Below are 103,382 nucleotides of genomic sequence, written 5' to 3' on the forward strand. Positions count from 1 at the left end.
CAATATGCGCTCCAAAAGCCACTGAAAGTCCGGCATGTTTTATATGAAGCCGGAATGCGTTCCCAGAGCATCCTGCATGACACTTCGCTCCGGTCACCAAGAAAAAAAGCCGCAACTTGACGTGTCCTGCGGCAGATGGCAGTCCATAGCAGCGGCATCGGTGGGTGATGATTTCTTGTATCATCTTTCTATACTAACTCATCACTTGCTATTTAGCCACTATCCGATTTTCAAGCCTGAGCTTTGCGCATCTCCCGCCTTGCTTTGACCGCCTCAATCACCACTGGAATGAACGAGATGACGATGATGACCAGAATCACCAGCTCGAAGTGTTTCTGGACAAAGGGGATGTTGCCGAAAAACCAGCCCAGTGCGGTAAACACTGCCACCCAGGCTATGCCGCCGATGATGTTCCAACGGATGAAGAAACCGTAGGGCATCCGGCTGACCCCAGCGACAAACGGGGCAAAGGTGCGGATGATCGGCACGAAACGGGCGAGGAAAATCGTCCTGCCGCCGTGCTTCTCAAAAAAGACATGGGTTCGCTCCATGTATTCCTTTTTGATCCACTTCACCTCGCCGGTATAGGCTTTGGCTCCAATGCGGTGGCCGATCCAGTAGTTGACTGTGTCGCCGAGCACAGCGGCGACAGACAGCAGGCCGAAGAGCAGCCACGGATCAAGCGCACTGCCGGGCCGTGCGGCAAGAGCACCAGCGGCGAACAGCAGCGAGTCGCCCGGCAGAAAGGGCATCACCACCAAACCTGTCTCAATAAACACGATCAGGAAGAGCAAAGCCAGCGTCCATGCGCCGTACTGGGCGATGATGCCTTCGAGATAGCTGTCAATGTGCAGGATGAAATCAATGAGTTTGAACAGAATGTCCATCAGGGTGCTGCTCCTTGCTTGAAGATTTTTTTATGCCTGCCGCATCATAAGACCTCTTGCGTAACGGCCCTGCGTTGAGGGGCCGCATCAAGCGGGTGCCTGATGCAGGGGCGAAAAATTTTTTGCCCCTGCTGCTTATGCAAGAGGTCTCGTGTTCAGCGCATCTGAAACAGAAAGCCCATTTCGCGCAGGCGGGACAAATCCTCGGCAACCGGGCTGCCTGCGGTGGTCAAATAGTTGCCGACTATCGCCCCGTTGGCTCCGGCAGCAAAGCAGCGGTACTGATCTTGCCCGAGCTGCTGACGGCCCCCGGCCATGCGGAGCACCGCTTCCGGGTTGATGAAGCGGAACAAGGCGATGGTGCTCAAAATTTCCGGCAGGGGCAGCGGGGTCAGGTTGTCTAACGGTGTCCCGGCGATGGGCGTGAGTATGTTGATCGGAATGGAACGGATGCCCAGTCCGCGCAGCTCAAGGGCCAAATCAATCCGGTCTTCCATGCTCTCGCCCATGCCGATGATGCCACCTGAACAGAGCGACATCCCTGCCGCCGCCGCTGTTTTCAGGGTGTCCACCTTTTCCTGCCAGGTATGTGTGGTGCAGAATTCAGTGAAACGCGCCGCGCAGCTCTCCAGATTGCAGTGATAGCGGCTGACTCCCATCGCGGTCAGCAATGCAGCATTTTCCTGATCCAGCAGGCCCATGGAGGCGCAGAGGTCGAGCTTAGTTTCGTGCCGAATCTGCTCATAAATCGTGGCAAATTGATGCAGCTCGGCTTTGCGCACCGACCTGCCGCTGGTGACTAACGAAAGCCGGTCCGCGCCGCTGGCGGCAATGCTGCGGGCAATGCGCATCGCTTCTTCCGCGTCAATCATCGCATACACTGGCGCGTCGGTGCGGTGGCGGGCGGACTGGGCGCAGAAGCGGCAGTCTTCCGTGCAGCCGCCGCTGCGGGCGTTGATGATCGCGCAGAGATGAAAATGATCGCCCATGAAGCGGCGGCGGAGCCGGTCCGCCGCAGACCAGAATTTTTGCTGATCAGGATAGCGGGCCAGCCGGAGCGCGGTTTCCCGGTTCACGGCGGTGCCTTCCGTGATCTGACTGAATGTTTCTCGGAGCAGGTCGGCCATGACAGCAAGTTGGTGATTAAATGACGGATGCGGCAGGCGGCCCCTGCACGATCATCTCGGCAATGGTCTTTTTCACTTTGGGATAACGTTGACGATTGCCGCCGAGCAGGCGGTTTTCCAAATCAGCCAGCCGGGTGAAGAGCTGGGTTCTGTCCATCGCCGGACCTGCCTCGGCACAAGCATGAACGATGTCTTGGCAGCGGAAGCAGCCGGGAAAGCGCAGCGTTTTGCCATCCGGTCTGGTCAGCATTGCCGGGATGCCGTGCATCCGGCAGATCAGCAGCCGGTGCTCATAGAGGATGCACAAACCAGCCTCGTTCAGCGGACAAAGCACTTGAGGGCGTTTGCCAGCGGCGAACTGCGCTTGGCTTTGCCGGATGTAGTCCTCGGCCCGCTTGACTAAGCGCGTCAGTTCTTCGCCTGAGAGCCGCCGCAGCCCCTGCCAGAGATAGGCCCATTCGCAGTACGTATGGTGGAAGAACCACGAATCGCAGCAGTTGTCCGGGCAGCCTGCGCAGCTTAGAGGAATTTCAGCAGCAACGCGCTCGTATTCTGCCTGCAATTCAACATAAATTTCAGCTAATTCAGCAGCCAGCGCGGGCGGCAGGGTCAGTTCCTTCATGCCGACGGCTCCTGCTCCTCAAAGCGCACCACTTGATAGGTCTGCACGATCAGTTCGCCGCTGCGCCATGCGCTGCCGGACAAGCCCGCCTTGCGGCAGAGCTGCTCCAGAAAAATTTCCGGTTCCGGCAGCTTGTGCCAGACCTGCGGCAGAAAAGTCGCGCCCAAGCCGTGCGGCAGCTTGAGCACCACCCCGTCCATCATGGGCCGCAGCGTGCGGACAAGGTCATCGCTGTCAGCATAGCGCAAGGTTTTCGGCGTGGTCAGGATTGAAAGTTCAATCCGCACCTCCGGCAGCTCTTCCGCTGTCAGCGGCGGGAAGCGGTGGTCGTGCAAGGCAGCATTGACCGTATTCTGCCGCACTTCGTCAACAATCGGCTGGGTTGCCTTCAGACTGCCGCTGCAGCCGCGCAGCTTGCCCTGCTTCATCAGAGTGACGAAACCCCCTTTGCGCTGGCGCAGGGCTGAGTCATCAAGACCTTCCGGCTCTGTCTCACGCTTGCCGAACTGGGTTTCCAGCACGTGGCGGGCCAGCCGGAGCAGCACGTCGCCCTGCTCTGCGGTGAGCATGATTTATTTCTCCGGCGGCAGGCTGCCTTGCAGGGAAAAGGGGATGCGCTCCCCGCCTTGCTCTCCGACCCGGACTGTGCCAGTCAGTTCGTATTGCAGTGATTTGACCGGCTGGGCATGGTTCTGAATCAGCTCAATCACCGGCCCGACCAGCTCAAACATGCCCGCATAAACCAGCACCGGCACAGTTGCAGTGCCGGAGGCGGGCACCGCAACATGCTCGTCGCTGATGCCGGTGGCGAAAGATTTGCCGTTGACCTTCAGGGTGCAGGTCAGGCCGCGCAGCTGCAACGGAGCCTCGTCAGGATTGATCACCCGGATGTGCAGGCGGAAAATAGTTTCCAAGCCTTTGATGCCTTGCACTTCCATGTCGGCAAGAGAAAAGGTCGGCGCAGCGGACTTTTTCTGCTGCAGCGCGGCGCAGCCGTTCAACAGCGGCAGCAGGCAGACGGCAAGCAGCAGGACAACAGCAGGACGGAGCAGTGTTTTCATAGAAAAAGCTGACAGATGTTCCGGCAAAAAACAGCGGCGGCCAGACACGCTGACCGCACTCCATGCACAGTAAATGTATTTTAGCTGCTTGTCAACCGCTTGTCCGGCTTGACGCGCAGGCTCTTTGCTGGTAAAACAGCAGCGGACGGAGGGATGCCGGAGCGGCTGAACGGGACGGTCTCGAAAACCGTTGCGGGGGCAACCCCGCCCAGGGTTCGAATCCCTGTCCCTCCGCCAGTTTTGCCGCAGTTTTTCTCTTTCTGCCTTCTTATCGGCAGACCTCATCTGCCTTCAGTGTAAATTCACAGGGCGCAGCCTCGCGCACCCGCCGGTCCAAACTGGCCGTGCAGCCTGCATCTTCCAGCAGAGCCTGTTTGCCATCCTTAGTGCAGAGCAGCAGCAGCGCATGTTTTTGCGCATAGGCGATCCGCAGCCGGTAGCCGTTCAGCTTGTCCAACAGGCTTGAATCATGTTCCGTTGCTTTCCGCAGTATCTCCGCCTCGCTGCTGTCAGGCGCGGCAGGCAGCGTGGAAAAATATCCTTCAGCCGCTGCGCTCAAATTCACCAGTCTGGCACCTAACTGGGCCTGCTCCTGCTCGTTCGGCAGCCCAGGCTGGCGGTAATAGCGAGTCCAAAGAAAAAAGCCGACAGCAGTCAGCAGCAGATCAAACACAGCCACCAGCACCAAAATCCGCACTATTTTTTTGCGCTCAGGGGTCATTTGTCAGCTCCAGAAAACAAAACGTTGATTGCGGTCAAGGCCTTCGTCCAGACTCCAGCCGTCCATATTGTCCAGCGGCGAAGGCTGTCCTTGCAGGGCAAGAGAAAGATGTCCCCAAAAATTAGCAATATGCAGCAGCACCTTGTTGAATATTTCCTCAAAATCCATTTTGGATCCTTGGATCGGCAGCTCCAGCTTGAGCACATACTTCGGGTCAGGTTCCGCCGGATAAGTCAGCCCAGCATTGGCCGCGACATGACGGGCAAAGGGCATCAGGCGGCCTCCATTCTCGGCCAGTTTGATGTTCCGCCGCATGGCCCGGTGCCATTCGTTCGGGTCGGGCGGCAGGAGCTGGTTGCCAGACATGCTTCCGGCGACACGGCGGATGAAGCGGTCTAATAAAGAAAAAGACGCTGGCTGGCCGCTGCGATATACCGCATTCAAGGCCGCTGTCCACATCGCGGCAATGTCGCGGTCGAGCAGAAGACTGCTGCCGTCCGAGGTTTCAACAACATTGAGGGAAAGCTGACCGTTCAGATCAATCGCGCCCAGATTCAGCTTGCGATGCACCAGCACATCCTGCGACATCTCGCAGCAGCGGTGCTCGGTCTTATGTTGCTCGTATGCCCCGACCTTCTTATTCACAATCGGATGCACGGTGCCGTCGGTCACACAGTGCGAGGCGAAGCCGAACAGCCACGCCGCGCATTTCTGCCGCAGCAGCGGAGCGGACATAGGACGAATCAACCGCACGCATTCCCGGATCACCGCGACACAGCTCGACGTGTGCATGGCCGCCGCCCATGCCTCCGATGAGCTGTCGGCGATATCCAAGTAGGGATAATCCGGCCCCATTGCGCCGATGATCAAAAATTTCTGCCAGCGGCTCAGGGCCAGCCGATGCTCCTCGTGCAGCAGCTCCGGCCTGCGGCGGATTTCCTCTGCCGCGAGCTGCGCCAAGGTGATGTGTGTGTATCCTCCAGCCATTGCTCCTCCTTTTTTGGCATGTAGTTGAACAGCTTCTCTCCCTCACGCTCCCAGATACGCCCGCTTCACCGCCGGGTCGTTGAGCAGATCAGCGGCCTGGCCTTCCAAAACGAGCCTGCCGTTCTCCAGCACATAGCCGCGCTTGGCAAACTTGAGGGCGAGGCGGGCGTTTTGCTCAACCAAGAGAATAGTGGTGCCGCTGCGGTTGATCGCCTTGAGGGCATTGAACATGTCGAGCATCAGCAGCGGGGCCAGGCCCATGGACGGCTCATCAAGGAGCATAATTTTCCGACCGCTGATGTAGGCTCGCCCCACAGCCAGCATTTGCTGCTCGCCGCCGCTCATGGTGCCGGCAAGCTGGTGCTTGCGCTCCTCCAAACGGGGAAAGAGGCCAAAGACCCACCGCTTGTCGTGCTCCACCGCCGCCGTGTCCTTGCGGGCAAAGGCCGCAAGCGCGAGATTCTCCGCCACGGTGAGATTGCCAAAGATCATGCGGCCTTCCGGCACATGCGAGATGCCCAGCCGCGACACCACCTTGTCCGCCTTGTAGGTGAGCAGGTTCTCGCCCATGAATTCCAGCCGCGAACCCGCTTCCGCTGGAATCATGCGGGAAATGGCCCGCAATGCCGTGCTCTTGCCCGCGCCGTTCGCGCCGATAATGGTGACAATCTCGCCCTGATCCACCCGAAAGCTGATGCCGTGCAAGGCGCGAATAGCGCCATAGGAAACCGAAAGATTCTCCGCCACAAGCTGCATCAGTGGATATCCTCCTTGCCGAGATAGGCTTCAATCACCTTGGGATTGTTCTGGATTGCGGTTGGCGGGCCTTGCGCGATCACTTCGCCGAAGACCAGCACCTGCACGCTGTCGCACAGCTCCATCACGAATTTCATGCGGTGCTCAATCAGGAGGATGGCCACGCCGAATTCCCAATGCACTTGGCGGATGATCCCGATCATCTGCACTAATTCGTCCGGGGTCATGCCCGCAGTGGGTTCGTCGAGGAAGAGGACTTTCGGGCGGGCAGCCATGGCCCGCGCCATCTCCACCCGACGTTGTGCGCCATAGGGCAGGCTGCCGACGAGCTGCTCGGCAAAGCGGCTTATATCAAAGGTCTCCAAGAGGCGGTGGCAATGCGCGGTGATTTCCTTTTCCTGACGGCGGCAGGCCGGTGTGCCGAAGAGCGCACCGAAGATGCCGTAGCGGAGCTGGCTGTAGTGGGCCATGCGGATGTGATCAAGCACACTCAAGTGCCGCCAGAGACGGAGGTTTTGGAAGGTGCGGCTGATGCCCAACGCGGCAATGCGGTGCGTCTCCAAGCCGCGAAGGTTGCGGCCTTCGAGCAGCACCGCGCCTTCATCCGGCACATGCACCCCGGTGATCAGGTTGAAGACCGTGGTCTTGCCTGCGCCGTTCGGGCCGATCAGTCCGTGAATCTGGCCCGCGTCCAGCGCAAGGCTGAAGCCGTTCACTGCCCGCAGCCCGCCGAAACAGTGGCTCATATTGTGGACTTCAAGGAGCATCAAAACCTCTCAGCCGAGCTGATGTTGAACATGAAAACAACTAAAGCTGCCTGCAATATTCATTATCTAATCCCATCAGGAAAATTGCCTTGCGCACATCCTCTTCTCTAACTTTTTCTGATTGCAGGAAGTCAGCGACGGTTCTGGAAATAAGCTGAAGCCGCATTTTTTGCCGAGGTGTGATATCCAGTTTCCTGCTGATAGTGTTCAGGTAGCTTTTTACGCCTGCATCCAAAATGTCATATTGCTGGTATTGATGCTCGTCCTTTACGTCTGCATTGCAATAGATATTTTTTGCATCTTGGTATCTCTTGGCCTGAATCGCTCTGGCCGCCGCAATCCGTTTTTGTATTGTACTTGTTGAAAAATCAAATTTATTCTGAGGACGGCTGTCGTGCGAGGATAAAAGAACTTTCAGGTCTATCCGATCCTTCATGGGATTACTTAATTTGTCTTTGTACGATTTTAATTCAATTTTATTGCATTTACACTTGTGAGTTAGATTAGCTCCGCATTTTTCACACACTTTTTTGTTTATAAGTATCACTCCACATTTCTGGCATTGATAGTGGTTAAGCCAGCCACATTTACACGGATTCATTGTTGCAATCATAATAAAGCTGCAAGGATATTCAACTCTGCCCGCAACCCGCTGAATAATTGATTTTCGCTGCTCCAGAGGGGTTCTCAAATTTTCGATGATGTCTTTCTTAAAGAGATTGATTTCATCAAGCAACAATACTCCTCTGTGTGCCAAGGATATCTCGCCAGGCATAGGAGGAACGCCGCCGCCGAACAAAGCCGCTTCCGTTGTGGCGTGACTGACTTCGATATAGGGCCGAGATGTAATCACCTCGTTTTCCGACAACAATCCTTTTGCGCTATAGATTTTATTAATCTCAAAGACTTCACCGCTGGTGAGATCAGGCAGCATCTTAGTGGCTGCCGAAGAAAGCATACTTTTCCCTTGACCAGGAGGCCCGACCAGCAGAATATTATGCCCTCCGGCTACAGCAATGCTCATCGCTTCTTTTGCCCGTGCCGCACCGTTAATTGCCTGAAGATCAGGAACATAACTGACTACTTCTTTTCGTACGATTTTCGTTTTCGCGGCATTATAATTCACTGCTCTGGGCCGCGCTTCGCCGAGAAGCACTTTCCATACCTCATTAATATTGCTTGCCTTATAGGCGGTGAATCCTCGCGCATTCGCAACCAGAGCAGCATGAATTTCCGACTGCTCTGGAACTATTACTTTATAATCCTTGCCGATTGAAGACAGCATTCCAAAAATGCCATAACGCGGTGGCTCGATAGCACCGCTCGCGATATCAAGGGTGCCGATCAGGCAATATTTATTCGTATCTTCTGCTATCTTTTTGCGATATTTTTCAATTTTGCTTTTGTGGTCAGAAATATGATCAATTTGCCGCAGCAGGACATTCGGATTATTCTTTGCATTCTTCTTGATAGCTTTTTGATTAAGCTCTTCTATACACTCATCAATCTTTTCCTCGTCCATGAGCAGGCTTCCGGTCAAGAGCGTAATTGCAATCGGCAGATCAAGACCGGCGGAATGCTTCGGCGTTTCTGATGGACTGAGCTGCATGGTGATTCTAAAATTGGACATATCCCAATCACCATCAACTGTTTTAATCGCGTTGACAGCTCGCTCGCAGCCCTCCATGACAACTCTTTGCGCCAAGCCAAGAATGCCCATGCCGCTTGCAGTTGCTTCTAACGCCGCACTGAAACGGATCAGCACACCTTCAATGCCCTCTGTGTCCACGCCGTAAATTTCTATCATTGCTTAAACCGACTGGTTTTATTATATAACGCCACCTACCGCCGCAGCCCAAGCTCCCGCAGTATTTGCTCATTTTCCGTCCAGTTTTTCCGCACTTTGACAAACAGCCGCAGCTGCACCTTACAGGCCAGCAGCTTTTCAATTTCCTTGACGGCGGCCTTGCGGATTTCCCCCAGCATAGTGCCGTTGCTGCCGATGATGATGCCTTTCTGCGAGTCGCGCTCAACAAGAATGGCGGCATGAATCTCCACCCGGCCCGTCAGCTCATCCTCCTTGAAGGATTCTATCAGGACAGCGGTCGAATACGGAACTTCCTGCTTGGTGCGGAGAAAAATTTTTTCCCGAATCAGCTCGGCGGCAATGAAGCGTTCCGTCGCATCAGTAGGAATATCATCAGGATAATACTGCGGCCCTTCCGGCAGACGGCTGACTAATTCGTGCAGAAGCGCGTCCGTGCCTTGGCCGTTAAGGGCGGAAACCGGCACTGCCGCCGCAAAGGGATGCAGCGAGCAATGCCAATCCAGCAGGGACAGCACCTCGTCCTTGCTGATCAGATCAATTTTATTCAGGGCAAGGACAGCAGGGCAGCGAATCTGCTCCAGCCAGCCAAGCCAGTCCTCCTTCTGCCGTTCCCGCTTGCGGGCATCATCAGCGGCATCAGCCAAGAACAAGGCCAAATCCGCCTCGGCCAGAGCCTCCAGCGCAATCCGCACCATCTCCTTGTTGATCCGCTCCCTCGCCTGATGCAGGCCCGGTGTATCTAACAGGATCATCTGATAATCCGGGCCAGTGACTATGCCCTGAATCCGGTTGCGGGTGGTCTGCGGCAATGGCGTGACAATGGCGATTTTCTGCTGCAGATAGCGGTTGAGCAGGGTGGATTTGCCTGCGTTCGGCGGGCCGATGACAGCGACCACGCCGGAACGGTGGACTTGCGGTTGGCTTGTAATCATAAAGGGCTTGCATCCAAATTTTGGGGTGGGAACGACGAAGTGGGGCAATCGCCCAAGGACAATTTGTCCTTGGGCGGTTCTCAGGCAGGATTACTCCTTCACATCCACCTTCACCAGCTTATCCCCCGGCTGCAAGCTCTGCCCGACCTTGACGCTGATGGCCGCCACCACGCCTGCCGCTTCCGCAACGATAGGTGTCTGCATCTTCATCGCCTCAAGGACAACAAGCTGATCGCCTGCGGCCACTTCCTGTCCCTGCTTGACGCTGATTGCGCTGACATTGGCGGCAAAGGGAGCGCGATAGTCGCCCGCCTTGGCCAGCTCGGCAATCTCCTCTTTCGAGAGCTTGGCTGCTGCTGGAGCCGCACCCGCAGGCTTTTCCGGCTCGAAAACATAAACCCGCTCGTGGTGATCCACGTTCAGATAAACGTTGGTCTGACCGTCGGCTGACTTCTGCACCGGCCCAACCTCCAGCAGATGCTCCTTGCCGAAATGGTCGCGGAAGCTCAGGGTCTGGCCAAGCGGGAAGCCGCCCTGGCGCAGGAAGATGGACGGCGGCAGCACATAAGCCTTGCCGAATTGGGCCTCGAACTTGTAGAAGTTGACCGCGTCGTTCGGGTGCTGGAGGTAGATGACCAACTGCTGCTCGGTCGGCTCATAGCCCAGCCGCTCGGCCAGCGTCTTCCGCTCCTGCTCGATGTCCATGTCGGAAATAGCCTCTGCTCCGCCCTGCTCGGCCAGCACCTTGCGCCAGTCCTCGCCAAAGACCTTCTCATAAATCCAGTCCGCAGGCTGATAGAAGGGGAAGGGGCCGTATTTGCCCAGCAGCAGGTTCTTCAGGTCGCCGGACGGCGACTCGTAGCGGCCATGCTGGACGTTGGACACCGCCGTCGTCCACAGTATCTGCGAGCCGGGCGTGACGCTCCAGAAGTTGCCCAGCTCCTCCTGCACCTTGGGCAGCTCCTTATGCAGGATGTCCGGCATCTTGTCTAAGAAGCCGCCTTTCGCGGCCTGCTCCAAGCTGGAACCCATCGCTCCGCCGGGCAGCTTGTGAATCTGCACGGTCGGCTGGAAGCCCTTGATCTGCGATTCAAACTGGGCATAGTGCGGACGCTGGTCGCGGATGGCATCTGAAGTGGCAATCACCGCCGCCTCATCAATGCCGACTGCTTTCTTGCCGTGATCTTTCAGAGTCTGAATGACGGTCAGTACGGCAGGCGGGCCATAATAGCCGGTAAAGGCGTGGTCGGATGCGTCCACGATCTTCGCCCCGTTGAGCACGGCCTCAGTGATGCGGCCCACGTCGTTGCCGTCGGTGTTGTGGCCGTGATAATGAATGATCAAGTCAGGGTACGCCTGCTTGATCGCGTTGACCAGCTCGCCGATGCGGCGCGGCGTGCCCAAGCCGCCGTGGTTCTTGATGCAGAGGGTGATGTCCTCGCCCGTGACAGCAAGAATCTCCTTCACCTTGGCCACATAGTAGGCATCGGTGTGCTCCGGCCCAGTGGAAAAGCAGATGCACGGCTCGTTGATCTTGCCCGCCTTGCCAACTTCCTCCAGCACGGCCTGCATGTTCGGCACATGGTTGAGGAAGTCGAAAGTGCGCCAGACATCCACGTACTTGGCGAACTCCCGCACGGTGAAGCGGATCACGTTCTGCGGATAAGGCCGGTAGCCGAAGAGGTTCACGCCCCGGCAGAGGGTTTGGAACATGGTCTTGGGCATGGCCTCGCGCAGCAGGGCCAGCTTGAGGAAGGGATCCACCTGCTTGCGCAGGATGTCCACATGCACCGAGGCCCCGCCGGTGATCTCCAGCGAGAAATAGCCAGCGGCCTCCCGCGCCGGAGCCGCCATCAGGTCGGTGTGGAGCAGGATGCGGTTCTTGTAGTCCGACTGGGACATGTCCCGCGCCGTGTTCGTGATGTAGTAGCCGTCGGCGGCGCGCAGGGCGGCCAGCACCGAGGCGGTGTCCATGTCTTGGGTGATTCGTGTCATGACCTGTGTCCGTAATGGTGGGTGATTCATGCGCCCCAGTGCCGCTGTTCGGGTGGCCGCTGGCGAGTTTGTCTTTCTTTATTAGGGTTCAGCAATGCAGAGGCGCAGCGCATCGCGCCTCTGAAACTATTCAATATGCAGTGTCTTGACGGTTGCATGAGGCAATTTCCAGCAGCACGTCAAACAAGGTTGGTTCAAGGCTTGGCGCGATTTCTTCGCCCTTGTGCTTATGGTGCGGGAAAGTGGCAAGTCCTAGATGATGCGGCGCATTATCATAACGAAAGAGGCAGGCGTTTTGCTCATCCATGTACTGATAGCGGTATTTCACTTTTGCCGCCCGGTTGCAGTCTTTGAGTTCCATGAATTCAAGACGGCAGTCGTTGTCAAAGGAGATAGAGCCGCTGATGCAGCCTTGCCGCGCATTGTATTGCTTTTTTGTCAGGACTGAGCGCAGAATATTCTGGAAAGACTGAATCGTCTGCTCAATCTCAGCAAAATAAGCGGCGATCATGCCAGCTCCCGCAACCTGCTTTCGTTGTCGCGCATCATTTCATACAGCCCGGCCCACAGCATCGCGTCTTCGCTGTCATCGCTTTTGCCCTGTGTGTACTGCTGATAAAACTCCTCGCTGGATGTATTGTATTTCGACTCAAGCTCCTTCAAATCAAGACGGATGTTCATCAGACCTTTTTGCAATTCGGCAATTTGATAGGCGATGATGTTCTGGGCAAAGGCTTCTTCGTCCTGTGCGCTGGCCAAGATAGCCCGCAGCCGCTGCTCAGTTTGCGGACTGATATGCAATTGCAGATTAAACATGGTTTTCCTCGTGAGCGGCGGCGGCTTGCTGCTGTTCCGCCATCTCCTGTTTCAGCTCGCCGCCGCTGTTCGTTCAATTTGCTGGCAGAAATTCTTGATTCTGCCACTTCAGCGGATATTTTTCTGGATGCTCAAGGTTGTCAATTTCCAAATCCACATCCAATTCCGGCCAGTGCAAATGATAGCCGTGCAGCAGCTCAACTGTCTGGATTGCCTGCTCTGGCTGATTTTTGAAGCAGGGATAGTCATTGCAGCTCAGAAAATATTCCTTTCCTTTGACGAGAAGGGAAAATCCTGATGAGCTGATGCTTTTAACGGCCGCTGAAATGTTTCCGCCAGTGGCTGATGATTTCATCTTTGTGCTCCTCAACGATTTTTCTGATTTCACGCAGCTTCTTTTGGTTGAGATTATGGCTGTCAGCCAATGCGACAGCAGGTTCAAGCCAGAATTTCGCCTCTCCGTCTTCACAGGTAACGTGAACATGGATGCGCTCCTCCTCGTTTGACAAGAAATAAAAGCGGTATCCTTTCTCTTTGAAGACGGATGGACTCATCTTGTCATCGTTGCCAAGAAGGGAAAAGGAAGAAAGTCATTTTGATTGCTCCGCCATCTTCTGTTTCAGCTCGTCGTAATTTTCTTTGATAATATCAATATTCGGATGTCCAGCAGGAAATTTTTTCTTCAGGATAAATGTGGCACGTCTATACATAGACTCGACTTGCGAATACTTGCCCTGCCTTTGACAAAAAAAAGCGATATTGTTTAAATTTATAGCGATGGCAGGGTGATCGTCATTCAGTATCTTTTTTCTGATTTCAAAAGCTCGCTTAGAGAGCAACTCTGCCTTCTTGTAACGGTGCTATTTTCCGTACAGTCCTGCAAGATTATCCAATGTCATCGCAACCGAGGGATGCTCATTGCCGAATATTCTTTCTCTCATCGATAAAGAATATTTATAAAATAGCTCTGACTTGTGGTATTCACCCTGTTCTTTACAGAGAGTAGCTAAGTTGCTCAGGCTTTCAGCAACATCAGAATGTTCATTGCCGAAAACTTTTCTCCTGATTGCCAAAGAACGCTTGTAGAGCTGTTCAGCTTCTGTATATCTCATCTGATAAGAATAAATCACAGCTATATTATTTATCATTATGGCAGTTTCTGAATTTTCTCCTTCGTTTATTTTTTGATATATAGCCAAAGCGTTTTTATGCAGTTTTTCTGCCTCCACATATTCCCCTCGCTCTTTATATAGCAAGGCTATATTATTCATAATAGTAACAACACAAGGATGTTCTTTGCCAAAAATTTTCGCTCTAATCGTTAGAGAATGTTTATACAAAGGTTCAGCTTCATCATAACGGCCCTGCTCACGATAAAATTCAGCCAAGCTGTTTATACTGGCAGTAAAATTAGGATGGTCTTTACCCTTTGTTCTTTCATCGATACCAATAGCACGTTTGTATAGCGGTTCAGCCTCCATGTATTTACCCTGCTTCCTATATAACTCGGCAAGATTGCTCAAAGATGCTGCAAGAGATGGATGGTCTGCACCTAACTTTTTTTCATCAATATCAATTGCACGTTTGTACAGAATTTCCGCTTCGGTATATTTTCCCTGTTCTGTATACAACAAAGCTATATTGTTCATAGCTGTAGCAATATTAGGATGCTCTTCTCCTAATATTTTTTTACCGATTTCTAAAGATTGCAAATAAAATTTTTCGGCTTTCCGATAATCATCCCTGTGGATATAAATTGCCGCTAATAGATTTAAAATCTTACCAAGATCAACATCTTCATTCCTTGTTTCTCTAATATCCAACAGATGCTCCAGCCATTCCTGAGCCTGCTTGTACTCAGCCATATCGATGGCCATTTTCCCGGCGGCAAGCAAATACTCAGGGTTGTCCTCCTCCAGCACAACTGCCTTTTTATATTGCCGCAGTGCCTCGGCATATTCCAAATCGCCCTCGGCCATCTGCCCAAGCTGATACGCCGCCAGCGCGACCGCCGCGCCAGCTTTCTCAGCCACCGCATGGAAAACCTGCCGGGCCGCCGCTGTGTCGCCCTGCCGCAGACTGGCCTGCGCCTTTTCAATCTGGGTTTCGGGAAGCTGGCCTTGCAGTTGTTCGAGCACCGCGTCCGCCGCCTTGCGCCGCGCCAGCTCCTCCTCGTAGCTCCCCTCAATGTCAGCAAGTTTCGCCGAGACCGCCTGCAACTGCTGCTCCAGCAGGCGGCGTTCCCGCTCATCCGCCGCAAAGCTGGAATCGCGCAGCTTTCTGAAAAGCTGCTCCATCAGGATGGCCTTGACGCGCTCCTCGTCCAAGCCGTAAGTCACGGAAACATTGCCGCCAGCCTCAATCACCGGCGACTGATCGCCCCAAGAAGTCTGCATGATGTCCGCTCCTGCTGCAAGGTTCTGTAGGGGCGAAAAATTTTTCGCCCCTACAGCCGCCAAACCTCTTCTGTCTGCCAGAAAGTGTATTTTTATACCTTCTCATCCAAAAAACAGATGAGCAAACAGGCCGCGTCTATTTCCTCATCCATTTTTCCTATTAAAAAATAGGCGCGGACTATGAGCAGATATAAAAAATACACTTTCTCATAGGCCGAGACTGCCTTGTCATGCTTCCCGCCTCAGTGCTCCCAGCTGCTCAGGATATGTTGCAAAATTTCGGCAAGAACTTCCTCAAGACTGACTGCGTGCGAATCAACTATCCTGCTGTCTTCAGTATGCTTATGATGCGGAAATGAATTCAAATGCCTCGTTCAATTTTGGACAAATAATCATTCATATTCAAAATTCACATCTTCAAGGCGGGTGAGTTTCTTTTGCAGCCGCTCCAGCGTCGCCATCTCACCTTCCCATTCAACAAGCTCCATGTCATCCACTTGCCCGTGCAGTCCTTGCTCGCTGAATTTGCCATGCCGCTCTTCAAAGAAGCATACTCTTGCTTGCACAGTCTCAATCTGCTTCTTGAGCAAGACCGTCTCCATGCCAACAAGGGATTGTATTTTCCGCAATGTCCAAAGATCGCTGTGCTGCGAAATCACTTTTGTCATATCATGTTCCTCTTGCGCTTGTTCCAAAGAACTGTCTGCCGGAAAAAATCCTGCGCTTATCTTCTCACACTCGCCGCCTTATTTCTCATACGTGATTTCCACATCTTTCTTCGCCTCAACAGCTGGGCTTTGTCCGCCCTGCGTGACTGCCTGCCCCGCACCTGCTTTTTTCCTGCCGGACACTGCGCCGCCATAACTAATTGTCACCTTGCCGCCGCTGCGGACTGAGGGGCTTTGGTCGCCAATTGTGCGCAGTTCAGCTGTGTCTTCCTTTGCAGGCTTCAAAATTGATGCGCCAGTGGCGACGCTTCCCAGCAGACTGCCGAGCAGCGACATTGAAATAGCGCGGTCGTTCCACGTCAGCACGGCAAGGGCAAGCATGGCCAGCAGGCTGAGAAGGTAAATCACCTGCGTTGCGTCCAAACGCCCTGATGCTGCCTTGCTGCTTTTCCGGCTTTTGCTCAGGAGAAACCAGAACACCGCCGCAAGCAGGAAGGCGATTCCGGCCAAGGCAAAAGGATTGTGCAGATTCATTGCGGGCAGCAATATGGGCACGGCAGGCCGCACCCATACAATCCAATCAGACAGCTATCACGCCGCATAGGCGTTGCCGCCCTTGCAGTGAATCTCGGCGATCAGGCGGGCCAGCTTGTTGACCTCGCTGGTTTCTTCCTCGTACTTGAAGAGGTAGTCGTGCGTCTCCAAGAAGGAGGTATCAAACCAGCCTTCCTTGAAGTCCGGGTCTTTGATCAGGTTGAGATAGAAGGGAATGGTGGTCTTCGGCCCGATGACGACGAAGTTGTTCAGGCTGCGGCGCAGGCGGTCAACGGTCTCGTTCCACGACCAGCCGAACACGGTCAGCTTGACCAGCAGCGAGTCATAGACCTGCGGAATGGTGAAGCCCTGATAGCAGAAGCCGTCCAGGCGCACGCCGTAGCCGCCTGGCGAGCGATAGACGCGCACGGTCTTGCCGCCTTCGGGCATGAAATTGTTTTTCGGATCTTCGGCGTTGATGCGCATTTCCACCGCATGGCCGCGCAGATGCACGTCCTCCTGCTTGATGAGCAGGTCTTTGCCCATCGCCAGCTTGATCTGGGTGCGGACGATATCTATGCCGGTGATCATCTCCGAAACCGTGTGCTCGACTTGCAGGCGAGTGTTGATCTCCATGAAGTAGAACTTGCCGTTATCGAAGAGGAATTCGACCGTGCCCGCGTTGAAATAGCCTGCGGCCTTGGCGGCCTTCACCGCAGTCATGCTGATCTCGTTCTGCTGCTCCTTGGTGAGCTGGAAGGCCGGGGCGATTTCGATCAGCTTCTGATTGCGCCGCTGGATGGAGCAGTCGCGGGTGCCAAGGTGGATGGTGTTGCCGCTCTTGTCGGCGATGATCTGCACCTCGATGTGCTTGGGCTTGACCACGGCCTTCTCTAAATAGACCGAGTCGTCGCCGAACGCCGCCTTGGCTTCGGCGCGGGCCATCGCATACTGATCCTTCAGGTCTTTCTCCTGCTCAATCTTGCGGATGCCGCGCCCGCCGCCGCCTGCGGTGGCCTTGAGCATGATCGGATAGCCGTATTTCCTGCCGAAATCCATTGCCTCCTGCAAGCCTTCCTCTCCGGCCTTCAGATTCTGCGTGCCCGGCACCATCGGAATGCCTGCCTCAGCCATGATCCTGCGGGCCGTGACCTTGTTGCCGAGGTTGTCAATCACGTCCGAGGGTGGGCCGATGAAGATGATGCCAGCCTCTTCGCAGGCCTTGGCGAAGGCGGCGTTCTCCGCCAGAAAGCCGTAGCCGGGATGGATGGCCACAGCCCCGCTCTTCAGCGCGGCGTTGATCACCTTGTCAATATTGAGATAGTCGCAGCGCGGGCCGTCGCCAATCCACACCGCCTCGTCGGCGCTGCGGATGTGCATGGAATCCCGGTCCGGCGTTTCGTAGATGGCGACCGCTTCGTAGTTCAGCTCTTGAATGGCCCGGATGATGCGGATGGCGATCTCACCCCGGTTGGCAACGAGTATTTTAGTCTTCAATGGTTCCGCCTTTCTGATAGTTGGAGTTATTTCTTGCAGCCGGTCAACATGCGGCGGACCGGGTTCCAGCCCTCTGCCCCTGCGGGATTAGGGCGAAATCCCGCTAAGATACCAGAAAGCGCGGCGGTGCGCAAGGGAAAGGTCTGGGGGGCGGTGTGCTGAGAGAATTGAGAAAATGCGGAGCGGCAGGCTGGTCAGGCTATTGGCCGCCGCTGCTTTTGGGCAAGGATGCAAAAACCGTTTGACAGCGGCGGCAATGACCTTTACGATAGGCAGGAGAAAAGTTCAGACAGTCATGTCAACCAGTTGAACTGAGCCGCAGGAGGACTCCGCAGTCCTCAACTTCAAACCGCACAGGATTCGCTTATGAACCGCCCGATCCGCCTCGCAATTCCCCTCGTCCTGCTGGCGCTGCTCTGCTGCTGCCTTGCCGCTGGAACCGCCTTGGCTGCCAAGCAGAACACCGTGTTCCTGCCCCTGAAGATCAATGCGGCAGACAGCAGCGAGCTGACGCAGCAGGCGGACACCGCCTTGCAGGCGGCTCTGTCCGAGAAAGGCCTGACCATGCTGGCCCGCAGCGAGGCAGCGCAGCTGGTGAACTATCAAGGCGCATGGCCGCCGCCTGCAGCCGCCCTGACCAAAGCGCTGGAGAAGAACGGCATGGACTACGCCGCTGTTGGCAGCCTGACCGTGCTTGGCCGACGCATCTCTGTCGATATGCAGCTGATTGATTTGCTGCAACCAAGCCACTCGCAGCCTGCGTATAAAGAGGGCGCATCGGTCGAAGAGCTGCCTTTGGTGCTGGAAGGGCTGCTCGCGGATGTGCTGGGCCGCACCAGCAAAGAGCTGACCATCGCCTCGGTCGTTCCGGCTGGCAATGTGCGGATTGATTCTGGCGCGATTCTTGGCAAGATTTCCACCAAGCCCGGTGACATCTACAGCCCAGACAGTTTGCGCAACGACTTGAAGGCCATCTTCAAGATGGGCTACTTCGACGATGTGAAAATTGAAGTCACGAATTCGCCCAAAGGGAAAAACGTGCTCTTCCGGGTGCAAGAAAAATCGTTGATCAACAAAGTGACCTACACCGGCATCAAGGCACTGGACGAGAAGGATGTGCAGGATGCGGCAGGCATCAAGGCCAACACAATCGTCAATCCGGCAGCTCTCAACGAGGCAGTGAAAAAGATCGTCGAGCTGTACCGGAGCAAAAGCTATTCTGCTGCCAAAGCGGTTTTCAAGGTGAATCAGCCTGATCCGAACACCACGGAGGTGGTCTTTGAGATCAGCGAGGGCGAGAAAATGTCCATCACCGATATCCGCTTTGTCGGCAACAAGTCCTTTGAAGACAGCGAGCTGAAGAAGCAACTGCAAACCGGAACATGGAAATGGTACGCCTCGTGGATCACCGGTTCCGGCACCTTGAAAACGGATGTGCTGAAACAGGACGCAGACCGCATTGCCGCTTTTTATGCCGATCACGGCTACATTGATGCCAAGGTTGGCGAGCCGGAGGTGCAGACTGAAGGCGAAGACATCGTCGTCAGCTTCAACATTGAGGAAGGCCCGCGTTACAAGCTCGGCGAGGTGGACATTCAGGGCGACCTGCTCAAAAGCCGGGAAGAGCTGCTTGATCTCCTCACCATCCGCAAGGAGGAGTTTTTCAGCCGCAAGGTCATGCAGGAGGACATCCTCAAGCTGACCGATCTGTATGCCGAGCAGGGCTACGCCTTTGCCGAGGTGGATCCGAAGATGAAGAAAGCGGACGGCACGAAGACGGTTGACATCAGCCTGACGGTGAGCAAAGGCGAGCTGGTCACATTCAACCGGGTTGAGGTGCAGGGCAACACCCGCACCAGAGACAACGTCATCCGCCGCGATCTGGAGGTGCGCGAAGGTGGCACCTACAATTCCAAGGCGGTGCGCGACTCGGTGAAAAAACTCCAGCGGCTGGGCTATTTTGAGGATGTCAACGTCATGCCGCAGCCAACGCTGGAGGACAATATGATGGATATCCTTGTGGCGGTGAAGGAGCGGGCCACCGGCCAGTTCAGCATTGGCGCGGGTTATTCTTCCTCGGACAAGCTGATGTTCATGGGCGAAATTTCTGAGGACAACTTCCTTGGCCTTGGCACCAGATTGGCCTTCTCCGCCAACATGAGCGGGGTGAGCAGCAAATTCAACCTGTCCTACACCGATCCGCGCATTTTTGATTCCAGAGTTTCGGCAGGCGTGGACGCATTCAACTGGGAGCGCGAATACACCGACTACACCAAGTCATCAAAAGGCGCAGGACTACGCTTCGGCCATCAGCTGATTGAAGAATGGCGGATTTATTACGGCTACAGTTGGACAGACACCACGCTGAAAGATATCGCCGCCGATGCGTCCGACTACATCTTGGAATCGGCAAAGATCAATATCACCAGCGCGGTCAAACTGTCCTTGGTGCGCGACACCCGCGACAAGTTCTTCAATGCCAGCTCCGGCTCCCGCAACAGCGTCAGCGTTGAGTACGCGGGCGGCCTCTTTGGCGGCGAGGCGGAATACACCAAGCTGGAAGGTTCGACCGACTGGTATTATCCGCTGCCGCTTTCAACCGTGGCTCGCGGCAGGCTCTCCGCAGGCAAGGTTTTTGAGAACGAAGACGGCAAGCTGCCGGTCTATGACAACTTCTATCTCGGCGGCATGAACTCCATCCGGGGCTTCAAGTCCTCGTCGGTCAGCCCGATTAACCCGGTCAATGACGAAAAATACGGCGGCGACAAGATGTGGTTCGCCAACATGGAGCTGCATTTCCCGCTGGTGACTGATGCCGGCTTGCGCGGCGTGGTCTTCACCGACTTCGGCAATGTTTATGCCCAAGACGACAGCTGGGATTTTGGCTCCATCAAAAAATCCGCCGGGCTGGGAGTCAACTGGCTTTCGCCGGTCGGGCCGCTGCGTTTAGTCTGGGGCTACAACTTGGACAAGCAGAAAGGCGACGAAGATGCCCAGTGGGATTTTGCGATGGGCGGCAACTTCTGATCTGAAACACACCATGCAGGGAGGCGGCTCGCTGCTTCCCTGCCAATTCGAGGTATTGCAAGAATGACCACGTGGAGCTACGAGGCGTTTGAATCAGACCGACCGGGACGGGCAGGCATCACCGAGCTGGAGCAGCGCGTGACTGCCAAGCTGGAAGAGCTGGGCCTGCGGGCGCAGCACGCGAAGGTGGCCATGAGCAACATTGTTGACGGCGCGGCCAGAGCGGTGGTGTATTACCCGGAATCGTTTATCAACCTGCCGCCGCTGCGACGGATTTCCGGCTGGATCAAGGGCGATGTCAACCTCAAGGCGGATTACTGCGCCGATACAGAGCGGTACAAAGAAGAGATGTATGAAGGCATTGCGGCTCTGCTCAGTTCGCTCTCCGATGCGCAGGCGGCGAAAAGCGAGATTGCGGCCACCGCCAAGAAAGATGGCTATGCCACCGTGACGCTCTGGTATCCAGCTAATGTGGAATTGTGACAGAAGATGGTGAATTTAACAGGAGTTGCCTATGGCCTGTTAACACTATTTGATTGAAATCACGATCAGGGCAGAAATGATAAACCCGAGGAACATGACATCCAGTTGTCAAACCGGGTGAAAATGCGGCGGAATCCCTTCAGTTTCCTGAACAGCCTCTTTACTTCATTCCGTTTTTCATGCTAACTGGGCAAGTAATGTTGACAGGCCCGAATATAACATGCCCGAATTCAAAACCCTGCTCTCGGTTGCCCGCAGCTATCTTCAGGATGTTGATCTGAGTCCGCTGGAGCGGGCCTACACCTTTGCCTGCGAGCGGCACAAAGAGCAGCTCCATCTCTCTGGCGAGCCGTACAAAGCGCATATTCTTGACGTGGCCACCACCATCGCTTCAATGAAGCTGGACATGGTGACCATCGCCGCCGGGTTGCTGCATGGAACAATCCGGCACAGCCGCACCACGCCGGAGGAATTGGCGGCGCAGTTCGGCCCTGAGGTCGCCAACGTCGTCAGCGGCGCGACCAAGATCACCAATGTCCGCTACGACTCCAGCCTGGCGCATCAGGCCGAGAACATGCGCAGGCTCTTCCTGGCGATGAGCGCGGACATCCGCGTCCTCCTCGTCCGGCTGGCCGACCGCCTGCATGACATGCTCGGGCTGCACAACGCGGAGGAGGAGCGGCGGCGGCAGGTGGCGCGGGAGACCATGGATCTCTACGCCCCCTTAGCCAGCCGTCTCGGCATAGACTGGCTCAAGCGGCAGCTTGAAGACCTTTCCTTCCAGCACCTTTTTCCGGCGGAATACGCCGCGCTGACCAAGCATATCGAAAGCACCCTCGGCGAGCGCGAGAAGTACGTGGAGGAAGTCATCGCCATCCTGCGCGGCAAGCTCAAGGCGGCGGGCATCACGCCGCTGCGGGTGCTGGGCAGGCCCAAGCATCTCTACTCCATCTACAAGAAGCTGGTGGTGCAGAACATCCCGGTCGAGCAGGTCTATGACAAGGTGGCCTTCCGCATCATCGTCAGCACCGTGCATGAGTGCTATGCGGCTCTTGGCACCATCCACGGCAGCTGGACACCAGTGCCTGGCCGGATCAAGGACTTCATTTCCGCGCCCAAGTCAAATAACTATCAGTCGCTGCACACCTCGGTGGTCGGGCCGGGCGGCCATTTCATGGAGATACAGATCCGCACCAAGGAGATGGACGAGGTGGCGCAGGAGGGCGTGGCCGCGCATTGGGCCTACAAAGAAGGGCAGAAGATCAGCCGGGACGACGCGCGTCTCATGCAGGAGCTGAAACGGCTGGTGCAGGGCTTGCAGGAGGTCGAAGATCCGGTCGAGTTCTTAGACACCGTGCGCGGCGAGCTGTACGACCCGGATATTTATGTCCTCACCCCGACCGGCGAGGTGCGCGAGCTGCCGCGCAGTGCCACGCCGATAGATTTCGCCTATGCCATCCACACTTCGATCGGCGATCGCTGCGCCGGAGCGCGGGTGAATGGCCGCATCGTCCCGCTCAAGCACGAGCTGCAAAACGGCGACATTGTCGAGATCGTCACTGCCAAAGAGCCGCATCCCAAGCAGGCGTGGCTGCACATGGCCAAGACCAGCCGGGCCAAAGCGAGAATCCGGCAGTGGCTGCGCAAGGAGGAGAAGGCCCGCGCCTTGGAGCTGGGCCGGGAAATCTGCGAGCGCGAGCTGAAAATCCGCGAGACCAGTCTGAAGAAGCTGATCAAGAGCGGCCAGCTCCGCCTGCTGCTGACCAAGCTGCGGGCGGTCTCGCTCGACGACATGCTGACCAAGGTCGGCGCGGGCGAAGTGACCGTGCCGCAGCTCGAACGCGCCCTGCTGCCCGACGAGCAGATCAAGGCCGAAGAGACCAAGCGGCAGGAGGCCGAGCTGCTGGAGAAAGTCGAGAAGGCGGAGAGCAAAGCCAGCAAACCGGTGCCTGCTGGGCGCGGGGCCGTGCAGATTGACGGCATCGGCGATCTGCTGATTAAAATCAGCCAGTGCTGCCGCCCGGTGCCGGGCGACGAGATCATCGGCTACATCACCACTGGCAGCGGCGTGGCTGTACACAAGGCCAAATGCCCCAGCCTGCTCACGGCGGAGCCGGAACGTCTGCTCGACGTGCAGTGGTCAGGCAGCACCACCGTACCGCACCGTGCCGAGCTGCTCCTCAAGGCGCATGACCGCAAGAACCTGCTTGCCGACATCAGCTCGGCCATATCCAGCGATGACGCGAACATCATTGAGATGAACTCGCGCACCAGAGCCGACAACATCGCCGAGTTTCGGGTGCTGGTCGAGGTCAGCGGCCTTGACCAACTCCACCGTCTGCAAGTCCATCTCAGCCAGCTGCCGAGCGTGACCGAAGTGCGCCGGGGCGGGCGGGCATGAGGGAAATCTGCTGCGGAGTCTGCGGCAATGAGGTGGAACTGGGACTGCGCCGCTGTCCTTTTTGCGAGTCCGCGTTGGAGATATTTCTGCCCGGCCAGCTTGATCTGCATAAAATTGTCAATCTCAAGCAGGGAATGCCCACGGTCGAGCAGGCCCTGTTCCGCCTTGACCGCGAGCTGATGCAGGCCAGGCTTGAGCATCGCCGGGTGCTGACTTTGATCCACGGTTACGGCTCCAGCGGCGCGGGCGGCTTCATCCGCCAGGAAGTGCGCGACCGCCTGCTCTATCTCCAGCACCGGGGAGGCATCAGCGCAGTTGTCTTTGGCGAGGACTTCAGCACCCGCAGCGGGCCAGGCCGCGACCTCCTCCTCCGTTTTCCCGCGCTCCGCCAGCACCACGACCTGAACCGGGGCAATCCGGGCATTACTTTGGCGATGGTTGCTGATATCAAAGCAGGATAACTAAACAGCACTAAATTCAGTTTCGCTGCACATCAAGCGAGAAACAGAGATGCCCGAACCGTTGCTCGATATAATCAAGCAGAGTGTAGATGAGCAGGACAACCCCGATCATCTCTAAGAATTCCTCTATCGTGAACAGCACAATATAGGTGAGGGTGTAATAGCTATGCAACTCAGCCTCTCTTCCGCCGAGCATATCAAACCCTACTGCTCCGATCAAAAAAATACTCGCGGAAAGTATCAGAAGAACGGTTGTTTTGCGGGGCAGGCTAAGAATAAAACGAAAATAGAGCAGTCCCAAGATGATCATCAAGATGCTGTAGGGAATGATCCAAGGGAAATAGAGCAATCCGCTTGCCTTAACAAACCCTGTTGATTTAATGCATTCCTCTGTGTAATTACTAAGTCTTTCATGCAGGACAAAGGATTCATCTAAGGAGAGAAAAAGAAAAACAGCGGCAAGACCGAGCCAGTAATGACGCTTCTTTCCCTGCTTTTCCTCTAACGAGGAGATACATAAAAAGAGAAGGGAAGAGACGAAGAGGGCGAAGCCTGAATATAAGGAAGGGATATTTTTTTCTATATCTAAATCAACATATCCTGTAATCCATCTCAATTCCTGATTTCCAGTATAGAAAAGAACTGTCTGGGCTATACAGTGCAGCACGGTCAACATGATGACAAATTCCAGAAACAAGAGAGCTGTTTCACGGGATTTAATTTTTAGCTGAAACATAGATAGAACCATAATCTGAAAGTAACTGAAAAGGAAAAGTAACTACCTTCCCATTATGGATGCAACTTGACTGCTGAAAAAAGGCCGCAATTTATAGAATAGCAACATTTTTTACAGTAAAAAAACGGCATGATAATGCAGATACAAACAGATGATACTGAAAGCAGTTTTTTGCTTCACTTCAATAGGCAGTAGAGAGTTACAAGGAAAGAAGAACCGTTTGTGCCGAGTCTACTGTCTCCTTTTTGATAGTTCCTGAACTCTCAAAAAAGGAGACAGTTAATAGCCCCTGTCTGGCGCAGAGCCTACGCCTATAATAACCTCCCCCGGTATTTAAACTACTCAATAAGTCACTATCCTTACATGGGGTACAACCTCAGACTTTCCAGATAGCTCCTTATTGTCATACGCCGGTAGGCTTAATCGTGGTTAGTAGCCATAGGGATTATTATTGTAGTAAGGTGCCCCATAAGTTGTTCCGGGTACTGTTGCGGGTGCTGTTGCAGGTGCTCCATAAGTTCTGGGTACTCCATAAACTCCGGGTACTGCATAAGCTCCGCGATATTCGTAGCGGCTATCGCGATAACCATAACGACCATCATCACTATAGTAAGCTCCTGGATAAATGCCGCTATATCCATAGCGGCTGCCGTATCCATAGCCACCCCCGTATCCATAGCCACCTTCGTATCTGCTGCCATATCCACTGCCGTAAGCAGTCGCGAAGAGTGCCAGTACGAGGAACGATCCAACCAAGGTGATAGCTGCTGTTGTCTTTTTCATGAGTAAGCCTCCTTTTGTGGGTTGTTAAAACAAAACGAATTGCGTTGATGATTACAAGATAGCAACGAAAAGATTAACGGAAGATTAATTTAACAATGGTTTGGTGATTTTTTTCTTGCATCGGACAGTTTTGACGAGCTAACTTTCCGAAATAATTATATTAATAAATTATTTAACTGCTGCTGGCAACTTGAAGTTGTAAAAAAATACGTTACTGACAGTTTTTCGTGTTGGATATAAAGGAAAAGGTGCTGTTGAATTTTATTCAACAGCAGGCAGCAGCTTTGGTTGTTGCATAACGGACAGGAGAACATTCATGAGCGCAGTCATTGCAGCAATCTGCATCAGCACAAAGAAAGACGGAGCGAAAAAGCCGGTGGCGCAGGCGGAATTTCAGGTCGGCTTCGGCATAGCCGGGGACGCGCACGGCGGCGACTGGCACCGGCAGGTTTCCTTGCTGGCCGGGGGAGCATTGATGCCGTGATAGAGAAGCTGCCACAGCTTAAAGACGGCGCGTTTGCTGAGAACATCATCACGCGCGGCTTGAATCTGGCGGCGATCAAGGTCGGAGAACGCCTGTGCCTTGGCAGCGAGATTGGTCAACCAACCCAGTTTTCTTCTGAGGCACATCAGGTGTAACTTTCTCCCTCCGCTCGAAATGACGGAAAGAAGGATCAGCTTTATTTGCTGAAAAAATTGATCCACGCTGAGGTTTTTTCCAAGGCCCAATCTTTGGGCGGCAGGTGCGGCTGGTTGGCAAGGCTGCGCAGTGTGGTTTGCGGCGCAAGGCATTCGTACACCCGCACCCAGAAGCAGCGGCGGCTGGGATGCACCTCGCAGAAGCCGAAGCGGCTGCCGCCGCAAGGGCCATTCGTCAGCCGTTTGGGACAGCCTGACTGCGGGCAGAGAAAGGCGGAGTGCGACAGCGTGCAGTCGCCGCACATCCTGCACTGAAAAAGCAGCCGCTTGACTGTTCGTTCCAGCAGGGTCAGGGCGGTGGCGCGGCGTTCTCCTTTGGCGCAGAAGCGGCAGAAACGACCGAACAATTTGCTGATCCAAGTCTGGCGGCTGAACAGCAGATGCTGGCTGAAGGCGGGCAATTGCGCCCGGCCTGATTTGCAGCCGGGCTGAAGCGGGGTTTCTGTCAGCTCGCCATTTTCCCGGCGGCAGAAAAAACTCCACGTGTTCTGCACAGAAAAATCGCAAACAACATCGGGAAGTTCGCTCGCTTGCTCCCACTGCGCGAAACGGTCCAGCACATAGCTGACTTCCTCGAAACGCAGTGCGCTGCCGCCAAGATGCACCCCTTGACAGCCCATGCGCTTCAAGCGGACCAGCATGGCTGCGGCCCGGTCGAGGCGGGCGCGGCTGTGGCCTGCGGCAGCTTCCTGCTCCATTTGGGCTGTAAGCTCCTGCGCCAGCAGCACACCCGGCACCTTGCCTGCGGCCATAGCCCGCGCTGTGGCCAAGGAAGGAATGAAGACATTGGCCAGCACCGGCAGGCGGATTTGTTCCCGCTGGAGGAAGAGCATCAGCTCCTCGAAGCGGCGCAGGTCAAAACCAAGCTGGCTGACGATGAAGTCCGCCCCGGCCCGCACTTTGCGCAGAAGATTGACATACTGCCAGACCTGCTCGGCCTCAGTTGCCTTGAAGGGCGAAACCACGCAGCCTTTGAAGAGGCGGAGCTGGGGCTGTTCCCGGCTGAGAACGCAGCCGCCCGGCTGCTGCCCGCTCTCCATCTCACGCATGAGCTGAAGGGTCTGAATGCTGTCCACATCAAAAACCGGACGGGCTTGGCCGCAATAACCCGAATTGGGAAAATCGCCGCCCATCACTAACAGCGAACGCAGGCCCAGCCGCTGATACAAATAAATATGGCTGACGATCTGGCTGCGGTTTTTGTCCTTGAGCGAGAAATGAATCAGCGGCTCAATGCCGAGCTTCAGCAGCTCTTCTCCAATGGCCACCGGCGCAAGCGAGGCACTGCCGCCCGGATTGTCGGTGACAGACAATGCCTTGATTCTGCCGTCCGCCTTGGCGGCGCAGGCGAATTCAAGCAGTTGTTCAATCTGCCTGCCGCAGCAGCCTCGACCGGCAACCAGCTCGTAGGTGAAGGTGAATTCGTCGGGATTATTGAGCGAAGTGCGGAGCATGATGCAGGCTCAGAAAAACGCAACAGGAAGGGGAACAGCGAATAACTACGGAAGATGCGGCGGAACACGACGGCGGGATGCGGCAATTTTTTGGTGGAGCTAAGCGGGATCGAACCGCTGACCTCTTGAATGCCATTCAAGCGCTCTCCCAGCTGAGCTATAGCCCCTCCAAACGCGGGCTATATTAGCCTGCACCCAGCCTCTCTGTCAAGCGGCAAAATGCGGCAACGTGAAAAAAAAAGACGGCCTGCTCCGGTCTCGCCCGGAAAGGACTTGCATTTTTCCTGCCGGAGAGGTAAACATAGTGGCTTCATATTTTCATGCGCAAAACCATGCAAGGAGAAAAGGTCATGTCATATCAATGTGAAATTTGCGGTAAAGGGCCAAAAACCGGCAACATCGTCAGCCACGCCCACAACAAGAGCCGTCGGCGCTGGATGCCCAACCTTCAGACCGTCCGCTCAGTGAGCGGCAGCGGTCGCACCGCCCGCATCCGGGTCTGCACCCGCTGCATCCGTTCCGGCGCGGTGGTCAAACCGGCCTGAGCCGTTCAGTGCCGTGGCGAAGGGGGGCGCGGAGAGCAATCTTCCGTCCCTTTTTTTATTTGATGCGAGGTGAGACACGATGAGCGCAGAAGAAGAAATCCGTTTCCTGCCGTTTGAGCAGGCCGCCAAGCTGGTCGGCGCGATTCAAGAAGAAGAGGATGTTGACGATCCAGACCGCCGCATCTTCATGGTTTATTCCAAGGATGACCGGGAGCTGTGCTGGTTTGACTTTGACGAGGTGATGAAAGAGGTCAATCCGGCCAAAGGCGACACAGGGCGGGAGGCCGTGACGGAATATATTCTCCACCGCATTCCCGACTGGGTATTGGAGCTGTGAGCGGCAAAGAAGAGTATTTCCTGTTCCGGCGGGCCGCTGTTCTGTTATACTGACAGCGGCGGCCCTGCTGCCGTATGCCTCATCCGCACTATCGTCCTGCATTCCAGTCATGCTGAAAGCCTATTCCTCCATTCCTGAACGTCTTCATTTAGTCATCACCGGTGAAACGGGCAAGGTGCTGTCCTTGGTGATTGAGCGCGACCGGGCTGCGGCTGTGCTCGGCGGGCTTGTTCTGCTCCTTGTCCTTTTGGCGGCAGGCACTTGGATGGGAGCGCATTTTTTGCTGGAGCGCAACGCCTTGGCGGCCAAAGCAGGCGGACAGGCCAAGGAACTGCAATCCGTTCATGCCGGTTTTGCTGACCAACTGGCTGCGGCGCTGGCTGGGCGGGAAAAAGAATGGCAGGAACAGGCCGCAGCCTATCAGGCTCTTGTCAGCAGGCTGCAAGCGGAGCAAGGCCAGTTCAGCGCAGAGCAAAAGCAGCTCATCTGCCGCTATGAGGAAGAGCTTGCTGCCCTGAGCCAAGCCAGTTCCGCCAAAACGGCGGCACTGCTCTCTGAGCTGGCGCAGGCGCGGCAGGACAAGCAGAAGCTGATCGAGCAGACTGCGGGCCGTTTGGACGAGCGCAGCCGGATGATTGAGACCATGATGAGCGAGATCGGCATTGAGCTGAAGGTCGGCAAAAAAACTGCCGACAGCAGCGGCGGCCCATTTCTTGCCGCAGCAATTGACCGCAAATTCAGCGAGCAGCTCTTGGAACGGAGCGACCGCTATATCAAAGCCATTCAGCAAATGCCGCTTGGCCTGCCGATGCAAGGGCGGATCACCAGCCGTTTCGGTCTCCGCAGCGATCCGTTCAACAATCAGCCCGCCTTTCATGCAGGCATTGACTTCAAGGGCGGCATCGGCGACAATGTCACTGCCACCGCTGACGGCATCGTCAAGGAAACCGGCTTTGATCAGAACGGCTACGGCAGTTATGTCATCATCCGGCATGGCAGCGGTTATCAGACTCTTTTCGGCCACTTGAGCGCGGCTGCGGTCAAACGGGGCGACACGGTCAGGCGGGGTGATGTGGTGGGGCAGATGGGCAGCAGCGGTCGTTCGACCGGCCCGCATCTGCATTATGAGGTGCAGTATCAGGGCAAAGCGGTTGACCCGGAAAAATATCTTTCCGTCGCCGATCTGTCATTTACAGTTCCCATGTGATGGAGTGCGCAATGGGTTTCTTAAGCAAAGGCAAAGAAGAGAAAGCAAAACCAGAACCCGCCGCGCTGCCGCAGCCGGTGGCGGAGAAAAAAATTGTGAAGAATGATAAAGACCCGATAGAAAGTGTGCTGGCCAAGGAAATGGTCATCAAAGGTGAGATGTCGTTCAAAGGCAAGGCACGCTTTGATGGCACGATTGAAGGGAATATCAGCGGCGAGTATCTGATTCTCAGCGAAACTGCCAAAGTGATCGGCAATATTGACGTGGCCACCTTGATTTGTCATGGCAGAGTGGAAGGCAACATCACTGCTGAGATCGTCACCGCTCATGCTTCTTCCTGCATTCACGGCATCCTCAAATCCGAAAATCTTACTGTGGAATCAGGCGCATCTTTGGATGGCGAAATTCATGCCAGCTCCCGCAAACAGGCCAATCCTGACAGAACGGGCAAAATTCTTCTCACCCCGCCGCCTGCTGATCTGGGAGTAAAATAATCCCAAGGCCAATACGGCAGACAAGGCGGAAGCTGTCCTTTTGCACGTTGGACTGCTTCCGCTTTTTTGCTGTGCAATCTCCATCTGTGCCGCCCCCAACCATGCGGAAGACTGATTTAAAAAATTTCACCCAAGACGAGCTGGTTGCTTACGCCGTCTCACTCGGCCAGCCTGCGTTCCGGGGCCGTCAGCTTCTGCCGTGGCTGTACAAACCCGGCATCACCGAGTTCAGCCAGATGACTGATTTGGCCAAAGAGTTCCGGGCGGCACTGGCGGAACAGGCCTGCATGAGCCGTTTTGGCGAGCCGGTTGTGGAACGCTCGGCAGACGGGGCGGTCAAGTTCGGTTTTCGCTTGGAAGACGGCCTGATGATTGAATCCGTCCTGATCCCGGAGGAAGACCGCAACACCCTCTGTGTTTCCTCGCAGGCCGGCTGCGCGATGAAATGCCGCTTCTGCATGACCGGCCAGAACGGTTTCCGCCGCAATCTCAGCCGGGCGGAAATCGTCAATCAAATCTGCGCGGCCCGTGACTGGCTTTTGGTCAACGCAGGCGAAGACGCAGGGCTGAAGCTGGGCCTGACCAATCTGGTCTTCATGGGCATGGGCGAGCCACTCGCCAATTTTGATAATCTGCTCGCCGCACTTTCAATTCTTACGGAGCAGCGCGGCTTGGATTTCTCCGCCCGCCGGATTACGGTCTCCACCTGCGGGCTGGTGCCGCAGATGCTGGAATTGGGCAGGCAGGCCAGCGTCAATTTGGCGGTTTCGCTGCACGCGGCGGACAACGAGACCCGCAGCAGTCTGATGCCAGTCAACGACCGCTGGCCGATTGAGGAGCTGCTGACCGCTTGTAAAAATTATTCCGGCAAGAAACGGCAGCGGATCATGTTTGAATACACCCTGTTTGAGGGCATCAACGACTCTGATGCTGATGCGCGCAAGCTGGCGGCCCTGCTGCGTGAAGTGCCTTGCAAGATCAACCTGCTGGCCATGAACGAATGCCCCGGTCTGCCCTATCACAGCCCGCCCTTTGAGCGGCTGCTCCGCTTCCAAAAAATCCTCATGGATGCGTACTACACCGTTTTCATCCGCAAAAGCCGGGGCGCGGACATCTCCGCCGCCTGCGGCCTGCTGGCCGACAGAACAGCCTGAACTCTTCCGCTTGGTGGCTTATGGAAACCATTCCCTGCGATTTCACCATCTTCGGCGTGCTGGGCGATTTGTCCCAGCGCAACCTGCTGCCCTCGCTCTATCAGCTCGAAAAAGCGGACCTGCTCCACCCGGAGACCCGCGTCATCGGTGTGGCCCGGCATGACCTCAGCCAAGAGGCCTTCATAGAGGAGATTCGCGGCAAGCTCCAGGCCTTTGTCCGCGAGCCGCTGGAGACCGAGCCGACCGAGCGGCTGCTGGCCAAGATGCGCTATGTGCTGGTCAACCTGGATGTGCCGGAAGAATATAAGCGGCTGGTCGGGCTGGTGGATCCGCAGCAGCGGGTTTTGGTCAGCTATTTGTCTGTGGCTCCTACGCTTTTCGGGGCGATCTGCACCGGCTTGGAGCAGGCCGGATTAGTCACGCCGAACACGCGGGTGGTCTTAGAAAAGCCGATAGGGCGCAATCTGGCGACTTCACAGGAAATCAACGATCTGGTGGCCAGAGTTTTCAGCGAGCGGCAGGTCTATCGCATTGATCACTATTTGGGCAAGGAAACGGTGATGAACCTGCTTGCCCTGCGCTTCGCCAACTCCATTTTTACCACCAACTGGGATCACAACACCATTGATCACGTGCAGATCACCGTGGCCGAAGAGGTGGGCATCGGCAGCCGCTGGGGCTATTTTGATCAGGCGGGCCAGCTCCGCGACATGGTGCAGAACCACCTGATGCAAATCCTCACCCTTGTGGCGATGGAGCCTCCGGTCAATCTGCACGACGACAGCCTGCGTAATGAAAAACTGAAGGTGCTCAAGGCACTGCGCCCGATCACCGCCAAAAACATCGACAAGCGGGTGGTGCGCGGTCAGTACGGGCCGGGCTTCATCAAAGGCAAGGCGGTGCCGGGCTATCTGGAAGAGCATGGCGGCCATCCTGCCTCCAGCACGGAAACTTTTGTCGCCATCCGGGTGGACATAGACAACTGGCGCTGGGCCGGGGTGCCTTTTTATTTGCGCACCGGCAAGGCGATGGCCTGCAAACGGTCGGAGGTGGTGATCAACTACAAACCGCTGCCGCACAACATTTTTTTCAATTCCTCCCGCAGCCTGCCTGCCAACAAGCTGATCATCCGCCTTCAGCCGGACGAGGGCGTGGAGATCGAGATGCTCAACAAGGTGCCGGGCCTCAGCGACGGTCTCCGCCTCCAGCGCACCATGCTGGATCTCAGTTTTTCCGAAGCCTTTGGCAAGGAACGCATCGCCGGGGCCTATGAACGCCTGATCTTGGAAGTGATGCAGGGCAAGCAGGCTCTGTTCATCTGCCGCGAGGAGGTGGAAAGTTCGTGGCACTGGATTGATTCCATCCAAGCGGCTTGGGCTAAAACCAACGAGCCGCCTAAGCCCTATCCGGCGGGCAGCTGGGGGCCGGTGGCCTCGGTGGCCCTGCTGGCGCGGGATGAGCGGGAGTGGGAGGAGTGAGCAGGTGTTTTTGAGGATACACGAAAAATGAAAATTTGTCCTAAATGCAGGCGGCAGGGCGATGACACGCAGTGCAGCGCCTGCAATATTGTTTTTGCGGAATATGAGCGGCGGAAGCAGGAGCAGACCGGCCAAGTTTATCGACTGATCAGCGCGGGCGAGCTGGAAAAAGCTAAAGAACTGGCGCAGAGCCTGTCGAATGAATTCCCGGACAGCAAAGGCGACTTCATCCTCCTGATTTCCAATATCAACCGCGACCTCAACATCGCGGGCAAATACCTTCAGGCGCAGGAGCTGTTCAATAAAGGCAGCTATAATGAAGCCATTTCTTTGCTGCGCAACCTCAAGGCTTTTGATCCGGGGCTGGCGGAAAAAATCCTCACCCTGCGCCGCCGCGCCGAGCGGAATATCGGTAACAGCAGCAAATTCGAGCAGGCTGCCGCGTTGTTCGAGCAGAAACAGTATGGCGCGGCTAAAGCTCTGCTCCTGCAAATCAGCGGCGACAGCCACAGCAAGGATGAGGCGCAAAAATTGCTTGCCGCAATTGAGGAAATTAAGGCGGGCTTGCTGCGGGAAATCACCGACTGCTTCAGCCGGAGCCTGTTCAATGCAGCCCGCGAACGCCTTGCGAACTTAATCAGCATTTTTCCCGAAGCAGAGCAGGAGCAGACCGCGCTGGTCATCCTGCTTGAACGGCGCAAGGAAATCAGCGCGAAGCTGACCGCTGCCGCTCAGAAGGCCAAGGAGGAAAAACGCTTCTTGGAAGCCAAGGTGCTGTACGCCTTTCTTATCTGGCAGGATCAAGAATTGCGGGCGACGCTGCGGCCTCAATTAGAAGCTCTGGGCGCAGCGCCGATGATCAGTCTGGCTGACTGCGGCCACGATGAATTGAGTGCGTGGAACGCGACAGGGCTTCAGGTCACGGAAGAAGGCTTTCTCAAACGTGAACCGGCTGGCCAGAGCAGCAAGGCCGACGTGAAAATTGCTCCGGTGCTAATCAGCCTGCCTTCATTGCCAGATGTCATCTGTGCGCCGATGGATATTGACGGCGAGGCAATCCAAGATTTTGCCTGAACGCTCAGTCGTCCTCCTCATCATCGTCTGCAACCATATCCGCCGCCTCCGCCAAACCGCCGCCGAGGGCATCAAAGAAGTCTTTGTCGTTATCCTCCTCGCTCTCCGGCGGCTTCGCTCCGACATATTTATCATTAGCCCACCAGCCCTGCTTGCTCAGTCCTTTGGCTGAAGTGAGCGAGCCTTTGCCCTGCCGTTTGTCGTCCTGCCAGCTGCCGGTGTAGGTGTCGCCGTCCGGGTCGGTGAAGCTGCCTTCGCCATGCCGGAGGCCGTTCTTCCATTTGCCTTTATACACGGAGCCGTCCGGGTAGGCGCAGGTGCCGTAGCCGTTCTCCACATTGTCACGCCAGGTGCCGGAATATTTTCTGCCGTCGGCATAGGTGCAGGTGCCTTGGCCGTGCTTTTTGTCTTCCAACCAGTCGCCTTTATACACGGTGCCGTTCGGGAATGACAACGTGCCCTCGCCGTGCATGAAGCCGCCCTGCCAGTCGCCTTCATAAACCGTGCCGTCGGGCATGGTCAGCGTGCCATGTCCTTCCATGAAACCACGCAGCCACTGGCCCGCATAGACATTGCCAGACAGGAAGGTGAAGACCCCGGAGCCGTGCCGTTTGCCGTGCTGAAACTGCCCGTCGTAGCGTTCGCCATCAGCAGAGACATACACCCCGCGTCCGTGCATCCGGTCATTGCGCCACTCGCCGGTGTATTTGCTGCCGCTGACAGCGGTGTAGGTGCCGGAGCCGTGCTTGCCGCCGTTCACCCATTCGCCGCTGTAGCGGTCGCCGCCAGCATGGGCGTATGCGCCGTAGCCGTGCCGCATGTCTCTGGCCCATTCGCCGCTGTATTCGTCGCCGCCGGGATAAAGATAGGTGCCTTTGCCGTGCCGAAGGTCCTCGCGCCACTCGCCGTCGTACTTGGAGCCGTCAGGATAGGTGCAGACACCTTGGCCATGCCGGAGATTGTTTTTCCAAGAGCCGGTGTAGCTGCTGCCGTCGGCATAAGTGCAGCTCCCCCAGCCGTTCCGTTGATCGTCCGCCCATTTGCCGATGTATTTGGAACCATCTGTTCCGCTGAACACCCCGTGGCCATGCCGCTTGTCTTTCTCAAACGCGCCAAAATATTTGGTGCCGTCGGCAAAAAAGATCGTGCCTTGACCGTGGCGGACATCGTCTTTCCATGAACCGGCATACTTCGTGCCGTCGCGCAGCGTCAGGCTGCCTTGGCCGTGCCTGCGGTTATCCTGCCATTCACCGTCGTATTTGGACCCGTCAGCAGCCAGAAGAATGCCGTGGCCCTGCCGCAGCCCCAGCCGCCAGCCGCCGTCATAGACTGAGCCGTCCATGCTGGTGAAGACCCCGTTGCCATGCCGCTCGTCCTCCAGCCACTCGCCGTGGTATTTGCCAGAGCATTCCAAGCAGCCTTTGCCGCTTCGTTTGCCCTCGCGCCACTGGCCTGTGTAGCTGTTGCCGATGGTGTCAAGGAAGGTGCCTTCGCCGTGCCGCTGATCGTGCCGCCATTCTCCCTCATACTGGCTGCCGTCGGGATAGATGCAGAGACCGTGGCCATGCCGCCTGCCGTCTTCAGACAGCTGGCCGATGTACCGCTCTTTGCTGGTGCAGGTGATTTCTTGTGCCATCTCAGGAATGCCGCCGTTGTCATGCCGCTGAGGGCAGCCCGTGCTTCCCTCGGTTCGCGGAAATTATCTCAGCTCCCGGCGATTTATTCAAGAAGAAGAAGGAAAGTTGTTAAGATTTACGAGATAAATATAGAAGTTACGCAGTTGAAATATGAAATTTAATTATTACAGCAAATTAACTTTCAACGGTTCGAGTCGCCAGTTGAACGAAATCAACGGGTTGTAACCTCAAGTAACCTCAAGTGCATAATTCCTAACGAAATGAATTTTCCTGAAAAATACCGCTCCCAGAAAAATGAGACGACTGCCGTTTCAGGAGCAATCTCGTCAACCCCGTACATTTCGTTTCATCATCGCTGTTTACTTCATCCGCCGACAGAGGTATTTTTATCTTGTTTCCCAGCGTTGCGCAGCAGAGACAGCAAGACAATTCAACGGAGGCGGCTCTCATGAACATTTTCAATGCGATAATCACTGGTCTCACGATTGTGATCAAGAAGATCGGGATTGGCTTCAAGGCTGTTATGACTGGCCTGAAAATAGCGATCACCTCGGTAATTGACTTCATTGCCAGCGTGATCACAGCCATTGTCAATGCAATTATCTCGGCCATCAAATGGGTTCTGACCCAGATTGTCAATCTCATCCACTTACTTTTCAGGACATATTTGCGGCTTGAAGCTGGCTGTGTGCCGCCAGTGGAGAAATTCGCTGGCTTGATGATCAGGCTGCGCTGGGGATTTGTTATCTTGTCTGGATTGTATGCGGTTTACAAATATCTTGGCATCACTGCTTTGCTCGTGGCGATAGCTGTTTGCGTGGTTTTAGTCGTAATCGGTTATTCGGAAGCGGAGAAGGAGGAAGAAAAATGGAATTTATTAGTAAAATTAATAATATAATAAATGTAAATTTAAAGTATTTAATACGATTATTGGTGTTATTATGTTCAGCGTATTTTTTATATATAAAACATATAAATTCAATCCCTGATGGCTTTATTGATTACAATGAATGGATAGAAAGAACAAGAAAGTAATTGTTTCTTTATAGTTCAATGTTTTTATCACATATCCCCTCCAGCCCGCTTGCTGAAAAATAGGATAACTGCCGTTTCAGCAGCAAGTTAGTCAGCCTGCCCTGGCAGGCCGCAGCGGAAAGACTTGATAGCTCGCCCGATAATTGTATATACTTGGATATACAAGCTGCAAACTCAACCTATGAGGTGTGCTATGTTGTCCAGAGTCCAGAAATGGGGGAACAGTCAAGGGATACGCATTCCTAAAAATCTGCTTGAACATTCCAGAATCAAGATCGGCGAAGATGTGGACATCACCGTTCAAGAAGGGAAAATCGTTGTCGAGCCAGTTAATAAAATACGTGGTAAATATGATATCCATGATCTGGCAGGCAGAATGCCGCAGCAATGCGCTCTGGATGAAGAAGACTGGGGACTTGCTGTTGGGCGCGAGGAATGGTGATGGCGCAGTATATTCCAGAGAAAGGAGATTTCATTGCCTTGACCTTTGATCCGCAATCTGGACACGAGCAAAAAGGCCGAAGGCCAGCCTTGGTTGTCAGCAACAAGGTGTTCAATAAGGCGACTGGGCTTGCCATTGTCTGTCCCGTCACCAACACAGATCGTGGCATTCCTTTTCATGTCGTCGTTCCCGCAGAATCTTCATTAACCGGCTATGTGATGGTTGAACAGGTCAAATCAATTGACTACAGAAGCCGTTATGCCAAATTGATAGAAAAGGCACCGGACAGCACGTTGACAGAAGTTCTCGCCATATTGGATGCCTGCATCTATCAGGATGCCTAATCGCCCGCCATGCTTCTTACTTCCAACATTCCCTCCGGCCCGCTGACTGAAAAATGGGATAACTGCCGCTTCAGCAGCAAGCTCGTCAGCCCGGCCAACCGCCGCAAATATGAAATCATCGTCGTCGGCACTGGATTAGCTGGCGCATCCGCCGCCGCCACGCTGGGCGAGCTGGGCTACAGCGTCAAAGCCTTCTGCCTGCAAGACAGCCCGCGTCGCGCCCACTCCATCGCCGCGCAAGGCGGCATCAACGCGGCTAAGAATTACCAGAACGACGGCGATTCTGTCCTGCGCCTCTTCTACGACACCATCAAGGGCGGCGACTTCCGCAGCCGCGAGGCCAACGTGTACCGGCTGGCGCAGGTCTCCAATGCCATCATAGACCACTGCGTGGCGCAGGGCGTGCCATTCGCCAGAGAATACGGCGGCCTGCTTGCCAACCGCTCCTTTGGCGGGGCGCAGGTCTCGCGCACCTTTTACGCACGCGGCCAGACCGGCCAGCAGCTCCTGCTCGGCGCGTATTCCGCGCTGATGCGGCAGGTTGCGGCAGGCCGGGTCAGAGTTTTTCCGCGCCGCGAAATGATGGACTTAGCCGTGATTGACGGCAGGGCGCAGGGCATCATCGTCCGCAACCTGCTCAACGGCCAGCTCGAACGCCACGCCGCCCACGCTGTGGTGCTGGCCACTGGCGGCTACGGCAACGCCTTTTATCTCTCCACCAACGCCATGTCCGGCAACGTCACCGCGACCTGGCGGGCGCACCGGCGCGGCGCAGCCTTCGCCAATCCCTGCTTTGTCCAGATCCATCCCACCTGCATTCCGGTGCATGGCGAGTATCAGAGCAAACTCACGCTGATGAGCGAAAGCCTGCGTAACGACGGGCGGGTCTGGGTGCCGAAGATAGCGGGAGACTCCCGTCCTCCGGCAGCAATTCCCGAAACGGAGCGAGATTATTATTTGGAGCGCAAATACCCGCGTTTCGGCAATTTGGTGCCGCGTGACGTGGCTTCACGCAACGCCAAGGAGGTCTGCGATCAAGGCTTGGGCGTGGGTGCCACGGGCCGGGCGGTGTATCTCGATTTTGCCGAGGCGATCCGCCGCGACGGTCGGCCCGCCATACTGCGCAAGTACGGAAATCTCTTCCAGATGTATGAAAAAATCACCGCCAGCGACCCGGCCAAGGAGCCGATGCAGATTTACCCGGCGGTGCATTACGCGATGGGCGGCCTCTGGGTGGATTATCATCTGCAATCCACGCTGCCGGGCCTTTTCGTCATCGGCGAGGCCAATTTTTCCGACCACGGCGCGAACCGGCTCGGCGCGAGCGCGCTCATGCAGGGCTTGGCCGACGGCTATTTCATTCTGCCCGCGACCATCAGCAATTACTTGGCGCAGGCCGGAACTGACCACGCCGCTGACGAGCATCCAACCTTTGCCGAGGCCGAGGAGGAGGTCAGCGCACGCATTGTCCGGCTGCTGCGCAACCGCGATTACAAGAAAGCCGGGACGCAAACGGCAGATCAGCTCCACCGCAGGCTCGGCGCGCTGCTCTGGGATCACTGCGGCATGGCCCGGAGCAAGGCGGGGCTGCTCAAGGCCTTGGCGGAAATTCCGCAACTGCGGGAGGAGTTCTGGCAGCAGGTCTATGTGCCGGGCAGCGGCGAGGATTTGAATCAGTCGCTGGAGCGGGCCGGGCGCGTGGCGGATTTCCTTGAATTTGCCGAGACGATGGTTGTAGATGCTTTGGAGCGCGAGGAATCCTGCGGCTGTCATCTGCGCGAGGAAAGCCAGACCGAGGACGGCGAGGCGTTGCGCGATGATGCGAACTTTGCTCATGTCGCGGTCTGGGAATATCAGAGCGAAAGGAAACGCCCCCTGCTGCACAAGGAGTCGCTGCGCTTTGAGGCGGTGGAGCCAACACAAAGAAGCTACAAGTAAACCAAGCAGATCAACTTTCCGGCAGCTCGAAGAGAAGAACACCGCATTTTTCCGCCGCCTTGATCAAAGCGGCATCCAAGGTCGCCAGCGGCAGCCCTTTGCGCATGGCCAAATCCAGATACGAGGCATCATAGGAAGAAAGCTGCTGTTCTCTGGCCAAGGCCATGATTTCACCGGTCATCCGCTGCGGTGATTCCTGCATGACCTCAATGGGAAGTTCGCGGAGCAGCTCCAAAAAACGGATGCTGTCCGCCTTGCCCAGCCGCTTTTTCCGTTCGGCAACCAGCAGGACATTGGCGACTTCCAGCGGCCAAACTGCCGGAACTACCGCTGTCAGTGTCTCCAGCGCGGCCAACACATGCTCCGCATAATCGCTGTTCTCATCCGCGAAACACCACGACATTATCCACGACAAAATCAGCCATCACCGTCGGCCTTCGTCAATCATTTCTTGGATGGAAAGACCGTCAAGCTTGTGCCTGCGCCGAAATTCGCGCAGTTCGGCGATGACCTTCTGCGCAGGTTTGCGGCTTGCGGCTTCAGGCTCAGGCGGCTGGAGCGATGCGACCGGCACTCCGTGCTTGGTGATGATAATTTTTTCTCCCCGGCTGACGCGGTTGAGCAGTCTCGGCAGATGGGTTTTCGCCTCATAAGCACCGACGGTTTCCATGATTGTCTCCTTGCATACTTTAGACCTGGTTAAGACCAGGTTATCTTTTCTGCAAGCCCTTGTCAACCGATGCCGCCTGCATTTTTCTTATTGCACATCCTGAATAACGCATGTTATGAATCTTCAAACGTCATCTGAAAAAAAACACGGTGCGGCCATGAAAACATTGCATCAACTTGTTGAGGAAAACTTTTCTCCTCAGGAACGGGAGGAAAATCCGGCGGAAAGCTGGGGAAAAGATTGCCGCTGTCCGTCTTCGGCAGGTGCGCCAAGCGCAGCAGGTCACACAGAAGACGCTGGCGCAGGCAATAGGGCTGTCGCAATCACCCCCCTCTAAGCTGGAACGGCTGCTGAAGATTAAGGCTGTGTTTCAGAGAGGGACGGAGTATCTCATCAGAATTACAAAATTGCCTTCCTAAGGAGAAAAGAACAGCATGAAATCTGTTTCGCATGAACAGCGCAAAACCCAGATGGCACTGCGTGGTCTTGGCGGCCTCTGTCTGTGGTATCTCCTCTACAGCCTGCTGCTGCCGTTCTCACACTTCTTTGCCTACACCCTGCTGGGACTGCAACAAGACAGCCATCTTGGCGCGGCAGTGCAGTTCTTTGTTTATGACACCCCCAAGGTCATGCTGCTGCTGATGTTGATCGTCTTTGCCGTCGGCATTGTGCGGTCCTTTTTCACGAAGGAGCGCACCCGCAGGCATCTCGCAGGACGGAAGGAGGCTGTTGGCAATGTGCTGGCCGCTCTGCTCGGCATTGTCACGCCGTTTTGCTCCTGTTCCGCCGTGCCGCTCTTCATTGGTTTTGTCCAAGCTGGAGTGCCGCTCGGCGTGACCTTTTCCTTCCTGATCGCCGCGCCGATGATCAACGAAGTGGCCTTGGTGCTGCTCTATGGCCTGCTGGGCTGGAAACCTGCTGCCCTTTATCTTGGCTCTGGTTTGCTGATTGCCATCGTTTCCGGCTGGATTATTGGCCGCTTGCATTTGGAGCACCTGCTGGAAGACTGGGTGCTGGAGATGCGCACTGTCCGCGAGCTGGTGATTGAGAAACGGCTGACTTGGCCAGACCGGCTGGCGATGGGCAAGACAGCGGTGCGCGAGATCGTGGGCAAGGTCTGGCTGTATGTGATTGCAGGCATTGCGGTCGGCGCGGGCATTCACGGCTATGTGCCGGAAGACTTCATGGCCTCGGTCATGGGCAAGGCGCAGTGGTGGTCAGTGCCGCTCGCCGTGCTGATTGGCATTCCCATGTATTCCAATGCCGCCGGGATTGTGCCGGTGATGGAAGCCCTGCTCGGCAAGGGCGCGGCGCTGGGCACGGTGCTGGCCTTCACCATGAGCGTGATTGCCCTTTCGCTGCCAGAGATGGTGATTCTGCGCAAGGTGCTGAAGCCGAAGCTGATTGCGGTGTTCGTCGCCGTGGTGGGGACGGGAATATTGCTCACCGGCTGGCTGTTTAATCTGTTGTTTTAAAGCGGCTCAGTCAAGTGTGAAGCTGGCGGATTTCTCCCCGCAGCTCCTTGCCTGCCTCCAGCACGGCATAGGTGCAGGGATGGCCGAATCTGCCGTTGAGCTGGAACGAGCCGGGATTGATGATCAGCCTGCCTGCGGCACTATGGCAGACCGCGTTGTGGGTGTGGCCATAAATCAGGCAGTCGGCTGTCGGGAAATGCGCGAGCAGGCCCGGCTCTATGTCCATGCCGTGCCTGCCGAACTGGTTGCCGTGGGTCAAAGCGATGTTGAAGCCGCCCAGCTCGAACTCAAGCTGCTTGGGCAGTACGGCTTGCGTGGCCGCGCCGCAGCAGTTGCCATGCACGGCATAGACCGTTTTGCCCCGGAAGGCATCAAGCATAAAGACATCCACCGTGTCGCCCGCGTGGATGATCACCTCGCAGTCGGAAAAACAGCGGCGTGCCGCCTCAATAAAATCTGAGTTCACACGGGTCAGATGGGTGTCGGAGAGGATGCCTGCCCTGATCATGAACGCTTCACAAAGTTGGAGTTCAAGAGAAAAAACGCTGTCCGGCCCGCTGCCCGGAACCGGCTACTTTTCTCAGTTTACAGGGTGGAGGCGGCCCTTGACAAGAAAAGACAGGGAATGGTTGCAAAAAACAGGGGCATCCCGTAACATGCAGCCTTGTGTGCGCCGCATCCCGCAGCGTGCTTTCTTATCCAGTTTTTCTCAGAGGAACAGCCAATGTACACAGCAGCAGACCTGCGCAAAGGCCTGAAAGTTCAGGTTGACGGCGAGCCGTATATCATCACCGATTTCGAGTTCTCCAAGCCGGGCAAAGGCCAGGCACTTTATCGCACCAAGATGCGCAGCCTGATCTCCGGCAACCAGCTTGTCAACACCTACCGTTCCAACGACAAGTTCGACAAGCCGAATCTGGACGAGCGCAAGATGCAGTTCCTCTACGCGCAGGGCGAGGAATACCACTTCATGGACACCAGCAACTTCGAGCAAATTTTCCTGACCAAGGAGCAGCTCGGCGACAACGTCCATTTTCTCAAGGAAGGCATGGAAGTGACCGTGCTGTTCTTCGGCGAGACCAGACCGATTGACATTACCATCCCCAACTTCGTCAACCTGAAGGTGACGCAGGCCGATCCGTGGGCCAAAGGCGACACCGCTGGCACCGACACCAAACCGGTGACAGTTGAGACCGGCTATCAGCTCCAAGTGCCGCCTTTTGTCGTGGAAGGCGACCTCATCCAGATTGACACCCGTTCAGGGGCCTATCTCACCAGAGTGAAAGAATAATTCCGCAAGGAGGAGGCATCATGGCAAAGCCGCGCATTCTGCTCAATCTCTTTCATCCCACCTTCGAGCAGTCCAGAGGCAATCGCGCTTTGGCTGAAGAAGCCCGCAAGCTGGCCAACGTCACCTTCCGCAATCTTTGTCAGGAATATCCTGACCTCAAGATTGATGTGAAGAAGGAGCAGCACTTGCTGCTGGAGCATGATCTGATTGTCTTCCAGCACCCTGTCCGCTGGTACAGCGGCCCGGCATTGCTCAAAGAATGGCAGGATCAGGTGCTGCAATACGGCTTTGCCTATCCTCCGGGCGTGGGCGACAAACTGAACGGCAAATGCTGGCTCTCGGCAGTGACCACCGGCGGCCCGCAAGATGCCTATCGTTCTGGCGGGCGCAACAACTTCACCATGAGCGAACTGCTCCGCCCCTTCCAGCAGACTGCCACGCTCTGCGGCCTGACGTGGCTGCCGCCCTTTGTCGTCCACAGCGTCCTGCCAGTGACGATGGGCGGCATCAGCGATGAAGAACTGGGCAAGCGAGCCGAAGAATACCACATTTTGCTGGACGGCTTCACCATCGGCTGATGCACCAGCCCGGCCATCATTTTGTTTACGGCACGCTGAGGGATTATCTCACTGGTGAAGAGCTGCCGGATACCGACGATGAGCGGTTCCGGCAGCAGCTTGCCCGGCTGCTGGTCGAGGAGCGCGGTTTTGCCAAAAAAGAGCTGGAACCGCGCTTGGCCATTGAGACTCTTTTCGGCACAACCTTTGTCCGCTCGCTGATTGACCTGACTGTTTCCGTCAATGGCCAGCGGCTTTTTGTTCTGCGCTATGGGCCGGGTTCGCTGGTCACGCGGGAAAAACCTGCGGTGGCTGCGGCGCGGGTGCTGGACGCAACGTGTTGCATTCCGCTGGCTGTGGTGACCAACGGCCAAGATGCTGAACTGCTGGAAACCCACAGCGGCAAGGTGCTGGCCAGCGGCATGGCCGCCATTCCCAGCCGGGCGCAGGCGGCGGAGCTGCTGGCTGCGCATCCGCCCCGTCCGCCGCTGACTGGCCCGGAACGCGAGCGCAACCTGCGGGTGCTGAATGTGTTTGATTTGGAAATTTGCTGCCGGAAGGAGCGATGCGGATGAATTTTTTTCAAATGAGTGAAAAAAATGGCTGAAGAAAACAACCAAGCAGATCAATTAGCCGAATATCGAAAATGGATTGTTGCTGCTGAACAGAAATCGCAAGAAGATTTTGACAAAACAGTTCTCTCACTTTCAGGCGGTGCTTTAGGTGTCTAACAAAATATATTCGGATTCTGTTGCATAACCATCTTTGTTGGAGCTAATCTTTCAGCTAAAGGAGCCTTAAATGAGCGAAAAGAAGTCCCCGTCAACACCACAGCAACATCCAACTTCACCACGTCCGACAACAACTCCACCTCGAAACGAGCAGAATTCAAATAGGAGGGGCTATATACCGCCACCTCCGCCGCCAAAGCCCGTTCCGGCCAAGAGAGGCAGAGGTTAAAGATGATCAAAGGGAGGCATGATGCCTTCCTTCTTGTTTCTGTCCTTGGCATTCCGCATTTCTTATGAATCAGCAAGAAATTTCCAATCCCCTCGAAGGCCATCGCCAGCGGCTGCGAGACCGTTTTCAGGAAAAAGGCATTGATGCGCTCTCCGATGTGGAGGTCATCGAGCTGTTGCTGACCTTTGGCACGCCGCGCTGCGATTGCAAGCAGCCTGCCAGAGATGCTTTGGAGAAATTCAAGACCCTGCCGGAAGTGCTGGACGCGCCAGCGGCTGCGCTTGAGAAAATCAAAGGCATGGGGCCGAAGAACATCTTCGCCCTTCAGTTCATCCAAGGCGTGGCCCGGCGCTATCTCCGCCAGCGGATTCAGAAAAAGAGCTACATCACCTCGTCCAAAGAGGTGGCTGATTACCTCATCCATGCTCTGCGTGGCCTGCGCCGCGAGGTTTTCATGGCCGTGTATCTTGATGCCAGCCACGCGGTGATTGACAGCGAAATTCTTTCTGAAGGCACAGTCAACGTCAACACTGTTTATCCCCGCGAGCTGCTCAAAGCCGCGCTGGCCCGCAATGCCGCCGCCTTGGTCATCGCCCACAATCACCCCTCCGGCAGCCGCGAGCCGTCGGCGCAGGACGAGCAGCTCACCCGCACCCTGTTCCTGATCTGCTCGTTCATGAACATCAATCTGCTCGATCACTTGATCATCGGCGCGGGCGAAACTGTCTTCAGTTTCGCCGATGCCGGAATGATGACCGCTGTCCGCAACGACTGCGCCGCCATCCGCACCAAGCTGTCGTGAATGGACAGATATCGGTCTGTATCTCTCACCCTTGCCTCAAAGAGAAGTTGAGACCTGAACACATGACTGGAGAGATTAAAAAATTTCTGTATGGGTTCCTGATTACATACAGACCTCTTGCATAAGCAGTAGGGGCGAAAAATCTTTCGCCCCTGCATCAAGCACATGCTTGATGCGTCCCCTCAACGCAGGGCTGCATTAAATAAATTCAAACAACGTTTGGACGCTTGGGACAAGCCTCCTTATCACAGTGCAATTCCTCCAGAACAGCAGCACGATGAATCTCTGTAACGTGATACGCACAAGATGATGAACACTTCCGCTTCTGTCGGCGTGATCATTCCTGCCGCAGGGTTTGGTTCCAGAATGGGGGCGGCAGTGCCCAAGCAATTCCTTGAGCTGGCCGGAGAGCCGATATTGGCCCGCACGTTGCGAGTCTTTCTTCAACATCCGGCGGTGGCCGTGGTGGTTGCTGTGCTGCCGCCGGAGCATCTGCACTCCGGCCAAGCGCAGCTGCTTCCTTTGTTTTCTCCCAGCGAGCGGGAAAAGCTGTTCTTTACCGCAGGCGGCGCAACCCGGCAAGAGTCGGTGCGCAACGGCCTCGCTGCCCTGCCTGTGGAAATTGGGCGCATTCTCGTTCATGACGGCGCACGGCCTTTGGTCACGGCTGAAATCATTGACCGCTGTTTGGCCGGAGTGGCGCAGCACGGGGCTGCGCTAGCCGCTGTGCCGGTCAAAGACACCTTGAAGGAAGTTGCAGGAGAAATGGTTTGCCGCACGGTTGACCGCGAGCAGCTCTGGCAGGCGCAAACCCCGCAGGGCATGGAACGGCACCTAATAGAGCAGGCGTATCGTCATGCCGAAGCCAGCGGCTTTCTCGGCACGGATGAGGCTTCGCTGCTGGAACATGCGGGCATTCCGGTGGCGGTGGTCATGGGCAGCGAGCAGAATATCAAAATCACCCGGCCTGACGATCTGCGGATTGCCGCCAGGCTGCTGCGGGAGGAAAACACTATGCTGCGGATTGGCCACGGCTTTGACGCGCACCGGCTGGTTGCAGGACGCAAGCTCATTCTCGGCGGCCAAGAAATCCCCTGTCATCTTGGCTTGGATGGTCATTCCGACGCGGATGTGCTGACGCACGCCCTAATGGATGCCCTGCTTGGCGCGCTTGGCGAGGGCGACATTGGCCGCCATTTCCCGGACACAGACGAGCAGTACCGTGGCGCGGACAGCTTGCGGCTGCTGACGCAGGTGATGCGGCTCGCTGGGGAAAAACGGCTGCGCTTAGTCAATGCCGACATCACGGTGATCTGCCAGCGACCCAAACTTGCACCGTACATGGACGCAATGAAAACACGGCTGGCCGCTGTCTGCGGTGTTGCGGCGGAGCAAATCAACATCAAGGCCACCACCACAGAAAAGATGGGCTACACCGGGCGCGGCGAAGGCATCAGCACTCATGCGGTGGTGCTGATGATGGCGGTCTGATTTGGGATAACAGGGTAACGACCGAACATTGCAGGAGGAAAATATCCTCCTGCGCAGCAGCGGGAAAGATCAGCGGGCTGAAGCTGCAAAGCCGCTCTTGTCCGCCGCGATGGCCGCCACGGTCTCCAGCTCGTAGTAGCGGCAGGCTTCCATCAGGAAGCGGCATTCTGTCCACATGTCGCCGTCCACCAGCGGCATGAAGAGGTCATGGATGTTGTCCGCGCCGAGATAGACAGGCAGCCCGCTGGCGACCAGCTCATCCACCGGGGCGATGGAGTTGTGCAGCGGCGCGTATTTCTGGAGCTGCTTCATGCTCAAGGCCGCTGAAGGACAGACGATGAAGCTCATTCCTGCGTCCTTGGCCAGGCGCATGACGCGCTTGCGCTCGCTTGGATCCTTGGCCGCCAGCGAGACCGCATGAACCGCCCGCACCCTGCCTTCCATGCCGTGCTCAATCGCCTTCACCGCCAGCAGCTCGGTCTCGTTCTCATCCGGGTTGTTCTCCTGATCCACATGCACATCCACCGGCTTGCCGAGATTCTTGGCGATGGAGAGGATGATGTCGAGATGCTTCTCCGGCAGGGGCCGGTCTTTCGACGGCAGGCCGCCGACCACATCAGCCAGTGCGCAGGCCTGCTCAAAGAAGTCCCGCGACTCCTTGTTCAGCACGCCTTCCAGCGGCTGCACGGCGATTTCAATCTTGATCTCATGCTTGTGCTTCTCCTTGAGGGCAAGGGCGACCTGCATCGGCAGCAGCCGCACGGTCTTGTCCGCGTCAATGAAGGTGCGGCAGTGCGTCACGCCCTGGGCCTTCATCACCTCGATGCAGCGGCTCATCCGCTCGGTCAGGTCGCTTTCGGAGTAATTCTCTTTGATGTACCTGTACAGCTCCCACTTCTTCTGCATGTCCGCCTGACTGAGCTTGAGGTTGTCGGGCGAGATGATGTAGGACTTGTCGAAATGGGCATGATAGCAGGCGAAGCCGCCTTTCTCCAGCACCATCTGGAGGAAGTGCTTCTTCATGTCCCAAGGAGCAGACGGGTCAGTGATCGCGTAGTTGAAGATGTTCCCCTTCTTGTCTTTGAGCAGCCGTGCCAAAGTCATTGCGGCCAGCTTGACGCTGGTGAAGATTGGAATGCCGTTCTCGATGCACAGGGCGCGGATGGTGGAGGAGTCGGAAGATTCGTCGTAATCCTTGTTGCCAGTGAGGATGTTGATGACCAGATCAACTTTGCTGTCCGACAGATACGGCAGGATGTTCGGGGCGATGTTGTCGGCGATCTTGTGCAGCTCGGTGTTCGCAACTCCGTTGGCGAGCAGGAAGCGGCTGGTGCCCGGCGTGGCGAAGAACTCCACGCCGATGGCTTTCAGCTCTTTGATGTGCGGCAGCAGGGTCTGCTTGTCCTCCTCCTTGCCTGAGCTGACCAGAATGCGGGTGCGGCTGCTGCGGCTGGCGAGCTTGAGATTGAAGGCCAGCAGCTCCAAGGACTGATCAAAATGGTTCATGGCGCAATGATGGAAAATGGACTTGGTGAAAAGACGCGCCAGTCCGGCGCGCCGCCTGAACGCAGGCGCGTCACAGCGTCAGCCGCTCGCCGCTCTGCTCCCCTGCCGCCGCCTCCTGCGCCTCGATGACGCGCTTGAACAGCGCGGCGGCCATCTCGTTGTACTGCTTCGCCTCCTCCTTTTTCCGCTGCCGGTCGCAGAGCTTGGCCAGCTCCTGATAAATGCTGCCGACTGCCGGATGATCCTTGCCGCGCAGCTTTTGGGTCACAGCTAAAGCCTGCTTGTAGAATTCCTCGGAGCGGTCATAGTTGCCGCAAATACGGCTGGCCTCGGCAAGATGATTGTAGATGATGATGATTCCGGCCAGATCCGGCTGCGGCGACTTGGTCTTGATCTTCAGCAGCCGCTCCAGCAGCGGCACCGCCTCGAACTCCGCCTCCAGCTCCATGTGTAGACGAGAGAGCTTGTCAAGAATGCCTGCCAGCACCATGTCGTTGTCGCTTTTCTCCATGATCGCCAAGGCTTGCTTGTACGGTGCCTCCGCCTTCTCGTACTCGCCCTGACTTTCCTGTAGCTGGCCGAGCAGGAACCAGCAAATGCCCAACTCTGGATGCGTCTTGCCCAGATGCTTGGCGATGCCGTTCATGGCTTTCTTGCAGTATTCCATCGCCGGGCCGGTCTGGCCGGAGAGCAGGGCGGTGCAGCATATCTCCCGCTGGGCAACGGCCAGCTCCGCGTCTGCACCCTCCTTGCCCATGAGCAGTTTTTCTATCGCCGAAAAGCAGGCCAGTGCTTTTTTGTGCTGGTACATCTTGCGGGCCAGCAGTCCGGCTGCCTTCAGGTAATGGAAATTGCTCTTGTCTAACTCAATGGCTTTATCGAAACGCACTGCGGCCCGGCTGAAATCCATTCGGCATTCAGCCAGCCTGCCGCTGTGGTAAGCAGCGAAGGCCCCGACCTTGCCGCCTTTGCCCACCAGCTTGTCGAAAACCTGTTCAGCCTCTACTGTGCTGGCATTGGCCTGCACGCCAACACAGGCCAGATCGTGATCGGCCTTGTCGAACATGTTCTGCATCTTACCCAGCGCGGCCAGTGCGCCCTTGCGGCAGGCTATCTCGTTGCGGTAGCTCTGCTTGAAAAAAGTCAACGCCTCCGTGATGGCGGTCACGGCCATTTGCAGCTTCTCGCGCCTGCTGTCGTCGCGGCTTTCAATCGCCGCTGTCAGCGCAGGCAGGAGCTTCTTTTTCTGGGCAATTAGGCGCTGCCCGTAGGATTCAGGGGACAGGGCGATATTTTCGGACACGGCCTCGGTTCCTCCTCAGCAGGTTGGTGGGCGGCTTTTGGCATGGCAAGCTCTTGCGCCTTGGTATAGCAGACCAGCGGCCCAAGGACAAGCAAATCTTTGCTTGGCCGGAGCGGCAGCGGCCTGTCTGCGCTTATATCTGTTGAGAAAACAGAACAAATCAAGTATGCTTCCTCCATTCATATCTGCCGCCGCCTGCGGCAGGAGTTTTTCAATATTTTGCAACCGCTTCAGCAATGCCGATTTACGAATTTCTCTGCCACGACTGCAACACCATCTACAACTTTTTTTCCAGCCGGATCAACACCGAAAAACGCCCGGACTGCCCCAAATGCGGAAGAAAGGAGCTTGACCGCCAGCTTTCCTCGTTCGCCGTCATCAGCAAGGCCAAAGAGTCGGACGGAGACGATGATCACCCTTTAGCTGGGATGGACGAGAGCAAAATGGAACGCGCTTTTGAGAGCTTGATGCGCGATGCGGAGGGAATGAATGAGGACGATCCCCGCCATATGGCGCAATTGATGCGCAAATTTTCGGACAAAACCGGCATCAATCTCGGCGATCAGATGAATGAGGCCATTGCCCGGATGGAGGCTGGAGAAGACCCGGATGAAATTGAACAAGACATGGGCGACCAGCTTGATTCCGAGGATTCCTTTTCTTTGGAGCTGCTGAAGAAAAAAATTCGTTCTGGCCCCAGACAGCCGACGCGGGACGAAACGCTGTATCAGCTCTAACTCACCATCGAAGCGGAGACCGTCATGGGCACCGACAACTTGATTCTGCTGGAAGTTCTGGAGTGGTTCGACGAAACCGGCCAAGAGCTGCTGCACCGCCTGCCGGAGCGCGGTTCTGGTGAAATCAAGTTCGGCGCCCAGCTTACGGTGCGCGAGAGCCAGGCGGCGGTCATGTACTACAAAGGCCGGGCCGCCGATGCCTTCGGGCCAGGCCTGCACACGCTGCGCACCGGCAACATCCCGATCATCACCAAGCTGCTCGCCACGCCGTGGGGCATGACCAGCCCGCTGCGGGCCGAAGTCTATTTCGTCAATCTCAAGCTCTTCCCCAACCTGAAATGGGGCACCCGCGATCCGCTCGCCTTCCGCGATTCGGAGCTGGGCTTTGTCCGCCTGCGGGCGCACGGCATCTTCAACATCCGCGTCATCCAGCCAGTGCTGTTTATCAACACTTTGGCCGGGACGATGGGCAAATACAGCACCGAACAGATTGAAGAATATCTGGGCCGAGTGATCGTCTCCCGGCTCAACGACTATCTCGGCGAAACCGTGGACACGCTGTTCAGCCTGCCCGCCCAGTTTGACGAGATGGCGGAGGAGATGAAAAAACGGCTGGCCAAGGATTTTGTCCGTCTCGGCTTGGCGTTGGACGATTTGCTCATCAATTCCATCACGCCGCCGGAGGAGGTGCAGGCCGCGATTGACGACCGCAGCCGCCTTGGCGCGATTAAAGATATAGACAAGTTTGTCCGCATGAAAGCCGGAATGGCGATGGAAAAAGCGGCGCAGGCAGGCGGCGAGGCCGGGGCTGGTTTGGGCATGGCAATGGGCATGATGATGCCTGCCATGTTTGCCGGAACTTCAGCAGGCTCGGTTTCGACAAGCTCAACCGCCGTCAGCACGGCGCAGTGTTCAGGATGCAGCAACCGCATTCCCACCGAGGCCCGTTTTTGCCCGTTCTGCGGACGGCAGCAAATTATCCTCATGCAGTGCGTCAACTGCGGCAAAAATCTCACGCCGGGCGACAGATTCTGTTCCCGCTGCGGCCAGCCTGCGGACAAAAAGCCGGTGCCGGTGATCTGCACGGCCTGCAACCAAGAAAATTTGCCCGGCGCGAAATTCTGCGGCGGCTGCGGCCTGAAACTGCTATGAGCATGAACATTCTCCGCGTCGAGCAGCCTTGCCCTCAGTGCGGCGGTTCGGTTGTCCTTGCGGCGGACGACCGCCTGCTCACCTGCCCGTATTGCAAGGTGAAAAGTTTTCTCCTTGCCAGCGGCGGGCCGTTCCGCTATGCCCTGCCCAACCGGGCCAAAGAGCAGACCCTGCTGCTGCACGCTCCCTACTTGCGCTTCAAGGGCAATATTTTCTCCGTCACGGATGCCGGTGTTTCGCACAAGGTTTTGGACACCACCCAAGACGGCAGCGGCCTGCCCGGTCTGCCCGCCTCACTCGGCGTGCGTCCGCAGGCTATGCCGCTGCTTCGCGTTCACAGCGGCAGCAAAGGCCGTTTTTTGCCCTTTTCCGGGCGGATCAGGGATATTTTTGAAAAAGCGACCAAGCTGCGCAAGCTGATGGAGGACCGCCCTGATGAAACGATGTATCATCAAGCATATATCGGCGAAACCTTGAGCTTCATTTATCTGCCGCTGCTGCCCAAAAACGATATTCTTTTCGATGCGGTGCAGGGACAGCCGCTGCCCGGCTCATCCGCAATTGGGTTGAAAAGCGAGCCGTTTCAGCACACGTGGCAGCCTCACTTCCGGGCCGCGCTCTGTCCGCGCTGCGGCGGCAATCTGGAGGGCGAGGGCGACTGTCTGGCACCGATTTGCAGCAACTGCGACATCGTCTGGCAGATAGGCAAGGAGGCATTGGAGCGCACGGTCTGCAAGGTGATTCCCGGCGGCAGCCGGACTCCGGCTCTGCATCTGCCGTTCTGGCGCATTGCTGCCGAGCTGCCTGCTTTGGGCATCAGCAGCTTTGCGGATTTTGCCGAACGCACCAATCAGCCCTTTATTGTGCGCCCGGAATGGCGCAGCCAGCAGATGCGGTTTTGGGTGCCTGCCTTCAAGCTGCGCCCGGAAATTTTTCTCCGCACCGCCAAGCAGATCACCATCAGCCAGCGGCTGTTCGGCCCAGAACGGGACATGCACCTCAAGACCACCGCCAATCCGTATCCGGTGACGCTGCCGCTCAGTGAGGCCCGGCAGTCGCTCAAGGTGATTCTGGCCGCCTCCGCTGCCAGCGGACGCAATATATTTTCCCGCTTGCCTGAGGCGGAAGCAGAAATGCAGACCGCCGCTCTGGTCTATCTGCCCTTTGATGACCGCCAGCTTGACTGGACGCAGTCGCACACTGGCGCAGTTATTGGCAAAAGCGTGCTCCAGTTTGGCCGGAAGCTCTGAAATGCAGGAAGATGAGCGGTTCATGCGGGCCGCTTTGTCTGAAGCGGAACTGGCTTTGGCGGCAGGAGAATTCCCGGTTGGCTGCGTGCTGGCGCAGGATGGCCGCATCCTCGCGCAAGGCCGCCGCGCAAACAGCGGCAACGCGTCACGCAACGAGCTGGATCATGCCGAAGTTGTCACTCTGCGCGGTCTGCTGGCAGCGCAGCCGGGTTTGGATTGCAGCACAATCACCTGTTATTCCACGCTCGAACCCTGCCTGATGTGCTTCAGCACTATGTTGCTGTCGGGCATCCGCCGTTTTGTCTGGGCGTATGAAGATGTGATGGGCGGCGGCACTTCCGTGCCTTTGGCGCAGCTTGCTCCGCTCTATCAGGAAATGCAGGTTGAGCTGCTGCCGGGCATTCTCCGCCGCGAGAGCTTGGCCTTGTTTGCCCAGTTTTTTCAAAATCACTCCTACTGGCAGGGCAGCCTGCTTGCGGAATTCACTCTTGCAGAACACCAGCGAAGTAACAGCCAGAACGGTTGATTTCAAACCCGGCGAGCGCAACGTTTTCCTGCACCTGCTCACCCAGTGCAATCTCGCCTGCCGCCATTGCTACATCAATCCGGCCCAGCACGGCACCAGCATTTTGCCGAAAGCAACGGCCATTGACTGGCTGCGGCTTTTCGCCCGGTCTGAGCGCAAGAGCAATTTAGTGCTGCTTGGCGGCGAGCCGACCCTGCATCCTGATCTGGCAGAAATCATCCGGGCGGCCAAGGCCTTGCGTTACGCCGTGACTGTGGATTCCAACGGCTTCCTGTTTCACAGCTTTTTGGAACGGCTGCGGCCTGACGAGCTGGATTTTCTCAGCTTCAGCTTAGACGGCCCGGACGCGGCGGTGAACGATCCCATCCGGGGCGAAGGAGTGTTTCAGGTCTGCACGGAAAACCTGCGCAAGGCCGTTGCGCTTGGCTTCCGCACCAGCCTGATCTGCACCGTTTCCGCCTTGAATATTGACCACCTGCACAAAATGCCCGCCCTGCTTGCCGAGCTGGGTGTGCGGCGTTTCTTCATCCAAGTCATCGGACTGCGCGGCAAATCAGCCAAGAACGACACGCTGCAAGTCGAGCCAAGCCGCTGGCTGGAGGCAGTGCCGGAAACCGCCCGTCAAGCCGCCCGACTCGGCATTCATGTCACCTTTCCCAAGGTTTTTCTTGAACCGAAGGAAACCTTTTCCTGCGCGGGGCAAGTTTCGGAAAATTATTTTGTTTTCCCAAATGGCCGGGTCTATCGCTGCCCGCTCTGCGAAGATTATCCGATTCACAGCCTCGTCATCGAAAACGGTCAGCTTCTGCGTCGGGACGGGCTGAACGAAGACCGTTTTTTCAGTCTGCGCATCCCGGAAGGTTGCGTGATGAATACGCTGCTTCAGCCTGACTCCATTGACTATTTGCCGGACGGAACGCCAGCGCACCGCATCTCCTGCTGCATGTTGAAGCAGGAGTATTGCAGCACCGTCATTCAGAAACTGCCCAAGCCCAGCACGTCAAACATGCTGTAAAGGCCTTTGGGCTTGTCCGCCACCCACGCCGCAGCCAAGGCCGCGCCACGAGCGAAGTTGTCCCGGCTATGGGCGCGGTGAGCGATTTCAATCCGCTCGCCCGCGCCAGCAAAATAAACGGTATGCTCGCCGACAATGTCGCCTGCCCGCACGGTCTGAATGCCGATTTCCTTATCCGTGCGCTCGCCGATCATGCCATGCCGCTCATATACGCCAACTTCCGCCAGATTGCGGCCCAAGCCAGCGGCGGCCATCTCGCCCAGCCGGAGCGCAGTGCCGGACGGCGCATCCTTCTTCATCCGATGGTGCGCCTCGACTATCTCCACATCGTAGGCATCGCCAAGCACAGCGGCGGTTTTTTCCACCAGCTTGAAGAGCACATTCACGCCCACCGCCATGTTCGGCGATTGGACGCAGGGAAAATGCCCGGCGGCGGTCTCGCGCAGTACGGTCAAATTATCAGCGGTCAGGCCGGTGGTGCCGATCACCATCGCCCGGCCATGTTGGGCGGCAATTTTAATGAATTCCATCGTGGACTTATGGGCGGTGAAGTCAATAATCACCTCGCCTTGGTCAATCACCGCCTCCAAGCTGTCGGCAATGCTCACGCCAATCGGACCAAAACCCGCCACTTCGCCCACATCTTTGCCGACAAACGGACTGCCTGCCTGCACAAAAGCCGCGCTCAAGGTCAATCCAGGATGCTGCCGCACCATATCGCAAATGCGGCGGCCCATACGTCCAGCGGCACCGGCTACAATTACTTTAGTCATAATTTGCTCTCTTGTGTTGATAAGGAATCTTTTTCAAAGACATTTTTCAGGTCAATAATTATATCTTCAAATATGCTTATTTTTACAGCATCTTCAGCGGAATACGTGCCGCTTAGACAAAATTTACCATCGGTTAAGAGAAAGACATGCACGAGCGCATCGTCAGGGTTGACAATCCAATACTCACGCACCCCGGATTTCTCATAGAGAAAATATTTATCTTTCCAGTCCGCCTTTGCAGTGGAAGGTGAAAGAATTTCAACGACAAGATCAGGTGCGCCAACGTAGCCTTTTTTCTCAATTTTCTTTGAATCACAGACAACGATAATATCCGGCTGAACAACAGTGTCCTGTGACAGATACACATCTATCGGCGCATAGACAATTTGGCAGGTTTTTCTTGGCCGCAGATGAAATTTGATTTCAAATTCCAGATTGCTGGAAATCAGTTGATGCTGCCAGCTTGGCGCAGGCGACATGGCATGAACACCGCCATGCAGAAGCTCGTAACGCTGCCCGTCATTCCATGCGATGTAATCATCAACGGTGTAGCGTTGGGTTGAGGCGAGTTGCGGGCTGTTCATACGTTTATTACTTGTGAAGTTCCATCCTATACGATGATGAATCATCCAAGCTGCTCCGAACGCTGGCGATTTCTGCTGCTATATCTTCATCAGAAATGCTTGAAGACTGCGGCAGACCTTGGACATGACGCATGAGTGCTTGCCACGGGATGGTTTCATCAATGATGTAGCATTGATTTGAGATAACTTGTTGCGAACAATTAAGAAAGATACATTGGCTCATAAATTTGTACACCACTGTCGCTCACAAGGAACACCATCGTTATTGCCGTCCATTTGTGTATTTGGGCAATTTTTTAAAAAGAAAGTAGCTTCAGCGCATGAAGTCATTTGGGAACAATGCGTTCGGCCATCACAACGGAATGGTGACGTGGTAGTGGATACAAGCTCTTGTGGTGCAATTGCGATTTGCGGATTTACTCGCTGAAAATACTTGACGTAGCCAGTCGCAATCAAACCGAGGATGAAAATTGGTAAAACGACGCAGCCAAGTGAGCTTCTTTTTTTGGGCTGACGGGAAAACTTTAGCATCTTAGGCTCAGGAAAGTCTATCCGCACGAGGCTCCTTGCCCGCTTTTTTCCCTCTCCAGTGATTTCTATTTCAAATGTGAGCTTTTCCCCAATTTGTGGACACTTCCCTTGTTTAGGAAATGCTGAGATATGAACGAAAATTTCCTGACCGCCTTGCATAGGGGCAATGAACCCAAAGCCACGATCATTATTCCATTTAGAAAGAATTCCTTCAATACGCATAGGAGAAAGGACTGTATTTCACAGCTTACAGGGCGCATCCCCCGCCCGCTGTCAATAGAGAAAACTCCGCAATAGTGGCTTTCATTCCATGCTGGAATGATTTTTTTTGCTGCATATCTGATTGAAAAGGGCGATCCAAAGACCGCCCCATTGCATCAATCAAATTAATCCCAGCTTCTTCATCTCCGTCGTCAGCTTGTTCAGCGACGGCTCGTCCATCTCGGTCATCGGCAGGCGCACTTCTGGCGTGGCAATCTTGCCAATCAGATGCACAGCCTTTTTCGCCGGAGCCGGGCTGGGATAGCAGAACATCGTGCCCATCAGCGGGAAGAGCTTGTAGTGAATTTCCTTGCTCTTGGCCAAGTCGCCGTTCAGGGCGGCTTCCATCAGCTCGGACATCGCCTTCGGCATCACGTTGGAAACCACCGAAATCACACCCTTGCCGCCGATCAGCACTGTGGGCATGGAGGTGAAATCATCGCCGGACAGGACAATGAAGTCTTTCGGGCAGATGCGGATGATCTCGGAAATCTGGTTCAGGCAGCCGCAGGCCTCTTTAATGCCGATGACATTGGGCAACGCGGCCAAACGGGCCACGGTGGCCGGGGCCATGTTGGTGACAGTGCGGCCCGGCACGTTGTACACCACCATCGGGATGTCCACTGCCTCGGTGATGGCCTTGAAATGCTGATACAATCCTTCCTGGCTCGGCTTGTTGTAATACGGCACCACCGACAGCACCGCGTCCGCGCCGCTGGCCTTGGCCGACTCGGTCAGCTCAATGGCCTCAAGGGTGTTGTTGGCTCCGGTTCCGGCAATGACCGGCACCCGGCCTGCCACGGTCTTCACGGTCAGCTCGATCACCCGCTTGTGCTCGGCAAAGCTGAGAGTGGCGGACTCGCCGGTCGTGCCGCAGGGCACCAGACCGTGAATGCCGCTCTCAATTTGAAAATTGATCAGATTGACCAAACTTTCCTCATCAACCTTGCCATTCCGCATCGGGGTGACAATGGCGGTGATGGCTCCCTGAATTCTCTTTGCTGCTGTCATCGTGTTCTCCTGAGATATTAAAGCAATGCCTCGCTGCGCAGTTCTCCCGCGTAGATGATCCGGGCTGGGCCTTTCAGGAAAACATTATAAACAATTGGCTCTGTTCTGCCAGCCTTAACCTCGCCCAGCTCGAACAAAATCAGCAGGCGGTCGCCGCCGGAAGTGGATGTGTTGCGTTCTCCACACTGCTGCCGGGCTAATATTTTTGGATAACGCAAAAATTGTTCATTCCGAACTGAAAATACTGATGTTTGATAATTTTCAAACCGTCAACATCAGAGATAAGCTCTTTCAGCTCATCTAAATCATAGTATTTTTTATGATCATCAATCTCTTTCCTGTTGATAATTCCTAATTTGAAAGCAAGAAATTCCAGCAAGGGCTTTGCTCGCTTCCCAGGAACAGTCAAAATAAACTTCCCCTCATTTTTTAAAACTCTGCGCACCTCAGAAACAATATGCCTCGGTTTGTCTATATGTTCAAGAACTGCAAGCATTGTTACAGCATCAAATGAACAATCATTAAAAGGAAGAGTTTCGTTTAATGTCATATTGATAGTTTTTATTTTATGAGAAGATAATTCTTGAACTTTAAAATCAATACCTATTCCATGTTCGATATATGGCTCTATAGAAGAGAGAAATTTATGGTTAAAGCCACAGCCGATATCGAGAATATTGCATCTATGAATATCTTTTACTTCATCAACGACCTTGCCTATACGAATTTTTCTCAATATAGGTTCAAGAAATGGCTCTTTCATTTTCAAATTGCCCCCCCCTTAGTTTGCACTGCGACAACTGTCTTGCAGCTTCAAAATTTTTATCTGGAAAGGCAAATAACATAAAATAATTAGCGAAACAACAATATCCTTCTTGAAGGAATTCATGTTTTCCTCTATAGATTTTTCCATCTGAATACAGGGAGGATGTTTCATCTTAGTTATCATTTTGTTCAGCAAAGGCGCGTCCATCTTGATCCGCAAGACAGACGGCCCTGAGGCGACTCTGATTTTATCGATAAGAGGTACGGCATTACTTTAAAGCAATGCCTCGCTGCGCAGTTCTCCCGCGTAGATGATCCGGGCTGGGCCTTTAAGGAAAACATTATAAACAATTGGCCCTGTTCCGCCAGTCTTAACCTCGCCCAGCTCGAACAAAATCAGGAGGCGGTCGCCGCCGGAAGTGATGATTTCCACCGGCGAGGCGGCTTGGCCAAGCAGGGCGGCGATGATCGCGCTGGCAGCGGAGCCAGTGCCGCAGGCCAGCGTCTCGTCCTCCACGCCGCGCTCGTAGGTGCGCACTTTGAAGGCATCGCCGCGCTTTTGCACGAAATTGACGTTGGTCCCTGCGGACTGAAAGGCTTCGTGGTAGCGAATGGCCCGGCCAAGGCCGCGCACGTCGGTTTCTTCGATATTATCAACAAAGACCACCGCATGAGGCACGCCAGTATTGAGGCTGTGCAAAGTCAGCGGCGCATTGTTGACGCTGATAGTTTGATGCAGACGTAAATCACGCGGTTCGGTCATCTTCACCGCCACCTCGCTGCCGGAAACCTCAGCTTCAATAATGCCTGCCAAGGTCCCAAAGCGCATCTTCGCCGGAGCAATGCCCTGCATGAAAGCAAAGCGAGCGGCGCAGCGCGCTCCGTTGCCGCACATTTCTGCAATTGAACCGTCGGCATTGAAGAATCGCCAGCGGAAATCCGCCTGCTCTGAATTCTCAATGAGAATCAGACCGTCCGCGCCGACAGAAAATTTGCGACGGCAGACTGCGGCGGCAAAGGCAGGCATGGAATCAGGAGCTATCAGCGGCTGACGGTGGTCAATGAGAATGAAATCATTGCCAGTGCCGCTAATTTTGACAAAGGGAATTGGAAAATTTTCTGTGTTCATGAGGAATTCAGTTCGCAAAGAAACGATATTTTATGATGCAGTACAGAGCGCGGAATCCATCCTTCATGCCGATCTTTTTCCCCTCTGCGTAGGTGCGTCCGCTGTAGGAGATGCCGACTTCATAAATCCGGCTGCCGGATTTGGCAACTTTGGCGGTGATTTCCGGCTCAAAACCAAAACGATTTTCCTTGATGGCAATACCCTGAATCACTTCCCGCCGGAACACCTTGTAACAGGTTTCCATATCGGTCAAATTCAGATTGGTGAACATATTGGAGAGCAACGTCAGGAAACGGTTTCCCATCATGTGCCAAAAGTACAGCACCCGATGCGCGTCTGAACCGACAAAGCGCGAGCCATAAACCACATCAGCCTTGCCGTCCAATATTGGCTGAAGCAACTTGGGATATTCCTCCGGGTCGTATTCCAAATCCGCATCTTGAATCAAGATGATGTCGCCCGTCGCTTTGGCGATGCCGGAGCGCAGGGCTGCGCCTTTGCCCTGATTCTTTTCGTGAAAAACCCGGATGAGGTTGCCGCCTTGCAGTTGCTCCATAATCTGCCGGGTGCTGTCTTTTGACGCATCATCCACCAGCACGATTTCCTTGTCCAGCGGCAGCCTGACAGCCTGCACTGCGTCAACAACTTCTTGCAGGGTCTTTTCCTCGTTGTAAGCTGGAATGACAATTGAGACTTTATGAAAGCTGGCTGTGTTTTTCATGGAATATCTTCAGTTCAAGAGATTGAATTGCAACGGCCCGACTGCGCATTCACCGCACCACCAGCCCGGCATAGCCGACCACCCGCTGCGCGTCGCCGCTGACATAGCCAGAGTCAGTGTGACGGATCAGTGCGGCCCGCTCCGCGCCCAATTCCAAGGCGGCAAAGAGGGCGATGGTCACCGGCGTGACCCCGCACATACTGATCCGCTTAGTCAGCACGGTGCGGTAGAGGCTGGCGGGATCAAGACTGAGGATGTCGCCAAGGGCGAGCTGGTCTTTCTCCGAAACCACAGCGCGCGGCTCGTGGTGGCTCATGTCTGTGCTGACGACAAGCAGCACCGGTTTGGCGTGATTCTTGATCACTTGGGCCAAGTCCATGCCTGCCTGACGGCACTGCGGCAGCGGCAGCCGAGAAATGGACACTGGCACGATCCGCAGCTTTTTTTGCAGATGCTGGAGAAAGGGCAGCTGCACCTCAAGGGCGTGCTCGCGCAGATGGGCGGTATTGTCGCTTTTGAAGAGCTTGGAGCCTTTGACCAGCGCAGCAGCCAGCTCTTTGGCCAGCGGCACTGTGCCGAGCGGCGTTTCCCAGTCCTCATTGCTCACTGCCAGCGGCGCGCCCAGGCCGGTGCTGTGGTTCGGGCCGAGCAGGATGACCGTTTCCGGGATTTCCGTCCGCGCCAATGTCTCGCCCGCCACTTCGCCGGAATAAATGTAGCCCCCATGCGGGACGATCACCGCCTTGGCCGGAGCCTTTTTCTTCCGCTGCGCGGCAGGCAGCAGGCGGCCCAGCTCCTTGCGCAGCTTGTCCGGGTCCGCCTCATAAAACACGCCTGCTGCTGCTGGTATGCGGCTCATGCCTTCACGCTCCACGTCGTTCCCTCCGGCCCGTCCTGCAATTCAATTTTATGCGATAACAGCTCGTCGCGCACTGCGTCGCTGGCCGCCCAATCCTTACGCTCGCGGGCGGCGTTGCGCCGGGCGATCAGCTCGTTGATTGCCGCCTCACTCAGGCTGACGGCAGCAAGCAGCTTCTCCTTTTTCCGGCGCAGATAGTCCGCCGGATTCTGGCCCAGCAGACCGAGAATGCCCGCCAGCTCGCGCAAATCCGCTGCGCCTTGGCGCAGCGCGGCCAAATCCTCAGCGTTGCCGGGCTGATCGAGCAGCATCCGGGCCGCCTTGTTGAGCAGCTTCACCGCGTCGAAAAGCTGGCCAAGTGCCTGCGCCGTGTTGAAATCATTGTCCATCGCCGCTGTGAACTGCTCCCGCAGCCCGGCGATTTTCTCCCGCTCCTTGCCGCTGACGCGCGGCTGCTCCGCCATGCCTGCGCTGTCCGGCAGCGCGGCGATCTTCGCCAAGCAGTCATACATCCGGTCAAGGCCCGCTTCGGCATCGCGCAGGGCGGTCTCGTTGTAATCGAGCGGATTGCGGTACTGGGTGGAGAAGAGGAAAAGCCGCAGCACCTCGGCGGGCCAGTGCTTGAGAACCTCGCGGATGGTGAGGAAATTGCCCAACGATTTGGACATCTTCTCTTCCTTGACCGTGACGAAGCCGTGGTGCATCCAGAGCTTGGCGAAAGGCTGGCCGTTCGCACCGACCGACTGCGCTATCTCGTTCTCATGGTGCGGGAAAATCAGATCCTGGCCGCCGCCGTGGATGTCAAAGGTCGCGCCGAGATATTTGCGGCTCATGGCCGAGCACTCGATATGCCAGCCTGGACGGCCTTCGCCCCAGGGGCTGGGCCATTTCGGCTCGCCCGGCTTCGCGCCCTTCCAGAGGACGAAATCCATCGGGTCTTCCTTCTGCTCATTCACATCCACCCGCGCCCCGGCCTGCATCTCCTCGAACTTGCGGCCCGACAGGCAGCCGTAGTCCGCGAAGCCGCGCACCCGGTAATAGACATCCCCGCCGGAGGGATAGGCAAGGCCGCGCTCGACAAGCTGCTCAATCAGGCTGATCATCTCTGGAATATGTTCGGTGGCCTTCGGCTCAATGTCCGCCCGCAGCACGCCGAGCGCGTCCATGTCGGTGTAAAATTCAGCGATGAAGCGTTCGGCCAGCACTTTGGAATCCACGCCCTGCTCATTAGCCCGGTTGATGATCTTGTCGTCAATATCGGTAAAATTACGGACAAAGGTCACTTGAAAGCCGCGCCAACGCAGGTAGCGCACGGCCATGTCAAAGACCAGCGCGGAACGGGCGTGGCCGATGTGGCACCAGTCGTAGGAGGTGATGCCGCAGACATAGAGGCGGACATGCCCCTCCTCCAGCGGCTGCAGCGGTTCCTTTTTTTTCGTCAGCGTGTTGTAGATGCGGATGCGGTTCATCTTCAGGGCCAAAATTGGGAATCTGATCAAGTTGCGCCCCAGCATAACACAGTCATCCGCAAGGGACAACAGATGAACAGGGGAAAAATGACGGAAAAAATGACGGTGAACCGTCAGTGAAATTCACTGACGGCAGCAGCAGAGGGCATCAGGCCGCGTTGAACGCCTGCTCCAGATCGGCAAGGATGTCGTCAAGATGCTCGATGCCGATGGACAGGCGGATCATCGCCTCACTCAGTCCGGCGGCGGCAAGCTGCTCGGCGGAGAGCTGCGAATGGGTGGTGCTGGCAGGATGAATGGCCAGCGACTTCGCGTCGCCGACATTGGCTAAGAGCGAGAAAAGGCGCAGGCTGTCAATGAAACGCTGGCCTGCCTCTCTGCCGCCCTTGATGCCGAAAGCGACCATGCCGCCGAAGCCGTTTTTCAGATAGTTGCGGGCCGTGCTGTTCGCCTCGCCCGGCAGGCCGGGATAGCGCACCCAGTCAACTTTTGGGTGCTGTTGCAGGAATTCCGCGACTGCTTGGGCATTGGCGCAGTGCCGCTCCATGCGCAGCGCGAGCGTCTCGATGCCTTGAAGGAAGAAGGCGCAGTTGTCCGGGCTGATGCAGGCGCCGAGATTGCGCAGCGGCACCAGGCGCATCCGCAGGGCAAAGGCGACAGGGTTCAGTGTGCCAAGATCATGCGCAAAACGCAGGCCGTGATAGCCTGCGTCCGGCTGATTGTAGAGCGTGAACTTGGGGTCGGTCCAGTCAAACCTGCCGCTGTCCACGACGATGCCGCCGATAGCCAGACCGTGGCCACCCATCCACTTGGTCAGTGAATGCACGACGATGTCCGCGCCATGCTCCAAAGGCCGAAGCAGACAGGGCGGGGTGAAGGTGGAGTCAACAATCAGGGGCAGATGATGCTTGCGGGCCACTGCCGCCACCGCTTCCAAGTCGGTCATCTCCAAGCCGGGATTGCCGATGGTCTCGCAGAAAATGGCCTTGGTCTTCGCGTTCACCGCACGGTCGAAGCTGGCAGGGTCTTTCGGATCAACCATGCGCACCGTGATGCCGAGCTGCGGCAGGATCGCGTCAAACTGGGTATAGGTGCCGCCATAGAGATTGTTGGCCGCAACCACCTCGTCGCCTGCCGCGCAGATGTTGATGATCGCGTAGAAAATCGCTGAAGTGCCGGAAGCTAGGGCCAAGGCCGCCGCGCCGCCTTCCAAGGCCGCAACCCGCTTTTCCAGCACGTCCTGCGTCGGATTCATCAGCCGGGTGTAGATGTTGCCCAGCTCTTTCAGGCTGAACAAATTAGCGGCGTGCTGGCTGTCTTTGAATAAATACGAGCTGGTGCGATAAACGGGCACCGCTCTGGAAAGCGTGTCCTGATCAACAACGTGCCCAGCGTGCAGGGCAAGGGTCTCGAAGCGGTGCTGGCTCATGGGCGACCTCCTTATACGTTAGGGAAGAGAAAACAGCGTTCTTCTTTAGACCTGTTGCAATTAAATTAAAAAAACTTTGCTTGCAGAAAAAGAACAGCAAGACATATCAAGAGGCAGATATGAAAATGACAGTTCTTTTTACTGTTATTCATCAACTGAAAAGAAAATGCTTATTTTTGCGCAACATTATCTTTGATCTGCGGCGCAGGAATTCTCGTAAGCACTGCTGCCCAGCAAGATCAGGGGCCTGAATAAGTAATGGACTGCATAAGAAAGGCCATCTGCTATGATGGCCTTTCTTATTGTTGCGGAACAGGTGCTGTCAAGCCTCAGCCGACATCCGCGAGATGTCGCCAACCTGCCGCACCAAGGCGGCCAAGCCGGTGAGCAGATTGAGCCGGTTGCGGCGCACCGCCGGGTTTTCGTCCATGACCATGACCTGCTCGAAGAAGCGGTCTACCGGCTCCTTCATCGCCAGCATGGCGTTGAGCGCGGCGGCGTAATCGCGCTGGGCCAGCAGCGGATTCGCCTGCATTGCCACGATGCTGCAAGTGCTGTGCAGCTCCTTTTCCGCCGCTTCGGTCAACAGAGCTTCATCCACCGCTGTTTCGCGGTTGTCCTTGATGATGTTGGCGATGCGCTTGAACGAACCGGCAAGCACGGCAAAGGTCTCGCTGCCGCGCATGGCTTCAAGGGCTTCTATGCGGGCTATGCAGTCGGTCAAATCATCAAAAGCAACTGAGGCCGCCGCCTCGACAGCGGCCTGGCTTTTTCCGGCGGCGGTCAGATCGTTCTCAAAGCGCAGGCGGATGAAGGTCAGGGTTTCGGCCAGCGTGTCCTCTTTCGCTTCGATTTTGCCCGCATAAGCGGCCAAAGCCTGCTGCGCCAGCTCTGTCAGCGAAAGCCGCAGATTCAGGCTGCGGATGATGTTGATCAAGCCGAGCGCGAGCCGCCGCTGGCCGAACGCGTCCTTGCTGCCCGTGGGCCGCTCGCCGATGGCGAAGCAGCCGATGATGGTGTCAATGCGGTCGGCAATGCCCACCAACGCGCCAGGCAGCGACTGCGGCAGCTCGCCGCCTGCGCGGACTGGCAGATAGTGCTCGCGGATGGCTTCGGCCACAGCAGGCTTTTCGCCGTCGAGCAAGGCGTAGGCGCGGCCAATGATGCCCTGCAAGGTTGGAAATTCGCCGACCATTGCTGTGAGCAGATCGGCCTTGGCCAGCTCCGCCGCCCGCAGCGCGTCCGCCTTCTGCTCCGGGGCGAGCCGGTCAGCCAGCCAGGCGGTGAGCGCGGCGATGCGCCCGCTTTTTTCGGTCATGGTGCCGAGCTTGTGCTGGAAGACGATGCCGCTCAGGCCGTCAATGCGGCTGGCCAGCGGCTTTTTCGTGTCCTCTTTGAAAAAGAAGAAGGCATCTTCCAAGCGGGCGCGGAGAACGCGCTGATGGCCGCTGACCGCAAGTTCACGGTCGGCGACGGCGTTGTTGTTGACCGCGACAAAGTACGGCAGCAGCTTGCCGCTCTGGTCGGCGACCGGAAAATATTTCTGATGCTCGCGCATGGAGGTGATCAGCACCTCGGCGGGCAGGGCGAGAAATTTTTCCTCAAAGCTGCCGCAGACCCCGTGCGGCTTCTCCACCAGATTGGTGACGATGTCCAGCAGTCCCTCGTCAAGCAGCGGCTGCGCCTCGGCTCCGGCCTGCGCCAGCACCGCTTTTTTCACCTCCTCAATCACCATCGTCCGGCGGATCTCAATGTCGGCGATGACCGCTTTCTCTGTCAGCTTGCTGAGATAATCCTCGAAATTCCGCACGGAAACCGGCTCCTGGCTGAGGAAGCGGTGCCCACGGGTCGTGTCGCCGCCGCGCAAGTCTTCCACCGCCACCGGCAGCACTTTGCCGCCGTAGAGGGCGAGCAGCCACTGCACAGGCCGGGCAAAGGCCAGCTTGCTCTCCGCCCAGCGCATTGATTTCGGGAAAGGAATGCCCCGCAGCAGCTCTTCCAGCACGGCTGGCAGCAGCTCGGCGGCGGCGCGGCCTTTGATTTCCTCGACAGCCATCAGATATTCGCCCTTGGCCGTGGCGACGATTTGCAGCTGCTCAACAGCCACGCCTTTGGAGCGGGCGAAGCCAAGCGCGGCCTTGGTCGGCTGACCGTTGGCATCAAAGGCCGCCTGCTTGGCCGGGCCGATGTGCTCCTGCAAGCGGGTGGGCTGCTCCTCCTGCACCTCATCCACCGCCAAGGTCAAGCGGCGCGGCGTGCCTGCGCTGCGCACCCAGCCAAAGCTCAGGCCGAGTTCCCGAAGTTTATCTGCAACAGCCTGCTCCAAATAAGCAAGCGCGGGCCGGATATAACTGGCCGGAATCTCTTCCGTGCCGATTTCAAAAAGAAGTTGCTGTGCCATGCTGGGAATGTCTGAGAGGTGAAATAGACTTTTGCCGCTCCACTATAACGCAAGTGCGGAAGGATGACAAAAAAAAACGGCTGGTCTGACGACCTGCGCGACTTCGGGAGAGCTTACAAAAAATAGCTGCCAAATTCGCGCTGCAGCCGCCTTCTGCCGTTGATGTGGCGGTAGAAATCCAAGCCCAGCCGCCGCAGGATGATAGGCGGCCACGTGCCCATTTCCAAGATGGAAGAATTTTTGCGCATGGCAACGAAATTCCGCCACCGCTCCTGCAACGACAGATTGGCTTCGGTGCGGAAGTCGGTGTATTCAAACACACCGAAGTTCTCTAAATGATAGAGGCTTTCAAAAAAATCTATTTCCTGAGAGCTTGGCGTGAAGACCATGCGGGCATGACGGCGGGCGAACCATTCCAGCTTAGGCAGGACGCAGCCTGAGTGCAAACAGGCCGCGTTCAGCCGCTTGTTCTCAGCCAGCATCTGTGTTTGCAACGGTTTGATCTTTTCCTCAAACAAAGCGCGTTCCTGCGGCATATCCACAGCAGCGATCAGCAGCTCGCCATTTTCTGTTTTAATGCGCTGGCGGACTTCACGGCGATGATCATCATGTGTTACAGATATTTCCTCAGAAAGGAAATATCCGTCTGCGCTTCCGTGTGATGCGCCCAGCATCATTTCAAACAACGAGCGATTGTTGTTATAGACGTTGAAATACGGCAGCGAACTTGTGTTGTCAAAGAGCAATCCTTGCTTGCTATTATTTTGCTGCTTAACTGCCGCATCCAAGAACCCAGCATAATATCCCTGCATCTTCACCGTGCCGCCGAGGATATGCCAGATATTATCTTGAATAGACCCTTTCCATCCCACATCAACAATGGTTAGCCCGTCATTTTCGTAGTCAACGCCAAAGGACTGCAAATAGGCAACGAAATTTCTGCGCTGCTGCTTGCGCCGTTTTTCGTAGATATCGCGGAATGAATCGCAGGCCAAAAGCTGCTGGAAGACCGGCTGGTTCGGCAAATCAATCAGGCGGGTCTGGAAATCAATCCCAGCTTGGCGGCACAGCTCTGCGGCTATAGGCTCCTCAATGTTCAAACTGAGGAGGAAATCACGCGGCGAGATGTTGCGGTAAAAATAAAACAGGCGGTTGAAATCTTCTTCCTCCAAGGGCTTGAGCGATGCCAGAAATGTGGCTTTGCGCGAAACCAGCAGGTAATGGCTGCGCACCACCGGCCTGCCAAAAAGGTCGGCCTGCATCTGATCAAAGAGAGCTTTCAGAAACTCGCCTTCTTTGGAGAGAAAAAAAACATCCCGCGCTTGCTGTTGGAGCAGACTGTGCAGCAGATTCCACGTGAAAAGCCAGAGGCTGGTTCCGGTTTCTTTGAACAGGCCGGATGTGGCTGCTGCTGCATCAAACCGCTGCCGGACAAAGGCAGGCGCATCAAGCTGCGCAGGCTCCCATTGCTGATAAAACGCCTTCTGCGCCGGGTTGAGCAGGTGCAGGCAGCGCAGCCCTTTTTCTTGCGCCCGCGCCACATCGGAATGCTGATTGTCGCCGATCATCAGCAGCTCGTCCGGCTGACAGCATAGCTCGGCGCAAATTTTTTCATACAGCCTGCCTGACGATTTGGCTATACCGTGATCAGCGGAAACATAGATGTGCTCAAACTGGCCGTTCAAACCCAGATTGGTCAGCATTTCGGTGAAGCAGCGGCCCGGCAGGTAGAAATCCGAGACCAAAACTGTGCGGAAACCCTGCTGCCGCAGCCAAGCGAGCACCTGCACAGCCTCAGCGCACGGTCGCTGCATGGCTTTTTCCACAGCAGTTTCGATGGACAAGATGCGTTCGACAAAGCTGTCCGCATCGTGCAGCGGCGCAAGATCACCAAATTGAGATTGCAGACGCAGGCGATAGGCGCGGGCGAACGGCTCCATGTAAAATTCCAACTCGCCGCCGGTGGCTGCACTTTCCGCGCTCAATTCCCGCTCAAGCTGCTGGCGCAGGGTGTAGAGCTGCTCCGGGGATACGTGGCCGCCCAAGAGCAGACTGTGCATCCGGGCGGCGAGCTGTTTGGTGAATTCCGGCTCAATCACGCGCACCGCCAAGGTGTCGAAATAGTCAAAGCAGAAAAATTTGACTCCGGCCTGCGCCTGCTGCTGGAGAAGCTGGCAGATGCAGGCAGGCGAATCCTTGCCGATGGTCCACGTTGCAGCGGAAGTCATTGTGTTCAATTTGCTGTCGGAGTTACGGGCTGTTCCGGCGCAGCATCATTGCTTGGGCTTGGCGCTGCTGCCATCGCAGGTCGCACAGTGGATGTGGTGGCCGAACGCAAATTCAGCGTTTCACTGATCTTGCGGCCCATTTTGTCTATCGCCGCGCTGCCGCCTGCGATCACGCCGCCGGTGATGACGATATCAACTAAGCCGAAAAGATTTTTTTGGATTAACGAGAGGTTGTTCAAGGCAGCCAAGTCAACCAACCCACTCAAAGCTCTCACCCCAACCACGCTGACGGCCATGCCAAGAGCGTAACTCAGCCAGTAGGCATAACGGGCGGTTTTTAAGCGATACACTGCAAGCTCATGCTCTTTTTCCTTCAACCGCCGCTGGAGAGCAGCATCCGTGCCACCAGCAAAATCAGCGCGGAGCATTGCAATATCATGCTCAATCTGCTGCCGGTCCGGCGTTCTGATGGGAACTAAAATCGCTTCAACCGCCCGCTCCATAAAAACAGCTATCACCGACAACGACATGATCAAATTGAACAGCTCGCCTTGATAAAAGGACATGGTTTTCAATGGCACCGGATTGAGCTGCAAGCAATTTAGCACCGTCACCGTCACGGCAAGAGTACATAACACAAAGAATAGAGATGCGGCGCGCCGATGTTTTTGAATGAGAGGCAGCATGGTTCTTTCCTTATAAGGTTTAGGTTGTCGCAACATTGGCAGGACAAGCTGGCACAGTTTCAGCAGCCTGCGGCTATAATTACAGTCTGCCGGAACTCAGCTATTTTTGCAAAAAAACAAAAAAGAAAAACGCATCAACTCCATCTCGGTCTGAATTTTGTCGGGGCTTGCTGGCAGTGATATACCGCAAGGGAACTGCCGCGCGGTTCCGCCTGCGGTTGTGCCGATTAGCTGGCGGACTCCAAAGCGGCGATGCGCTCTTCCAGCGGCGGGTGGGTGCTGAAGATGGCCTTCATCGTATTGCCGGAAATGCCGCTGGCCGCCATCTCTTTCGGCAGCTCGCTGGACGGCATTCCGCCAAGGGCGCGGAGCGCGTCAATCATGGGCCGCCGGTCGCGGAGCAGCTGCGCCGCGCCTGCGTCGGCCCGGTATTCGCGCTGACGGGAGAAATACATGACAACGATGCTGGCCAGGATGCCGAAAAGCAGCTCGAAGACGATGCTGATCAAATAATATGCCATGCCAGGGCCGCTGGATTCCTCCTCGTCGCCGCGCAGGAAGTTGTCCACGACATACGCGGCGGCGCGGGAAAGGAAGATCACGAAGGTGTTGACCACGCCCTGAATCAGGGTCAGCGTGACCATGTCGCCGTTGGCCACATGCGCGACTTCATGGGCTAAGACCGCTTCCACCTGCCGCCGGTTCATGGTCTGAAGCAGGCCGGTGGACACCGCCACTAACGAGTTCGACTTGCTGGGGCCAGTGGCGAAGGCGTTCGGCGCGCCTTCATAAATTGCCACCTCCGGCATGGGCAGGTTGGCCCGCTCCGCCAACCGGGCGACGGTGTTGACCAACCACCGTTCCTCCTCAGTGCGGGGCTGCTCAATAACCTCTGCGCCGGTGCTCCATTTCGCCATCATCTTCGACATGAAGAGCGAGATGAAGGAGCCGCCGAAGCCGATCAGGGCGGCAAAGGCCAGCAACATGCCCATATTCAGGCCGCCAGCGGTGAGAAAGCGGTCCACGCCGAGAATGCGGGCACTGACGGACAGCACCAGCATCACCGCGATATTGGTCAGCAAAAACAGGATGATTCGCTTCATTGCATTCCTCCATGCAAATAGGTTGGGGGGATGTAGGGTATCCTTTGTAAAAAAGGATGCGTCCTGCTGGCCGGGCTGTCAATGCCGAAAATGAGGGGTTTTCAGGCGCAGGTCGGCGGGCTGGCGGCAAACGAGAACCCCATCATCCGGCTGAGAGATTCAACCGCCCGGAGGCGCACGCTTTCTTCCACCTGCACCTCGTTGCGCCCGTCTTGCAGAGCGGCGAGCAGATTGCGCAGGCCGTTCATAGCCATCCACGGGCAGCGGCTGCACGACTCGCAGATTGCGCCTTCGCCCGCTTTCGGGGCTTCCAAGAAGAGCTTGTCCGGCATCGCCTGCCGCATTTTATAAAAAATGCCCGGCTCGGTGGCGACGATGAAGGCCGGAGCCTTGCTCCGCTTGGCCGCGTTGAGTAGATTGGTGGTCGAGCCGACATAATCAGCCAGACCGATGACTTCCGGCGGTGATTCAGGATGCACCAGCACTTCGGCCTCTGGATGCCGCTCTTTCAGCCGCCGCAGCCCGTCGGCCTTGAACTGCTCATGGACGATGCAGGAGCCGGGCCAGAGCAGCATGTCCGCGCCGGTCTCGCGCTGAATGTAGCTGCCGAGGAAGCGGTCTGAAGCCCAAAGAATTTTCTGACCCTCCTGCTTGAGATGGGCGACGATTTTCAAGGCGTTGCTCGATGTCACCACCCAGTCGGCCTCAGCCTTCACCGCCGCGCTGGTGTTGGCGTAAACCACTGCCGTTCGCTCCGGGTGCTGCCGCCGCGCCTCGCGGAACAGTTCAGCCGGGCAGTTCAGGTCGAGTGAGCATTCCGCCTGCAAGGAAGGCATCAGCACTCGCTTGTCCGGGCTGAGGATTTTCGCAGTCTCGCCCATGAAGCGGACTCCGGCGACCACCAAGGTCTGCGCGGCGTGGTCGCGGCCAAAGCGGGCCATCTCCAGCGAATCGGCCACACAGCCGCCGGTGCTCTCAGCCAGCTCCTGCACCGCGTCTTCCGTGTAGTAATGCGCGATCAGCACGGCGTTTTTCTCATGCAGCAGCGACTTGACCGCAGCAATGACCTGCCGCTGCTCCTCGCCCGGCGGCAGGGAGGCTTCAGCCGCAGCGCGGTATGCCTGCTCAATGCGGGCGGCATCCACGGTTGGATAATTGACCTTGAGCATATTCATGTGAGTTGTTCCTGCGCGATGGTTGCGGAAGACTGCCTGTGCAACGCCCTATCAAACCAACTTTCCGCCCGCCTGACAATAAAAAAAGCCCCCTGCCAGATGGCAGGGGGGAATGATTCTTTAACTGGCTGAAAAAAGAAAACTTGACAATCCGCACCAGCAAGGCGGTGATGCTGTCCGCCGCCTGCTCCCAGTTCACGCTCTCCTGCAGCCCGCCTTCTCTATTTCTTCAACAAAAGTTGCTGAATAGCCGGAAGCCAAGGCGAAGGACTGCCAGCAGCATTCGCAGTGAAGGCCGCCGTCACTGCTTTGTCCGCGTCCATCGTGACTGTGCAGGAACCTGTGCCGGAGCAGGCTCCGTTCCAGCCTGCGAAGGTCGAGCCGCTGGCCGCAGCCGCCGTCAGCGTCACGCTCTGCCCTGCGCTGAAGGACGCGGCGCAGGTGCCGCCGCAGCTGATGCCTGCCGGGCTGCTGGTCACTGCGCCGCTGCCTGTCCCGTTTTTGCTCACCGTCAGCGCATACGCTGCAACTGCTTGGCCAACGTAGCGCAGCACGCGGTTATTGTCTCTATCAGCCACCCACAGTGCGCCTCCCGCATTGTCGGCGAACACGCTCAACGGAGTAGACAATCCGCTGGCGGAAAGATTCAGAGTAGCTGTCGTGAAGTCTGGCTGCCCCAGCACGTTGTCGGCATCCGCGCCATTTGCCTTTGCCGCTGCATTGTTGAATATGAGGACACGGTTATTATTACCATCTCCGTCCGCCACATATAATCGTCCTTCGTTGTCATAGCTGACACCAGCCGGATAGTATAACCCATTCCGAGCTTGATATCCGACTACATTGCTTATAAAATCTGCCTGCCCTAACACAGCGTCCGCATCGGCACCGTTTCCTTTGTCTGCCGCATTGTCAAAGCGCAGAATACGGTGATTTCTCGAGTCAGAAACAAACAGCGCACCTGTAGCTGTTATCGTAATACCTACCGGAGAATCCATTTTGTTCCGGCCAATCGCATCAGCATCGCTCGTAAAGTCAACCTGTCCAAGTACGGCATCCGCATTGGCACCGTTTGCTTTCGATGCCGCGTTGTCAAAGCGAAGAATGCGGTTATAGTAATATTCTGCCACCCAAAGACGACCTTCAACATCTATGGCAAGCCCGGAAGGTTGCCCGATACTTTTCTGACTGGTCAACCGAACAAGGCCTCCGGTAAAATCTAATTGCCCTAGCTCACCGTCCGCATTGGCACCGTTTACTTTCGATGCCGCATTATCAAAACGCAATACGCGGAAGTTCCATGTATCCGCCACCCAGAGACGGCCTTCAGCATCGACAGCAACAGCTTGAGGACCAGCCATGCTGGCAGCACTAGTAGTTGCCCAAGTGGTAGTGACAAAATCAGGCTGTCCCAGCACAGCTTCCGCCGCCGCGCCGTTCGCCAAGGCTGCTCCCGATGCAAAGCGCAGAACGCGGTTGTTTGAGGAGTCCGCAACAAACACCTTGCCTGTGGTCGGATCAACAGCAACAGCTTGGGGGCGATACATTCTGTCAGTCCCATTGCACTCTTCAATGTCGCAGTTGCGGGCTGTGGTGAAATCAGGCTGCCCCAGCACCAAGTTTGCAGCTTGGCCATTGGTCCACGGGCCAAGACTGAAACCTGAGCGTGGAGCGGTCAGGAGGAACAGGATGGCCGCGATGGCCAGCAGATGCGGGCGGCTGGGCCGCCGGTGTGTTTTCTGTTGCATAGGGCAAGGTCGGCAGAGGTGAAGAAAGGAAGAGAAGTTTGCAAGCAATGTATCCCGCTATGATTATTTGTCAAGGCAATTCCAAGAATCATGCTGCGATCATTGCATTTCCCTCACCCTCATCTTCACAATCCTTACCAGCTCCGCCTGCTCGTCCTTCAAACCAAAGACTGCTGCCAGCGCGTCACGCGGCCCGACACCCGCTTCAGCGCAGGGGTGATAGAGGTCAAGCAGCAGCCTGCCGCCGCCGTGCAGCTCCAGCTTTCGGATGAACTCCTTCAGATCAAACTCACGGCTTTTGCCCTTGCGGCTGCGCTCCAGCAGGAATTTTTCCGTGACCTGAAAAGCGGCGATGCAGTCCGCCGCCTGCTCTAAAGCCACACCTTCCGGCAGCAGGCAGTCATAGCTGATGATCTCGTTGACCGGAGCCTTTTTCTTGGCCAAAGCAAGGGCAGTAATTGCCATGAAGCTCGGCAATTGCCGGTTCAGCTCGTCCAGCATCTCTGCCGGGCGGCGGATGGGTTCGGCAAGATCCACCTCGAAGAACTCAATCTCGCTCTCCACGCCAACCGGCAAGGCCGGACTGAAGGAGACCTTGGGCGTGGGATTGAAGCCCTGCGAGAAAAGCACCGGCAGCCCGGCCCGCTGCAAGGCGCGGAAGACGAGGTTGAGCAGCTCCAGATGCCCAATGAAGCGGCCATCGCCAAGGCGGGAGTAATCGGCGCGATAGCGGAAAATGGTCGGCTGACTGTTCTTGTCGCGCTCTTGCTTATGAACCGCAGGCACGGCGCTTGCTGCTGCCTCCTTTGGCGGATTGACTAACGGCCTGATGCTCTTGAAATCGCAGAGGCCGCAGTTCTGGCAGCCCTGATTGCGGCAGTCCGGCGTGTAGGCGCGCTCCATCGCCCGCTCGTATTCGCGCTCCAAGAAACTGCGGTCAACACCGCTGCTGAGGTGATCCCAGGGCAGGACTTCGCTGCGGTCGCGCTGGCGCAGGTAGAATTCCAGATCAATGCCGATGCGTTCCGCCGCCTGCTGCCAGCGGGCCAGCGAGAAATGCTCGTTCCAGCCATCCAGCCGCGCACCGTCCCGCCACGCCTCTTCCAATAAACGCGACAGCCTGCGGTCGCCGCGCGAGAACACGCCTTCAAGCAGGCACTGCTCCGGGTCGTGCCACTTCAGCTTGTAGCCCTTGGGCGGCAGTTTCTTCATCAGCCGCTGGATGCGCTCTTTCGACTCATCCAGCGAAATCTGGCCGCACCACTGGAAGGGCGTGTGCGGCTTCGGCACAAAGGTGGAGACCGAGACGTTGATATCCGCCTTCTTGCCGCTGGCCTCGCGCCGCGCCCGCGCCGCCAAGTCAACTATCGCGTCCACGTCCTCCAGCGTCTCGGTGGGCAGGCCGATCATGAAATAGAACTTGAGCACGCTCCAGCCTGCGTTGAACGCATCGCGGCAGCCAGCGAGCAAGTCCTCTTCCGTAATGCCCTTGTTGATCACCTCGCGCAGGCGGTCAGTGCCTGCTTCCGGCGCGACCGTGAAGCCGGTCTTGCGCACCCGCCTGATCTGGGCGATGACCTCCGGCGTGAGCGTGCCGACCCGCATTGAAGGCAGAGAGATCGAGACGCGCTCTTCGGCGAAACGGTCCATCAGCTTGGTCAGCAGCTCCGGCAGGCAGGAGTAATCGCCGGTGGAGAGCGAGAGCAAGGCCAGCTCGCCAAAGCCGGAGTTCTGAATGCCCTGCTCGGCGAGCTGCATCACCTGCTCGACTGTGCGTTCGCGCACCGGGCGGTAGATCATCCCGGCTTGGCAGAAGCGGCAGCCGCGTGTGCAGCCCCGCGCAATCTCAACGCCAAGGCGGTCATGCACCGGCTTGACCATCGGCACGAGCGGGCGTTCCAGCAGTTCGGTCGGCGGCAGTTGGGAAACAATGCGGCGGCGGATGTGTGTATAGCCCGGCTTGAGCGGGAGGACAGCCTTGAGCTGCTGGCCTTCATACTGCGGCGCGAAAAAGGCTGGGATATATACGCCGGCAATCTCCGCCAGCTTGTGCAGCTTTTCCTGGCGCGAAAGGCTTTCTTTCTTGGCAGCACGCAAGGCCTCCGCAATCTCCAGAATCACTTCCTCGCCGTCGCCCAAGACAATGGCATCAAAGAAATCTGCCAGCGGCTCCGGGTTCATCGAGCAGGAACCGCCGCCGATGACCAAGGGCGCGTCCTCGCCGCGCTCCGCCGCCCGCAGCGGAATCTGCGCCAGATCAAGAATGGTGAGGATGTTGCTGAAGCACAGCTCGTAGGGCAGCGTGATGCCGATGACATCGAATTCCGCCAAGGGCCGCCGCGATTCGAGCGAGAAGAGCGGCACCTTGTGGCGGCGGAGCTGCTCCTCCATGTCGGTGTCCGGGCAGAAGCAGCGTTCAGCGGCCAAGCCCGGCTCGCTGTTGAGGATGTGATACAGTATCTGCAAGCCCTGGTGCGACGTGCCGATTTCGTACAAGTCCGGGAAGACCAGCGCGAAGGCGAGATCAACCGCCGCGTAATCAGGCCGCGCCGCGTGCAGCTCGCCGCCGATATAGCGGCCCGGTTTGCGCACCAAGGGGAGTATGGAGTCGAGGGAAAGGGCGGTGTTCATCGGGTTCTCAAGAGAATGGCACTGCTGTTTCAGAGCGGCAGAACACGCTGCGCGCCCTGCCTGTTCAGAATGCAGCTGCTACCATAGCGGAAGATGGGAGGGAAAGGCAAGGAGATAACTCAAGGCGGCTTTGGCCTGCAAGCTGCGTTGCTGGAGTGGCTTGTCAGGCATCATTCGCATTATGTGGAAGAATATGGCGGCAAGTCCTCCATTCATGCACAGGTTGATCATCGATATAAACATCCGGTTTCGGCAGAAATGCTGAAAACAAGGACTCAATTCCAAGCTCTGCGGCTGAGTTGCGAGCATATTCAGCACCGCCTGAACTCCATAAGTACAGAAAATTTCCTGCCTTATGGAGTGCGCGGATATTCTCGACAACTGAGTGCATTGGAATGCGCTTGGAACCATAAGAACGGATCAGTGTATCATCAACATCAACAAATATTATTCGTCGACACATGAAATATGGCTGATTAAAATTGAATCTGCATTTTTTTTAATTGACCACGTCAACAAGCCATTTTCCAGCATGAAGGCTGCATTCAGCTCTTCTGAAACATCCGCGCCAACGCCTCCGCTGAAGACTGGCGGTCAAGGGCATCATCCAGCGGGGAGATATCATATCTCTTGCATAAGTCGTAATTGCCTGATAATAAACAGCTATGAAAAATGAAAACGTGTGCGTCCTCAGCGGCGTGGATTTCAAAAGAGCAGTCCGAGTTCAACGCGATATTTTCAATATTATGTTGGAGGAAACAAAGAAGAATATAAGAGATTTTGGCCATCCGACAAAATTGAGCCGTAATGATCAGCTTCTCATGACTTTGATGTATTGGCGTAAATGCCGGACTGAATTCCATACATGAGTTTGTTATGGAATCAGTGAATCAGCAGAATGCAGGACGATAAAAAAACGAAGGCACTCTGATTGAATCAGAAATATTTCATCTTCCTGGAGAAAAAGCTGTGTCATGTCGTTCAGCTTTGAAGTCTGCGCTGATTGACGCTTCCGGGCAGCCTGTCGAGCATCCAAAAAAAAGAGTCGGCTCAATTACAGCGGAAAAAATGTTTTACTCAAAAAGTTAAGCATGACAGCACTTATGCAAGAGGTCTAATAGATTATCAATATTTCCAAGATGATTTCCAAGATGAGCAGCTACAGGTTACTTCGTTCCGCATCCATCTTCCGCAATTCCTCCAGAAACGCAGGCAGCAGCTCGGCTTCCGGCAGTTTCTTGAATATCTCGCCCTTCTTGAAGATGATGCCCAAGCCATGACCGCCGGCAATGCCGATGTCTGCTTCCCGTGCCTCGCCGGGACCGTTGACGACGCAGCCCATCACCGCCACTTTGAGGTTCGATTTCATGGTCTGCAAGACCCGCTCCACCTCTTCCGCGAGCGAAAAAAGATCAATCCGGGTGCGGCCGCAGGTTGGACAGGAGATCAGCTCCGGCCCGCGTTCACGAATGCGCAGAGAACGGAGCAGCTCAAAGCCGACCCGCACTTCCTCCAGCGGATCGCGGGTCAAGGAAATGCGGAAGGTGTCGCCGATGCCCTCGGAGAGCAGTATGCCAAGGGCGACGCTGGACTTGACCGTGCCGGCAATCAGGCCGCCCGCTTCGGTCACGCCGAGATGCAATGGATAATCGGTACGTTGCGCCAGCTCGCGGCAGGCGGCGATGGTGGTCAGGGTGTCTGAAGATTTGACGGAAATTTTGATCTCGCTGAAGCCCAGCCGCTCAATGTCCGCTACCTTGTTCAGCGCACTTTCGATCAGGGCGCGGCAGTTGTCCGGGCTGGGATAGCCATATTTCTCCAGCAATTCCTTCTCGATGGAGCCGGAGTTCACGCCGACGCGGATCGCCGCCTTGTGCAGCTTGGCCGCGTCCACCACCCGCGCCAGTTTGTCCGGCCCGCCGAGATTGCCGGGATTGATGCGGATGGCCTGCGCCCCGTTTTCCAAGGACGCAACTGCGAGCCGAGAATCAAAATGAATGTCGGCAATCAGCGGAATCGTGATCTGTTCGCGGATAGCACGAATGGCCGCCGCTGCTTCCATATCCGGCACGGCCACCCGGATGATTTCGCAGCCCGCCTCCTCTAATCCCTTGATCTGGCGGACTGTCGCCTCGGCATCGCGGGTGTCGGTGTTGGTCATGGACTGCACGGTGATCGGCGCGCCGCCGCCAACCGGAGTTTGGCCAATGAAAATTTGTTTGGTCTGTTTGCGCTGGATCATGGAATACCTGCCCTGACAAAAGGTGGTAGGGGCGAAAAATTTTTCGCCCCTACTGCTGCATCACCGCTGCTTTCTTCTTCAAATTCACCTCAGCTTCCGAAGCACGAACATACAGCGGCGCAGCCGCAGCCGGGTCGCTGCTTTCGCCTCGCGCCAGCTTGTCTGCGGCAAGAAAGCCTATTTTCGCCGCGCTGGGACTGCTCAAGGCGGGCGGAATGCAGCGCAGCCCGGCAATGCGCGAGAAAATGTGGTAATATTCGGCCAGCCCCGGCCCGGCAATGACCGCAGGCAGTGCAATCTTCTCCGCCAGCACTTCCGGGCGGACAGCCTCCGCCGGACAAATTTGTCCTTCCGGGCCGTAGCAGGCGGCATACACCTCCTGCTTGCGGGCATCCATGACGCACCAGAGCGGCCCGTCCGCAAGCGGGCAGGACAGCGCGACGGCATCCAAGGTTGGCACGCAGATGAGCGGCTTGGCAGCGGCGAAGACGATGCCTTTTGCTGCGGCCAAGCCGATGCGCAGGCCAGTGAAAGAGCCGGGGCCGATGCTCACGGCTACAGCGGCCAAATCGCGCCAGTCCGCGCCGACCGACTGCATTACCCATTCGACTGAGCCAAGCAGCCGCCGGGAATGCGTGATTTCGGCATGAACAGCGGCCTCGGCGATCAGGCGGCCATCACGTGCGCCGCCGCGAGTCAGCGCGACGCTGCCGCAGCCTGCGGCGGTTTCGATGGAAAGGATGAGAGGAAGGTCGCTCACAGGAAACGATGCACCAGCCGGGCGATGTCGTTGTAGAAAACGAACAGCATCAGCGTGCCGAGCAGAGCCATGCCGACCTGCTGCGCCCGCATCAGGGCTGTTTCACCCATCGGCTTGCGGCGGACTGCTTCGATGCTGAGAAAAACGAGGTGGCCGCCGTCGAGAATCGGTATCGGCAGCAGATTGAGAATGCCAAGGTTGACCGAAAGCAGGCCGGTGAAATGAATCAGATTGATCCAGCCCTCTTTAAGCTGCTCGCCCGCGATTTCAGCGATGCGGATTGGCCCGCCCAGCTCGGAGGCCGGAATCACCCTCTGGATCATTTTGACTATGCCCATGACCGTGAGCACGATCATGCTCCAGGTGTGCTCAAAGGCCAACTTGATTGATTCGGGCAGAGAAACTTTGCTGTACACCACATCCTCGGCGCGGCCCATGCCAAGCAGGTAGCGTTCCTCGGTCGGCTCGCCGAAAATGTTTTTCACCTTGTCGCGCACCGGAGTCGCAGTGATGGTCAATTCCTCGCCGCCGCGCCGGACGCGCAGCTTCAGCTCTTTGCCGCCGGAATCTCTGACAGACGAAGAGACCTGCTCCCAAGAAGTCACTTTATGATCGTTGATGGTCAAAATCAGATCGCCTTTTTTCATACCGGCTTTTTCTGCCGCCGAACCGGATGAAATCATGCCTATTTTTGTGGAATCCACCAAATCAGGCATTCCGGCGAAAGCAAACATCAGCCAGAAGACCAGCACGGCGAAGAGCAAATTGAAGAGCGGGCCGCCGAAAACGATCCAGAAACGCTGGCCTACGCTTTTATGCGCGAAAGAAACCGCCTTGTCCGCTTCAGCGATTTCCTCGCCCGGCTGCTCGCCGTGCATTTTCACATAGCCGCCAAGCGGGAAAGCCGAAATCATATATTCGGTCTCGCCCCATTTTTTGCCGATCAGCTTGTTGCCAAAGCCGAGCGAGAATTGCAGCACCCGCACTTTGAAGAGCTTGGCAAAGAGAAAATGGCCCAGCTCATGCACGAAGATGAGGATGCCAAGGACGAGGACAAAGGAAAGGACAGCGTTCATAACAAAAATATCCTTATGGAAAAAATTTCATTGCAAATTAGCCAGCAGCGGCGATTTACTGACAACATCATCCAGCTCCTGGCGGAAGGCTGGATACCTTTTGTACTGCTGATTTCTTTTCAAATCAAGAAAGGCGGCAGCTTGGCTCCGCTGCTCATGCAGGATCAGGCATTCCATGTAGCCGCCCAAGGCTTCGGCAGCTCTGGCATAGCCTTTCCGATATTTATTGGAGATGATCTGCTCGGCGCGGTCGGCGGAAAGCTGCTCAACAAACTTGAGCCATTGTTCTTTGTGCCACGATCCGACAGAAATTTGCAACAGACGCTGCTGAATTTCTTCAGCGATGAAGGCATTGCTGCCGTAACGTTCGTTTATGTATCTGGTGAAAAGGCTGTGAATTGTCTTGGCCTGTGCATGTCCTTGGCTGAGGACATGCAGTATGCTGACATAAACGGCTCCGGTTGTTCTTTTCTTTTCCGACCAGCCAATGGCCGCCTTTTGATCAATTGCCTCATAGCTTTCTTGCAGTCTTCCTAAGAGCAGCATGATTTTGATCTTGAGGAACGAAAAATCCGGCGGATTTTGCAAAAGAGAAGAAACTGGCTTTTTTTGCTTTGGTGCTGCTTCAAGATACGCAAGTGCCTTGTTTAATTCCATCTCGCTGACCTGCTGCGCATTCGCTTCCCGCAGCAGAGCGGCTAAATTGTCCTCATTCGGCTTGGAAAAAAATTGCTCGCGTCTGCCCTGCAAAATAAGGCTCTTGTCGCCGGTCTGCTCACCGGCCAAGCTCAACTGCGCTGCTGCTTCAGCCCGCAGCGCGTCATGCGGCATGGTGCGCAAAGCCTCGCTCGCGGCTTGGGCCAGTTCGTTCCATGCCGCATTCGTCCGCAGCTGATCCAGCCAGAACAGATAGCCGACTGGAGCCTGCTTTTTGCGCACTTCTTCCGCAAGGCCGGACAGGCCATTCAGCCATTGCACCGCCTCCAGATGCAGAAGTATGCCCCGCCTGCTGACAGCAGCACTCAGATTTTTCCGAAACTGCTTGAGAAAATCATTCCATCCGGCCAGTTCTCCGTCCCGCGCATCAAACACATCCCGGAGCGACGGAAACAGGTTTTCGCTGTTATCAGAGAAATGCTGCCGGTCAACCGCCAATGCCTGCCGCATCCGTTTTGCCCTGTCGGCATCAGGAGCTGTCTCATAGACGCAGCGGCAGTATCTGGATAGAGTCTCCCGCCAGTTTATCTCTAATTCGTCATAGTCAACAGTGTATTGCAGCCCATCGCCATATAAAATCAGATCGGTCAGCTTTTCATACACCTGCTTGGCGGTTTCCAGCTCTCCAGCTAAAAAGAGTTTGTCAGCCTCCGCAATCAGCTGCCGGAAACGCCGCTTCTGCTCTTCAGAAATGCCGGAAAATTCCTCATCATAATTATCTTCCCCCCAATTCCAATCCTGCTCCTGATCCTCGTAATATGATCCGTCGTCGACGGATTCATGCAAGTCAATAATGTCTTGCAGCAATTTCTCCATTTTGGCGAGAATGTCGTCCGCAGTCTTGCTGCCGCCTTGCTTTGTTGCAATAACGCTCAATTTTTCTAAAAAATCTGCCCGTTCTTCGGCAGGAATTTCTTGCGTTGTCTGACATAGCAAATCAATCAGCTCAGTTTTGTTCAGCGCGGCGCAATGCGTCCTGAGCCTTTCAAGAAAGGGCTTCAATGCCAGTGTTTTTCCTTTCATCCGCAGAGCAAGGTGTAAAAACTACACATGAGTTTCTCGTCTTCCCAAGGATTCAGCTATGATTGCTGTCACCAAGGCATTGACGCTGACACCTTCCTGCTGTGCGCAGGCTGATAAACGGTTGTGCAGGCTCTTCGGCAGCCGCTCCACAAGACGGCTGTCCGTACACGGCTCCGGGACAGGATCATTAAATTCCTGCGCGGTTTTTATCCAAGACTCAACAGCATCCATGCCGTTCATGACAGCTTCCTCTATGGTCTCGCCATCAGAAAAGCATCCAGGCAGATCAGGAAAAGAAATCATGAATCCTGAGCCTTCTTCCGTAGAAAGTGGTCGTATCTCAAAAGGATATTTGAAGCGTTCGGCCATGATCTATTCCCCCTCGCCTTCCAAGAGGAGCCGCCGGAATTTTTTATGTAAACCGGTTTGATGGGTCTATGTGCAGGAATGGTGAGCTTTTCGCCGTTTGGATGGCGAAAAGTGATGTGACTGGTGCCGGGCTGCCGCCACTCTATTTTAAATCGTCTGGCGATGTCTTGCAACGTCTCTGTCTGCCAATCATGCGGATTGTTCCGCATTTTAAGCAGCAATTTTTCGAGCTTGCTCATAACGAAATCTGCCGCCGCGCAATCTCTTCCAACGCCAGGTCCCTCGCCTTTTTATCCGCCGCGAGAATCGCCGCCAAATCAAGATCATCACCCGCAACAAACTGCGCCAGCACCGCCTCGACTACCTTTGCAATATCGGTGAAGCTGATTTTGTTGTCAAGGAAGGCGGCCACCGCCACCTCGTTGGCGGCATTCAAAACAGCAGGCTTCACACCGCCTTCTTGCAGCGCGGCAAAGGCCAGATTCAGCGCAGGAAAACGCTCGTAATCCGGCGGCTCGAAACTGAGGCTGCCGCAGGCGGAAAGACTGAGCGGCGACAGGCCGAGATTGAGCCGTTCAGGATAGGACAGCGCGTAGGCAATGGGAATGCGCATGTCGGGAATGCCGAGCTGCGCCACGACCGAGCCGTCAATGTATTCGACCAAGGAATGGACGATGGACTGCGGATGCACCACCACTTGGATGCGCTCCGCCGGGATGTCGAAGAGCCAGCGGGCTTCGATCACCTCCAGCCCCTTGTTCATCAGCGTGGCGGAATCAATCGAAATCTTGCGGCCCATGCTCCAGTTGGGATGCGCCAAGGCTTGGGCAGGCGTGACCTGCGCAAGCTGCTCTTTCGACAGACTGCGGAACGGCCCGCCGGAAGCGGTGAGAATCAGCTTGGCCACGTCATCGCGGCGGCCAGCTTCAAGGGATTGAAAAATCGCGGAATGCTCGGAGTCTATCGGCAGGAGAGCGACATTATGTTTGCGCACCGCCTGCATCACTAGCCGCCCGGCCATGACCAAGGTTTCCTTGTTCGCCAAGCCGATGTCTTTGCCCGCCTCAATCGCGGCCAAGGTGGGCAGCAAACCGACCGCTCCGACCATCGCCGAGATGACCATCTGCGCGGACGGCAGCGTGGCGACTTTCTTAGCCCCCACTTTGCCGCAGAAAATTTTCTCCCGCCACGACGCAGGCAGCAAGTCGACCAACTGCTCTGCGCTCTGCTCATCAGCAACTGAAACACATTCTGGCTGAAATTCCAGCACCTGCACGGCCAGCTCGGTGATGTTTTTTCCGGCGGCTAATCCGGCGATGCGGAAGCGGTCAGGGAAGGCCCGCGCCACGTTCAGCACATTTTTGCCGATGGAGCCGGTGGAGCCGAGCAGGGTCAGCGTTTTCATGCGAAAAATCCCCACGCAAGCAGGGCATAGAGCAACGGCGCGGCAAAAAGCAGGCTGTCGGCGCGGTCAAGCAGACCGCCGTGGCCTTTGAGCATCGTGCCGGAATCTTTGCAGCCTGTGCCGCGCTTGATCACCGATTCGGTCAGATCGCCGACGATGCCGACGGCGGTGAGAAGCACGGAGGCAATGGCCATTTTAAAACAGCTCACTTCCGGCAGCAGGATGCAGCCGAGCAGCACCGCTGCCGCAACTGCCGCCAGCACGCCGCCGATGGCCCCGTTCACGGTTTTTTTCGGGCTGACCGGCTGGCAGAGCTTGCGTTTGCCAAAGGCCCGGCCTGCGTAATAGGCTCCGGTGTCGGAACCAGCTGTAATGACAGTTAGAATCAGCAGCCAGTGGCTGCCATCGGGCAATTCGCGCAGCAGGATGATGAAGGCGCAGCAGAGCGAGACGTAGAAGACGGAAAAGCCCGCGTTGAGCAGGAAGGCGAGCGGATCGGCAAAGGCGGTGTAGAAGAAGATGACCAAGAAGGCGAGGCCGAGCAGGGCGAGATAGCTGCCGGTCAGCACTGCCGCCGGACTGCCTGCGTAAGCGGCCAGCACCGGGCTGAGGCTGGCGGCGATGGCCAGCGTCCGGGTGCCTGAGCCGGGTGTTTTCACCGCCATGCGGAAGAACTCGCGCAGGGCTGCTGCCGCACCGACTGTCATGACAAACCAGAAAATCAACGGCGGGGCAAGGTACAGCAGCAGCACCCACAGCGCGGCCATGAGCAGACCGGGGACAAGGCGGTTCATCTTATGAATACAAATAGTTATTTACAGAATAACGCGTTAGCATTTTTCCATAATAGCAAATGCAGATAATCCGTAAGGAAAACTATGGGATGGCAAAATGAATTTTTCAGCAGAAAAAATGCGATAAAATATTTTATTGATAATATTTGCTGGAACTGTTATTTCGCTGACGATCTTTCCGCCTTTAATTCTTTCAAATATTCTCAAAAAAAGAGCGATTGGAAAAAGAATTGTATTAAAATACCCTGCCCTTATTATTCTTAAACCTGAATTATTTGTTAATTTTTTCAATCTGCCAACTGTGTATCTACGATAATGATGATTTATTCGATCGTGCTCTCCGTAAAGCCATTGATATGCAGGAACAGTAATAAACACCATTCCATTTGATGATAAAAAATTTGATATGTTACTTAACGCAGCCATATCATTCTCGACATGCTCAATCACGTCAAACATACATATTAAATCAAATTTTTCTCCAAAAAAAGGGGTGTTGTCTGGCAAACTTCCTTGACGCAGATTTCCATGGAAAAACTTCCTTGTATAATTCAACGCATAAGAATCAATTTCTGTGGCAGAAACTTGTCCATATTTTTCGAGCAATTTTAAATTAGCACCTGTTCCGCAGCCTATCTCTAATATCTTGCTATTTTCTTTTAATTTTAGTGCATCAAGCATCTGTTCTATAATTAACCTGCGAGCAGAAAACCACCAATGGGTTTCTTGCGCTGCTGCCATTTGTATATAATACTCTGGTTCCATATTAAACGAGCACTTTTTTTGTGATTAAATAGTACATACTGTTATAACAATCAATTACTCTAAACCTGCTCCCCAGTCTTCCCAAACCTCCGCTGCCTGTTGGCGAAAACCTGCAATGCCTCAAAGAACTGCGCCCGGCGGAAATCCGGCCAGCGGGTTTCGGTGAAATACAATTCGGCGTAGGAAAGCTGCCAAAGGAGAAAATTAGAGAGCCGCTGCTCGCCGCTGGTACGGATGAGCAGATCGGGATCGGGCTGCCCGGCGGAATACAGCTGGTTGCTGAACAGCTCCTCGTCAATGGCTTCAGGGGCAAGCTCGCCTGCGGCGCAGCGGCGGCTGACCTCGCGCACCGCCCGCAGCATTTCGGCGCGGGAACCATAGCTGAGAGCCAGATTCAGACGCATTCCCGGCGCGTTGGCGGTCTCGGCAATCACCCGCTCCAGCACCGCCCGCACCTCGTCCGGCAGCCGCTCCTTCTGCCCGAAGCAGTCCAAGCGGATGCCGTTCTTCTTCATCGTCTCCAGCTCGGCCAGCAGGAAGGTCTTGAGCAGGGCCATCAGCCCCTTGACCTCCAAACCTGGCCGCTGCCAGTTCTCGGTGGAAAATGCGTACAGCGTCAGATGGCGGATGCCGATTTCGCGGGCGGCCTCGACAATCACCCGCACCGACTCCACCCCGGCCCTGTGGCCGAAAAGCCGGGGCTGATGCCGCTCTTTGGCCCAGCGGCCATTGCCGTCCATGATGATCGCGACATGGACGGGCAGCGGCTGAATGACCGGCGGGGTGGTCATACCTCCATGACCTCTTTTTCTTTGCCCGCAGCTATCGCGTCAATCTGCTTGATAAAATCGTCGGTGATCTTCTGCACCTCGCCTTGGTGCCGCTCCATATCGTCTTCCGAGATTTCCTTGTCGGTCTTCTGTTTTTTGAGAACATCATTGGCCTTGTGGCGGTCGCCACGGACTCCGACCTTGAATTCCTCGGCGATCTTTTTCACCTGCTTAACCAAGTCCTTGCGCCGCTCCTCAGTGAGCTGCGGGATAGGCAGGCGGATCACTTTGCCGTCACTGGAAGGAGTCAGGCCGATGTCGGACGCAAGAATAGCCTTCTCAATCATCGGCAACATCTGCGGATCCCACGGCTGAATGGCGATCATCCGGGGTTCAGGAATAGTCATGGCCGCAACCTGATTGAGCGGCATTTTCGAGCCATAGGCATCAACGCGGATGCCGTCGAGCAGAGACAGCGAGGCACGGCCCGTGCGGATTTTGGTCAGATCGCGTTTCAGCGCGTCAATCCGGGCGGCCATTTTTGATTTGGCTTCATCAACAACAGAATTTCCCATGATGTTTTTCCATTGCGGTAAGATGTCAGGTGGAAACAAATACATTTTTGATTTCTTTTAGTATTTCAAATCATTCCGCAAAAATACTATTCTACCCCCCTCATTCAGTAGATTGAATTTTCTTCTGATATTCAATCGCTTCAGAAATTTTCCCAAGAAAATCTGACCAGTTTCTACAATCACATGCTATCTGTTTAAGCTCATCTATCTCGATATCCCAACTTCTTGCCGCCTTTAACCAATCTAATGCTTTGTGATTATCGAAATAACCGCATCTGTTCCTCGCTATGCCTCTAATATAATAGATATCTTTCAAATCAGGATTTTCTTTACTGTCTTGCTCAACTCTACAAATCCCTGGTATTTTAGCAAACGCTTCTTCCCAAGACTCTGAAGTTACACTGCCATTGTCATTAAATTTCAAATAAGATTCAGCTGCAATATCCATTGCGGACATAATTTCATCAAGTGAAAATTTTCTAAGCCACTTTTTGATATTTTGCTGACCATTATCGTTTACTATATAACCTGGAGCAAGTTTGTGCCAAAAATCACATAATCTATCTAAAATATCTTGATTTAAATCTCTTAGCCCCTCCTTCCACTCCATCATCATTTCCAACTGTTCACGACGATCTTGTAGCTCCTCCATTTGCTCCCTTGTTTTTGAAACAACAGCATTATCATCAAGCGTTTTGTCACTTTTTCCAAGATTACAAGAAATGCATGATGTGACTAAATTTAACAGATCATTATTTCCGCCTTTAGAAACTGGCTTTATATGATCAACATGCAAGACAACTTCTGGTGCTTTCGCTCCACAATATTGACATTTAAAAGAATCTCGTTTAAAGACTTCAAAACGCGTCTTCTTTGTTATCGGCTTTCGTTCTTGTTTCTTAGCTGTCATAATATATCACATCATAAATTAACCGCTCACGCCACAATCAACGTCCCCACCTGCTCCCCAGCCGCAGCGCGGGCGATGTTTCCTTCCTTCTTCATATTGAAGACCAGCACCGGCAGATTGTTGTCACGGGCGAGAGAAATGCCAGCAGCATCCATGACGCGGAGCTGATCCTGTAAAACCTTGGTGTAGGTCAGGCGGTCAAAGCGCACCGCGTTTTTGTCTTTCTCCGGGTCGCGGTCATACACGCCGTCCACCCGCGTGGCTTTCATCATCACATCCGCGCCGATCTCCAGAGCGCGCAAAACGCCGCCGGTGTCGGTGGTGAAATAAGGATTGCCCGTGCCTGCGGCGAAGATCACCACCCTGCCCTGTTCCAGATGCGCCAAAGCTCCGGCGCGGGTGTACGGCTCGCAGACATTCTGCATGGCAATGGCCGACAGCACCCGGCAGGGTACGCCGATCCGCTCCAGCCCGTCCTGCATGGCCAAGGCGTTGAGCACCGTGGCCAGCATTCCCATGTTGTCGGCGACAGCGCGGTTCATGCCGCCTGCGGCCCCGGCCACGCCCCGGAAGATGTTGCCCGCGCCGATGACCAATCCGAGCTGCACGCCCTGCTCATGCACCGTTTTAATCTCCTGCGCAACAAACAGAATCATCGCCGGGCTGATGCCGTAGGCACCGTCGCCCATCAGGGCTTCACCGCTGATCTTGAGAAGAATGCGCTTACACTGCATGGTCTTGAAATCTCCGTCGGATGTGGGAACTGGAAAGGGCGCGGGCCGCAGGACACAGCGCATCCGCCCCGGCTGCCGCAGGCCGGGGACTTGTTCTTTTTAGGCGCCGAGCTGATAGCGGGCGAAGCGTTTCACGGTGATATTCTCACCCATCTTGGCGACCAGCTCGTTGAGCAGGTCTTGAATCGAGACATCGGGATTTTTGACGAACTTCTGCTCCAGCAGGCAGTTCTCGGCCACAAACTTGTCGATTTTGCCGTCAACGATCTTGGCGACGATGTTCTCCGGCTTGGATTTGCCGGTCTTGGCCTCTTCCTCTTTGATCTGGCTGATGTACACGTCTCGCTCGCGGGCGATCATCTCCTGCGGCATGTCCTCGCGGCGGATGGCCACCGGATTTGTGGCGGCGATGTGCATGGCCACATCTTTGGCAAAGGCTTTGAACTGATCGGTCTTGGCGACAAAATCCGTTTCGCAGCCGACCTCGACCATCACGCCGAGCTTGCCGACACCGTGCACGTAGCACTCAATCACGCCTTCAGAGGTGGCGCGGCCTGAGCGTTTCGCGGCCACGGCCAAGCCCTTCTGGCGGAGAAAGTCAACCGCCTTCTCCATGTCGCCGCCGGTCTCGGCCAGCGCCTTTTTGCAGTCCATCATGCCCGCGTTGGTCTTCTCGCGCAGCTCTTTGACCATCTGGCTGGTGATTTCCATTCGTGTCTCCTCAAAAATAAATCATCCGGGACAGTGTGCCCGGCTCAGTCGTTATATGAAAAGGGCGGCTGCAAGAGCCGCCCTTCTGCGCTGCAATCAGACAGCAGGCTCGGCAAAGGCAGTGGCGGTCATCGCCGCCTCCAGCTCGTCGATGTTGCTCGGAATAGCCTCGCCGGCAACGCCTCTGCCCTCAATGACAGCCTCGGCAGCCTGTCCAGCGATCAGCCGCACGGCACGGATCGCGTCGTCGTTGCCAGGAATCAGGTAGTCAACGCCGTCCGGGTTGCAGTTGGTGTCGGTCAGGGCGACGACAGGAATGCCCAGCTTCCGCGCCTCGTCCACCGCGATCTCCTCCTTGCGGGGATCAATAATAAAGAGCACGTCCGGCAACTTGCGCATGTCTTTGATGCCGCCGACGTTGCGCTCCAGCTTGATCCGCTCCTTCTCCATCAGCAGTATCTCGTGCTTGGGGAAACGGTTGATGCTGCCATCCTTCTGCATGGCCTCGATCTTCTTCAGACGGTCGACCGAATTTTTGATGGTCTGGAAGTTGGTCATCATGCCGCCGAGCCAGCGGTGATTGACATAGGGCATGCCGCAGCGCGCGGCCTCTTCCTTGATCACCGCCTGCGACTGACGCTTGGTGCCGACAAAGAGGATGGTGCCGCCGTTGGCCGCCACATCGGTCAGATAGGCGCAGGCCTTGCGGAACATCCGCATGGTCGCGTCAAGGTTGATGATGTAGATGCCGTTGCGCGGGCCGTAGATGAACGGTTTCATCTTCGGGTTCCAGCGTCTGGTCTGATGTCCGAAATGCAGACCGGCCTCAAGCATCTGCCGCATGGTGACTTGCACTGCCATTATTGCTCCTTTCCTGCTTTATGGTTGTTCCTCCACTCCACGTCCGATTCCAGTCATGGAACACCAAGGGACACTGACGGAGTGTGCGTGATGAGCCGCCGCAACGGCGCGGCGGCAATGCTGCCCTGCTTTCTTACCATAACGACTGAAGAACAGCAAGAACATCCTGTTGCGATGCGGCAAGGAAAAAATGCGCCGCCGGTGCCGGAGGCTCCTCCAGCTTCCTTTTTCGCTTGATAGAGTTTGCATGGTTGCGTTGCGGCGCCGTCTCTCAGGAAGGCGGGGAGTTCAGAGCGGGCCGCGCCGCTGCAAGCGCAGGCGGTAAACCGTGCTTTTCAGATAGCGGAAGAAGCTGAAACGGATTGGATTCAGCTCGTCCGGCACGACAAATCCTGCTGTCCGCAGCTCGGCAGGCGCAGCCAGCGGGAAGGAAAGCTGCTCCAGCCGCGCTCCCGGCATATCAGCACGTCTGCAGGCGGCCATGACCGGACTCCGCTCTGGAGCAAGGGCAATGATTTCGTGCAGCGCGGCATCCATCGCCACAGGAGTATTGGCCGCGCCGACTAAGCCAAGCGGATATGGCTCGCCCCGGAGCGGGCCGGTCATGTGCATGGCCGTCACGCCGTCTAGCACGGTCAGAATCGGCGGCAGCAGCGCAGGAAGCTGCGCCAGACGGTCGCTGAAATCGCCCTGCGGCCCGCCGTGGCGCATGTGCCACCACGATTTGCGCAGCCCAACCACGCAGCCGAAACAATTTTTCACCGCCAGCGTGACCCGCGTCTGCGCATGGGCTTTCACTCGCGGCAGATTGACGAGCAGATCGCAGTCCAAGGCGGCTTCCGCCAGCACTGCACTGCCGCCGTTAGGCAGCCGCAGCTTCCGTCCGCTGCTGAAATTTGTGCTGGCCACGCCACAAGCGGCCAGCTCATCGGCAATGCCCAGCATCCGCAGGGCCATCGCCGCCGTGCCGAAGGCGGGCGAATCACCGATGCTGACTCGCGCTCCCTGCGCCAGCAGCCAGCGGGCGACCGCAAGGATGAACGCGCCTTCCGTGCAGGCCAGCGGCCCGTGTTTGGCGGAAATCAAGTTCGGCTTGAGGAGAACATGCGCAGCACGCAGATTTGGCAGTGCAACCGCGCCTAAAACCCGCGCAATGCTTGCATCAAGCTCTGGCTGCGTGTAACTGCCGCAGCGTGTCAAGGCGACAGGTGTCATTGCCGTCGTCCCTCAATCTTGACTACTTCGGCCAAAGGTATTGCAGTGATCTTGCGTAATTCCGTCAACACAAACATGCCATTGCGAATTTCTGGATATTTTCTGCAAAGTATCTGCTTGCCGCTTTTAAGATGGAGGATGCAGGCGGCATTCTTCTTGCTGTTTTTTTCCTGCTTCACCTCTGCTGCTGCGTTCTGCCGTGCATGAACATCAACCTGCTGCGCTGTTTTGTGCTGCTGAGTGACATTTTTCTGCGATATAAGAAAAATCAGCAGGAGAAACGTTCCGCTGCAAAAGAACACGCCAAGAAGCAGCAGTGGGTTAGCTGATTTTCGCGGCGCAATATTTTTTTGGCCTATCAGAGCAGGTTGCGCCATCCTCTGGACGCAGCCATTTTTTCGCTCGCGCCGAATCTGATCAATTATTTTCTGTGCGCCTGCAAATGATTTCATCGTGCTCTGTTCCGGTTGTCGGCAATTTTTGCTTGACCTGCTTGCGGCACCATGTTTTTATAGTGAAAAACTTCAGCCAGCGGTGCCATGAACAGCATTTTGTTGTTAATCAGCCTCTTCCTTGTCATTGTAGCTTTTGTCCGGGCGGTCAGCAAGCATCGCGCACGGAAAAGCAGCTCGCCGCCGAGAAAAAAATCCCCTGAACGAGCAGGCCGCGTTCCGAGCGGCAGCACACCGAAAGAGCGCGGCAGGCAAGGAGAAGCGGCGGTGAATTCCATTCTCAAGGACTATTGCCGCCGCACGGGCGGGCAGCTTTTAGATAACGTGATCCTGAATTTTGCGGGCGGGACAACGCAGATTGACCATATCCTGCTGACAACAACAGGTGTGCTGGTGATTGAAACCAAGAACTATTCAGGGTGGATATTCGCTGGAACAGAAGATGCCGAATGGACACAGGTCGCAGGAAAGGCTAAATATATGTTCCAGAATCCCTTGCGGCAGAATTATAAGCACTGGCTTGCCGTACAGGACTTGCTCACGTTTCTTCCTCAAGAGTTCATCCAAGATGTCGTCGTATTTGCAGGAACCGCCGAATTTAAAACTAGCATCCCTGAAGGAGTTCTTTTCTTAGAGGAGCTGGAAGAATTTCTTGAGCGGGTCAATTTTGGCCGCATCAGCGCGAGCAGCTTGAGCCGGGCAGTCGCTCACTTGGAATCAGCCCGGCTGGAGCAGAACGAGGAGACTGATCGAAATCACATTGAGTTTTTGGAAAAAACGTTTGGCCGCCGCTGAGTGGCAGGGAAGACGAGAAGCTGGCGGCTGAATTGCAATATCGCTGCAACAACGTGTAACGCATAAAAGATTATGCGACACGAGACGGCGATTTCGGATTGAGATATCTGCTCTTCTTCTCCGCAAGCTGCAAAATCTGGCTGCGCTCCAGGCCAACGGCGTATTGCTGCGGTTCTTGGTCTTCTTCCATATCCTTGATCAGCCGCTCAAGTGCCGCCAGCGGATCGCGCAGGATGTCGCATTCCCAGAGGACAAGCACCCGCCAGCCCTGCGACTCCAAGTCCTTGACCGCCGCTGCGTCCCGGGCCATGTTGCGGGCGAATTTCTGTTGCCAGTAATCCTGATTGCTGTTTGGCATCCGGGCCTTGGCGCAATTTTCGTGCCGATGCCAGAAACAGCCGTGGACAAAGATGACGGTTTTGTATTTCGGCAGAACGATGTCCGGCGAGCCGGGCAGCGTCCTGTTGCTGATTCTGAAGCGGAAACCAGTCCGGTGCAGCAGCGAGCGGATGATCAGCTCCGGCTTGGTGTGCTGGCTGCGGATGCGGCCCATGTTCCATGAGCGTCGCTCTGGCGGCAGGGTGTCGGTCATGCCTCAGGGCTGCTGTTGGACATAAATCAGCTTGCTGGTGTCAAAGCCGCGCTGCCGCGCCTGCTCGGCAAAGCGGGTGAGCAGCTCCGTATCTACCGTCGGAGTGCGGGCCAGCAGCCAGAGATAGGAATGATCCGGGCCAGCGACAAAGGCGTATCGGTACTGCTCCTTGTCCAGCTCGAAGATGACGTAGGAGCCGTAAAACGGGCCGAAGAAGGACACCTTCAGATAGCCGGTGCCCGGCTCTTCGACAAAAAAAGCCTTGCCTGCCGCCTCCTTCCATTCCTGTTTGGCCGCAAGGAAGCCACGATTTTTGACCGCCACGCCGCCGTCCTCGCGTAAGGAGTATTCAGCAGTGACGCGCTCCATGCCCCGCTCGAAAGAGTGATCCAGCCGGGCGATTTCATACCACCTGCCGAGATAGCGGTTCAGCTCAAAGCCAGTCACTGGCTGGACATTCTTCGGCATTCCGAGACAGCCGCCCAGTGTCAGGGTGGAGAGCAGGGCGAGCAGCCGCCGTGTGATGCTCATATCCTTCACCTCATTCCGAAATTAATTCATCAGACGATCTTGCCTTCTTTCACATGCTCCCGCAAGCTGGCCGCCTCCAGCCGCTTTGCGTCCAGCTCGACAGGTTGTTCAGAAGCGTCAGCCAAAACAGTTTTCAAATCTTCCATCACCTTGATGCAACGGGCAAGCACAGCCTTGCCCGTTGTTCCTCACCCCTGCCAAAACGGCGACATCGCCCTTAGCCCGGCAATAATCTCCGGCATCTTGGCCAGCACGAAGTCCACTTCCTCCTCGGTATTATATATAGAGAGGCTGAAGCGGATGGAGCCATGCGCGGCGGTGAACGGCACGCCCATAGCCCGGAGCACATGCGACGGCTCCAGCGAGCCGGAGGTGCAGGCCGAACCGGACGAGGCGCAGATGTTGTGCCGGTTCATGTGCAGCAGAATGGCCTCGCCTTCCACGTACTCAAAGCTGACGTTGCTGGTGTTGGGCAGGCGCAGCTCGGCGTGGCCGTTGCGCATGGATTTGGGAATGGAGGCCAGCAGGCCCTGTTCCAGCTTGTCGCGCAGGGCGCGGACACGGCTGTTCTCCTCAGCCATCATCTTGCCAGCTAACTCACAGGCTTTGCCGAGGCCAACTATCGCGGCAACGTTCTCGGTGCCGCCGCGCCGCCCTTTCTCCTGATGCCCTCCGTGGAGGAAGGGCACAAAAGGAGTTCTCTTGCGCACATAGAGCACACCAATCCCTTTCGGCGCGTGCAGCTTGTGGCCGGAGAGCGAAAGAAAATCAATCTGATTGCTCTTCATGTTGATCGGCACCTTGCCAACCGCCTGCACCGCGTCAGTGTGGAAGAGTATGCCGCGCTCCTTGGCCAGCTCTGCCATCTTCTCAACCGGGAAGAGTACACCGGTTTCGTTGTTCGCCCACATCGCTGAGACCACAGCGGTGTCATCAGCCAGAGCATCCCGATAATCATCAAGATCAAGGGTGCCGTCCGCCCGCACTCCCAGCCTCGTGACACGATGCGGCTGGCCGGTGAACTTGTCCAAGTTCTCGCAGAGATTCTTCACTGCCGGATGCTCGACTTTGGTCTTGATCACGTGCCGCTTTTCGGGAAAGGTCTGCAAGGCGGAGAGTATGGCTGTGGAGTCGCTCTCCGTGCCGCAGCTCGTGAAGACGATCTCGCTTGGCTCCGCGCCAAGCAGCTCGGCCACCTGCGCCCGCGCATTCTCCACCGCCCGCCCGACTTGGCCGCCAAAGGTGTGCATGGAGGACGGATTGCCGTAATACTCGGTGAGAAAGGGCAGCATCGCCTCCAGCACTTCCGGGGCAATCCGGGTGGTGGCGTTGTTGTCCATATAAATTACTTTATCCATTATCGCGCCTCCTCAACAATCAGGGTTTCTGAGACCTGCTCGCGCAGCTTCTTCTCCACATAATCCTTGAGGGTGGTGAGCGAGGACTGGCAGCGCGAGCAGGCTCCGCGCAAGGAGACGGTGACAATGTCGCCGTCCACATCAATCAGCTCGATGCCGCCGCCGTCCTTCTTCAAAGTCGGCAGTATCTCCCGCTCAATCACGTCCTCAATCTTCTTGATCTTCTGCAAGGTGGTCATGCGCTGCGCTTTGGGCTGGACTGATTTCTCCGCCGCCATCGCCTGCACAGTCTGCTGGAGGATTTCCCGCAGCTTGTCCTCGCAGCGACCGCAGCCGCCGCCCGCCTTGGTGAAGTTGGTGATGTCCTCCACCGAGCGCAGGTTCGATTCCCGGACAGCGCGGATGATTTCCAAATCCGTCACGCCGAAGCACTCGCAGATCACGTTGCCCTGCGCCATCGGCAGCATCACGCCGCGATAATCAGCAATGGCCGCCTCCAATGCCTCGCGGCCCATTACCGAGCAGTGCATCTTCTCTTTCGGCAAACCGCCGAGCGCGTCAGCAATCTGCTGGTTGGTGAGCTTGGCCGCCTCGTCTATGTGCATTCCTTTGATGATCTCAGTCAGCACGGAAGAGGAGGCGATGGCCGAGGCGCAGCCGAAGGTCTTGAATTTCGCATCCGTGATGATGCCCAGCTCATCCACCTGAATGGTCAGCTTGAGCGCGTCGCCGCAGGCCAAGGAGCCGACCTCGCCGGTGCCGCTCGGCTTGGCCAGCTCGCCGACATTCTTCGGGTTGATGAAATGCTCCTGCACTTTGTCTGTATAATCCCACATGATAACTGTCCGTGTTTCCGTTCTGAATGTTGCTGACCGCCGCTGCGGCGGGCTATTTGCAGATGCGCCAAGATTACCCCAAAACAACGGGCCGTGCACGGGTTAAGGTTGACAGTTGGGCAATTTTTTAGCATAGTCTTTACTGAGGAGTAAAAGCCGTCCAGCATCAGGCTGGACGAACGAATTCTACTTGCAAATCGCGGCTTCAGGGAGACTGAATATGGGACAGGCGCATGATGAGAAATTGATCCTTTGGTTTGATGAAATCGGCATTGAGGATGTGCCGCTGGTCGGCGGCAAGAACGCCTCGCTTGGCGAGATGTATCAGCATCTTACCGGCAAGGGCGTGGCTGTCCCGCACGGTTTCGCCATCACCGCCTACGCCTACCGCTATCTGCTCAAAGAGGCGGGCATTGAGGCGGAAATCCGGCAGGTGCTCTCCGATCTGAACACCGAGGACATGGCCAACCTCGCCGAGCGCGGGGCCAAGTGCCGCGACATCATCCGCAACGCTCCTTTCCCGCCCCTGCTGCGCGACGCGATCATTGAGGCTTACAAGAAGATGGAGGCGGAGTACGGCCCGAACGTGGATGTGGCCGTGCGCTCTTCCGCTACTGCTGAGGATCTGCCTGATGCTTCCTTTGCTGGTCAGCAGGAGACCTACCTGAACATTCACGGCTACGAGAACATCATTCAGAACTGCCGCAAGTGCTTCGCCTCGCTCTTCACCAACCGGGCGATTTCCTACCGCCAGCATCAGGGCTTCGGTCAGTTTGATGTTTATCTCTCCATCACCGTGCAGAAGATGGTGCGCTCTGACTCCGCTTGCTCCGGCGTGCTGTTCTCCATTGATACCGAGTCCGGCTTCAGGGATGCAGTGTTCATCACCGGCGCATGGGGTCTTGGTGAGAACGTCGTGCAAGGCGCAGTCAACCCGGATGAGTATTATGTCTTCAAGCCGACCCTGAAGCAGGGCAAGCGGCCTGTGGTCAGCAAGAAGGTTGGCTCCAAGGCGATCAAGATGATCTATGACAATGACCCGTCCACGCCGGAGCCGGTCAGGAACATTGACACCACGCCTGCGGAGCGCAACGCCTACGTCATCAACGACGATGAGATTCTTCAGCTCGCCAGCTGGGCCTGCATCATTGAGGATCATTACAAGAAGGGCATGGACATTGAGTGGGCCAAGGACGGCGACGGCGTGAACGTCGGCACCGGCAAGCTCTTCATCGTTCAGGCCCGCCCGGAGACTGTGCATTCGCAGGCCAACAAGGGCGTGATGGAGACCTACAAGCTGCTGGAGCACAGCAAGGTGATCGCCAAAGGCTTGGCGGTCGGCAGCAAGATTGGTCAGGGCGTGGCGCACTGCATCGCGGATGCCAAGGACATCGGCACCTTCCGCAAAGGCGAGGTGCTGGTTACGGACATGACCGATCCTGACTGGGAGCCGATCATGAAGATTGCTTCGGCGATCATCACCAACCGGGGCGGTCGCACTTGCCATGCGGCGATTATCTCCCGCGAGCTGGGCATTCCCTGCGTCATCGGCACCGGCGACGGCTCTGAGCGGATCAAGACCGGACAAGAGATCACTGCCTGCTGCGCTGAAGGCGAGACCGGCTTTGTCTATGAAGGCCTGCTGAAGTTTGAGGTGCAGAAGACTGACCTTGGCAGCCTGCCCAAGACCAAGACCAAGATCATGATGAACCTGGCCATCCCGGAGAAGGCTTTCACCGAGTGCCAGATTCCCAACGACGGTGTTGGTTTGGCCCGCGAGGAGTTTGTCATCAACTCGCACATCGGCCTGCACCCGCTCGCCCTCTACAACTACGAGGAGCTGAAGAAGTCCAGCGACCCGGAGAAGCAGGAAGTTGTCCGCCAGATTGACGCGAAGACCGGCGCGTATGCGGACAAGAAGCAGTTCTTCATCGACAAGGTGGCTGAGGGCGTGGGCCGCATCGCCGCTGGTTTCTATCCGAAAGATGTCATCGTCCGCCTCTCCGACTTCAAGAGCAACGAATACGCCAACTTGGTCGGCGGCCATTTCTATGAGCCGGAAGAGGAAAACCCGATGATCGGCTGGCGCGGTGCGTCCCGCTACTACGATCCGAAGTACCGGCCTGCCTTTGAGCTGGAGTGCAAAGGATTGCTCAAGGCGCGCAACGACATGGGCCTGACCAACATCAAGCTGATGGTGCCGTTCTGCCGCACGCCGGAAGAAGGCAAGAAGGTTATTCAGGTGATGCGCGAATGCGGCTTGGTGCAGGGCGAGAACGGCTTGGAATTGTACGTGATGTGCGAGATTCCGAGCAACGTCATCTGCGCTGATGCGTTTGCCGACATCTTCGATGGCTTCTCCATCGGCTCCAACGATCTGACCCAGCTGACGTATGGCCTTGACCGTGATTCCGGCCTGCTCACCGGCATTGCCGACGAGCGGCACGCGGCGGTGAAGGAGATGATCCGCATGGTGATCAAGACCGCCAAGCGGCGCGGGCGCAAGATCGGCATCTGCGGCCAGGGGCCGTCCGACTTCCCGGACTTCGCCACCTTCCTTGTTGAGGAGGGCATTGACTCCATGTCCCTGATCCCGGACACCGTCATCAAGACCCGGATGGCCGTGCATGAGAAGGAGAAGGAAATGGGGATTGCGCCGAAGTGAGCGTGTAACAACTCTCTGAAGTAAAAGAAAGGGCGGGCCTACAGGTTCCGCCCTTTTTGCTTGCTTGACAGGCGGCAGATGACCATGTTACCATGACTATGGTTAGCAACTTTATCCTTCACCAAGAGCAAGTATGCTGGAAACCGTTTCAAAGTCCCGCTTCAAGGCAAAGGCCCTTGAATACTTCCGCAAAATAGAGCAGAACGGGCAGGCTGTGATCATCACGGATCATGGAAAGCCGGTGCTGAAGATAGCCCCTTTTGATGAAAAGGAAAAGACGCAGGCTGTGCTGCACGAGCTGCGCAATTCGGTGCTGCGCTTTGATGATCCTTTGGAGCCGGTCGCATTGGATGACTGGGATGCGATGAAATGATTGTTTTGGATACGCATGTGTGGCTCTGGTGGATCAGCAATCCAGAAAAACTTGCGGCAGATGCGGCACTGGCCATCAATGATGCGGCGGAAAACAACGGCATCCTCATTTCCTCCATTTCTGCTTGGGAGCTTGCCCTGCTTGTCGAGAAAGGAAGGCTGGTGCTGTCAATAAATGTGCAGGACTGGATACGGAAGACGGAAAGCCTGCCATTTGTCCGCTTCGTTCCAGTGGACAACGCCATCGCCCTGCGTTCTGTCTCGCTGCCCGGCATCTTTCATGCTGATCCGGCAGACCGCATCATTGCGGCCACTGCGCTGGTCATGGGTCTGCCGCTGGTGACGAAAGACGAAAAGATACGGGAGGATCCGCATCTCCGCACGATCTGGGGAGAATGACAGAAAATGGCTGCGTCAGCAGATTATGTCAGCATTCTCAAAAAAACGCTGCACGATGCGGTGCGTGTGCAGCCGCGTCTGCAACAGATCAGGCTGTATCCGGTCTGCGATGCGGAGACAGGGCATTTCTTGGTTTTGGCGACAGGTTGGGACAAGCAGAGCTGGGTTGATGCAGTGCTGTTTCATGCCCGTTTAGTTGATGAGAAGGTTGTGATTGAAGAGGACAATTTTGAAAAGGGGCTGACAGATGCGCTCATCACAGCGGGAGTCCGCCGCGAAGATATAATAACTTCTTCTGTTCAAAAGCAAGGATTTTGTTATGGAAACTAACGATATGCTCTTTGAAGACATTTTTACGTTTTTAAAGAATAATTATCGGGGGATTGGGGTCGCTGGAACTCTTATCGGTGCGTTTCAAGCCATATTCTATTGCAGTTCAATTAATTACTATCCTTCTGGGATGACAATTGCTGATACGTTGTTTTTCTTATGGGTATTTGCTATTTCTGGCGGGATTTATTCTGTAATATCATTAACTTTATTTCGAGCAAGCCTTCTTTGGGTTGCTTTCTTTCCAAAACCGACAGAATCAGTCGCTAAAAAAGTTTTAAAAAACAATAAAATTAATACTCATAGTATTAAAGATAGGCCCTGTGTTATAACTGAAGGGATTTTTTTCAATAGTTTAGTCTTTCTATTTTTAATTTTAATGGGTTCTTGGATGATAGTCTTAATGACTATTGGAGTATACTTATTGATGATAGTTGGTTATTACGCATTAACTGCTCTGCTTAAAAAAACTGATAGCAGTATTATTGTTGATGAAAATGAACAGAGCAAACATCGATCATCAATATCAATGTCAAATGCAAGATTATACGTGTTTGGTCTTATTTATTTTGCTCCGTTAATAGTTGGCAATATCTCTCTTGCTGGAGGTGTCGCGAAGCAAACATTCCAGACAATGGGCGTAAGAATAATTAACGCAGATGTCTTAATCGAGAATGTATCTATTCAAGAAATATTAGATCAACTAAAAAATGAAAAATTATCAATAAAGTCTGTGGAGTGTGGTAATAGTAATTGCGTCGTAAAAAATGCTATTATCTTATTCACAGGGATTGGTAATAATACAAAATTGGAAATAAGCGATCAGTCAGGTTCAGTAGAATTGATAATTCCAAATTCAGCTATCAAATGTATATTTAAAAGTAAACTAATAAAGCAAAAAATATAATTATAACATGTCAATAAGTATATTCTACGACATTATCGATCTATAGTTATTTAAAGAAGATTATTAAAAATGGAAGCAATTAAAGAAAGTTCGGTGCTGATAAATAAAAACTACGCTGAACTGCTGCCTTCATTCAACGATGACCTCCAATCAGCAGTTGATGCCGCGTTGCAACGCTACCTGATTGATGAAATTGCCGCCAAGATTGCTGGCCTGAAGAAGAAAGAAAAGCTGTTCCGGCTGAAATACGGCTGAGATTACAAAACCTTTTCCCAGTGCACAGCGGAGGATGAAGAATACATCAATCAGGTCGAGAGCAGCATCAGCAAACTCTGGGAGTCTGACTTAGCTGATTGGGAATTCTGCGAGAAAGGAATAAATGATTGGACGAGAAAATTGCAGAGTATTTTGCTGCTGTCATAACAACAGCGGCAGGCATCTTTGAAAATTGTGCGCATGAGCAGGACTGCACGCCAGAACGGGCAATCTTGCAGCTTCATGGCTAATATGGTTCATGCAAGATTCTCATCACCGAGTTGTTCAGCGACAAGCTGCGAAAGTACCGCTATTACGTTCTGCAAGGAAACCGCGTAGAAGCAGGATTTGACAATGCTCCTGATCCACGGGCCATCCGCATGAAATACGGCAAGATCGGCAAAGAACATGCAGACGAAAACATCCCGCATCTTCATTTGGACGATAAAACCAGCATGGTGCTGACTGAAGAGATGATGTTCTCTGATTTTGTTGAGTGGTTGCAGAACAATCGCTTGCAGGCTGTAGAAGAAAGGAAGGACGGGGAAAGTTAAATACATTCAAAATGATCCCCCGTCCCTCATCACCCTCACTCCGTCTCCCCGCTCTTCTTCTTCGGCTTCTTCCGGTCACTTGCCCGCGTGCCGCCGACCATCTCGTATTCAGAGGAGTCCGGGCCGCACACCGCCTTGACCGCAAGCCGCACTTGGACGATGAAATCACTCAACGTCCCGGCCTGATCGCCCTTGGAATTGATCAAGCGTGTCCGATCCGCATTCACCGAGTCTATCTCGCTGATCACGTTTTCCAGCGCAATGATCTTCGCTCCCATCTCCGCCGCCGAAATCCCGGCGGGCAGCGTCGCGCTGATCTTTTCCAGAGCCTTTTTGATTTCCCCCGCTTCCTGAAGCAGCTTGGGTATGCTTCCGCCAATCATTGCAGCCTCCTTGCGTTGTGTGTTCAAGCTCTTTCGTCAAAAGAGACGGCCCGCTGCCCGCAGCACAGCATGAATTTGTTACTGCGCTGCCTTCCTTTCACGAGAGAACAGTTCCTTGTTTGAATAGAACCTCTTCTTTTCTAAAATGAGAGACTACTTTTTTAAAGCGAACATCATTTTTTGCCAATAGATATGCTTCTCGAAAGAAAATCGAGCTTCCTATTTAAAAGAGGAAGACCTCTCTCGAAAAATGTAGCTCTTCTCTTTGAGCGAGTACCTGTGCTTTTCAAAAGAGCAGAAGCTCTTTCGTTTAGCGGAGCCGCGCATTTCTTCCGCAGCCCTGTCCACTTTTTCCCGCTGACCTGAACTTTGCTTCCTGCCCGGTTTAACTCTCTTTCTCGCCGCTGTCAAGAGGCATTTCTCCATTGCCAAAAAACAGTTGCGCCGGGCTGCGTTCTGCGGTAGCTTTCTGCATGGAAGCCGCCAATTGAGAAGTAGGAAGAGAACTCTCCGCCAAAGAAGAAAACGCCATGACTTCGCTTGATGCTGTCAAACGTTGCCTGACCGAACAAAAATCTCTGCTGAAGAACAAATACAAAATCAGCAAATTGAGAATATTCGGCTCCTATGTCCGAGGAGAACAGCGCAACGAAAGCGATGTGGATGTCCTGATTGATTACGTAGAAGCACCAAGTCTGATTGCACTGATCGAGATGGAAAATATGTTGAGCGACCTGCTTGGCCTAAAGGTTGATCTTGTCACCAGCAAGGGACTAAAACCGCAGCTTCGGCAGCATATCCTTGATGAGGTTATTTATCTGTGAGCGTTCGGCGTGCTCCTCTCTTTCTTGACGATATTCTTGAGGCCATCAACGCTGTTGAACGCTTCACTGCGGGAATGAATTTCGAGCAGTTCTATCATGAAGAAAAGACCATCCGCGCTGTAGAATGAGAGCTTGAAATCATCGACGAGGCGGTCAAAAAAATTCCAGAACACATTGTCAAAGCGCATCCAGCAGTGCCTTGGTGGGCAATCGCTGGAATGAGAGACCGCTTGGTTCATCATTACTGGGATACGGAAGTAGAAATCCTTTGGAGCACCATTGAGGAGTCGCTGCCGGAACTGAAGGCAGAAATAACAGCGATCATAAATAAGGGAATCGCAGAAGCAGGAAGTTGTCCGCCAGATTGACGCGAAGACCGGGGCTTACGCCGACAAGAAGCAGTTCTTCATTGACAAGGTGGCTGAGGGCGTGGGCCGTATCGCCGCTGGCTTCTATCCGAAAGATGTCATCGTCCGCCTCTCCGACTTCAAGAGCAACGAGTACGCCAACTTGGTCGGCGGCCATTTCTATGAGCCGGAAGAGGAGAACCCGATGATCGGCTGGCGCGGCGCGTCCCGCTACTACGATCCGAAGTACCGGCCTGCCTTTGAGCTGGAGTGCAAGGGCCTGCTCAAAGCCCGCAACGACATGGGCCTGACCAACATCAAGCTGATGGCGCCCTTCTGCCGCACGCCGGAAGAGGGCAAGAAGGTCATTCAGGTCATGCGTGAGTGCGGCTTGGTGCAGGGCGAGAACGGCCTTGAGCTGTACGTGATGTGCGAGATTCCGAGCAACGTCATCTGCGCTGATGCGTTTGCCGACATCTTCGACGGCTTCTCCATCGGCTCCAACGATCTGACCCAGCTCACCTACGGCCTTGACCGCGACTCCGGCCTGCTCACCGGCATTGCTGACGAGCGGCACGCGGCGGTGAAGGAGATGATCCGCATGGTGATCAAGACCGCCAAGCGGCGCGGGCGCAAGATCGGCATCTGCGGCCAGGGGCCGTCAGACTTCCCCACCTTCCTTGTCGAGGAGGGCATTGACTCCATGTCCCTGATCCCGGACACGGTCATCAAGACCCGGATGGCGGTGCATGAGAAGGAGAAGGAAATGGGGATTGCGCCGAAGTAAGGTGGCGGCAAAAAAGGTGCGCTTGTTCTTTTAGTGTGCTTTTTTTAGCTTTTTCTGATTCAATAGAAAAATATCCTCCAATATAACATAGGATTTACGCAGTTTAATACTGCGTAAATCCTTTCCATCTTATGGAGATTGCAATCATGGCAAACAATACTTTACTACAGAAAACAAGAATTTGTTGTTATAAATGCAATTCGTTTTGTCGCAGCTTTTTGGGTGCTTATTTTTCATTCAAGTATCCATTTTGGGAAGATTAATTCTTTGTTTATAATTCAACCAATTATAGACCAATGGGCATTAGCGATGACTCTTTTTTTTATTCTTTCCGGATTTGTTCTTGCCTATCGCTATCGTGATTTTCAAACCAAACAAGATGTAGACGCAGTTGCATAAAGGTTGATGTGATCAAGCGTATAAATGGGTTTCGCCAAATAGGCCCGAACAGCGTTGCGGATGATGGAAGTCTTTGCCTCAACCCAAGAAATTCCTTTGACAAAGCA

Annotated in this window: 113 protein-coding genes, 2 tRNA genes and 3 pseudogenes; 44 read left to right on the top strand and 74 right to left on the bottom strand. The window is 55.6% G+C overall.

Annotated elements, in window-relative coordinates:
* Positions 1-230: 230 nt before the first annotated feature.
* The 5 genes from ACNKH6_RS01585 to ACNKH6_RS01605 all read right to left on the bottom strand — a co-directional run bounded on the left by ACNKH6_RS01585 (position 231) and on the right by ACNKH6_RS01605 (position 3,697).
* Positions 231-887, bottom strand: coding sequence for a DedA family protein (locus tag ACNKH6_RS01585; RefSeq protein WP_417913794.1), 657 nt, complete (start codon positions 885-887; stop codon positions 231-233).
* A 155-nt stretch (positions 888-1,042) separates the two neighbouring features.
* A complete protein-coding gene (gene bioB / locus ACNKH6_RS01590; RefSeq protein WP_417913795.1) occupies positions 1,043-2,014 on the bottom strand; it encodes a biotin synthase BioB in 972 nt (323 codons plus the stop codon).
* A gap of 16 nt (positions 2,015-2,030) precedes the next feature.
* Positions 2,031-2,636, bottom strand: a complete 606-nt coding sequence (locus ACNKH6_RS01595; protein ID WP_417913796.1) for a hypothetical protein — start codon at positions 2,634-2,636, stop codon at positions 2,031-2,033.
* Positions 2,633-3,205, bottom strand: coding sequence for an AmmeMemoRadiSam system protein A (gene amrA, locus ACNKH6_RS01600; RefSeq protein ID WP_417913797.1), 573 nt, complete (start codon positions 3,203-3,205; stop codon positions 2,633-2,635). The genes ACNKH6_RS01595 and amrA overlap by 4 nt, the downstream gene beginning before the upstream one ends.
* 3 nt (positions 3,206-3,208) lie before the next feature.
* Complete coding sequence (locus ACNKH6_RS01605) at positions 3,209-3,697, bottom strand: LEA type 2 family protein (RefSeq protein ID WP_417913798.1); 489 nt, start codon at positions 3,695-3,697, stop codon at positions 3,209-3,211.
* A 147-nt stretch (positions 3,698-3,844) separates the two neighbouring features.
* On the opposite strand from ACNKH6_RS01605, the gene ACNKH6_RS01610 reads away from it, so the two are divergent.
* Positions 3,845-3,934 (top strand) — tRNA-Ser (locus tag ACNKH6_RS01610).
* 31 nt (positions 3,935-3,965) lie between these two features.
* On the opposite strand, the gene ACNKH6_RS01615 is transcribed toward ACNKH6_RS01610, so the two are convergent.
* The 17 genes and pseudogenes from ACNKH6_RS01615 to ACNKH6_RS01695 all read right to left on the bottom strand — a co-directional run bounded on the left by ACNKH6_RS01615 (position 3,966) and on the right by ACNKH6_RS01695 (position 17,594).
* Positions 3,966-4,418 (bottom strand): hypothetical protein, encoded by a 453-nt coding sequence (locus ACNKH6_RS01615; RefSeq protein WP_417913799.1) that lies wholly within the window; start codon positions 4,416-4,418, stop codon positions 3,966-3,968.
* Positions 4,419-4,421: 3 nt separating this feature from the next.
* On the bottom strand, positions 4,422-5,405 hold the full coding sequence (locus ACNKH6_RS01620; protein ID WP_417913800.1) for a zinc dependent phospholipase C family protein: 984 nt from the start codon (positions 5,403-5,405) through the stop codon (positions 4,422-4,424).
* A gap of 42 nt (positions 5,406-5,447) precedes the next feature.
* Positions 5,448-6,161 (bottom strand): ABC transporter ATP-binding protein, encoded by a 714-nt coding sequence (locus ACNKH6_RS01625; protein WP_417913801.1) that lies wholly within the window; start codon positions 6,159-6,161, stop codon positions 5,448-5,450.
* A complete protein-coding gene (locus tag ACNKH6_RS01630; protein ID WP_417913802.1) occupies positions 6,161-6,928 on the bottom strand; it encodes an ABC transporter ATP-binding protein in 768 nt (255 codons plus the stop codon). Before ACNKH6_RS01630 ends, ACNKH6_RS01625 begins: the two co-directional genes overlap by 1 nt.
* A gap of 40 nt (positions 6,929-6,968) precedes the next feature.
* Entirely contained in the window at positions 6,969-8,735 is a 1,767-nt protein-coding gene (locus tag ACNKH6_RS01635) for an ATP-binding protein (protein WP_417913803.1), read from the bottom strand.
* Positions 8,736-8,770: 35 nt separating this feature from the next.
* Positions 8,771-9,688, bottom strand: a complete 918-nt coding sequence (gene era, locus ACNKH6_RS01640; RefSeq protein WP_417913804.1) for a GTPase Era — start codon at positions 9,686-9,688, stop codon at positions 8,771-8,773.
* 90 nt (positions 9,689-9,778) lie between these two features.
* On the bottom strand, positions 9,779-11,683 hold the full coding sequence (locus ACNKH6_RS01645) for a biotin/lipoyl-containing protein (protein ID WP_417913805.1): 1,905 nt from the start codon (positions 11,681-11,683) through the stop codon (positions 9,779-9,781).
* A gap of 130 nt (positions 11,684-11,813) precedes the next feature.
* Complete coding sequence (locus ACNKH6_RS01650) at positions 11,814-12,194, bottom strand: toxin-antitoxin system TumE family protein (RefSeq protein ID WP_417913806.1); 381 nt, start codon at positions 12,192-12,194, stop codon at positions 11,814-11,816.
* A complete protein-coding gene (locus ACNKH6_RS01655; RefSeq protein ID WP_417913807.1) occupies positions 12,191-12,499 on the bottom strand; it encodes a hypothetical protein in 309 nt (102 codons plus the stop codon). Before ACNKH6_RS01655 ends, ACNKH6_RS01650 begins: the two co-directional genes overlap by 4 nt.
* A 73-nt stretch (positions 12,500-12,572) precedes the next feature.
* The gene (locus ACNKH6_RS01660) at positions 12,573-12,854 is read right to left on the bottom strand and encodes a DUF2442 domain-containing protein (RefSeq protein WP_417913808.1); all 282 of its coding nucleotides are present in this window, start codon (positions 12,852-12,854) and stop codon (positions 12,573-12,575) included.
* On the bottom strand, positions 12,811-13,053 hold the full coding sequence (locus ACNKH6_RS01665; protein ID WP_417913809.1) for a DUF4160 domain-containing protein: 243 nt from the start codon (positions 13,051-13,053) through the stop codon (positions 12,811-12,813). The genes ACNKH6_RS01660 and ACNKH6_RS01665 overlap by 44 nt, the downstream gene beginning before the upstream one ends.
* Positions 13,054-13,089: 36 nt before the next feature.
* A pseudogene (locus ACNKH6_RS01670) lies at positions 13,090-13,347 on the bottom strand (tetratricopeptide repeat protein); the annotation flags it as partial.
* A gap of 12 nt (positions 13,348-13,359) precedes the next feature.
* Entirely contained in the window at positions 13,360-14,895 is a 1,536-nt protein-coding gene (locus tag ACNKH6_RS01675) for a tetratricopeptide repeat protein (RefSeq protein WP_417913810.1), read from the bottom strand.
* A 242-nt stretch (positions 14,896-15,137) separates the two neighbouring features.
* The gene (locus ACNKH6_RS01680; RefSeq protein ID WP_417913811.1) at positions 15,138-15,260 is read right to left on the bottom strand and encodes a hypothetical protein; all 123 of its coding nucleotides are present in this window, start codon (positions 15,258-15,260) and stop codon (positions 15,138-15,140) included.
* A gap of 27 nt (positions 15,261-15,287) precedes the next feature.
* On the bottom strand, positions 15,288-15,563 hold the full coding sequence (locus tag ACNKH6_RS01685; protein ID WP_417913812.1) for a hypothetical protein: 276 nt from the start codon (positions 15,561-15,563) through the stop codon (positions 15,288-15,290).
* Positions 15,564-15,641: 78 nt separating this feature from the next.
* Complete coding sequence (locus tag ACNKH6_RS01690; RefSeq protein WP_417913813.1) at positions 15,642-16,097, bottom strand: hypothetical protein; 456 nt, start codon at positions 16,095-16,097, stop codon at positions 15,642-15,644.
* A gap of 57 nt (positions 16,098-16,154) precedes the next feature.
* Positions 16,155-17,594, bottom strand: coding sequence for an acetyl-CoA carboxylase biotin carboxylase subunit (locus ACNKH6_RS01695; RefSeq protein ID WP_417913814.1), 1,440 nt, complete (start codon positions 17,592-17,594; stop codon positions 16,155-16,157).
* A gap of 366 nt (positions 17,595-17,960) precedes the next feature.
* On the opposite strand from ACNKH6_RS01695, the gene bamA reads away from it, so the two are divergent.
* The gene (gene bamA / locus ACNKH6_RS01700; protein ID WP_417913815.1) at positions 17,961-20,621 is read left to right on the top strand and encodes an outer membrane protein assembly factor BamA; all 2,661 of its coding nucleotides are present in this window, start codon (positions 17,961-17,963) and stop codon (positions 20,619-20,621) included.
* A 63-nt stretch (positions 20,622-20,684) separates the two neighbouring features.
* Positions 20,685-21,104: a hypothetical protein gene (locus ACNKH6_RS01705; protein WP_417913816.1), complete on the top strand. Its 420-nt coding sequence runs from the start codon at positions 20,685-20,687 to the stop codon at positions 21,102-21,104.
* A gap of 45 nt (positions 21,105-21,149) precedes the next feature.
* Here the strand turns inward: ACNKH6_RS01705 and ACNKH6_RS01710 are convergent.
* A pseudogene (locus tag ACNKH6_RS01710) lies at positions 21,150-21,286 on the bottom strand (IS5/IS1182 family transposase); the annotation flags it as partial.
* Between the two features lie 38 nt (positions 21,287-21,324).
* Here ACNKH6_RS01710 and ACNKH6_RS01715 point away from each other — a divergent pair.
* Entirely contained in the window at positions 21,325-23,505 is a 2,181-nt protein-coding gene (locus ACNKH6_RS01715; protein WP_417913817.1) for a RelA/SpoT family protein, read from the top strand.
* Complete coding sequence (locus ACNKH6_RS01720) at positions 23,502-23,966, top strand: Smr/MutS family protein (RefSeq protein WP_417913818.1); 465 nt, start codon at positions 23,502-23,504, stop codon at positions 23,964-23,966. The genes ACNKH6_RS01715 and ACNKH6_RS01720 overlap by 4 nt, the downstream gene beginning before the upstream one ends.
* A gap of 16 nt (positions 23,967-23,982) precedes the next feature.
* Here ACNKH6_RS01720 and ACNKH6_RS01725 read toward each other — a convergent pair whose 3' ends face one another.
* Both ACNKH6_RS01725 and ACNKH6_RS01730 read right to left on the bottom strand, forming a co-directional pair.
* A complete protein-coding gene (locus ACNKH6_RS01725; protein ID WP_417913819.1) occupies positions 23,983-24,642 on the bottom strand; it encodes a peptidase M48 Ste24p in 660 nt (219 codons plus the stop codon).
* A 489-nt stretch (positions 24,643-25,131) separates the two neighbouring features.
* Entirely contained in the window at positions 25,132-25,485 is a 354-nt protein-coding gene (locus ACNKH6_RS01730; protein WP_417913820.1) for a hypothetical protein, read from the bottom strand.
* A 316-nt stretch (positions 25,486-25,801) separates the two neighbouring features.
* Between ACNKH6_RS01730 and ACNKH6_RS01735 the strand changes: the two genes are divergently transcribed.
* Together ACNKH6_RS01735 and ACNKH6_RS01740 are read left to right on the top strand one after the other, a co-directional pair.
* Positions 25,802-25,969 (top strand): hypothetical protein, encoded by a 168-nt coding sequence (locus ACNKH6_RS01735; RefSeq protein ID WP_417913821.1) that lies wholly within the window; start codon positions 25,802-25,804, stop codon positions 25,967-25,969.
* Entirely contained in the window at positions 25,966-26,124 is a 159-nt protein-coding gene (locus tag ACNKH6_RS01740; RefSeq protein WP_417913822.1) for a hypothetical protein, read from the top strand. Before ACNKH6_RS01735 ends, ACNKH6_RS01740 begins: the two co-directional genes overlap by 4 nt.
* Positions 26,125-26,165: 41 nt before the next feature.
* On the opposite strand, the gene ACNKH6_RS01745 is transcribed toward ACNKH6_RS01740, so the two are convergent.
* Together ACNKH6_RS01745 and ACNKH6_RS01750 are read right to left on the bottom strand one after the other, a co-directional pair.
* Positions 26,166-27,638, bottom strand: a complete 1,473-nt coding sequence (locus ACNKH6_RS01745) for a methylenetetrahydrofolate reductase C-terminal domain-containing protein (RefSeq protein WP_417913823.1) — start codon at positions 27,636-27,638, stop codon at positions 26,166-26,168.
* Between the two features lie 91 nt (positions 27,639-27,729).
* Positions 27,730-27,805: transfer RNA gene (locus ACNKH6_RS01750), tRNA-Ala, on the bottom strand.
* Between the two features lie 183 nt (positions 27,806-27,988).
* On the opposite strand from ACNKH6_RS01750, the gene rpmB reads away from it, so the two are divergent.
* The 7 genes from rpmB (at position 27,989) to ACNKH6_RS01785 (ending at position 33,927) form a co-directional block, all read left to right on the top strand.
* Entirely contained in the window at positions 27,989-28,183 is a 195-nt protein-coding gene (gene rpmB / locus ACNKH6_RS01755) for a 50S ribosomal protein L28 (RefSeq protein ID WP_417913824.1), read from the top strand.
* A gap of 79 nt (positions 28,184-28,262) precedes the next feature.
* Positions 28,263-28,520 carry a hypothetical protein gene (locus ACNKH6_RS01760; protein ID WP_417913825.1) on the top strand — a complete coding sequence of 86 codons (258 nt, stop codon included), beginning with the start codon at positions 28,263-28,265 and terminating at the stop codon, positions 28,518-28,520.
* A gap of 109 nt (positions 28,521-28,629) precedes the next feature.
* Positions 28,630-29,727 (top strand): peptidoglycan DD-metalloendopeptidase family protein, encoded by a 1,098-nt coding sequence (locus tag ACNKH6_RS01765; protein ID WP_417913826.1) that lies wholly within the window; start codon positions 28,630-28,632, stop codon positions 29,725-29,727.
* An 11-nt stretch (positions 29,728-29,738) separates the two neighbouring features.
* Positions 29,739-30,221, top strand: coding sequence for a bactofilin family protein (locus tag ACNKH6_RS01770; RefSeq protein ID WP_417913827.1), 483 nt, complete (start codon positions 29,739-29,741; stop codon positions 30,219-30,221).
* Between the two features lie 101 nt (positions 30,222-30,322).
* Entirely contained in the window at positions 30,323-31,375 is a 1,053-nt protein-coding gene (gene rlmN, locus ACNKH6_RS01775; protein WP_417913828.1) for a 23S rRNA (adenine(2503)-C(2))-methyltransferase RlmN, read from the top strand.
* Between the two features lie 20 nt (positions 31,376-31,395).
* Positions 31,396-32,853, top strand: a complete 1,458-nt coding sequence (zwf, locus tag ACNKH6_RS01780; RefSeq protein WP_417913829.1) for a glucose-6-phosphate dehydrogenase — start codon at positions 31,396-31,398, stop codon at positions 32,851-32,853.
* 27 nt (positions 32,854-32,880) lie between these two features.
* Positions 32,881-33,927: a hypothetical protein gene (locus ACNKH6_RS01785; RefSeq protein WP_417913830.1), complete on the top strand. Its 1,047-nt coding sequence runs from the start codon at positions 32,881-32,883 to the stop codon at positions 33,925-33,927.
* A gap of 4 nt (positions 33,928-33,931) precedes the next feature.
* Here ACNKH6_RS01785 and ACNKH6_RS01790 read toward each other — a convergent pair whose 3' ends face one another.
* A complete protein-coding gene (locus ACNKH6_RS01790) occupies positions 33,932-35,563 on the bottom strand; it encodes an MORN repeat-containing protein (RefSeq protein WP_417913831.1) in 1,632 nt (543 codons plus the stop codon).
* A 449-nt stretch (positions 35,564-36,012) separates the two neighbouring features.
* Here ACNKH6_RS01790 and ACNKH6_RS01795 point away from each other — a divergent pair, with 449 nt between their 5' ends.
* From ACNKH6_RS01795 to ACNKH6_RS01810, 4 genes are all read left to right on the top strand, one after another.
* Positions 36,013-36,462, top strand: coding sequence for a hypothetical protein (locus ACNKH6_RS01795; protein WP_417913832.1), 450 nt, complete (start codon positions 36,013-36,015; stop codon positions 36,460-36,462).
* 330 nt (positions 36,463-36,792) lie between these two features.
* Entirely contained in the window at positions 36,793-37,041 is a 249-nt protein-coding gene (locus ACNKH6_RS01800; protein ID WP_417913833.1) for an AbrB/MazE/SpoVT family DNA-binding domain-containing protein, read from the top strand.
* Positions 37,035-37,385: a type II toxin-antitoxin system PemK/MazF family toxin gene (locus tag ACNKH6_RS01805; RefSeq protein WP_417913834.1), complete on the top strand. Its 351-nt coding sequence runs from the start codon at positions 37,035-37,037 to the stop codon at positions 37,383-37,385. The genes ACNKH6_RS01800 and ACNKH6_RS01805 overlap by 7 nt, the downstream gene beginning before the upstream one ends.
* A gap of 9 nt (positions 37,386-37,394) precedes the next feature.
* Positions 37,395-39,323: a fumarate reductase/succinate dehydrogenase flavoprotein subunit gene (locus tag ACNKH6_RS01810; protein ID WP_417913835.1), complete on the top strand. Its 1,929-nt coding sequence runs from the start codon at positions 37,395-37,397 to the stop codon at positions 39,321-39,323.
* Between the two features lie 10 nt (positions 39,324-39,333).
* Here ACNKH6_RS01810 and ACNKH6_RS01815 read toward each other — a convergent pair whose 3' ends face one another.
* Together ACNKH6_RS01815 and ACNKH6_RS01820 are read right to left on the bottom strand one after the other, a co-directional pair.
* Entirely contained in the window at positions 39,334-39,726 is a 393-nt protein-coding gene (locus ACNKH6_RS01815) for a type II toxin-antitoxin system VapC family toxin (RefSeq protein ID WP_417913836.1), read from the bottom strand.
* Positions 39,727-39,747: 21 nt separating this feature from the next.
* Complete coding sequence (locus ACNKH6_RS01820; protein ID WP_417913837.1) at positions 39,748-39,993, bottom strand: type II toxin-antitoxin system Phd/YefM family antitoxin; 246 nt, start codon at positions 39,991-39,993, stop codon at positions 39,748-39,750.
* 434 nt (positions 39,994-40,427) lie between these two features.
* Here ACNKH6_RS01820 and ACNKH6_RS01825 point away from each other — a divergent pair, with 434 nt between their 5' ends.
* Complete coding sequence (locus tag ACNKH6_RS01825; RefSeq protein WP_417913838.1) at positions 40,428-41,468, top strand: permease; 1,041 nt, start codon at positions 40,428-40,430, stop codon at positions 41,466-41,468.
* Positions 41,469-41,478: 10 nt separating this feature from the next.
* On the opposite strand, the gene ACNKH6_RS01830 is transcribed toward ACNKH6_RS01825, so the two are convergent.
* Positions 41,479-41,976 carry a metallophosphoesterase family protein gene (locus ACNKH6_RS01830; protein ID WP_417913839.1) on the bottom strand — a complete coding sequence of 166 codons (498 nt, stop codon included), beginning with the start codon at positions 41,974-41,976 and terminating at the stop codon, positions 41,479-41,481.
* 216 nt (positions 41,977-42,192) lie between these two features.
* On the opposite strand from ACNKH6_RS01830, the gene efp reads away from it, so the two are divergent.
* The 6 genes from efp (at position 42,193) to ispD (ending at position 46,569) form a co-directional block, all read left to right on the top strand.
* Positions 42,193-42,759 carry an elongation factor P gene (gene efp, locus ACNKH6_RS01835; protein ID WP_417913840.1) on the top strand — a complete coding sequence of 189 codons (567 nt, stop codon included), beginning with the start codon at positions 42,193-42,195 and terminating at the stop codon, positions 42,757-42,759.
* 20 nt (positions 42,760-42,779) lie between these two features.
* Positions 42,780-43,337, top strand: a complete 558-nt coding sequence (locus ACNKH6_RS01840; RefSeq protein WP_417913841.1) for an NAD(P)H-dependent oxidoreductase — start codon at positions 42,780-42,782, stop codon at positions 43,335-43,337.
* Positions 43,337-43,891 (top strand): type I restriction enzyme HsdR N-terminal domain-containing protein, encoded by a 555-nt coding sequence (locus ACNKH6_RS01845; protein ID WP_417913842.1) that lies wholly within the window; start codon positions 43,337-43,339, stop codon positions 43,889-43,891. Before ACNKH6_RS01840 ends, ACNKH6_RS01845 begins: the two co-directional genes overlap by 1 nt.
* 24 nt (positions 43,892-43,915) lie before the next feature.
* Complete coding sequence (locus ACNKH6_RS01850) at positions 43,916-44,047, top strand: hypothetical protein (protein ID WP_417913843.1); 132 nt, start codon at positions 43,916-43,918, stop codon at positions 44,045-44,047.
* Between the two features lie 293 nt (positions 44,048-44,340).
* Positions 44,341-45,078 (top strand): RadC family protein, encoded by a 738-nt coding sequence (gene radC, locus ACNKH6_RS01855; protein WP_417913844.1) that lies wholly within the window; start codon positions 44,341-44,343, stop codon positions 45,076-45,078.
* A gap of 306 nt (positions 45,079-45,384) precedes the next feature.
* Entirely contained in the window at positions 45,385-46,569 is a 1,185-nt protein-coding gene (ispD, locus tag ACNKH6_RS01860; protein ID WP_417913845.1) for a 2-C-methyl-D-erythritol 4-phosphate cytidylyltransferase, read from the top strand.
* 69 nt (positions 46,570-46,638) lie between these two features.
* Here the strand turns inward: ispD and ACNKH6_RS01865 are convergent, their stop codons facing one another.
* Together ACNKH6_RS01865 and ACNKH6_RS01870 are read right to left on the bottom strand one after the other, a co-directional pair.
* The gene (locus ACNKH6_RS01865) at positions 46,639-48,075 is read right to left on the bottom strand and encodes an amidohydrolase family protein (protein ID WP_417913846.1); all 1,437 of its coding nucleotides are present in this window, start codon (positions 48,073-48,075) and stop codon (positions 46,639-46,641) included.
* 70 nt (positions 48,076-48,145) lie between these two features.
* Positions 48,146-49,378: a tetratricopeptide repeat protein gene (locus ACNKH6_RS01870; protein WP_417913847.1), complete on the bottom strand. Its 1,233-nt coding sequence runs from the start codon at positions 49,376-49,378 to the stop codon at positions 48,146-48,148.
* A 236-nt stretch (positions 49,379-49,614) separates the two neighbouring features.
* On the opposite strand from ACNKH6_RS01870, the gene ACNKH6_RS01875 reads away from it, so the two are divergent.
* Genes ACNKH6_RS01875 through ACNKH6_RS01895 form a run of 5 tightly spaced genes read left to right on the top strand, consistent with a single transcriptional unit; the run spans position 49,615 to position 54,058 of the window.
* Positions 49,615-50,115, top strand: a complete 501-nt coding sequence (locus ACNKH6_RS01875) for an FmdB family zinc ribbon protein (protein ID WP_417913848.1) — start codon at positions 49,615-49,617, stop codon at positions 50,113-50,115.
* Between the two features lie 24 nt (positions 50,116-50,139).
* Positions 50,140-51,267 carry an SPFH domain-containing protein gene (locus ACNKH6_RS01880; RefSeq protein ID WP_417913849.1) on the top strand — a complete coding sequence of 376 codons (1,128 nt, stop codon included), beginning with the start codon at positions 50,140-50,142 and terminating at the stop codon, positions 51,265-51,267.
* On the top strand, positions 51,264-52,517 hold the full coding sequence (locus ACNKH6_RS01885) for a hypothetical protein (RefSeq protein WP_417913850.1): 1,254 nt from the start codon (positions 51,264-51,266) through the stop codon (positions 52,515-52,517). The genes ACNKH6_RS01880 and ACNKH6_RS01885 overlap by 4 nt, the downstream gene beginning before the upstream one ends.
* 1 nt (position 52,518) lies before the next feature.
* Positions 52,519-53,043, top strand: a complete 525-nt coding sequence (locus ACNKH6_RS01890) for a nucleoside deaminase (protein ID WP_417913851.1) — start codon at positions 52,519-52,521, stop codon at positions 53,041-53,043.
* Positions 53,006-54,058 (top strand): radical SAM protein, encoded by a 1,053-nt coding sequence (locus ACNKH6_RS01895; protein WP_417913852.1) that lies wholly within the window; start codon positions 53,006-53,008, stop codon positions 54,056-54,058. The genes ACNKH6_RS01890 and ACNKH6_RS01895 overlap by 38 nt, the downstream gene beginning before the upstream one ends.
* Here ACNKH6_RS01895 and dapB read toward each other — a convergent pair.
* From dapB to rpsB, 34 genes are all read right to left on the bottom strand, one after another.
* Positions 54,019-54,831: a 4-hydroxy-tetrahydrodipicolinate reductase gene (dapB, locus tag ACNKH6_RS01900; RefSeq protein WP_417913853.1), complete on the bottom strand. Its 813-nt coding sequence runs from the start codon at positions 54,829-54,831 to the stop codon at positions 54,019-54,021. The two genes, ACNKH6_RS01895 and dapB, sit on opposite strands and share 40 nt — an antisense overlap.
* Positions 54,828-55,460 (bottom strand): Uma2 family endonuclease, encoded by a 633-nt coding sequence (locus ACNKH6_RS01905; protein ID WP_417913854.1) that lies wholly within the window; start codon positions 55,458-55,460, stop codon positions 54,828-54,830. The genes dapB and ACNKH6_RS01905 overlap by 4 nt, the downstream gene beginning before the upstream one ends.
* Positions 55,461-55,634: 174 nt before the next feature.
* Entirely contained in the window at positions 55,635-56,168 is a 534-nt protein-coding gene (locus ACNKH6_RS01910; protein WP_417913855.1) for a cold shock domain-containing protein, read from the bottom strand.
* Positions 56,169-56,327: 159 nt separating this feature from the next.
* Positions 56,328-57,218, bottom strand: coding sequence for a 4-hydroxy-tetrahydrodipicolinate synthase (gene dapA / locus ACNKH6_RS01915; protein WP_417913856.1), 891 nt, complete (start codon positions 57,216-57,218; stop codon positions 56,328-56,330).
* Between the two features lie 17 nt (positions 57,219-57,235).
* Positions 57,236-57,436 carry a hypothetical protein gene (locus ACNKH6_RS01920; protein ID WP_417913857.1) on the bottom strand — a complete coding sequence of 67 codons (201 nt, stop codon included), beginning with the start codon at positions 57,434-57,436 and terminating at the stop codon, positions 57,236-57,238.
* A complete protein-coding gene (locus ACNKH6_RS01925; RefSeq protein WP_417913858.1) occupies positions 57,415-57,981 on the bottom strand; it encodes a class I SAM-dependent methyltransferase in 567 nt (188 codons plus the stop codon). Before ACNKH6_RS01925 ends, ACNKH6_RS01920 begins: the two co-directional genes overlap by 22 nt.
* 276 nt (positions 57,982-58,257) lie before the next feature.
* Positions 58,258-59,112, bottom strand: coding sequence for a diaminopimelate epimerase (dapF, locus tag ACNKH6_RS01930; RefSeq protein WP_417913859.1), 855 nt, complete (start codon positions 59,110-59,112; stop codon positions 58,258-58,260).
* Between the two features lie 7 nt (positions 59,113-59,119).
* A complete protein-coding gene (locus ACNKH6_RS01935) occupies positions 59,120-59,833 on the bottom strand; it encodes a glycosyltransferase family 2 protein (protein ID WP_417913860.1) in 714 nt (237 codons plus the stop codon).
* Between the two features lie 49 nt (positions 59,834-59,882).
* A complete protein-coding gene (gene amrB / locus ACNKH6_RS01940) occupies positions 59,883-60,692 on the bottom strand; it encodes an AmmeMemoRadiSam system protein B (RefSeq protein ID WP_417913861.1) in 810 nt (269 codons plus the stop codon).
* Positions 60,689-62,161: a cysteine--tRNA ligase gene (gene cysS / locus ACNKH6_RS01945; RefSeq protein ID WP_417913902.1), complete on the bottom strand. Its 1,473-nt coding sequence runs from the start codon at positions 62,159-62,161 to the stop codon at positions 60,689-60,691. Before cysS ends, amrB begins: the two co-directional genes overlap by 4 nt.
* A 148-nt stretch (positions 62,162-62,309) precedes the next feature.
* The gene (locus ACNKH6_RS01950) at positions 62,310-63,590 is read right to left on the bottom strand and encodes an O-acetylhomoserine aminocarboxypropyltransferase/cysteine synthase family protein (protein ID WP_417913862.1); all 1,281 of its coding nucleotides are present in this window, start codon (positions 63,588-63,590) and stop codon (positions 62,310-62,312) included.
* Positions 63,591-63,912: 322 nt separating this feature from the next.
* Positions 63,913-65,991, bottom strand: a complete 2,079-nt coding sequence (gene glyS, locus ACNKH6_RS01955; protein WP_417913863.1) for a glycine--tRNA ligase subunit beta — start codon at positions 65,989-65,991, stop codon at positions 63,913-63,915.
* A 113-nt stretch (positions 65,992-66,104) separates the two neighbouring features.
* Entirely contained in the window at positions 66,105-68,219 is a 2,115-nt protein-coding gene (locus ACNKH6_RS01960) for an HAD-IA family hydrolase (RefSeq protein ID WP_417913864.1), read from the bottom strand.
* A gap of 5 nt (positions 68,220-68,224) precedes the next feature.
* Positions 68,225-68,905, bottom strand: a complete 681-nt coding sequence (locus ACNKH6_RS01965) for a hypothetical protein (RefSeq protein WP_417913865.1) — start codon at positions 68,903-68,905, stop codon at positions 68,225-68,227.
* 227 nt (positions 68,906-69,132) lie between these two features.
* Complete coding sequence (gene htpX, locus ACNKH6_RS01970; protein ID WP_417913866.1) at positions 69,133-70,008, bottom strand: protease HtpX; 876 nt, start codon at positions 70,006-70,008, stop codon at positions 69,133-69,135.
* Positions 70,009-70,109: 101 nt separating this feature from the next.
* Positions 70,110-71,177, bottom strand: coding sequence for a quinolinate synthase NadA (nadA, locus tag ACNKH6_RS01975; RefSeq protein ID WP_417913903.1), 1,068 nt, complete (start codon positions 71,175-71,177; stop codon positions 70,110-70,112).
* Between the two features lie 227 nt (positions 71,178-71,404).
* Positions 71,405-72,799 carry an InlB B-repeat-containing protein gene (locus tag ACNKH6_RS01980; RefSeq protein WP_417913904.1) on the bottom strand — a complete coding sequence of 465 codons (1,395 nt, stop codon included), beginning with the start codon at positions 72,797-72,799 and terminating at the stop codon, positions 71,405-71,407.
* Positions 72,800-73,030: 231 nt separating this feature from the next.
* A complete protein-coding gene (locus ACNKH6_RS01985) occupies positions 73,031-75,562 on the bottom strand; it encodes a TIGR03960 family B12-binding radical SAM protein (protein ID WP_417913867.1) in 2,532 nt (843 codons plus the stop codon).
* Positions 75,563-75,725: 163 nt separating this feature from the next.
* The gene (locus ACNKH6_RS01990) at positions 75,726-76,025 is read right to left on the bottom strand and encodes a DUF705 domain-containing protein (RefSeq protein WP_417913868.1); all 300 of its coding nucleotides are present in this window, start codon (positions 76,023-76,025) and stop codon (positions 75,726-75,728) included.
* A gap of 696 nt (positions 76,026-76,721) precedes the next feature.
* On the bottom strand, positions 76,722-77,804 hold the full coding sequence (gene ispG / locus ACNKH6_RS01995) for a flavodoxin-dependent (E)-4-hydroxy-3-methylbut-2-enyl-diphosphate synthase (protein ID WP_417913869.1): 1,083 nt from the start codon (positions 77,802-77,804) through the stop codon (positions 76,722-76,724).
* Between the two features lie 49 nt (positions 77,805-77,853).
* Entirely contained in the window at positions 77,854-78,564 is a 711-nt protein-coding gene (gene tsaB, locus ACNKH6_RS02000; RefSeq protein WP_417913870.1) for a tRNA (adenosine(37)-N6)-threonylcarbamoyltransferase complex dimerization subunit type 1 TsaB, read from the bottom strand.
* On the bottom strand, positions 78,561-79,640 hold the full coding sequence (gene rseP, locus ACNKH6_RS02005) for an RIP metalloprotease RseP (protein WP_417913871.1): 1,080 nt from the start codon (positions 79,638-79,640) through the stop codon (positions 78,561-78,563). Before rseP ends, tsaB begins: the two co-directional genes overlap by 4 nt.
* A 27-nt stretch (positions 79,641-79,667) precedes the next feature.
* Positions 79,668-81,233: a hypothetical protein gene (locus ACNKH6_RS02010; protein WP_417913872.1), complete on the bottom strand. Its 1,566-nt coding sequence runs from the start codon at positions 81,231-81,233 to the stop codon at positions 79,668-79,670.
* A 168-nt stretch (positions 81,234-81,401) separates the two neighbouring features.
* Complete coding sequence (locus ACNKH6_RS02015) at positions 81,402-81,749, bottom strand: type II toxin-antitoxin system HicB family antitoxin (RefSeq protein WP_417913873.1); 348 nt, start codon at positions 81,747-81,749, stop codon at positions 81,402-81,404.
* Entirely contained in the window at positions 81,680-81,988 is a 309-nt protein-coding gene (locus ACNKH6_RS02020; RefSeq protein WP_417913906.1) for a hypothetical protein, read from the bottom strand. Before ACNKH6_RS02020 ends, ACNKH6_RS02015 begins: the two co-directional genes overlap by 70 nt.
* A complete protein-coding gene (locus tag ACNKH6_RS02025) occupies positions 81,985-83,154 on the bottom strand; it encodes a 1-deoxy-D-xylulose-5-phosphate reductoisomerase (RefSeq protein WP_417913874.1) in 1,170 nt (389 codons plus the stop codon). Before ACNKH6_RS02025 ends, ACNKH6_RS02020 begins: the two co-directional genes overlap by 4 nt.
* Positions 83,151-83,948 (bottom strand): phosphatidate cytidylyltransferase, encoded by a 798-nt coding sequence (locus ACNKH6_RS02030; RefSeq protein WP_417913875.1) that lies wholly within the window; start codon positions 83,946-83,948, stop codon positions 83,151-83,153. Before ACNKH6_RS02030 ends, ACNKH6_RS02025 begins: the two co-directional genes overlap by 4 nt.
* Positions 83,949-83,984: 36 nt before the next feature.
* Positions 83,985-84,713, bottom strand: coding sequence for a class I SAM-dependent methyltransferase (locus tag ACNKH6_RS02035; protein ID WP_417913876.1), 729 nt, complete (start codon positions 84,711-84,713; stop codon positions 83,985-83,987).
* A gap of 59 nt (positions 84,714-84,772) precedes the next feature.
* Entirely contained in the window at positions 84,773-85,504 is a 732-nt protein-coding gene (locus ACNKH6_RS02040) for an isoprenyl transferase (protein ID WP_417913877.1), read from the bottom strand.
* A complete protein-coding gene (frr, locus tag ACNKH6_RS02045) occupies positions 85,501-86,058 on the bottom strand; it encodes a ribosome recycling factor (RefSeq protein ID WP_417913878.1) in 558 nt (185 codons plus the stop codon). Before frr ends, ACNKH6_RS02040 begins: the two co-directional genes overlap by 4 nt.
* Positions 86,059-86,158: 100 nt before the next feature.
* The gene (locus ACNKH6_RS02050; RefSeq protein WP_417913879.1) at positions 86,159-86,968 is read right to left on the bottom strand and encodes an HNH endonuclease; all 810 of its coding nucleotides are present in this window, start codon (positions 86,966-86,968) and stop codon (positions 86,159-86,161) included.
* Positions 86,969-86,994: 26 nt separating this feature from the next.
* Entirely contained in the window at positions 86,995-87,702 is a 708-nt protein-coding gene (pyrH, locus tag ACNKH6_RS02055; protein ID WP_417913880.1) for a UMP kinase, read from the bottom strand.
* A gap of 99 nt (positions 87,703-87,801) precedes the next feature.
* Entirely contained in the window at positions 87,802-88,413 is a 612-nt protein-coding gene (gene tsf / locus ACNKH6_RS02060; RefSeq protein ID WP_417913881.1) for a translation elongation factor Ts, read from the bottom strand.
* A 96-nt stretch (positions 88,414-88,509) separates the two neighbouring features.
* Positions 88,510-89,274, bottom strand: a complete 765-nt coding sequence (gene rpsB / locus ACNKH6_RS02065) for a 30S ribosomal protein S2 (protein WP_417913882.1) — start codon at positions 89,272-89,274, stop codon at positions 88,510-88,512.
* A gap of 90 nt (positions 89,275-89,364) precedes the next feature.
* Here rpsB and ACNKH6_RS02070 point away from each other — a divergent pair, with 90 nt between their 5' ends.
* A complete protein-coding gene (locus tag ACNKH6_RS02070) occupies positions 89,365-89,511 on the top strand; it encodes a hypothetical protein (RefSeq protein WP_417913883.1) in 147 nt (48 codons plus the stop codon).
* A 51-nt stretch (positions 89,512-89,562) separates the two neighbouring features.
* Here ACNKH6_RS02070 and ACNKH6_RS02075 read toward each other — a convergent pair whose 3' ends face one another.
* Entirely contained in the window at positions 89,563-90,489 is a 927-nt protein-coding gene (locus ACNKH6_RS02075) for a DUF362 domain-containing protein (RefSeq protein ID WP_417913884.1), read from the bottom strand.
* Positions 90,486-90,668, bottom strand: coding sequence for a hypothetical protein (locus ACNKH6_RS02080; protein ID WP_417913885.1), 183 nt, complete (start codon positions 90,666-90,668; stop codon positions 90,486-90,488). The genes ACNKH6_RS02075 and ACNKH6_RS02080 overlap by 4 nt, the downstream gene beginning before the upstream one ends.
* Before the next feature lie 24 nt (positions 90,669-90,692).
* Here ACNKH6_RS02080 and ACNKH6_RS02085 point away from each other — a divergent pair, with 24 nt between their 5' ends.
* Together ACNKH6_RS02085 and ACNKH6_RS02090 are read left to right on the top strand one after the other, a co-directional pair.
* Entirely contained in the window at positions 90,693-90,818 is a 126-nt protein-coding gene (locus ACNKH6_RS02085) for a hypothetical protein (RefSeq protein WP_417913886.1), read from the top strand.
* 210 nt (positions 90,819-91,028) lie between these two features.
* Positions 91,029-91,736 (top strand): nuclease-related domain-containing protein, encoded by a 708-nt coding sequence (locus ACNKH6_RS02090; RefSeq protein WP_417913887.1) that lies wholly within the window; start codon positions 91,029-91,031, stop codon positions 91,734-91,736.
* A gap of 70 nt (positions 91,737-91,806) precedes the next feature.
* Here the strand turns inward: ACNKH6_RS02090 and ACNKH6_RS02095 are convergent, their stop codons facing one another.
* The 4 genes from ACNKH6_RS02095 to nifU form a co-directional block, all read right to left on the bottom strand.
* Positions 91,807-92,328 carry a very short patch repair endonuclease gene (locus ACNKH6_RS02095; RefSeq protein WP_417913888.1) on the bottom strand — a complete coding sequence of 174 codons (522 nt, stop codon included), beginning with the start codon at positions 92,326-92,328 and terminating at the stop codon, positions 91,807-91,809.
* A 3-nt stretch (positions 92,329-92,331) separates the two neighbouring features.
* Positions 92,332-92,859: a lipocalin family protein gene (locus tag ACNKH6_RS02100; RefSeq protein WP_417913889.1), complete on the bottom strand. Its 528-nt coding sequence runs from the start codon at positions 92,857-92,859 to the stop codon at positions 92,332-92,334.
* 188 nt (positions 92,860-93,047) lie between these two features.
* Positions 93,048-94,217, bottom strand: coding sequence for a cysteine desulfurase NifS (gene nifS / locus ACNKH6_RS02105; RefSeq protein WP_417913890.1), 1,170 nt, complete (start codon positions 94,215-94,217; stop codon positions 93,048-93,050).
* On the bottom strand, positions 94,217-95,053 hold the full coding sequence (gene nifU / locus ACNKH6_RS02110; protein WP_417913891.1) for a Fe-S cluster assembly protein NifU: 837 nt from the start codon (positions 95,051-95,053) through the stop codon (positions 94,217-94,219). The genes nifS and nifU overlap by 1 nt, the downstream gene beginning before the upstream one ends.
* Positions 95,054-95,273: 220 nt before the next feature.
* On the opposite strand from nifU, the gene ppsA reads away from it, so the two are divergent.
* The 7 genes from ppsA to ACNKH6_RS02145 all read left to right on the top strand — a co-directional run bounded on the left by ppsA (position 95,274) and on the right by ACNKH6_RS02145 (position 100,535).
* The gene (gene ppsA, locus ACNKH6_RS02115) at positions 95,274-97,718 is read left to right on the top strand and encodes a phosphoenolpyruvate synthase (protein ID WP_417913892.1); all 2,445 of its coding nucleotides are present in this window, start codon (positions 95,274-95,276) and stop codon (positions 97,716-97,718) included.
* Positions 97,719-97,851: 133 nt separating this feature from the next.
* A complete protein-coding gene (locus ACNKH6_RS02120) occupies positions 97,852-98,091 on the top strand; it encodes a type II toxin-antitoxin system Phd/YefM family antitoxin (protein WP_417913893.1) in 240 nt (79 codons plus the stop codon).
* Positions 98,088-98,489, top strand: a complete 402-nt coding sequence (locus tag ACNKH6_RS02125; protein WP_417913894.1) for a type II toxin-antitoxin system VapC family toxin — start codon at positions 98,088-98,090, stop codon at positions 98,487-98,489. The genes ACNKH6_RS02120 and ACNKH6_RS02125 overlap by 4 nt, the downstream gene beginning before the upstream one ends.
* A 6-nt stretch (positions 98,490-98,495) precedes the next feature.
* Positions 98,496-98,819, top strand: coding sequence for an element excision factor XisI family protein (locus ACNKH6_RS02130; RefSeq protein WP_417913895.1), 324 nt, complete (start codon positions 98,496-98,498; stop codon positions 98,817-98,819).
* Positions 98,809-99,726, top strand: coding sequence for a hypothetical protein (locus ACNKH6_RS02135; RefSeq protein WP_417913896.1), 918 nt, complete (start codon positions 98,809-98,811; stop codon positions 99,724-99,726). The genes ACNKH6_RS02130 and ACNKH6_RS02135 overlap by 11 nt, the downstream gene beginning before the upstream one ends.
* Positions 99,727-99,795: 69 nt before the next feature.
* Entirely contained in the window at positions 99,796-99,981 is a 186-nt protein-coding gene (locus tag ACNKH6_RS02140; RefSeq protein WP_417913897.1) for a hypothetical protein, read from the top strand.
* A gap of 281 nt (positions 99,982-100,262) precedes the next feature.
* Positions 100,263-100,535, top strand: coding sequence for a hypothetical protein (locus ACNKH6_RS02145; protein ID WP_417913898.1), 273 nt, complete (start codon positions 100,263-100,265; stop codon positions 100,533-100,535).
* Positions 100,536-100,570: 35 nt separating this feature from the next.
* Here the strand turns inward: ACNKH6_RS02145 and ACNKH6_RS02150 are convergent, their stop codons facing one another.
* Positions 100,571-100,918 carry a hypothetical protein gene (locus ACNKH6_RS02150; RefSeq protein ID WP_417913899.1) on the bottom strand — a complete coding sequence of 116 codons (348 nt, stop codon included), beginning with the start codon at positions 100,916-100,918 and terminating at the stop codon, positions 100,571-100,573.
* 530 nt (positions 100,919-101,448) lie between these two features.
* On the opposite strand from ACNKH6_RS02150, the gene ACNKH6_RS02155 reads away from it, so the two are divergent.
* The 4 genes and pseudogenes from ACNKH6_RS02155 to ACNKH6_RS02170 form a co-directional block, all read left to right on the top strand.
* Positions 101,449-101,742, top strand: a complete 294-nt coding sequence (locus tag ACNKH6_RS02155) for a nucleotidyltransferase family protein (RefSeq protein WP_417913900.1) — start codon at positions 101,449-101,451, stop codon at positions 101,740-101,742.
* The gene (locus ACNKH6_RS02160) at positions 101,739-101,870 is read left to right on the top strand and encodes a DUF86 domain-containing protein (RefSeq protein WP_417913901.1); all 132 of its coding nucleotides are present in this window, start codon (positions 101,739-101,741) and stop codon (positions 101,868-101,870) included. Before ACNKH6_RS02155 ends, ACNKH6_RS02160 begins: the two co-directional genes overlap by 4 nt.
* 12 nt (positions 101,871-101,882) lie before the next feature.
* Positions 101,883-102,110 carry a DUF86 domain-containing protein gene (locus tag ACNKH6_RS02165; RefSeq protein ID WP_417913905.1) on the top strand — a complete coding sequence of 76 codons (228 nt, stop codon included), beginning with the start codon at positions 101,883-101,885 and terminating at the stop codon, positions 102,108-102,110.
* Positions 102,094-102,876: pseudogene (locus ACNKH6_RS02170) on the top strand (putative PEP-binding protein); the annotation flags it as partial. The gene ACNKH6_RS02165 and the pseudogene ACNKH6_RS02170, both read left to right, overlap by 17 nt.
* Positions 102,877-103,382: the final 506 nt, after the last annotated feature.

The sequence above is a fragment of the Candidatus Electronema sp. JM genome, from assembly GCF_048287415.1.
Taxonomy (GTDB): Bacteria; Desulfobacterota; Desulfobulbia; order Desulfobulbales; family Desulfobulbaceae; genus Electronema.

Excerpts from the sequence above, each read along its gene's own strand:
- ACNKH6_RS01880 (WP_417913849.1), top strand. The coding sequence starts at position 50,140 with ATGGGCACCGACAACTTGATTCTGCTGGAAGTTCTGGAGTGGTTCGAC.
- ACNKH6_RS02025 (WP_417913874.1), bottom strand. The coding sequence starts at position 83,154 with ATGAAAACGCTGACCCTGCTCGGCTCCACCGGCTCCATCGGCAAAAAT.
- glyS (WP_417913863.1), bottom strand. The coding sequence starts at position 65,991 with ATGGCACAGCAACTTCTTTTTGAAATCGGCACGGAAGAGATTCCGGCC.
- ACNKH6_RS01635 (WP_417913803.1), bottom strand. The coding sequence starts at position 8,735 with ATGATAGAAATTTACGGCGTGGACACAGAGGGCATTGAAGGTGTGCTG.
- ispG (WP_417913869.1), bottom strand. The coding sequence starts at position 77,804 with ATGATCCAGCGCAAACAGACCAAACAAATTTTCATTGGCCAAACTCCG.
- ACNKH6_RS01595 (WP_417913796.1), bottom strand. The coding sequence starts at position 2,636 with ATGAAGGAACTGACCCTGCCGCCCGCGCTGGCTGCTGAATTAGCTGAA.
- ACNKH6_RS01815 (WP_417913836.1), bottom strand. The coding sequence starts at position 39,726 with ATGTCGTGGTGTTTCGCGGATGAGAACAGCGATTATGCGGAGCATGTG.
- ACNKH6_RS02135 (WP_417913896.1), top strand. The coding sequence starts at position 98,809 with ATGGAAACTAACGATATGCTCTTTGAAGACATTTTTACGTTTTTAAAG.
- amrB (WP_417913861.1), bottom strand. The coding sequence starts at position 60,692 with ATGAGCCGCATACCAGCAGCAGCAGGCGTGTTTTATGAGGCGGACCCG.
- rseP (WP_417913871.1), bottom strand. The coding sequence starts at position 79,640 with ATGAACGCTGTCCTTTCCTTTGTCCTCGTCCTTGGCATCCTCATCTTC.
- ACNKH6_RS01675 (WP_417913810.1), bottom strand. The coding sequence starts at position 14,895 with ATGCAGACTTCTTGGGGCGATCAGTCGCCGGTGATTGAGGCTGGCGGC.
- ACNKH6_RS01830 (WP_417913839.1), bottom strand. The coding sequence starts at position 41,976 with ATGATCAGGGCAGGCATCCTCTCCGACACCCATCTGACCCGTGTGAAC.
- rpmB (WP_417913824.1), top strand. The coding sequence starts at position 27,989 with ATGTCATATCAATGTGAAATTTGCGGTAAAGGGCCAAAAACCGGCAAC.
- ACNKH6_RS01990 (WP_417913868.1), bottom strand. The coding sequence starts at position 76,025 with ATGTGTCGACGAATAATATTTGTTGATGTTGATGATACACTGATCCGT.
- ACNKH6_RS01725 (WP_417913819.1), bottom strand. The coding sequence starts at position 24,642 with ATGTTGACCGTGCTGCACTGTATAGCCCAGACAGTTCTTTTCTATACT.
- ACNKH6_RS01985 (WP_417913867.1), bottom strand. The coding sequence starts at position 75,562 with ATGAACACCGCCCTTTCCCTCGACTCCATACTCCCCTTGGTGCGCAAA.
- ACNKH6_RS01805 (WP_417913834.1), top strand. The coding sequence starts at position 37,035 with ATGGTGATGGCGCAGTATATTCCAGAGAAAGGAGATTTCATTGCCTTG.
- ACNKH6_RS02030 (WP_417913875.1), bottom strand. The coding sequence starts at position 83,948 with ATGAACCGCCTTGTCCCCGGTCTGCTCATGGCCGCGCTGTGGGTGCTG.
- efp (WP_417913840.1), top strand. The coding sequence starts at position 42,193 with ATGTACACAGCAGCAGACCTGCGCAAAGGCCTGAAAGTTCAGGTTGAC.
- amrA (WP_417913797.1), bottom strand. The coding sequence starts at position 3,205 with ATGCTCACCGCAGAGCAGGGCGACGTGCTGCTCCGGCTGGCCCGCCAC.
- ACNKH6_RS01850 (WP_417913843.1), top strand. The coding sequence starts at position 43,916 with ATGGCTGAAGAAAACAACCAAGCAGATCAATTAGCCGAATATCGAAAA.
- dapF (WP_417913859.1), bottom strand. The coding sequence starts at position 59,112 with ATGAACACAGAAAATTTTCCAATTCCCTTTGTCAAAATTAGCGGCACT.
- ACNKH6_RS01965 (WP_417913865.1), bottom strand. The coding sequence starts at position 68,905 with ATGCTGCCTCTCATTCAAAAACATCGGCGCGCCGCATCTCTATTCTTT.
- ACNKH6_RS01735 (WP_417913821.1), top strand. The coding sequence starts at position 25,802 with ATGAGCGCAGTCATTGCAGCAATCTGCATCAGCACAAAGAAAGACGGA.
- nadA (WP_417913903.1), bottom strand. The coding sequence starts at position 71,177 with ATGCTCAAGGTCAATTATCCAACCGTGGATGCCGCCCGCATTGAGCAG.
- ACNKH6_RS01825 (WP_417913838.1), top strand. The coding sequence starts at position 40,428 with ATGAAATCTGTTTCGCATGAACAGCGCAAAACCCAGATGGCACTGCGT.
- ACNKH6_RS01615 (WP_417913799.1), bottom strand. The coding sequence starts at position 4,418 with ATGACCCCTGAGCGCAAAAAAATAGTGCGGATTTTGGTGCTGGTGGCT.
- dapB (WP_417913853.1), bottom strand. The coding sequence starts at position 54,831 with ATGACTAAAGTAATTGTAGCCGGTGCCGCTGGACGTATGGGCCGCCGC.
- ACNKH6_RS02130 (WP_417913895.1), top strand. The coding sequence starts at position 98,496 with ATGGCTGCGTCAGCAGATTATGTCAGCATTCTCAAAAAAACGCTGCAC.
- ACNKH6_RS02035 (WP_417913876.1), bottom strand. The coding sequence starts at position 84,713 with ATGGAACCAGAGTATTATATACAAATGGCAGCAGCGCAAGAAACCCAT.
- nifS (WP_417913890.1), bottom strand. The coding sequence starts at position 94,217 with ATGGATAAAGTAATTTATATGGACAACAACGCCACCACCCGGATTGCC.
- ACNKH6_RS01620 (WP_417913800.1), bottom strand. The coding sequence starts at position 5,405 with ATGGCTGGAGGATACACACACATCACCTTGGCGCAGCTCGCGGCAGAG.
- ACNKH6_RS01885 (WP_417913850.1), top strand. The coding sequence starts at position 51,264 with ATGAGCATGAACATTCTCCGCGTCGAGCAGCCTTGCCCTCAGTGCGGC.
- bioB (WP_417913795.1), bottom strand. The coding sequence starts at position 2,014 with ATGGCCGACCTGCTCCGAGAAACATTCAGTCAGATCACGGAAGGCACC.
- ACNKH6_RS01630 (WP_417913802.1), bottom strand. The coding sequence starts at position 6,928 with ATGCTCCTTGAAGTCCACAATATGAGCCACTGTTTCGGCGGGCTGCGG.
- ACNKH6_RS01910 (WP_417913855.1), bottom strand. The coding sequence starts at position 56,168 with ATGCGTATTGAAGGAATTCTTTCTAAATGGAATAATGATCGTGGCTTT.
- ACNKH6_RS02095 (WP_417913888.1), bottom strand. The coding sequence starts at position 92,328 with ATGACCGACACCCTGCCGCCAGAGCGACGCTCATGGAACATGGGCCGC.
- ACNKH6_RS01790 (WP_417913831.1), bottom strand. The coding sequence starts at position 35,563 with ATGGCACAAGAAATCACCTGCACCAGCAAAGAGCGGTACATCGGCCAG.
- ACNKH6_RS01715 (WP_417913817.1), top strand. The coding sequence starts at position 21,325 with ATGCCCGAATTCAAAACCCTGCTCTCGGTTGCCCGCAGCTATCTTCAG.
- ACNKH6_RS01840 (WP_417913841.1), top strand. The coding sequence starts at position 42,780 with ATGGCAAAGCCGCGCATTCTGCTCAATCTCTTTCATCCCACCTTCGAG.
- ACNKH6_RS02050 (WP_417913879.1), bottom strand. The coding sequence starts at position 86,968 with ATGACAGCTAAGAAACAAGAACGAAAGCCGATAACAAAGAAGACGCGT.
- ACNKH6_RS02120 (WP_417913893.1), top strand. The coding sequence starts at position 97,852 with ATGCTGGAAACCGTTTCAAAGTCCCGCTTCAAGGCAAAGGCCCTTGAA.
- ACNKH6_RS02075 (WP_417913884.1), bottom strand. The coding sequence starts at position 90,489 with ATGACACCTGTCGCCTTGACACGCTGCGGCAGTTACACGCAGCCAGAG.
- ACNKH6_RS01660 (WP_417913808.1), bottom strand. The coding sequence starts at position 12,854 with ATGAAATCATCAGCCACTGGCGGAAACATTTCAGCGGCCGTTAAAAGC.
- ACNKH6_RS01810 (WP_417913835.1), top strand. The coding sequence starts at position 37,395 with ATGCTTCTTACTTCCAACATTCCCTCCGGCCCGCTGACTGAAAAATGG.
- ACNKH6_RS02140 (WP_417913897.1), top strand. The coding sequence starts at position 99,796 with ATGGAAGCAATTAAAGAAAGTTCGGTGCTGATAAATAAAAACTACGCT.
- ACNKH6_RS02070 (WP_417913883.1), top strand. The coding sequence starts at position 89,365 with ATGAGCCGCCGCAACGGCGCGGCGGCAATGCTGCCCTGCTTTCTTACC.
- ACNKH6_RS01875 (WP_417913848.1), top strand. The coding sequence starts at position 49,615 with ATGCCGATTTACGAATTTCTCTGCCACGACTGCAACACCATCTACAAC.
- dapA (WP_417913856.1), bottom strand. The coding sequence starts at position 57,218 with ATGACAGCAGCAAAGAGAATTCAGGGAGCCATCACCGCCATTGTCACC.
- ACNKH6_RS02020 (WP_417913906.1), bottom strand. The coding sequence starts at position 81,988 with ATGAGCAAGCTCGAAAAATTGCTGCTTAAAATGCGGAACAATCCGCAT.
- ACNKH6_RS01650 (WP_417913806.1), bottom strand. The coding sequence starts at position 12,194 with ATGATCGCCGCTTATTTTGCTGAGATTGAGCAGACGATTCAGTCTTTC.
- ACNKH6_RS01685 (WP_417913812.1), bottom strand. The coding sequence starts at position 15,563 with ATGACAAAAGTGATTTCGCAGCACAGCGATCTTTGGACATTGCGGAAA.
- bamA (WP_417913815.1), top strand. The coding sequence starts at position 17,961 with ATGAACCGCCCGATCCGCCTCGCAATTCCCCTCGTCCTGCTGGCGCTG.
- rpsB (WP_417913882.1), bottom strand. The coding sequence starts at position 89,274 with ATGGCAGTGCAAGTCACCATGCGGCAGATGCTTGAGGCCGGTCTGCAT.
- ACNKH6_RS01820 (WP_417913837.1), bottom strand. The coding sequence starts at position 39,993 with ATGGAAACCGTCGGTGCTTATGAGGCGAAAACCCATCTGCCGAGACTG.
- cysS (WP_417913902.1), bottom strand. The coding sequence starts at position 62,161 with ATGAACCGCATCCGCATCTACAACACGCTGACGAAAAAAAAGGAACCG.
- radC (WP_417913844.1), top strand. The coding sequence starts at position 44,341 with ATGAATCAGCAAGAAATTTCCAATCCCCTCGAAGGCCATCGCCAGCGG.
- ispD (WP_417913845.1), top strand. The coding sequence starts at position 45,385 with ATGATGAACACTTCCGCTTCTGTCGGCGTGATCATTCCTGCCGCAGGG.
- ACNKH6_RS01655 (WP_417913807.1), bottom strand. The coding sequence starts at position 12,499 with ATGTTTAATCTGCAATTGCATATCAGTCCGCAAACTGAGCAGCGGCTG.
- ACNKH6_RS01865 (WP_417913846.1), bottom strand. The coding sequence starts at position 48,075 with ATGAACCATTTTGATCAGTCCTTGGAGCTGCTGGCCTTCAATCTCAAG.
- ACNKH6_RS01925 (WP_417913858.1), bottom strand. The coding sequence starts at position 57,981 with ATGAAAGAGCCATTTCTTGAACCTATATTGAGAAAAATTCGTATAGGC.
- ACNKH6_RS01760 (WP_417913825.1), top strand. The coding sequence starts at position 28,263 with ATGAGCGCAGAAGAAGAAATCCGTTTCCTGCCGTTTGAGCAGGCCGCC.
- ACNKH6_RS01800 (WP_417913833.1), top strand. The coding sequence starts at position 36,793 with ATGTTGTCCAGAGTCCAGAAATGGGGGAACAGTCAAGGGATACGCATT.
- ACNKH6_RS01625 (WP_417913801.1), bottom strand. The coding sequence starts at position 6,161 with ATGCAGCTTGTGGCGGAGAATCTTTCGGTTTCCTATGGCGCTATTCGC.
- tsf (WP_417913881.1), bottom strand. The coding sequence starts at position 88,413 with ATGGAAATCACCAGCCAGATGGTCAAAGAGCTGCGCGAGAAGACCAAC.
- era (WP_417913804.1), bottom strand. The coding sequence starts at position 9,688 with ATGATTACAAGCCAACCGCAAGTCCACCGTTCCGGCGTGGTCGCTGTC.
- ACNKH6_RS01785 (WP_417913830.1), top strand. The coding sequence starts at position 32,881 with ATGAAAATTTGTCCTAAATGCAGGCGGCAGGGCGATGACACGCAGTGC.
- ACNKH6_RS02090 (WP_417913887.1), top strand. The coding sequence starts at position 91,029 with ATGAACAGCATTTTGTTGTTAATCAGCCTCTTCCTTGTCATTGTAGCT.
- ACNKH6_RS02040 (WP_417913877.1), bottom strand. The coding sequence starts at position 85,504 with ATGACCACCCCGCCGGTCATTCAGCCGCTGCCCGTCCATGTCGCGATC.
- ACNKH6_RS01765 (WP_417913826.1), top strand. The coding sequence starts at position 28,630 with ATGCTGAAAGCCTATTCCTCCATTCCTGAACGTCTTCATTTAGTCATC.
- ACNKH6_RS01890 (WP_417913851.1), top strand. The coding sequence starts at position 52,519 with ATGCAGGAAGATGAGCGGTTCATGCGGGCCGCTTTGTCTGAAGCGGAA.
- ACNKH6_RS01950 (WP_417913862.1), bottom strand. The coding sequence starts at position 63,590 with ATGAGCCAGCACCGCTTCGAGACCCTTGCCCTGCACGCTGGGCACGTT.
- ACNKH6_RS01960 (WP_417913864.1), bottom strand. The coding sequence starts at position 68,219 with ATGACTTCCGCTGCAACGTGGACCATCGGCAAGGATTCGCCTGCCTGC.
- ACNKH6_RS01645 (WP_417913805.1), bottom strand. The coding sequence starts at position 11,683 with ATGACACGAATCACCCAAGACATGGACACCGCCTCGGTGCTGGCCGCC.
- ACNKH6_RS01720 (WP_417913818.1), top strand. The coding sequence starts at position 23,502 with ATGAGGGAAATCTGCTGCGGAGTCTGCGGCAATGAGGTGGAACTGGGA.
- rlmN (WP_417913828.1), top strand. The coding sequence starts at position 30,323 with ATGCGGAAGACTGATTTAAAAAATTTCACCCAAGACGAGCTGGTTGCT.
- ACNKH6_RS01690 (WP_417913813.1), bottom strand. The coding sequence starts at position 16,097 with ATGAATCTGCACAATCCTTTTGCCTTGGCCGGAATCGCCTTCCTGCTT.
- ACNKH6_RS02015 (WP_417913873.1), bottom strand. The coding sequence starts at position 81,749 with ATGGCCGAACGCTTCAAATATCCTTTTGAGATACGACCACTTTCTACG.
- ACNKH6_RS01905 (WP_417913854.1), bottom strand. The coding sequence starts at position 55,460 with ATGATTCATCATCGTATAGGATGGAACTTCACAAGTAATAAACGTATG.
- frr (WP_417913878.1), bottom strand. The coding sequence starts at position 86,058 with ATGGGAAATTCTGTTGTTGATGAAGCCAAATCAAAAATGGCCGCCCGG.
- ACNKH6_RS01770 (WP_417913827.1), top strand. The coding sequence starts at position 29,739 with ATGGGTTTCTTAAGCAAAGGCAAAGAAGAGAAAGCAAAACCAGAACCC.
- ACNKH6_RS02150 (WP_417913899.1), bottom strand. The coding sequence starts at position 100,918 with ATGATTGGCGGAAGCATACCCAAGCTGCTTCAGGAAGCGGGGGAAATC.
- pyrH (WP_417913880.1), bottom strand. The coding sequence starts at position 87,702 with ATGCAGTGTAAGCGCATTCTTCTCAAGATCAGCGGTGAAGCCCTGATG.
- ACNKH6_RS02155 (WP_417913900.1), top strand. The coding sequence starts at position 101,449 with ATGACTTCGCTTGATGCTGTCAAACGTTGCCTGACCGAACAAAAATCT.
- ACNKH6_RS01665 (WP_417913809.1), bottom strand. The coding sequence starts at position 13,053 with ATGAGTCCATCCGTCTTCAAAGAGAAAGGATACCGCTTTTATTTCTTG.
- ACNKH6_RS02100 (WP_417913889.1), bottom strand. The coding sequence starts at position 92,859 with ATGAGCATCACACGGCGGCTGCTCGCCCTGCTCTCCACCCTGACACTG.
- ACNKH6_RS01605 (WP_417913798.1), bottom strand. The coding sequence starts at position 3,697 with ATGAAAACACTGCTCCGTCCTGCTGTTGTCCTGCTGCTTGCCGTCTGC.
- ACNKH6_RS01730 (WP_417913820.1), bottom strand. The coding sequence starts at position 25,485 with ATGAAAAAGACAACAGCAGCTATCACCTTGGTTGGATCGTTCCTCGTA.
- nifU (WP_417913891.1), bottom strand. The coding sequence starts at position 95,053 with ATGTGGGATTATACAGACAAAGTGCAGGAGCATTTCATCAACCCGAAG.
- ppsA (WP_417913892.1), top strand. The coding sequence starts at position 95,274 with ATGGGACAGGCGCATGATGAGAAATTGATCCTTTGGTTTGATGAAATC.
- ACNKH6_RS01585 (WP_417913794.1), bottom strand. The coding sequence starts at position 887 with ATGGACATTCTGTTCAAACTCATTGATTTCATCCTGCACATTGACAGC.
- htpX (WP_417913866.1), bottom strand. The coding sequence starts at position 70,008 with ATGAAGCGAATCATCCTGTTTTTGCTGACCAATATCGCGGTGATGCTG.
- zwf (WP_417913829.1), top strand. The coding sequence starts at position 31,396 with ATGGAAACCATTCCCTGCGATTTCACCATCTTCGGCGTGCTGGGCGAT.
- ACNKH6_RS02125 (WP_417913894.1), top strand. The coding sequence starts at position 98,088 with ATGATTGTTTTGGATACGCATGTGTGGCTCTGGTGGATCAGCAATCCA.
- ACNKH6_RS02085 (WP_417913886.1), top strand. The coding sequence starts at position 90,693 with ATGAACATCAACCTGCTGCGCTGTTTTGTGCTGCTGAGTGACATTTTT.
- ACNKH6_RS01845 (WP_417913842.1), top strand. The coding sequence starts at position 43,337 with ATGCACCAGCCCGGCCATCATTTTGTTTACGGCACGCTGAGGGATTAT.
- ACNKH6_RS01705 (WP_417913816.1), top strand. The coding sequence starts at position 20,685 with ATGACCACGTGGAGCTACGAGGCGTTTGAATCAGACCGACCGGGACGG.
- ACNKH6_RS01935 (WP_417913860.1), bottom strand. The coding sequence starts at position 59,833 with ATGAAAAACACAGCCAGCTTTCATAAAGTCTCAATTGTCATTCCAGCT.
- ACNKH6_RS01745 (WP_417913823.1), bottom strand. The coding sequence starts at position 27,638 with ATGCTCCGCACTTCGCTCAATAATCCCGACGAATTCACCTTCACCTAC.
- ACNKH6_RS01795 (WP_417913832.1), top strand. The coding sequence starts at position 36,013 with ATGAACATTTTCAATGCGATAATCACTGGTCTCACGATTGTGATCAAG.